Source organism: Cohnella candidum, from assembly GCF_003713065.1.
Classification (GTDB): domain Bacteria; phylum Bacillota; class Bacilli; order Paenibacillales; family Paenibacillaceae; genus Cohnella; species Cohnella candidum.
In genome coordinates this window covers 768,150-883,492 of the sequence record NZ_CP033433.1, presented here as the reverse complement: position 1 = coordinate 883,492, position 115,343 = coordinate 768,150, and the positions used below count along the sequence as shown (strand labels likewise).

Below are 115,343 nucleotides of genomic sequence, written 5' to 3'. Positions count from 1 at the left end.
ACAAGGTGCCGCCGTCAAGACCGATCAGCAGCCTTTGGATCAGCAGCGGGGAATGTCCTTCTCTGGACAGCGATACCGAGTCGGGTTTCAGCGCCAGCATCATGCGGGTTCCGCCGTTGACTCCCCGGTAGGGGACGAAGCGCAGGCGACCCAGCCAGGGAAAGCCGCCGTCCCCCTCGGAGTCTCCGAGTTCGGTGACGAGCCTGTCCGCGGATTCGCCCTGCAGCCTTTCGCACCAGCCGTCCGGAAGCTTATCCCGCCACACGGAGGCTTCCAGGATCATGACCGGAATGCGGGAAATCGGATCATAGAGCCGGTTTCCCGTATCGAGCAAAGCGGGAACCTCCCACGATTCGCCGTCGATCCGGATTTCGGCGGTCCACAGCAGGGCGTCCGTATCGGCTTGTTTTTTTCTCCCTTCGGATGCTCCGATGAACAGCCAAAGCGACAAGGCGAACGTCACGGCGAACAAACCCAGCTGCATCCGCCAATCCAGCACCACGCCGCCTTGCGGCGTAAAGGTCATGCCGCTCCAAGGGGATCCCGCGGACCGCAGCAGCGTGCTCAGCCCGATCACGCCTCCGAGCGTGGCGAAATTGACCGCGTAGAAGACGCCGAAATTCCGAACGAAAATCAAGGGACTTCCGTACCCGTACGCCAACAGCAGCATGAGAACCGACACGAACAGCTTCGCGCCCAGCGAATACAGATAGGGCACGTCCGCCCAGAATAGGGCGGCCGCGTAGGCCGCTCCCAGTACGGCGGCTCCCGCGACACGCAGCCTGGCCGGACGAAGGCGCCTCGCTTTGGCGGTTGCCAGGAGGACGGTGCCGTCGACGGCCAAGTTCGTGAGAAAAACAAGGTCCACGTAGACGATCATCGAAAACCCACCCTATGTCCCTCGCTCGACCGATAAGGGCCGGGATGGAATGAACCCAGTATAATCGCTTTCCCGGCCGATGTCTGTCTAATCCTGCCGCCCGTTCCGGGGCTTATTTTGGCGAAAAAAACGGCAGTTTGCGGGGGACGGGAACGCAAAAAAGGGATGGCCTGAAGGCCATCCCTTGGTCGTGCCGATGATTACCGGCCGTCGCGCGGACGGTTCCGGAGGAAAGCGGGAATGTCGAGCTGGTCGCTCGAGAGGTTCTGGCTGCCGAACGGACGGAGGTTGCCGGCTTGGCGTACTTCCGAAGACGAGGAAGACTGCTGAGTCGCTTCCGTCGGCATCGGCGAGGACGGACGGCGGTTTGGCGCCTTTTGCTCGAAACCCGTGGCGATAACCGTCACCTTGATATCCTCGCGCATCGAGTCGTCGATGCTGGCGCCGAAGATCATGTTGACTTCCGGATCGCATGCCGCGATCACGATTTCGGCCGCTTCGTTGACTTCGTACAACGAAAGGTTGGAGCCGCCCGTGATGTTCATGATGACGCCGCGCGCTCCGTCGATCGACGTCTCCAGCAGCGGGCTCATGATCGCCTTGCGTGCCGCCTCCGTCGCGCGGTTCTCTCCGTTCGCGGTTCCGATGCCCATCAGGGCGGAGCCGCGTTCGGTCATGATCGTCTTCACGTCGGCGAAGTCCAAGTTGATCAATCCCGGCACGGCGATCAAATCGGAAATGCCTTGAACGGCCTGCATCAGTACGTTGTCGGCAATGCGGAACGCTTCGGTCATCGGCGTCTTCTTGTCGACGATTTCGAGCAGACGGTCGTTCGGGATCACGATCAGCGTGTCGACCTTTTCTTTCAGCGCTTCAATGCCGAGCTCGGCATGCTGCGAGCGTCTCCGGCCTTCGAACGTGAACGGGCGGGTCACGACGCCGACCGTCAGGGCTCCGCTTTCTTTGGCCAATTCGGCGATCACCGGCGCGGCGCCGGTGCCGGTGCCTCCGCCCATGCCGGCGGTAACGAACACCATGTCGGATCCGCGCAGCGTATTCAGAATGAATTCACGGGATTCTTCGGCCGCTTTCTTGCCGACTTCCGGGTTGGCGCCCGCACCGAGACCCCGGGTCAGCTTGTCCCCGATTTGCAGCTTCTGTTCGGATTTCGTCAGCTGCAGCGCTTGCGCATCCGTATTCACGGTGATGAAATCGACATTCTTGACGCCGCCCTCGATCATTCGGTTCACTGCGTTGCTGCCGCCGCCTCCGACACCGATAACCTTGATCTTCGCGAGCGGTTCCATTTCAAAATCGAACTCCAACATGTACCCTAACTCCTCCTCGCTTCGCTTGAACCTATCGTAAGCGGCGGCTTATATGAATTCTTTGAACAGGTTTTTGAACCATTCCTTGACGCCGGGTTTCGGCGCCGAGGAAGTCGAAACTCCCGCGGCCGCTTTCGCTTTGGCCGGACGTTTGGCGGCAGCCGCGCCGCGGCTCCGGAAATACTTCGTGACGTACTGGATCATGCCGACACCACTGCTGAAAGACGGGTCCCTCACGCCGATGTAGTCCGGCACCGCGATCCGCACGCTGGCTTCCAATTCGCTCTGGGCGAGAGGAAGCACGCTCGGCATCGACACCGAACCGCCGGTCAGCACGTAGCCGTTGATTTTCTCCAGGTAACCGAGACGTTTGACCTCTTGCCGCACCATGTGGAAAATTTCCTGCATGCGGGGCTCGATGATGTTGGCCAGATCGACCTGCGAAAAATCCTTCTCGACGTTCGTGCCGACGCGCAGCACCTTGAATTTCTGGTCCTCCGCGGCGTCTTCGATGCGGGCGCAGCCGTACTTCAGCTTGATTTTCTCCGCGTGTTCCGTCTGGGTTTTCAAGCCGTAGCAGATGTCGCTCGTGACGTAATCCCCGCCGATGGGCAGCGTGGAGACGGCAGCCAGGCTTCCGCCCTCGAATACCGCCAGCGTCGTGGAGCCCGCGCCGATGTCGACCAGCACGGTACCCATTTGCTTTTCGTCTTTGGACAAAGCCATCATGCCGGAAGCGAGCGACATCAGGATGATGCCGGAAATCCGGAGGCCGGCTTTCTCCACGCAGCGCATCAGGTTATGTACGGCTGCTTTCGTGCCGGTGATGATCGTGCATTCCACCTCGAGGCGGACGCCGATCATGCCGCGCGGGTCCTGGATGTCTCCAAGCCCGTCAACCAGAAACTGCTTAGGGACGAGATTGATGATTTCGCGTTCGGGCGGAAGCGCCACGACCCGGGCGGCTTGCATGACGCGCTCGATGTCCTCTTGGCCGATTTCCCGATCTTCGTTGGACACGGCGACGACGCCGTGATTCGTCTGCAAGGCGATGTGGTTGCCGGCGATGCCGACGTAAACTTCGTCGATGGTGATGCCAACCATGCGTTCCGCGTGGTCGACCGCGCTGCGGATGGATTGAACGGTTTGGTCAATATCGACAATGGCGCCTTTACGGATCCCTTCGGAATCCGCGGAACCGACGCCAATGATGTTAATGGCCCCGTTGCTGATTTCCCCGATAATCACCCGGACCTTGGAAGTCCCGATATCCAGGCTGACGATGAGGTCATTGCTGCTCAAACGGTGGCACCTCCCGTGGATCGATGAAAATGAGAGAGATGAAAGGATGCATCCATATGTAATTCCACATCCGCGAGGTTTTCCCTCTTTTTTCTACAATTTTTTTATCTTTTTTATCTCTTGTGTCGATCGGGCGGCAAGGGGCTTGTCCTCATTCCCCCGCGACCCATAAATGAAATTCTAGCATTCTTTTCGAGGATTGAGTAGTGCCGTTTTCCTTATGTTTATCGGCTTTCTCCGGATTCGGGAGGGACGTTTTGTGCCGAAAAGGGCAAATAAGTGTCCGCTTCCAGCATGAGGATGCGTCCGGGTTCCCTGTTTTCCACGATTTCGCTTAAATAGGGTATTTTCTCCGGCAGCTTGGAGACGGTCGTCTGCACTTCGAACCGCGACCGCGTAAAAAGTTTGATTCTGTCGGGATACGATGCCGACGGGTCCGGTTTGATCTCCGACAAATCCGTCAGCAAAGCGGCCGGCATGGCCGCAAGCACGCGGCACAGCTCCTTGCGCACCTCCGAATCCGGCTTCCACCCCGTCAGGATGGGCTTGTCCGGCAGCGCGCCGGCTTTCGCCGGCAAGGCCAGGCCGTTCTCCAGCACGACCCGGACGGTACCGTCCGGGCCGATCTCGGTGGCCACGTCCCCATATTCTTCGACATGAACTTCCACGGTTCCGGGAAATTTTTTCACGACCCGGACGTTCTTGACCGGAGGCAGCGTTTTGACGTTGCTCTCCAGCTTGCCGGCACCCGGCGAAAAGAAAGAGTCTCCCGGAGCGATCCCGAGCGCTTTCTTCACGTCGGCTTCCGACAAATGGTTCGTACCCGTCACCTCAATGTCCGCCACCTTAGAGAGGGAAGACCGGAAAAACAAAATGACGAGCAATACGGCAAAAAGCGCGATCAGGATGGCCAGCAGTTTGCCGACGCGCCGCCGCGGGACTTGGGGATCCCCTTTCAACGCGGGAATCCGCTCCTCATTCATGTTCCGTCCCTCCCTTGTCCCATCCGGCGGCAAAAAACGTCCCCGCGTCCGGTAAACCGCCCGCGCGGGGAATGTTGTCACCTTGCATGATAAGCTTCCAACGTTTTATTCGACTCCCGGCGAATGTCCCCTCCGAGCTGCCGAAACATCTCTTCAATCCGTTCGTACCCCCGGTCGATATGATGCACCTGCTCGACGGTCGTCCGCCCCTGCGCCGCGAGCCCCGCAATGACGAGAGCCGCGCCGGCGCGCAGATCGGTCGCCTCCACGGACGTCCCGTACAGCTGGGGGACTCCCCGGATGAAGGCGTTGTTCAAATCCACGCGGATGTCCGCGCCCATTCGGCACAGCTCCTCCACGTGTTTGAAACGTCCCTCGAACACCGTTTCCTTCATCAGGCTCACTCCGTCCGACAAGGCCAGCAGGGTCATCACCTGCGCCTGCAAGTCGGTCGGAAAGGCCGGATAAGGAGACGTCACGACGCGTTCCACCGCTTTCGTGCGGGCGGCCGCGCGTATGGCCATTATATCACTGCCGACCTCGATTTGAACACCGGCTCGCCGGAGCACGTGGATCAGGGAGGTCAGATGGGCGGGTTGGACGCCTTCGATCGTCACGTCCCCGCGCGTCGCGGCCGCGGCGACCATGACGGTGCCGGAAACGATCCGATCGGGAATGACCGCGAAGTCGCCTCCGTGGAGCTCCGTGACGCCGTCGACGGTAATGGTGTCGGTGCCGGCGCCCCGCACCTTAGCTCCCAGGTGGTTCAGGAAAGCTTGCAGGTCCTGGATTTCCGGTTCCCTCGCGGCGCCGACGATCGTCGTCCGCCCTTTCGCGAGCACGGCCGCCATCATGATGTTCTCCGTCGCCCCGACGCTGGGGAAATCGAGGATGACCTCGGTGCCCCTCAGCTCGCGTGCTCGGCATACGATAAGGCTCCCCTTCTCCTGGATTTCCGCGCCGAGCGCCGCTAAACCCCGCAGGTGGAGGTCGATCTTCCTTTCCCCGATGGCGCAGCCTCCGGGTTGGTACAGCTGTACTTCGCCGAATCGGGCGAGCAGCGGCCCCGTCAGGAAGACCGACGACCGCATTTGGCGCATCAGGCTTTCGGGAATATGGGAAGAGGACGCGAGAGAGGAATCGACGACGACCGAGCGGTCCGCGTAGCGGGCGCTGCAGCCCAGATCCCTTAAAATGTCGAGCATGACGTCGATGTCCAGCAAATGGGGAACGTTGCGTATCGTGACGGTGTCTTGCGCAAGCAGGCTCGCGGCCAGAATCGGCAGGGCCGCGTTTTTGGCTCCGTGGATACGAATGGTGCCCGAAAGCGGATTCCCGCCTTCAATCACCAGTTTGTCCAAAGGGTTTCACCTCCGGGTTACCGTTCACCCATCAGGAGAACCTCCGGCACGAGCTGGATTCCGAACTTTTCTTCGATTGTGCGCTGAGCTCTCTCCATGAGGGTGAGAACGTCCTCAGCCTTGGCATCGCCGAGATTGACGATGAAGTTCGCGTGGATCGTGGAGATTTGGGCCCCGCCTTCCCTCGAGCCCTTCAGGCCCGCGGCTTCGATCAGCCTTGCGGCATGGTCGCCCGGCGGGTTGCGGAACACGCTGCCCGCGCAAGGCTCCTGAAGAGGCTGCGTACGGCGCCTTCTGTCTTTGTAAGAAGCCATGGCGGCGGCGATTTCCTTGCGGTCTCCCTGCTCCAGCCGGAAAGCGGCGCCTGTGACGATACCCCGCTTCTCATGCAGCACGGAATGCCGATAGGAGAATTTCATCCCGTCTCCGTCCAGCGTCTCTTCGCTGCCGTCTTCCCAAACGATGTCGGCCGACTTGAATATGCGTGATACGTCCGAGCCGTGCGCCCCTGCGTTCATATAGACGGCTCCGCCGACCGTGCCGGGAATCCCTCCCGCGAATTCCAGCCCGGTTAGCCCCTCTTTGCCGGCCAAAACCGACAGCTTGATGAAGGAATACGAGGCGCCGGCCGTCACGGTGTTCCCTTCGAACCGGATGTCGTCGAAGCCTTCGCCCAGCTTGACGACGGCCCCGCGAACGCCCTTGTCGGATACCAGCGTATTCGATCCGCGGCCCAGCACTTGCCAGGGAACGCCGTGACGGTGAAGCAGCGCAAGCGCGGCGGCAAGCTCTTCGCGGTTCTCGGGGATGATGAGGACGTCCGCGGGACCTCCGATTTTCCATGTCGTATAAGGTGCCAGCGGTTCTTGGACGCGCACGCGGCCCGCCGAAGCCTGCTGTAATTCCGCGATCAACTGCTGCATTCGGATGTTCCTCCTTTCGCGAACTCACAGGCCGTTGTCGTTCCGGGCTGCGGCTCGCTTTGCGAATCAACGTCCCCGAGGACCGGTCGCCGCCTTGCCGGCGGTCCGGTAAACGGCTGCGGCGGTCACGATCACCCTGTATCTTATGTCGCGCCGGGAAGCAAGGTGACAGACGCCCATGGCGGAGCGGCGTCCGAGCCCGGGACGCGTCGATTCGGATTATGATGATGGATGAAAAGATAGCGTTATTTCCGACGGACGATCCGCTCCAGCTGCCCGACGATGGTGCGTGCCGCGTCCGGCATGCCGAGCTTCCTCGCGGCTGCCGCCATCGCCTCCCGCCTGGCGCGGTCTTTCATGATGGCGTGGACGTGCCCGAACAAGGCTTCCCCCGTCAAATCCTTTTCCAGGATCATGACGGCCGCCCCCGCTTCCGCGAGGCTGCGCGCGTTCGGTTCCTGGTGGTTGTTCGTGACGTTGGGCGAAGGCACGAGGATCGAAGGCATGCCGACCGACGTGAACTCCGCGATCAAAGAAGCGCCCGCGCGGCTCACGACCAGGGAAGCGGCGGCCAGCACTTCGGGCATGTTGTGTACGTACGGCAGCACATGCACCCGATCGGCGGCTTCGGACCCCAATCGGCCGATTCGCGACAGCGTCTCTTCGTGGAACCTTTCGCCGGTCACGAACACGAAATGGACGCCCGGCAATTTCGGAATCGACGGAACCATCCCGATGGCCGCTTCGTTCAACGCCCGGGCGCCTCCGCTCCCCCCGACCGTCAGGACGAACGGCGTATCCGGAGCAAGGCCGAGCGAGGCGAAGCCTTTGCGGGCGTCCGCGCCGATCACGGCCGTCGCGCACGGATTGCCGGCGTAAACCGAGTCGGACACCTTCCGGAAAAACGGAAGCGAGTCCTGAAAGCTGACGGCCGCGGCGTCGACGTATCGGCTTAAAAATTTGTTGGTCAAGCCCGGCACCACGTTCTGCTCGTGAATCAGCGTCGGGATGCCCAATCTGGCGGCCGCGTAAACGACCGGCCCGCAGACGTAGCCGCCGGTTCCCACGACTGCGTCCGGCTTAAATTGCTGGAGCATGGCCCTGGCGCTGCGGACGCCCTTCCAAAAACGCACGACGGTCCGGACGTTCTCCCAGGAGAGCGAACGCCGGAACCCGGTAATGTCCAATTCGCGGAAAGCGATGCCGTGCTGCGGTACGATTTTGCTTTCCATCCCCCGCCGGCCCCCGATGTACAAGAGCTCGGTTCCGGGATGTACGGCCTTCAGTTCCTTGCCGACGGCGAGCGCGGGATAAATGTGTCCTCCGGTCCCTCCGCCGGTCAGTACGACGCGCATGTACGGTCACCTCGAGTAACGGGATAAGTTCAACAGGATGCCTAGCGCCGTGAGCAGCAGCGTGAGCGAAGAGCCTCCGTAGCTGACCAGGGGCAGCGTGATCCCCGTGACGGGCATCATGCCGATGACGACGCCGATATTGATGAGCACCTGGACGGCGATGATGCCGACGATGCCGGAAGCGAGCAGGCTTCCGAACGGATCGGTCAGGGTGATCGCCGTGCGCATGCCCCTCCAGATCAGGATCAGGAAAAGCAAGAGCAGCAGCGTCCCTCCGATGAAGCCGAGTTCTTCCGCCAGGATGGAGAAAATGAAATCGGTTTGCGGTTCCGGCAAATAGTTGTACTTCTGCCGGCTCATGCCGAGGCCGAGGCCGACCAGGCCGCCCGGCCCGACCGCGTACAGCGACTGGATCGATTGGTAGCCGGCCCCCAGCGGGTCCTGCCACGGATCCAGGAACGCGGTGATCCTCTGCAGCCGGTAAGGGGCGGCCGCGATGAGCGCGCCCAGACCCGCCAGGCCGAGCAGCCCCAGCCCGCCGAGATGCGCGACCCTCGCGCCCGCGACGTAAATGACGAGCAAGGAAGCTCCGAACATGACGACGCCCGTTCCCAAGTCGGGCTGCAGCATGATCAGGCCGAACGCCAAGCCCAGGATGGCGAGCGGCGGAAGCAGGCCGGAGCGGAACGACGTCAGTTTGTTTTGGCGTTCCGACAGCAGGCGGGCCAGGAAAAGGATCATCGCCAGCTTCATGAATTCCGACGGCTGAATCCCGAAGGAACCGATGCCCAGCCAGCTTCTCGCGCCGCCGCGCACGACGCCTACGCCCGGCACGAGCACGATGAGCAGCAAGCCGAAGCAGACGAGCAGCGCGGGAAGGGCCCATTTGCGCCAGGCGTGGTAGTCTACGTTCATCGTGACGAACATGGCGCCGACGCCGAGCAGCGCGAACACGAACTGCCGTTTCACGTAATAATAGGCATCGCCGTAATCGTGGAAAGCGGCTACGGCGCTGGCGCTGTAGACCATGACCACGCCGATGGCCAGAATGCCGAGCGTGGCGGCGATCATCCAGAGATCGGGAACGGAGCGGGACTTGGCCATGAAACCGGACACCTCGCGTACCAGTGGAAGTGGGGACAAGCCCCCTTCTACAACGTATGCGCCGATTGCTTAAACATGCGGCCGCGGACTTCGTAAGACGGGAACATGTCCCAGCTTGCGCAAGCCGGCGAAAGCAAGACCGTGTCTCCCGGCTGCGCCATGCCGGCAGCCTCTTCGACGGCCCTCCGCAGCGTGGCTTCGGCGTCCCCCACAGGTTCGACGATTTTCACGGCCGTTAAACCGGCCGCCTCCGCGACTTTGGCAAGCTTCTCCCTCGTCTCCCCGAGCGCGACGAGCCCTTTGAGCCTCGTCCGGAAAATCGGGATCAATTCCATGTAGTCGGAACCGCGGTCCAGCCCTCCCGCGATCAGGACGAGCGGCGAAGGCAAAGACAGCACCGACATGGTCGTGGCCATAGGATTCGTCGCCTTCGAATCGTTATAGTAGTTCGCGCCGCCGAATTTGCCCACGTATTCCAAGCGATGTTCGACGCCGCGGAAGGTCCGAAGAGGTTCCTCAAGCGCCGCGGGATCGGCGCCGGCCGCCAGCGCGACGGCGATGGAAGCCAGCGCGTTCGCCGTATTGTGCCGGCCCGGAAGGCCGAGGTCGCCGACGCGGAGAATCCGGGTTTCCGTGCCGTCCCAAGCGCGGTGCACGATCCATCTTTCCTGGTCCGCTTCGTCGTCTTTGGGCTTGACCGCCTCGTACGCAGGCACGACGCAGACGCCTACAGGCAGGTTTTCCACGAGCGAAAACGGCAGCTTGCGGGCGGCGAAGCGTTCCGACAGCTTCCGGCAAACGGCGTCGTCGGCATTGTAAACCGCGATGTCGTCCGCCGTTTGGTTTTCGAACAATTTCGCCTTCGACCCGACATAATCCTCCATCGTCCCGTGATAATCGAGATGGGTTTCGGCGATGTTGAGCAGGCAGGCGATCCGCGGCCGGAAATCGCGCGTTCCTTTCAGCTGGAAGCTGCTCAGCTCCGCGACCAGCCAGCCGTCCGGAGATACCTCTTCCGCCGCTTCCGAAAGCGGGCGGCCGATATTCCCCGCGACGAGCGGCGTGAGGCCGGCGGCTTCCAGGAGCACGCCCGTAAGCGTCGTCGTCGTCGTTTTCCCGTTGGAGCCCGTAATGCCGATGATCGGCGCGCGGGAAAGCTGACCCGCGACCTCCACCTCCGTGACGACCTCGACGCCTAGCCGCATGGCGTCGGCCACCGGCGGCGCGGAATACGGAATGCCCGGATTTTTGACGAGAAGCGACGTTTCCCCGGACACCAGCCCTTCCGGATGACCCCCGCAAACAACAGAAATGCCCAAAGCCGTCAGTTCGTCGGCTTCGGGACATTCATTCCTTTCCTTGCGGTCGTTCACCACCACGTCGGCTCCGGCGCGATGGAATAGCTTGGCGGCGGCGACGCCGCTTCTGGCCAACCCGAGGACGACGACCTTGCGTCCCCGGTACTCGTCTAGCTGCATCATATGGCGATAGCCCCTTTACATCTTGTACAAGAACAGACCGGCCGCGGCGAGCACGAGACCCGCCAGCCAGAACGTCGTGACGACGCGCCACTCCGACCATCCCGACAGCTCGAAGTGGTGGTGAATCGGGCTCATTTTGAATACCCGTTTGCCTCTCGTCTTAAACGAGGCGACTTGGATGATGACGGAGAGCATCTCGAGCACGAACACGCCGCCGATCACGATCAGCAGGAATTCCGTTTTCGTCAGGATGGCCACCGCCGCCAGCCCGCCGCCGATGCCCAGGGAGCCCGTGTCTCCCATGAACACCTTCGCCGGGTGCGCGTTATAGACCAGGAAGCCGAGCACGGCGCCGACGAGCGCGGCCGAAAACACCGCGGCTTGCGGCTCCGCCGCTTCCACCGCGATGACCGCATAGGCACCGAACGCAAGGGCGCTCGTCCCGGACAGCAGCCCGTCCAGCCCGTCCGTGAAGTTGACCGCGTTGCTGGCGGCGAAGAACATGACGATCACGAGGACGTAGTAGCCCCAGCCCAAATCCCAAGTCCCTTCGACGCCCGGAAAGCCGATCGTGGTCGGGTGGTCATGGTAGTATAGGATGCCGCAAAAAACGATGGAAAACAGCAATTGCCCGAACAGCTTCTGCTTGGCGGTAAGGCCGAGCGAGCGTTTGAACGCGATTTTGATGTAATCGTCGAGAAAACCGACGAGCCCGAACCCGAGGCAAGCCACCAAAATGGCCCAAAACTCGAATCCGCGGTCGGAGAACTTCAAGTAGGCGACCGTCAAGGCCAGCAGAATGATCACGCCGCCCATCGTCGGAGTTCCGGTCTTCTTCAGGTGGGACTGCGGGCCGTCGTCCCGCACTTGCTGGCCGAACTTCAGCCTGCGGAGCAGCGGGATGAGCAGGGGCCCGAACAGGACCGCCAGCACGAACGATACGCCGAGCGTGAGCAAAACCGATCCGTAATCCATGGCTTAAACGACGTCCCCTTTCTGCAGCGCCGCGACGACCTCTTCGAGCTTCATGCCGCGCGAAGCTTTCACGAGCACCAGGTCATCGGGTCCCGTTTCCCGTACAAGCGTCTCGATCAACGCCTGTTTGTCGGCGAAATGCCGTACCGCGCCCGGAGGAAACGCCGGTTTCGCCGCGTCCGCAAGATGAGCGGACAGAGGTCCGTACGCGTACAGGGAATCCGCGGCTTCCGGCGTGACCGCTTTGCCGATCTCCGCGTGATAGGAAACCTCGTCCGGCCCGAGCTCCAGCATGTCGCCGAGCACGAGCCGTTTGTTCGCGTACCCGCTCAGGCCGCCGATAAGCGCGATCGCCGCCCTCATGGACGTGGGGCTGGCGTTGTAGGCGTCGTTCAGGATGACCGCGCCGTTCGCCGCGTGGGATCTTTCCACGCGCATCTTGGTCAGCCGCACGCTGCCCAGGCCTTCGGCAATCTCCTCGTCCGACAGTCCGAACGACCGCCCGACCGCGACCGCAACCAGGGCGTTCAGCGCGTTGTGCCTGCCGGGCACCGGGATTTCGAAATCTTTCGACTCTCCGCCGGAGAGAACGGTGAAGCCAGTCCGCTCCGCGGTTACGCGGATATTCTCCAGCACAAGGCCGCAGGATTCGCCTTCGCCGAACGTGATCACCCGGCTGTCAGCCGGAAGCGCGATATTCGGCAGTTCCTCGGCCAGCAGCGGCTCGTCTCCGTTCAGGATGAGAAGGCCTCCGGGCCTCAGCCCTTCGGCGATCTCGAGCTTCGCTTTGGCGATGTTGCGGCGCGAACCGAGCTGCAGCAGATGGGATTCGCCTATGTTGGTAATGATGGCCGCGTCCGGCCGGGCGAGCCGGGAGAGCAGCGAGATTTCCCCGAATCCGCTCATGCCCATTTCGAGGACGAACGCCTCCGTGTCCGGTTCGGCGCGAAGGATCGTCAAGGGCAGCCCGATTTCGTTATTGTAATTCCCATCCGTCTTGTGGACGCGGAACCGCGTCGAAAGCACGGAACAGATCAGGTCTTTCGTCGTCGTCTTGCCGTTGCTTCCGGTGACCGCCACCACTTTGGCGCCGATCGACTCCAGATAGCGTTGGGACAGCAGCTGCAGAGCGGCGAGCGTGTCGTCGACGAGCAACAGCGGCAAACCGGCATCATCCGGAACGGGACGGCTCCGGTTCCACAGGGACGCGGCAGCTCCGGCCTCCTTGGCCGTCGTTAAGTAGTCGTGCCCGTCGAACCGTTCACCGGCGAGGGGCACGAAGAGTTGACCCGGCGTTATGCTCCGGGTATCGGTGGAGACGCCGGCAAGCATCGTGCCGCCGGCCGCCTCGTCGTATGTTGCGCCGCACCATTCCGCGGCTTTCCGAAGGGTTGCTTGCATCACGATAATAGGCTCCTTAAGGCGTCTCTCGCCACCAGGCGGTCGTCGAAATCATAGGTGACGCCGCCGATCATTTGATAGGTTTCATGGCCTTTCCCCGCAATCAATACTACATCTCCCGGGCTTGCCATTTCAACCGCTTTTTCGATCGCTTCGCGGCGATCGGGCACCATGGCGTAGCGGTCCGTGCCGACTTGAGCTTCCGCAAGTCCGGCCTCGATCTCTCTCAAAATGGCCGCAGGATCCTCCGAACGGGGATTGTCGCTGGTGAGGATCAACGTATCCGCGAGAGAGGCGGCGACTTTTCCCATCAACGGCCTCTTCGTCCGGTCGCGGTCCCCGCCGCAGCCGAACACGCAGATGACGCGGCCGGAAGCGAGCTCCCGCACCGTCTTCAGCACGTTTTCAAGGCCGTCCGGCGTATGCGCGTAATCCACGACGACGGCGAAGGACTGTCCTTCGTCCACCGCCTCCACGCGGCCGGGCACGCCGGGTACCGATTCGAGGCTGGAAATCGCGTCGTTCATCGGAATGCCCTCGCAATACGCCGCGCCTAAGGCGGCGAGGGCGTTGTAGACGTTGAATTTGCCCACGAGGCGAAGCCGCACCGTCCGTTCTCCGTGCAGCGTCGTCAATTTGAAAGAGGTACCCCGGGCGTCGATCGCCACGTCGGTCGCGCGCAGGTCAGCCGCGCGCTCGATGCCGTACGTCAGCACTTGGGCGGCGGTCAACTTGGCGAATCGGGCCGAGGCGGGGTCATCGGCGTTGAGCACCGCGTACGTCCGGTCTTCCGGACGGGCGGCATACTCGTTGCCCAGCCGCGAGAAGAAAAGCCCCTTCGCCGCCTCGTAAGCTTCCATCGTGCCGTGGTAATCGAGGTGGTCCTGCGTGAGGTTCGTGAAAACCGCGGTCCGAAACCGGGTGCCCTTGACCCTTCCCTGCTCGAGCGAGTGGGAGGAAACCTCCATCACGCAGCGGTCCGTTCCCGCCGCCACCATCGCGCGCAGCAGGCGTTGAAGCTCCAGGACGCCGGGCGTCGTCCGCGACATCGGGAAGCTCTGCCCGCCGTAGCGGGCTTCGATGGTGCCGATGACGCCGGTGTCGACCCCGACGTCCGCGAGAACCCTTTCGATCAGGTAAGTCGTCGTCGTTTTGCCGTTCGTTCCCGTCACCCCGATCGGCCGCAATTTGCGGGACGGCCGTCCGTAGAAATAATCGGCCAGCACCGCGAGCGCAAGCCGGGGATCCGGCACGACGAGCTGCGGCAGCGCGATCGGAAGCTCGCGGGAAACGACGAGGGCGGCCGCCCCCTTCTCCGCGGCTTCGAACGCGAACTTGTGGCCGTCCGCGGCGTGCCCGGGCAGGCAGAAAAACAGCACGCCGGGTTTCACTTGCCGGGAATCCGTCTCCAGGTCGCGTATCGCGGCGTTCCCGTCGCCGACGATCCGGGAAATAAGCAGCTGTTTTGACAAATCAAGGAGATACATGAAGCGCGGCCTCCTTTGACCTGAGTACCCCCATTATCGACCAAGCAAACATCGCGTTCAAGGGACTCCGGGCGTTTGGAAATATCAGTTATCCGCGCCGAGGTAAATCCGAATGACCGAACCCCTCTCCATCCGCGTGCCCGCGGCGGGCGCCTGGCGGATGACCGTGCTTCCGGAGCCGGAAGCGGCCAGCTGGAAGTTCATGTTCAGGTCCTCGTAAATATCCGATACGGTCTTGCCGACGAGATTCGGTACGGTCACGATCGGCGCATCTCCGTATTTATATTCTTTCTCCACTTGTTTGGTCCGCGGTTTCACGCCCAGGTAAGGCAGAGCGTCCGCCATGATGCCGCGCACGATCGGAGCGGCCACGAGTCCGCCGAACTGGATGCCCTGCGGATCGTCTACCGCCACGTACACGATCAGCTGCGGATCGTCCGCCGGCGCGAAGCCGATGAACGACACGATATGCTCGTCGGGGGAGTAGCGGCCGCCGATGACCTTCTGGGCGGTCCCCGTTTTGCCGCCGACCCGGTAGCCGTCCAGGAACGCGTTGCGCCCGGTTCCTTGCGCGACCACCTTCTCCAGCGCTTCCCGAACCGTCTTGGACGTTTCCGGGGAGATGACCTGCCGAACCAGCTCCGGCTGCGTCTCTTCCAGCACCATGCCGGTTTCCGGCTGAATCCAAGCCTTCGCGACATGAGGCTTGAACAGCTTGCCGCCGTTGATCGCCGCGGACACGGCCGCGATCTGCTGGATCGGCGTAACGGATACGCCTTGGCCGAACGCCGTCGTCGCCAGCTCGACCGGGCCGACGCGGGACGGCTTGAACAGGATGCCGTTCTCTTCTCCGTTCAGGTCGATACCCGTTTTCTTCCCGAAACCGAAAGCGTTGATGTACGAGAACAGCGTGTCTTTGCCCAGCCGCTGCCCCAGCGCCACGAACCCCGGGTTGCAGGAGTTTTCGACGACTTCGAGGAACGTCTGGCTTCCGTGGCCGCCCTTCTTCCAGCAGCGCAGCCTCGCGCCGCCCACTTCCACGGAGCCCGGATCGTAAAAATGCTCTTTTTCGAGGTTCACTTTCCCTTCCTGCAATGCCGCGGCCAGCGTAATGATTTTGAACGTCGATCCGGGCTCGTATGTCATCCAGATCGGAAGGTTCCGATTATAGACCTCCGAGGACACTTCCTTGTACTTATCCGGCTCGTAGTCGGGACGGCTTCCCATGGCCAGGATTTCCCCGTTTTTCGGGTTCATCGCGATGGCGATGACGCTCTTCGCCTGGAACTTCAACATGGCCTGGTCCAGTTCGCGTTCCACGATCGATTGAACGGACTGGTCGATCGTCAGCTGCAGGGTCAGCCCGTCCTTCGGAGCCTTGTACTGGTCGGTGGAATTCGGCATTTGCCTGCCCGCCGCGTCGGTCAGGAACGAGACGTTGCCGGGAATTCCTTTCAGGCGATCGTCGTACCTGAGCTCCAGCCCGGTCAGCCCCTGATTGTAGCCGCCCGTAAAGCCGAGGATGTGCGAGGCCAGGTTTTTAAAAGGATAATATCGCTTGTTGTCCTCGCCGATCACGATGCCGGGAATCCCGAGGTTGCGCACTGCCTGCGCTTTTTCGAGCGTGATCTTTCGGCCGGCCGGCTTCAGGTCGACGTACATTTCCTTCTTCGTCAATTGGGCAAGCAGTTTGCTCTCGCTCGCGCCGAGCACGGGAGCCAGCTCCCTCGCGGCCGCCTTCGCGTCCTTGATCTGCGCGGGAATCGCCCAAACGGTCGGCGAGCTGATGTTATAAGCCAGGCGGACGCCGTTGCGGTCGGTGATTTCGCCGCGTTTGGCCTGGAACGGGATTTCCCGCCGCCAGTTGTCCTCCGCCATCCGGGAGAGCTCGGCCCCTTTCCATAACTGGACGTACCCTAACCGCACGATCAAGGAAGCGAAGGCGAACACGACGAAAATCATCGCCCAAAACAGCCGTTTGCGAACCGTTACCTGGGATATTTTCACGCAAAAAAACCCCCTTACCCCGCTAGAGACGCCAAGCGCGCATTCGCACGCTTGTTCATCCCTATTCAGGGGCAAGGGGGATTTAGAACAAGCCTTCACTCTTTCGTAGAAGGAGACGGTTCTTCCTCCGCCGTCGATTGGACCGCTTCCGGCGGCGCCAGCGTCAGTTTGACCGTCGTTTTTCCGTTTACCTGCGTGACCTCTTGCGATAAGACGTAACCTTCGCCTTGCACGGTGCAGCTCGCCTTGAGGAGCGAGCACATTTCCATCGCGTCGCGCAGCGACAGGCCCTTAAGATCCGGCACCTCGCCGGCGTTGGCGTCGGTCAGCAGGTAAACCTGCTGGGACGTCGGCAGCATGCTGCCGGATTTCGGAAGCTGCTGGATGACCTTCGTCCCTTTGCCGAGGACCTTGGCGTCGAACGAACGCCTGCCGAGCTCGGTTTTGGCTTGAGACGGGGTCATGCCGGTTACGTCCGGCACGCTGGCCGTCACGTCGGCTGCCTTGGCGGCGGCTACCGCCGCGCTTTGCGCGTCTTTGTCGGCCGTATCGGGCAGATTCGGAGCGATGCCGAGATGGCGAAGCGATTTTTCCATGATTTTCTTGAAAATCGGCGCCGCCACGGAGCCGCCTCCGGCCGTTTCCGACTGAGGCTCGTCCACGATAACGTAAAGCACGATTTTCGGATCTTCGACCGGCGCGTACCCGATGAAGGAGACGACATATTTGTCCGCCGAATAACTTCCGTCGATAACCTTCTGAGCCGTACCCGTCTTCCCGGCGATGCGGTATCCCGGGATATAGGCGTTTTTGCCCGTGCCGATTTTCTGGTCGCTGACGACGGTTTCGAGATAGTCTCCGACTTTACGAGACGTTTCCGCCGAGATGACTTGGCGGATCACTTTGGGCTCGAACACCTGCTTGGTTCCGGAAGCGTCGGAAATCGACTTGATCAGGCGGGGCTGCATCAGCTTGCCGCCGTTGGCGACGGCCGCCACGGCCGCGACCTGCTGGATCGGCGTCACCTGCACGAGGCCTTGGCCGAACGCGGCGGTAGCGACCTCGGTAGGGATGTTGTTGTGGAACGAAATGCTTCCCGGGGATTCTCCCGGCAGTCCGATATTCGTTCTTTGCCCGAAACCGAAAGCGTCGATGTAGCTGCGAAGCTTCACGGCGCCCAGTTTCTCATAGCCGAGGTGGACGAATGCGACGTTACTGGAATGCTTGAGTCCGTCCAGGTAAGAGATTTCTCCCCAGCCCGTGTAGTTATAGTCGTGGATGACCTTGCCGGGAACTTTGATGCCGCCGGACTTATACATTTCGTTCGGATTGAACAAGCCTTCCTGCACGGCCGCCGCCAGCGTGACGATTTTGAACGTGGACCCGGGCTCGTAAACCGACATGATCGCGTTATCCTTGAAGTTTGCCTGATCTTTCGTCGTCCAGTACTGGTTCGGATCGAACGAAGGAAGGCTGGCCATGCCGAGAATGTCCATCGTCTTCGGATCCGCGGCGACGGCCGTAATGCTGACCGGATGGTACTTGTCGTAAGCTTCCTTAAGCGCTTCTTCGATGTAAAACTGAATGTCGCGGTCGAGCGTCAGCGTGACGTCTTTGCCGTCGACGGCCGGCTTCGACTTCACCTGGCCGTTCGGCAGCTGCGCCCCCGTATTGTCTTTCTCGTATTGGATGAAACCCGGCGAGCCTTTGAGGACGTCGTCCATTTTTTTCTCGAGCCCGAGAACCGCTTGACCGTCCTTGTTGGTATAACCGAGAATATGGGCGGCGAGGGAACCGTTCGGATAATAGCGTTTCTGCTCCTCCACGAAGTAAAGGCCGACGTCTTTCTTTTTGGTCAACGTTTTCAATTCTTCGCGGAACTTATCCAGCCGGTCTTTGACCTCGGCGTCCACCTTCCAGCCGTCCGGCCGGATTTCTTTCTGGTCCAGGTATGTACCGTCTTGCTTCTTCGCCCCGATCATGGCGCGAAGCTGGCTCTCCGGCGTGCCGAGGACAATATGAAGCTTGGATACGATCCGGTCGGCGACCCGCCAATCGGGATTTTCCTTATCCAAATCCGCGATTTTCTTCGGCCCTACCGCGATGGTATATGCGGCCGCGTCGGCCGCCAATACCTTGCCGTCCCGGTCCAGCAGTTTCCCGCGCTCTTGGGGAATCGTTTTGCTGGTCATCCAGGTTTCCCGCGCGTTCTCCGCCCACATGGCGGAGGCGGGTCCTACCTGCACCCAGTAGATCCGAAAGATCAAGCCGACAAAAAGGAGGGTGAAAAACCCTCCCATGAGCAACGTGCGCAGTTTGATCCTTTTGGTCATTCTTCTTACCTCTTATTTCTTCGCCGTATTCATCGCGACGGCGTCGTCTCCGACCTTGATGCTGCGGCTCGGATCGATTTGAACCATACCCATTTCGATTGCCTTCTTGGTCAGGTAGTCGGGATCGCTCAACTTCTCCACTTCCCGCTGCAGCTCTTTCGTTTGGCTCGTCGTTTGCTGGTAGGTCCGGTTCATGTCCTGGATTTGGCGGTTGATTTGATAGATTTCCGCGTAGCGGTAAATGATGATGCCGGCCACGACCGCGCATACGGCGACCGTGAACATGTACAGCAGCTTCTCTCCGATCGGAATCTGGCGACGCCGGACGACGGTCTCGCGCTGCCTCGCCGGCTGCGGAGTCTCTTGCGGCTTTCTTTCCGGACGTAGCGCCAGGTTGCCGTAGTATGCCATAAATCGATTTTCCCCCTTCGTTCTTTCGATCGTTTATCTCAGGATTCGACAGCGTGAAGTCAAATTTTTTCCGCGACCCGGAGTTTCGCCGACCGGGCGCGGGGATTGTCGGCCAATTCGCGTTCGGAGGGCAGGATCGGCTTTCTCGGCGTGAGCTTCAACCGTCCGCCTCCGCCGCCGCACACGCACACCGGGAAATCCGGCGGGCATGAGCAGGAGGCAACCTCTGCCGTGAACATCGTTTTGCAAATTCGGTCTTCCAGGGAATGGAACGTAATGACGGCCGCCCGTCCGCCGGGCTTGAGCACGTCGATCGCTTCCGCGAGCGCGTCGCGGAAAGCGCCCAATTCGTCGTTCACGGCGATGCGGAGCGCTTGGAAAGTCCTCTTCGCCGGATGCGGTCCCGTTCTCCGCGCGGGCGCGGGAATGGCCGCCTTGATCAATTCGACGAGCTCCCCGGTTTTCTCAATCGGGGCTTTCGCCCTCGCCGAAGCGATATGGCGCGCGATGGATCGGGCGAACTTCTCTTCGCCGTAATCCCGCAAAATGTCGGCGATTTCTTTCTCGTCCCATTCGTTGACGATCGTCTTGGCCGTGAGCGACTGCTCCCGGTCCATTCTCATGTCCAGCTCCGCGTCGTGGTTGTAGCTGAATCCGCGGTCCGCCTCGTCGAGCTGGGGGCTCGAAACGCCGAGATCGAACAGCACGCCGTCCACGCGGGGCATTCCATCCTCTTCGGGAACCCCGGCTGTCCGAAGCGCCTCGATGAGATCGCGGAAATTGCTTTTCACCAGCGTGACGGTTTCGCCGAAAGGCGCCAGCCGGACTCGCGCGTTCTCGAGCGCGGCGTCGTCCTGGTCGAGGGCGATCAGCCTGCCGCCTGGGCCGAGCTTAGCCGCGATGGCCGAGCTATGCCCCGCTCCGCCGAGCGTGCAGTCCACGTAAATGCCGTCGGGACGTACGTTCAAGCCCTCGACCGCTTCCTCTAACAGAACCGTGATGTGGTGAAACATAAGCAAGTCCCTTTCGTCGTGCATCATTTTCTTTGTTAGAAGTTGAAATCGAAATCCACCAGCTTCTCGGCGATTTCGTTAAACGAGTCTTGGGATTGGCGGGAATATTCTTCCCAAGCGGCCTTATCCCAAATTTCCACGCGGGAGGAAACGCCGATGACGGTGCAGTCCTTCTCCAGCCGGGCGTACTCGCGCAGATGGTTCGGCACGTTTACCCTTCCCTGCTTATCCCACTCGCATTCGGACGCGCCGGAGAACAATAGCCGGGTGAACGCCCTGGCGTTCGCCGCCATCGAGGGCAGCGACTTCATCTTTTGCTCGAGCTGGTTCCATTCGGCGCGCGGATACACGAACAAGCAATTGTCCAAGCCGCGGGTGATGATGAAATCGGAGCCGAGGGCTTCCCGGAACTTGGCCGGGATGATGATCCGGCCTTTGTCGTCGATGCTGTGCTGGTACTCGCCCAGAAACATTCGCCCTCACCCCCCCCCATTCTTCACCACTTTCCACCACAAAGAACCACTTAGCTTGAATAATTCGCGCCATAAAATAAAAATCCTGCTTCGGCAGCAGGATTCTTTTAAAAATTATTTTAGGCCATTCATGCCGACTCACTCGGGTTTCAGACCGTCTTCCGGAGGTTTCTCGGCGAGTGCCGCCGCATTCCACTCTTGGCGCTTGCACGCCGCCGCTTCTTTGCGGTTATTGCGCTGGCGCCGGACCAGGATAAAAGCGGGCACGCCGACGATCGCGACGACCGCAGCGACCGGAAGAAGCGCCGCCAGGAACACGAGCAGCGCCTGGCCGAACTGTCCGAGCGCTTTGGCGCTTCCCGTCAACGCGTTCGCGAGCCGATGGCCGAAGCCGTCTTGGCCGTCTTTCTCCAGGGCACGGACAGCCGTACCTTCGTACAATCTCACGTTCACCGTCGAATAGGCGACGTTTTGGTCCAAATACCGCATACGACCTTTGATTTGCTCAATTTCCTCTTGCACGGATGCCAGCTCATTGGAGAAGCGGACGAGATCATCGCTCTTCGTCGCTTTGTCCATGAACGCGAGCAACCGCGCTTCTGCCGTTTTCTTCGCTTGCAGGCGGGCGTCCAAGTCGACGTATTCCTCGGTGACGTCGCTCCCCTCCATCTGCAGCTGCAGGTCCTTCTCGATCTCCCGCAGACGGTCGATAAATGAGGAGAATCCGTCCGCCGGCACCTTGATGACGTAAGTCGCCCCTTTGCCGCCGGCGTCCATGCTGTTGCTGAATTGGAGCACGTAGGACCCGCTCAGATGGATGATATCGCGCAATTTTTTCTCGGCCGCATCGTAATCCGGCACCGGCATGGCCACGTTCGCTTTGTAGATCACCTTGCGGGTCGTTCCGGCGTCCGCGATCTGCCCGATGCCCGCGGCGCTTCCGGTTTGCACGACAGGCGCCCCGGCTTCGGCCGCGGTGGAAGCCCCGGATGTCGTTGAAACCGTGCCGTTGTGCAAGGCCTTCGCGGAATCCATGTCGGAAGCCGGCGCCGCGGCAATCGAGTCCGCAGCGGCCGGCGCTTCGGCGACCGAGTCTTGGCTCGAGCCGCTGCCGCACGCCGTGAGGAGCAAGAGGAGCGCAAGTGTACCTGCGAATGCGATGCGGCCGGCCGAAAGTCTCTTTTTCCTTTTCTCACTGTTCGTGGACATGGCAATCGTTTCCCCCTTTTTGCTTTCTCCCCATCAGACGAGAAACAAGAAGGAAAAGTTGCCTATATTTGTTATTAAAAAAACTCCGTCCCGCCGAACGGCGGAAACGGAGTTTCGCTATGATACCGATGCTCAGTGAGCGGCCCAGCTGTCCAGATATGCCTTCTGCTCCTCGGACAACGCGTCGATCGTGATGCCGAGCGCCTCCAGCTTCGTGCGCGCCACTTGCTCGTCGAGCGCGTACGGCACGTTCACCACGCTGTTGCCGATTTGCTCGTAGTTCTCGTTCACGTACCGCAGCGACAAGGCCTGCAGCGCGAACGTCATGTCCATGATTTCCGCCGGGTGGCCGTCGCCGGCCGCCAGGTTGACGAGACGGCCTTCGGCCAGGACGTAAATCTTGCGGCCGTCCTTCAGCGTGTATTCCTCGATGTTCCGGCGAACGACCCGCTTCGAAACGGACATCGCGGCAAGCTCGACGAGGTTGACCTCCACGTCGAAATGGCCGGCGTTCGAGAGAATCGCGCCGTCTTTCATGTTCGCGATGTGCTCGCCGCGGATGACGTCTTTGTTGCCCGTCACGGTGACGAAAAAGTCGCCGGCCTTCGCCGCTTCCGCCATCGACAGCACGGTGAAGCCGTCCATGTAGGCTTCAACGGCGCGGATCGCGTCCACTTCGGTGACCACGACGCGAGCGCCGAGTCCTTTGGCCCGCATCGCCACGCCTTTGCCGCACCAGCCATACCCGTTGACGACGACCGTCTTGCCCGCGACGACGAGGTTCGTCGTCCGGTTGATGCCGTCCCATACGGACTGTCCGGTGCCGTAACGGTTGTCGAACAGGTATTTGCAGAATGCGTCGTTGACCGCGACCATCGGGAACTTGAGCGAGCCGTCTTTCTCCATCGCCTTCAGGCGCAGGATGCCGGTCGTCGTCTCTTCCGCCCCGCCGCGCACGTTCGCCAGCAGGTCCTGGCGCTCGGCATGCAGGATCGTCACGAGATCGCCGCCGTCGTCGATGATCAGGTCCGGCTTCGTTTCCAGCGTTTTGACCATCAAGTCCTTGTATTCCTGCGGATCCGGGTTATACTTCGCGAACACGGCGATGCCGTCTTCCACGAGCGCCGCGCAAACGTCGTCCTGGGTGGAGAGCGGATTGCTGCCGGTGATGACGACTTCCGCGCCGCCGGCTTGAACGACTTTCGCCAGGTAAGCCGTTTTGGCTTCCAGGTGCAACGAAATCGCTACGCGCAACCCTTTAAAAGGCTGATCCCGCTCGAATTGCTCCCGGATTTTGTTCAGCACCGGCATATGCGCCTGCACCCAATCGATTTTCAATTTGCCTTCGGGCGCCAGCGACGGATCGCGGACGATGCTCTCAATGTTCGTTTTCATGAACTAGCCTCCGTGTCGATCTATTCATCATTATTCCATGCCGATTCCTTCACTTTCAGGCCATTTCCACCAGCCGGTGGCTGCCCGTCGCTTCGTAAGGCACATCCCGGAAAAGGTTGAGCCAATCCGGACCGTATAAATTCAGGAAATGCAGCGTGCCGTAGACACGTTCCTGCGGCTTTCCGCCGGGCGCAAGCGAGGAGCGAATCCGGTCCCACTGCCGAAGCGCCGCGTCATGCTGCCGCTCGAACGCTTCCCGGGACCGGCTTTCGAGGTAGGCGATTTGCTCCAGAATTTTGTCCCGGTTGCGCTGCGACAAATCGGCGAGGCCCGGCTGCAGCTTCGAAACCGTCTCGATCACCGGAGCATAGGAGGCGATAAACTGGCTTTTCGCTTGGGCGAACGTGCCGTCCAAATCCCATCGGTCCTGGGCGGCCAGCCACTTGGCCTTCCGCTCCTCCCATTCCTTCATCGCCTGTTCCGGCGTTAAGCCGTATTTGTCCAGCAGCTTGTGCAAGGACGGTTCCATGTAAGTAAACGACTGTCTCGGGACCAAAATCGGCATCTGCATGCCGAACGTCTCGAAAGCGGGTCCGAGCACTCCCCAATAAGCCAGCTCCGAAGGTCCGAGAACGGCGGCCAGCACCGGCAGCAGGAAATCCTGCATGAGCGGCCGGGACAGGGCGTTCGTGCTGAGCCGGTCGGGCGCGTCCTCCGTAAAGGCGAGAAGCTCGTCGCGGGCCAGCGAAACCGTTCCCTTGCGGTCCGTGAAGCGGCCTTCCTCCTTGGAAAGCAGCAGCCTGCCCAAGTCGTGGTGAAGGAACAAGCTCGCGCTGCCCGGAGCGGTCTCCGCCTGAAGGGGATACCCCATCTCCGTCACGGCGCTTTCTCCCCGTCTCAGCGCTTGCTCCAGGTCGTCATTGCGTTCGATCAGTTCGCGGAACATGGGTGCTTCCAGAGCCCGAAGTTCCGGATCGTCCGCGTCCAGCAGCACGAGGCCGTCCTGTCCGAACCATTCGGCCAGCAGCCGGGCGAACGCCAGACTGAGCGTCGGAGAATCGGAAGCGTGGCTCCGGAGCCCGGACAGCAAGCCCGATTTGAATTCCGTGTCGGGCAGCGTGTCCGCCAGCTCCGTCAGCGCCTGCTCCCAGTCCTCGGGCGCAAGCGGGGTGCGGCTCACCGCGCGGCGGAATCCTTCCGGCCGTTCGATGCGGATCCTTCGCGCGCTGCCGTCCGTTTCCTGCACGTAGACATGGTTGGCTTCGTCGAAATCGTGGTCCTCGCCGGCAATCCAAAAAACCGGCACGACCGGACGGCCCAACTGTATTTCCGCGCGGCGCGCGGCCTGGATGACGGTCAAGGCTTTATAGAAAATGAGCAGCGCGCCGCCGAACAAGCCGGCCTGCTGCCCTCCGACGACGACAAGGCTGCCCGGCCGGCCCAGCAGGTCGAGCGAACGCGACGCGGCGGGATGGGCGGGCAGCCGGTTTTGGTATTGTCTCAAAGCGTTGGCGAGCCGTTCCCTGTCGGCGCGCGCCGGCTCCAGGCGGTCGAGCCAATCTGCGCGGCGCCGCCAATCCTCTTCGTTCCCGGGATGGGAGCCGAACAGCGAAACGGTTTGCGGGTCTTGATGCCGGTACCGTTCCGCCAAGGACCGGAGAACCGGCTCTTGCAGCGATATAACTTTCAACGGGCCGTTTCCCCCGATCAGATCAAGTAAGATGCCATTTTTGATTGTACACAACGGGCGAAAACTCGTCAAAGCGGGATAAGGCGCCCGATCCGGCCGTAAACGCTAGCTGGAGGACGGTAAAATCAGTTTTAGCGACATCAGAAGGAGGTATAGGATCGCCATCGCGAAAAAAGACAATCGCCAGATCGCCCGGAAAATTTTCCTCGGATCGATCTTGCCCCGAAGCCGGTTCTGGGCGTTGCCGATGAGTCCGGCTCCGATCAGCATCACGAGCAGGATGAAAAAGAAACCGAAACTGGATCCCGTCAGCGTGCTGAGCAAGGCGGCCACGATGCCGATGAGGAAAACGTTCGTCACGTCCATCGACAGCCGGATCGCCTTCTTCTTATCCATTCCCTTGACGGCGCAAGTAAAATAAACGATCAGAAAAGGGATAAACGGCAATGCAGCCAATACCATGTAAACATCCGTCAGTGCGTTCCACAAACCACTCATACCCCGCGCTCCTTCGGCGATAGGATGGCTTTCACGAGAGCCGTCACTGCGGCGTTCCACGGCGCCTCCATACCCGAAGCCTCGCCCATCCGGCTGACGGCGCCGTTCATGGCGTCGATCTCCGTCTCGCGGCCGGCATCGACGTCCTGAAGCATCGACGAGCGGTTGGCGGCCGTGGCCGTGCAGACCCCGAGCACGGTTTCCCACAGCTCGTCATCGTCGGCATTCCGCAACCCGTGCAGCCGCAGGATCCCTTCCGTCTCCCGGAAAAGCGCCCGCATGGCCGAAAGCCTCTCGGGAGTGGCCGGCAGTTCGCCGTTCGTCACTCTCCAGAGGGCCGTCAGCGGGTTGATAACCGCATTGACGAGCAGCTTCCGCAGCATTCTCTCCCGGATTTGATTCGACACAAAGACGGAAAATCCTGCCTTTTCCAACGCGTTTGCCGCGGCTTCCGGCAAGGACGGTTTCCCGCTATCCGCCGGCGTGTCCGCTTCCGGTTCCCATCGGCCGATCCAGGTTTCCCCCGAGCCGGTATGACGGACGGCCGTTTCCCCGATCCGCAAAGCTCCTTCCGTCGTGACTGCCGCCAGCAGCTCCCTTCCCGGCAGGAAGGAAGCCGCGCGCTCCACATGCCCGATCCCGTTCTGGAACAGCACGATGCCGGCGCCTTCCCCAAGCTTTCTCCTCATCTCGGCCAACAGCGGTTCGTTTAGCGACGTTTGCTTGAGCGCGACCAGCACGATCCCCTCGTAGCCGGGGTGCACATCGCCGAAAGCTGCCGCGTCCAATCGAACCGCTTGCGCCGGATCGCGCCCCGGCTGTTCGATCGAGATTCCCGCCTCCCGGATTTTCGCGGCTTGCCCTTCCGTTCTCGTCCATACCGTTACGGGAACCTCGGCCAACGCCAGCTTCCCCGCCAGCAGCATGCCGAGCGCGCCTCCGCCGAATACCGCCACACCTTTCATCGTTTCCTGCATCCTTCGTCACGTTTTTTCCTATCATACCAAGGATTTCCGTTAAAGTCGCCCGATCGCGGAAAAACGGGGACAAAACGCGAACAACCCGCCCGGGTTTCTCCGTGCAGGTTGTTTGGCGGGATTTCGCCGGCTATTCGATTCGTTCCAGGTTCCCGTTGGCGTCCATTTTGAAACGCGCCCGGTCTTCCTCGGGCTCTTCGGCCAGAAACGCAAGCCGGCGGGCCCTGTCCATGATCCGGATCAGCGCCTTGTAATCGTCGTTGACGACCTGATAGTCGGTCTGGACTTCGTCCACTTCCTTGCTGAGCTTTTCGTTCTGTTCTTTGAATTCTCTCAGCTGTTCGTCCTTCTCTTTCACTTCTTTCTCGAGCTGGCGGATTTGCCGGCTCATATCCTGCACGGTACCCTTCCATTGGCGCAAATACCGGATGATCGCGTCCAGGGATAAAGATTCCGCGGAAAGGAGATCCGCTTTAACGGCGTCCCCGTCCTCGGCGACCAGGCGTTCGGCGCCGGAGATCGAGGAGATGCCCTGTTTTTTCAAATAGTTGCGTTTTTGGCGCTGCTGCTTGGCCATTCCGATCGCTTCATCGTACCGTTTGCGGACGCAGCTGTTCCACCGGAACCCGCAGGCGGCGGAAGTCCTCCCGATGCGCTGGCCCACCTCCTCGAACGCGGCCAATTGCGTGCTGCCGTCCCGAATATGGCGAAGCGTGACCTCCGCCAGGATCAAATCGTCATCCGGGCTCCATGCGTCTTGTCTCACAGCCGTCATGGGATAATCGAGCCTCCTTGCTCCACTTGAATTCGTTCGCTTCTTCATTCATTTCTATGCCCGTAGTAGAATTCATAGAATCTATCGGATACTCCTAGGTATATCCATTTTTCCAACCGCTATACCTTCGGACGAAGGGAGAATCGGCGAAACGCGCATAAGGGCGAAACGCACGGGGAATAATGGTTGCAGGACGAAAAGTTTGCCACTTCGTCACTTCTTGCGGTTTACACCCGCCTGGTGAAAACGGTATAATATGCTGTAGAAATCGGGTGGATTGGAAGAGAGGGGGATACTTCGTGGCACGTATGTTCCGGGTTTTGGGCTTCTGGACGCTTGCGATCGCCCTCATGGCATTCGCGGGCGACATGTACGAAATGGCGCTGTTGTTCTTCATTCAGACGGCCGTGTTTTTCCTGGTCGGCTACTTGAACTTCACCGAACGCGCATACTTAATGATGTTCTGGGGCTATATGGTCGTGGCGTTCGTCGCCTTCACCTATTGGTCCGTATTCGAAATGGGCCTGCCGCTGTAACCGCCGGCCGACATGGCGGTACATATACACCGCATAACGCAAAACCTCCCGCCCGGATCGCCGGACGGGAGGTTTTTTCCTTAGCTATAACGATTTGTCCCAAATCTGCACCTTGAACAGCTCGCTCATCCCATCCGACAGTAGAAGCTGGCGGATCGCGCGGTTGCGTCTGGCGACGGGATGGAACGGATCCGCTATCGCGTGATCGGCCAGCTTGGCCAGCACGCCCGACTCCACCAGGAACGCCTTCTGCGTGCCGTACCAACGTTCCCGCCAGCCCGCGGAAGACGCGCGGTCTCGAATCAGTTCAAAATCCACGTGGGCCGTCATATCCTCCTCGCCCGGTCCGCGGAACGGATCTCCATGCGCCCGGTGGCGGCCGTAGCACAGCAGCGTACCGTCCATTCGGTGACGGCCCGTCAATTCGGCGGTCGAGTCCCCGTAATCGATCAGGACGAGAAGCGCATTTCCGAGGCGGGAAGCCAGCTCCACGGTCCAATCGGCGCCGTCCAGGCCGATTTCCGTCGTCTGGCCTTCCGCGAGCGAGACGGATTGCCGCTCCAGCCACTCCGTCAGCCGCGCGTCGCTCGGCTCCGTGAAGCAGTCGGCCAGCTTCGCGCTTTCCTCGTCCCAGCAAACTCCCCGCTCCAGCAGCCGGCCGTCGCTTCTCGTCACGCGATGAACCGGAAAGGCGTCCAGCAGCTCATTGGCGACCACGATCACATGACGGCTTTTCCAGTCCTCCTCGTTCGCCGCCTCAGGAGCCATGATGCGGGCTCTGCCTGAGACGACGGAATCCGCGAGCGCCTCTTCCGCTTGCCGCCGATGCGAAGGGTTGGCGTCCAGCACCGTAAGCGCGAACCGTTCACCGGCGCCGCCCAATGACTTCCACGCTTCGAGCATTTGACTGCCGAGCCGGCCCGTTCCGCCGCCCCAATCGACGACTTCCACTCTCTTTCCGTCCGGAAACGACTCCGAGGCCAGCTCCGCCAATTTCTCGGCCAGCTGCGTCCCCATGATGTCCCCCACGAAAGCGCTCGTATAGAAATCGCCTTCCCGGCCGACGCGGATTTTCCCGGAACGGTAATAGCCGAACTCCGGATGGTACAGGCACAACGCCATATAATCGCGGAACGTGATGCAGGGAACGGAACCGCCGTCCCGCCGCCAACCGTCCCTCGGACGCGACGCGATTTCCCCGCGGACGGCTTCGATCATCGTTTGGACTTGCACGACCTTTCCCCTTCCCTTCCGTCATATTATAATAGACGGACACATATGTTGGACTACCCGCGCCGCCTGCGAGGCCGCCGAAAGGAGGGTCCCGATGCGCCGCCTGACCTGGGCCGCCACGCTCGCGATCATACTGCTGCTCGCCATATCCCGCGCCGCCGCTCCGCTGCCGGCTTACGCCGACCCTCTTCCCGAGGAGACGAAGAAGCTGCTCGAAAAAAGCTTGTCCGTCGTCGAGATCGATCGCGAAATCGGCCGAATCGGCACCCTGAAGCAGGAGACGGAAACGAAAATCGGGCAAAGCGAACAGAAGCTCGCCGAACAGGAAATCGCCATTTCCGCCCAACGGGAGAAAGCCGGAAGGGTGTTGCGGGCTTACTATATGGGCCAAAAGGATTTCGTCCTGTCCGCCCTGCTGAACGCCGGCTCGCTCTCCGAGCTGCTCCGTACCTGGGAAATGATGGACCTCTTGATCAGTTCCGACCGGCAGGTCTTGAACCAATACACCGACCAATACCGCCTTCTGAAAGAAGGCTACGTTTCCCTCCAACAGGACAAAAACGAGCTCGCCGCCGTGGAAGACAATCTTGTAAAGCAGCGCGAAAGGCTGCTCGCCCTGCAGGACGAAATCGACAAGGCACTCGCTTCCAGCGGCGACGAAGCCCATCTCCGCCAAATGATGGCCGAGCTCGAAAGCTATTGGAAAAACGTCGGGCTGTACGAAGTGCGGCGGAACTTCCGGGAGCTCACGACGGCCATGCAGGATCTTCCAAAGTGGATTCAGGAACATCCGGAAACGATGCAGACCAAAGGGTTGAAAACGAAACTGACGATTACGGACAAGCAATTGAACGAGTTCCTGCGCAGCCGCAATCCGGATTTCAAGCAATTCAACATCCGGTTCGAGCAAGACCGCATGGTGCTCACCGGAGACAACGGCGATCTGCAAGTCACGATCGGCGGCCATTATTCGCTGCAAGACGAACCGGAGAACGCCATCGTCTTCCATGTCGATTCCCTGAATTTCAACGGGCTGGATCTGCCGGATACGACCCGGGCGGATCTGGAACGCGAGTTCGACCTGGGCTTCTACCCGCAGAAGCTGATCAAGTTCGTGAAAGCCCAGAGCGTCGCGATCGAGCCGGGGCGGTTAATCGTCGAGCTGAAAGTCGGCTGACGCCTCGCGCCAGCGCCCGATCCATTGCTCGAGTCCGATCGTGCCCGACGTGAATTCTCTCCACAGCTTTTGCAATTCCTGCAGCCGCGCCGGAAGCTCCGGACCGAAGTCTACGGGCGACCGGTAGGGAAACGACGACGAGGAGTTGCCCGGAAATAAGGAGGATACCGAGCTTCCGCTCCGGTATGCGGACCGGTAGACGGGCAGCTTGCCGTTCGTCGACAAATTGTCCGTCTGGACGGACGCGTCGGTCATCGCCGCGATCCACCGGCGGGCGGCATCTTCCGCTTTCGTGCGCGAAGAAATGACGAAGCTGCGCCCCCGCGGCCAAGCGTAGGGCTGCTTCCATGCGGCTCGATCCATCTGCAGGATCACGCTGCCCGCTCCTTCGCGTTCCGAAGTCAGCTTCCTCGCTACCGAGTATGGCAGGATGGCCGAAACGACCGAGCCCGCCGCCAGCGTCTCCGCGATCGCCCGCGAACCGTTCCCGAACGCCGCCCCCTCCCTCTCCCGCTCCAGCAGCGCCATCGCTTCTCCTCTAGGCGTACCGCTCCAAGGATTCCCATTCTCACTCCATAACGTATCCGTACGCTGTCCCGACACCGCCTGCACCCAGGCGAGCAGCGCGAACGGGTCTCCTCCGTCGATTGCCAGCCAGCGTACCGGGTCTTGCAGCGCACGGCTTTTGGCCGCCAGGTCGGACCATTGCGCCAAGTCCTGCGGAGGGGTTGCGGATTCTCCCGTGACCGTCCGCAGCGCCGCAAGGTTCCACACGAGGACATAAGGATCGAAATCTCGCGGCACGGCCCAGATGTAGCCGTTCCATTTGAGCGGCGCGGCTACCGCGTCGAACTGCTCGGCCAGCGCTTCCCCGACGAACGCTCCGTCCGCGGGCATCAAGTAGCCGGAAGAGGCGAACGTTTTCACCCACTCGTTATCGACCAGCATGACATCGGCCGCCTCCCCGATCCGGGAAGCTTGGCCGAACGCCGCGAACGCTTCCTCTGGGGGCGTCCGTTCCAATTCCACCGTCACGTCCGGCAATTGATAGGATTGTCGCTCAATCGTTTTCCGAAAGTATTCGAACTCCTCTTCGTTCAGAGCAGCCGCCACCCGCAAGCGGACGGGCTCTTCCTCCGCGATCGCGGGCAGTGCCGGCTCCTCCGTCTGGCCGGCGGCGGGACGAGGGGGCGAAGAAGCCTCGGGAACCGGAGCGGATGCCCAAGGAGACAGAATCAGGGCGAATAAAAACAAAGGCAGGAATATCAAGGCGATTTTTCGACGGGCCACATCGTTCACCTGATCTTTCGCGTTCTTGCCGTTCTTCCATCCATGATAACAGGACGGCAAGCCGATGTCTTGTTTTTTCCGGAAGCGCTTTACCGGTTATAATGGGAAAAACGCAATCGAACGGAAAAGAGGCCGAAACGGATGAAACGCGTGTACGGATTGGAGATGCGGCTGCCGGAGGGCAAAACGCCGGGCTTTTACGCCCAAATCGTCAAAGGGATCGCGGAACGGACGGTGCTGTACGACCGACACAAGGAATTGCTCATTTTCGGCGATTCGTCCGGCTTGCCAAACGTGCTGGAGCTGCTCGCTCACTACAAAGTGGAAGCCGAACCGGTCGATTTGCTCTGCGCTCCTTCGGAGAACGTACGGGGCACGGACCGGTTCGACGATTTCGCGTTCGTCAGCCGGGAAGGCCGGGCTTACTTCGATTTGGCTTACGCCGCCGCCTTCCGCTTAAACGAGCAAAGGCCGGAAGCGGAAACCGCCCCGGCCTTGATGCAGCTGGAAGAACATTTGCTCGCCGAAATCGTGGAGGGCGACACGCGTTGGCAGGTGATCGAGAGGCAGCTCGCCGACCTCGCGGAACGAGTCGCCCGCGCCTACCATTGTGGTGTCGAGTGGTGGAACCCGGACCGCTTATAACCGTTCCGCCGCCAGCTGGGCCAGGCGCGAACGCTCTCCTTTCTCGAGCGTGACGTGTCCGCTGACGCCTTCCTCTTTGAACCTCTCCACCAAATAGGTCAAACCGTTGCTTTGCGCGTCCAGGTAAGGATGGTCGATCTGCTCCGGGTCCCCGAGCAGCACGATTTTGCTGTTCTCCCCGACGCGGGAGACGATCGTTTTCACCTCGTGTTTACTGAGGTTCTGGGCTTCATCGATGATGATGAATTGGCCGGGGATGGATCGTCCCCGGATATAAGTCAGGGCTTCCACCTGGATGCTGCCGAGCCCCATGAGGATTTTATCGAGGTCCCCGGATTTCTTGGTGTCGAACAAAAACTCCAGATTGTCGTAAATGGGCTGCATCCACGGACGCAGCTTTTCTTCTTTTTCGCCCGGCAAATAGCCGATGTCTTTCCCCATGGGCACGACGGGACGGGCGATCAGGAGCTTCTTGTACTTGTGCTCGTCTTCCACCTTCATCAGTCCCGCCGCGAGGGTGATCAGCGTTTTCCCCGTTCCCGCGCGACCCGACAACGTCACGAGCGGAATCTCGTCGTTCAGCAGCAGCTCGAGCGCCATGCGCTGCTGCGCGTTTCGCGCCGTGATGCCCCAGACGGGATCGTTGCTCAGGTGCAGCGGCTCCAGCCGGCGACCGTCCGGCGTCACCTTCAGCAGCGCCGACTTGGAGGTGCCCAATTCGTCCTTCAGGATGACGAATTCGTTCGGCAGCAGCCGGTTCGCGGTGCCCAAACCGGCTATGTTCAGCGAGCGCTGGTTGTAAAATTCGTCGATGACCGAAGGATGGACGCGCAGCGTTACGTGCCCGTTATACTGGTCGGAATCCGCGCTGATCCGGTCCGTCAAATAATCCTGCGCCGTAATGCCCAGTACGTCGGCTTTCACCCGGACGAGCACGTCTTTGCTGACGAGGATGACCGGCCTGGACTCCTCCTTTTCCTGTTCTTCCATATGGTAATTGAGCGCCACCGCGAGGATGCGGTTGTCGTTGGTCATTTCCCCGAACGATTCCTGGACGCGGACGAATCGGCGGTGGTTCATCTCGACCTTCAGAATGCCCCCGCTTTCCAGCGCCACGCCGTTATGCAAATGCCCTGACGTCCGCATGCGGTCGAGCTCGCGCGATACGAAGCGCGCGTTGCGCCCGATTTCGTCCGCCAGCCGTTTTTTGGAGTCGATCTCCTCCAGCACGACGGACGGAATGATGACCTCGTTCTCCTCGAAAGCAAACATCGCGAGCGGGTCATGAAGCAGCACATTCGTGTCGATGACGTAAATTTTTTTCAACGGTGGTCCCTCCCGGATTCGATGATTCGGACATAGCGCCGTGACTCAGGGGAAATACTAGCAGGGCAAGCCGTCACGGTTCCGGCGATCTCGGGTCCCCGAACGAAGCCGGAACCTGGATTCGGGAGATACTCTGGGGTGGTGATCACAGTTGAAAACATACAGGACATCGGTCCGCGCGTTGTTGCTCGCCGCAGCCGCGGCCGCGGCGCTCAGCGGATGCGCCGCGAATAAGCAAGGAGCGCCGATGCCGAACGGAGGCGTTCAGGTCAGAACGCAGAACGCCGCGTCTCCGGCACCGATCAACACCGCGAACGCGAAGTCGGCCGCGGCGCACTTGGAGGCGCTCGCGAAGCGCATTCACGGCGTGAAAGGCGCCAACTGCGTCGTCTTCGGCAAATACGCCGTCGTCGGCATCGACGTCGATCCGGCCATGGAGCGGTCGCGCGTCGGAACGGTCAAATACGCCGTCGCCGAAGCCTTCCGGAAGGATCCGATCGGGATCAACGCGCTGGTGACCGCCGACATCGACATGGCGCAGCGGCTTCGCGAAATCCGGGCGGACGTCAGGCGCGGTCGCCCCGTCGCCGGATTCGCGGAAGAACTCGCCGACATCGTGGGCCGCATCGTTCCGCAAATTCCGCGGAACATCGTACCGCCGGCGTCGCCGGAAAACACCGGAGCTCCGAACGCGCACGCGCCCGGAAGATGACAGAAAGCCCAGTGAATAAGCTCACTGGGCTTTCTTCATGGCCTCGAACACTTGTCCGTCCAAGCGGTCCGCGGCTCTTTTGTCGTACGTTTTTTCGTATTCGGGTTGAACCGACAGACGGGCGCCATAGAACATGGCGTCGCGCACCGCCGATACTTCGATGTCCACGCACGCCAGCGGGAAAGGCACGCCTTCCAGCTTATCGGCCACGACTTTCGCCTGGCCGTACACGGCATGGACGCTGCCGGCTCCGAACAGCGTAACGCTGACCTCGGCACGCGCCTTCAAGTTCTCGATCAGGCGCGATCTTCCGTCAAGGGCGAAGCGCAGTCGGCCCGTGTCGGGCGCGTAGATCCAGGAGATGGCGCTGGAAGTCGGGCTTCCGCTTTCTGCGTCGACCGTGTGAAGAAGGACGAAGTTCTCGTGCTGGAGCTGGGTGAACAGCGATTCGGGCAATGCCGTTAACGTCTCGGCCATCCGCAGCCCTCCTTCGGCTTAAGATGGCACCATTATAGCACACGCCCTGCCCGCTTTGAAAGCGGCGCAAGTCCCGTTACTCGCTGCCCGCGGCAGCCGTTTCTTGCGGAGCGGCGGAAGTTATCGCGCGGCCTTCCGGCTGCATTTCCTCCTGCAGCGCCTGCTTCGCCTCTTCGAGCTTGGCTTGGTCGAGGTAGACGTAAGGGCTCTTCCATTCTCCGGTCAAGGCGATGAACCGGACGTTCTGGCGGCTGATTCCGAAATAGGTCGAGATCATGTTTTGGATTTGTTCTTTCGGAATGTCGGTTTTGACGTTGTCGCCGACCGCGTCCATGACGTTCCCGATCTTGGTGACGCTGCCGAACGATTTCAGCTTGTCGACGATCGCCCCCAAGACGCGGTCCTGGCGGTCGTTGCGGGCGAAGTCGCTGGAAGGCGCCGTTTCGCCGTTTCTTGATTTCCGGTAACGGACGAAACCGAGCGCGCCTTCCCCGTCGAGCTTCTGGTCGCCTTTCTGCAGGTCGATGTCCGTGCCGTCGGCTTTGTCCCAGTATCTCATGTCCTGGTCGACATACACGTTAACGCCGCCGAGCGCATCGACCACGTCCACGAATCCTTTGAAATCGAGGATCGCGGTATAATCGATTTTAATGCCGCCGAAAAACTTTTCCATCATGCTTCTCATTTGCTCGTTTGCATACTTGCGGGCGCCGTCGCCCGACAGGTTCTCTTCCGTCCGAGCGATCGAGAGGAAACGGGCATAGTAGGCGTTGGCCTTACGCGTCTTGTAGCCGTCCAGGTTAAGGTCCGAATCCCGGGGGACGGACACGACGGTCGCGGTTTTCGTTTTCGGATTGAAAATGGCGGTCATGATGACGTCGGTATTCATGCTTCCCGTCTCTTCCCGCGTGTCCATGCCGAGCAGCAGCAGGCTGATCGGTTTGGATTCGGCGAGCTGATCCTTCGGAACGCTGGAAGCATCGGGATCGGCGACTTTCGTGATGTTTTGGTTGGCTTTGACGTACAAGTAACCGGCATATGACGCAAGCGCCACGATGACGATGGCAAGAAAGGCAAGTACAATCCGCCCGATGCGCCGCGGTTTCCGGGGAGGAGCCGCTTTCGGCGGTTTGGCCGCCTGCTTTCTCATCCTCGGGGGAAGCGACTGGTCGTAACTCATGATGGTCCCTGCTCCTTCTCTTCTTTTTCTTTTTCGTCTCTGCTCAGTATCGGGTTAAGCATCATGTGCTCGGCGGCTTCCCGGTCGAACCAGACGGTCCGTTCGGTGCCTTCCGAGTTGCGATAAGTCACGTAGATTTTGGCGTCGTCCGCCGAAGTGACGTCAAACGACGCCAATCCGTGGTCTTCCGACAAAATTTGCGCGAAAAACGCGGCGGTCTCCCGCGCGGCCGTATCGCCGGGCCGGGAGTCGCACACCAGCTTCATCTGAAGCCAATAGAATAACGCGTCCATCAGGCTCAAAGGCTATTCCTCTCCCTGAATCGAGTTACGGCCGGCCCGGCGCGTTCGTATTGGGCTTGCCGGCTTCGCCGGACGGACGGGAACCGCGCCGCTTATCGTACAGCTGGCGAAGCCGCAGCATGAGCATCATGATGACGGCGACGCCCATGCACTGGATGATCGGAAGTTTATCGATCTGAAGCACCAGCAGCACGAGGCAGCCGATCGCCATGATCAGGTAAACGAGGATCTCCTTAAGAATCGGAAGCCGCCCCATGCGGAAGACGGCATTGAAAATATAGATCGTGAACCCGAGAATCAGCACGTAGCTGATCCATGGATGCTCCGAAAACCAGTGCTGCATCGCGATTCCTCCTTACGTTCCGTCCGTTTCCGGTTATACCCCGGCTTCCGCCATTTTGCGCTGCTTCTCGTAACGGTCGCGTTCGCTCTTGTTCAGCACTTTCTTGCGAAGGCGAATGCTCTTGGGGGTAATTTCGCAATATTCGTCGTCGTTCAGGTATTCCAGCGCTTCTTCCAGAGACATCAAGCGCGGCGCCTTCATTTTCACGGTTTCTTCCTTGTTCGCCGTCCGGATGTTGTTCAGGGCTTTCTCTTTGCAAATGTTGACGATGATGTCGTTGTCGCGGGTATGCTCGCCGACGATCATGCCTTCGTAAACGTCCGTGCCCGGCTCCATGAACAGGATGCCGCGGTCCTCGACCGACAGCATGCCGTACGCGGTGGAGGTGCCCGTCTCGCTTGCGACGAGTACGCCTTGGTGGCGCCCGCCGACCTGGCCGCCGACGACCGGTCCGTAGCTGTCGAACGCGTGGTTCATGACGCCGTAGCCGCGGGTCATCGTCAGGAAGTTGGTGCGGTACCCGATCAGGCCGCGCGCCGGAATGAGGAATTCCAGGCGGACTTGGCCGTTGCCGTTGTTGATCATGTTGACCATCTCCGCTTTGCGGGTGCCGAGGCTTTCCATGACCGCGCCCATGCTTTCTTCCGGCACGTCGATCAGGAGGCGTTCGATCGGCTCGGATTTGACGCCGTCGATTTCCTTGATGATGACTTCCGGTTTCGAAACTTGAAGCTCATAGCCTTCACGGCGCATGTTCTCGATCAGGATGCCGAGGTGCAGCTCGCCGCGGCCGCTGACGACGAACGCGTCGGGGCTGTCCGTTTCCTCCACGCGGAGGCTGACGTCGGTTTCGAGCTCCTTGAACAGGCGCTCGCGCAGCTTGCGGGAAGTGACCCATTTGCCTTCGCGGCCGGCGAACGGGCTGTTGTTGACGATGAACGTCATCTGCAGCGTCGGCTCGTCGATCTTGAGGACGGGCAGCTGCTCCGGATTCGCAGGATCGGCGACCGTTTCGCCGATGTTGATATCTTTCAGGCCCGCCAAAGCGACGATGTCGCCGGCGGCCGCTTCTTCGATTTCGTGTCGCTTCAGCCCTTGGAAGCCGAACAGCTTCTCGATGCGGGATTGGCGCACTTTGCCTTCGTGGTCCATCACGGCCACGACCTGTCCTTGGCGGATCCGTCCGCGGTTGACGCGGCCGATGGCGATCCGTCCGAGGTATTCGTTATAGTCGAGCAGCGTCACCAGGAACTGGAGCGGCTCTTCCGTGTTCTCGGTCGGGTGCGGGATTTTCTCGATGATCGTCTCGTACAGAGGCTCCATCGTGGTACCAAGGACGTCGGGATCCAAGCTCGCGATGCCGTTCAAGCCGGACGCGTATACGACCGGGAAATCGAGCTGCTCGTCGTTCGCTTCGAGCTCGATGAAGAGCTCGAGCACTTCGTCGATGACTTCCGCAGGGCGCGCGGCCGGGCGGTCGATTTTGTTCAGGACGACGACCGGCGTCAGTCCGTGCTGCAGCGCTTTGCGAAGCACGAATTTCGTTTGGGGCATGCAGCCTTCGAAAGCGTCGACGACGAGCAGAACGCCGTCCACCATTTTCATGATCCGCTCGACTTCTCCGCCGAAATCGGCGTGTCCGGGCGTATCGACGATGTTGATGAGGTAGTCCTTATACTGGACAGCGGTGTTTTTGGCCAGGATCGTGATGCCGCGTTCGCGTTCCAGATCGTTCGAGTCCATCGCGCGCTCCTGGACTTGCTCATTGTCGCGGAACGTGCCGGATTGGCGAAGCAGCTGGTCGACGAGCGTCGTTTTGCCATGATCGACGTGGGCGATGATGGCGATATTGCGGATACGGTCTCTCGGATGCATAATGCGGGATTCCACTCCTTAAATTTTCTTATCTCTATTCCCGTTAGGGATTTGTGCCCGATGAATCAGAAAACGCCGACGCGAGGCCGACGTTTCTCAACATGCGCAGAATTCGAGCCGGTATGCAGGTTTTAGACAGCCCTTCCGGTCGACATCCCTTCTATTATACGCCACGCTTCATGAAAAGCCAAGGTAACATTTTCATGCGGCGCGCTCGCGATCAGTACAGCGGGTATTTCTGCCGGAGATCTTCCCGGTGCAGCACGTTCGAGTCCTCCCGGATGTAATGGCAGACATAGGAGCGGCGCCAGCGGTCCCGACTCCGGTTTTTATTGGAAGAGTGGATAAGCAGCTCGCTGAAAAACAGGATGTCCCCCTTCTCCATGACGACGGGAATTTGGCGGGTCGTATCGACGCCTTCCGTCTCTTCCGTCCAAGGCTCGTGCTCCTCGATGTTTTTCACCGCTCCGTGGGGCAGCAAGCCCAGCTTATGCGTGCCCGGCATGACCCAAAGGCAGCCGTTCTCCTCGTCGACCGACTCCTCCATCGCGGTCCACGCGGCAATCATCGTCATCGGATCGTTTTTGATATAGTAGTAGTCCTGATGCGCCGCCTGGCCCGGTGAACCCGGCTCCTTGTAGAAGTACATGCTTTGGACGCACACGGCCTCCATGCCCATCAATTGCGCCAGCGCGCCCCGCACGATCGCGTTCTTCATCAGCTGCCGCGAGAAGCTGTCGTTCTGGTGGGGGTTAAACAGCCGCAGCGAAAACCGTTTGGCGGGATCGACCGCCGCCCATTCGGGCATCTGATCCTGGTTGCGGATATCGTAAATGTGTCCGTTAAAGGCATCGATCAGGTCAGCCGACATTCCCTTCTTGAACAGCAAGTATCCCTGTTCCCGGAAAAAATCGATTTGCTCCTGCGTGAGCGGAGTCAGCGGCTTCGTGTACGTAACGTTGTGCATGCGGATTTCCCCTTTGGACGGATTGGAAGACTCGCTTTGAGCATACTGCCGGGGAAACCGCGCCACAATGGCTGTGAATGGCCAAAATGTGTCCATGATTGATTTCGGGGCGCGTGCCTCTTAAAATGGACCCAAAGGGGTGAGACTCCGTGATGGCGCAAAGTGAGTTGGACATTCCGTTCGAGGCGGTTCGCAGCGCTTCCGCCGGTTCGGTCGTGTATCCTCCGGGAGGCCGGTTCGGCCCCCGCATCCAGCAAGACCTGCAGCTCGTCATGCTCTATACGGGCGAAATGACGGTGGCGATAGACGGGCGCGAGCTTCATGTCGGCCCCGGGCATGTCGCATTGCTGAAGCCGGGACACGAGGAATCGTTCGTCTTTTCGAAAACGGAGGATACCTGGCACCGATGGATCGCCGTCCACGTCCCGGAGCTCGCCTCCCGCACGATGGAAGAGATCCGAAGGCTGCCGGAGTTTCTGCCGTTGACCGAAGAAATGAACCGGCTCGTCGATCTCATGTTGAACCTGCAGCCTCAATCGCCGCCGGACGCCCCGTTGCTGCTTAGCTTGGGCTTGGCCGCCTTGCATCTGTATCCGTCGGTGTCCTCCATGGCCATTCAACGGGAAAAGCATCCCGCCGTATATGCCGCGCTCGCCTGGATCCGCGGCCATTTCCACGAAGACGTGTCGCTTGCCGATATCGCCGCGGGGTCCGGCGTCTCCCCGGAACACCTGGTTCGCCTGTTCAAGCGGTTCGAGCGGACGACTCCCGTTTCCTATCTGTGGCGTTGCAGGGTCGAACGGGCGGTCGAGCTCCTCACCAATACCGGCCTGAGCGTGTCGGAAATCGCCCACCGCTGCGGGTTTAAAACCTCGCACCACCTGGCCCGCCTGATCAAGCGGGGTACGGGCAGGACCGCTACGGAAATCCGCCGGTGGTCGTGGAGCGGATTCCGGAAATCGTAACGCCTGAACGAAAAAAGCCGCCCGCTCCCATGAGCGGACGGCTTGTCCCGTTGTTACCAAATGCGCGGGCGCCGGAGCACCAGCCAGGCGCCGAATCCGATCAGCGCGAGCGCCAGCAAATAAATCCCCCAGGTCCACAAGAGCGTCATGCCGAACAGGACGAGGGAAAACACGGCCAAGCCGATCGAAGCCGTCCACAACGTCTTCGAGCGCGAATAGCCGAACACGTAATATTCGTAGAGACCGACGGCGACCGCGAACGGAAAGAAAGGCCACAGGTATTTCATCAAATCCCACCCGAACCAGTTGCCGATCAGCAGAATGACCGATACGACCGTCAGAATGCCCGCCGGCACCAGCGCCACGGAAGGAACCATTCTCCCGAAATATAGCACGTGAAGCAGCACGCCCGGTACGAGAATGAATAATGGCCAAAAAACGCTGCCGATAAAAGCGAATACTCCCCACTTGCCCAACAGAATGACCAATCCCGCGGCCAACACCAAAACGCCCACTGCGGCGGATTGCTTGTTCACGACGGTTCCCCCACTTCATAGACAGACTCTCGGACGCAGAAACCGTTGTCGGTTTATGACATCTTTTTCTTCTTAGTGTACTGGAAGTCCGGGGAAAAAACCAGTCGCGAAATAGGCGGGCATCCTTTTCTTCTTTCGCCCCTTCCGACTATGAATTCCGGGTTCGTCTGATGACGAGCGCAGCGCCCAGCAGTACGGCGGCCGCAACGTACGGCAGCGACTTCTGCCCTTCCCCCGCAAAGGCGGGAATGAGCCGCGCAAGCCCCTCGTCGTGGAGCATCATTTCCCCAGCGGTATAGGCAAGGAGCGCTCCGCCCGCGTAAGTTAATCCGGGCAGCCGGTCCAACAGTCGCATAATAAAAGAGCTCCCCCAAATGATAATCGGAATGCTCATGACGATCCCGATGACGAGCATCGCCACATCCCCGTCGGCCACCGCGGCGACCGCGAGCACGTTGTCCAGGCTCATGACGAAGTCGGCGGCGACGATCGTCCATACGGCGCCGGCAAGACTGGAGGCGGACGGCGTCCGGGTGTCGTGCCCGCCCCTCTCGAGCATCAGCTTGAGCGCGATTCCAAACAGCAGCAACGCCCCCGCCGTCTGCAGGAATGGCACGCCCAGCATCGCGACGGCGCCTAATGTAAGTACGCAGCGAAGCAACACGGCGGCCGCCGCGCCCCACCATACCGCTTTGCGGCGCTGCGGGAGAGGCAGTCGGCGCGCGGCCAGCGCGATGACGACGGCGTTGTCTCCGCTCAGCAGCAAGTTGATCAGCGTGATCTCCAGGAAAACGAAAAGACGGTCCAGCAGCTCCATTCCGGGCACCTCCTCCTAACAGATGTATGTACAAGCCCGATTGGATATGTGAACGGAAATATGAATCCTTTTGTCGCATCGGACGTATTAGTCACTGCAAAGAGGTTAGGGGGAACGAAAGTGGACTGGATTTCAGGATTCATTTCAGATTTGGGGACGCTGCAGTTTTGGTCCTCGCTGCTCACCATCGTGTTCATCGATCTGCTGCTGGCGGGAGACAACGCGATCGTGATCGGCCTTGCAGCTCGCAATTTGCCGAAGGAAACCCAGAAAAAAGCGATTCTATGGGGCACCGCCGGGGCGGTCGGCATTCGGATTCTCGCCACGGTGCTGGTCGTTTGGCTGCTCGAAATTCCTTTCCTGCTCGCGCTGGGAGGCGTGGTCCTCGTTTGGATCGCCTACAAGCTGCTTGTGCAGGAAGACCAGCATGATAACATCAAACCCGCGGCGACGCTCATGGCCTCCATTCGGACGATCATTATCGCCGACGCGGCGATGGGGCTCGACAATGTGATCGCGGTAGCCGGAGCGGCACACGGCAGCTTCGAGCTGGTCGTACTAGGCTTGCTGATCAGCATACCGATCGTCGTCTGGGGAAGCACGCTGTTCATTAAGATCATCGACCGTTACAAATGGATCATCTATGCCGGTTCCGGCGTACTTGCCTACACGGCAGCCAAGATGATTACGCACGAGAAACGCTTCGCGGACTTTTTCGGCGACAATCCGGCGCTGGCTTGGACGTTTCAAGCGGCCATCGTCGCTCTGGTCATCGTCGCGGGAATATGGACGAATGCCGTGAAGGCACGACAAGTACAAAACAAAAGCAGGGAAACGCTATAACGCGTTCCCTGCTTTATCTTCATCCCCCAAAAGTGACGCGAACCTCCGAAGCTTATTCCGATTACTTTTGGGGGAGCCCCCGTTTTATTTATTTAGAACCATTTATCTTCAGCAGCCGCCGGAGCATCCGAGCGGCTGTTTTCGGTCAGCACGACCGTCTCCGTCCCGTTTACCGCCTCGTCCACCAGCCGTTCCAGTTCGGCGCCGAGCTGGCTTTCGATTTTGAGCACGATGCCCAAGTTCGGGTTTGTCGCCGGCGATTTCGGCACGAACAGCGTGCAGCAGTCCTCGTAAGGCAAAATCGACGTTTCGTAAGTACGGAGCTTCTCGGCGATTCGAATGATTTCGAGCTTGTCCATCATGACGAGCGGCCGCAGCAACGGCAGCGACGTATCCCGGCCGATGACGTTCATGCTGCCGAGCGTCTGGCTGGCGACCTGCCCCAGGCTGTCCCCGGTCACGATCGCCAGCGCGCCGCGTTTTGCCGCCAGCTTTTCCGCGATTTTGAGCATCGAGCGGCGCATGAGCGTAATGATCAGATGTTCCTGGCCGGTTTGCGCAAGTTTCGTCTGCAGCTCCGTGAACGGAACGAGATGCAGCTTGATCGAACCGCCGTAATACGCCAATCTCTGGGCCAGCGTGACGACCTTTTCTTTCGCCTGCTCGCTGGTGAACGGGTAGCTGTGAAAATGGACCGCTTCGATCTCCAAGCCTTTGCGCATCGCCATCCAGCCCGCCACGGGACTGTCGATGCCGCCGGACAGCAGGAGCATGGCTTTTCCGTTCATGCCGAGCGGGAAGCCGCCCGCCGCCTGCTCGACCGACGCGTACACGTACGTGCCTTCCGGTTGGATGTCTACCTTCAGCTCGGTGTCCGGATTCCGGACATCCACCTTGAGATCCGGCGTATTGCGCAGCACGTGGGCGCCGACCAGATGGTTCATTTCCTGAGAGTCGTGCGGGTAGGCTTTCCAGGCCCGCCGAACCGTCATTTTGAACGTTTTGGGCGCGGGCTCGACCTGCCGGATCGCTTGAAGCGCCGTTTCCCGGATGTCCTGGAGGTCATGCCCGCAGCGGATGACCCGGCTGAACGACACAATGCCGAAAACGTCCTTCAAACGCTCGGCCGCCGGCTCATAAGGTTCTCCGTTCAGTTGAATGTACAGGCGCCCGAACGTCTTCGTGTATTTTAAGGCCGGATAAGCGGCCAGCGCTTGCTTGACTTGCCGTACTAACATATCTTCGAACCGTCCGCGGTTCCGCCCTTTGATCGTCAGCTCCCCGAAGCGGACCAAAATCCAATCCTCTTTCATCCCCTGCTCCTCTCCAGCGGCTTCAATTTGTCCACCGTCATGCGCAGCCGCTCGCCGAGGGTGTCGATATCCCGTTCGTCATGCTCGTCGCCGAAGCTGATGCGGATGCTTCCGGACGCCCGGTCTTCCCCTAAGCCCATGGAGGACAGCACGCGGCTGGGCTGCAGGCTTTTGGAAGAGCAGGCGGATTGGGTGGAAACGAGCACGCCGTGTTTCTCCAGCATGTGAACGAGCACCTCGGGCCTCATGCCCGGGTACGACAGGTTGACGACGTGCGGCGAAGTCTTCTCCTCTTCTTCCGCTCCGTAACCGTTCAAGACGAGTTCCGGTATCGTCGACGCCAGCTCCAGAAGCCTGCGCCGCAGCCGGAACATCCGCTCCCTTCTTTCCGGCATGGACTCCGTCGCGAGCCGGAACGCCTGTGCCATGCCGACGATGCCCGGCACGTTGTGGGTTCCTCCGCGGACGCCCGCCTCCTGCGACCCGCCGGCCAGCAAGGGCGCAAGCGCCAAGCCCTCTCGAACGAGCAGGAACCCGACGCCCTTCGGCCCTTGGAATTTGTGGGCGGAGGCGCTGTACATGTCGATTCCCCATTCCCGGAACCGAACCGGCACTTTTCCGATCGCCTGAACGCCGTCGACGTGAAAACGGACCTGCGGATAGCGCGCGAGCGCTTCCCCGATCTCCCGGATCGGTTGAACCGTGCCGGTCTCGTTGTTCACGTGCATGACGCTGACGAGCGCCGTGTCCGCCCTCAGCGCCGCGGTCACGTCCTCGACCCGGACGCTTCCGTAACGGTCGACGGGTAGCCAGGTCACCTCCACGCCTTGCTCTTCGAGCTGCTTCGCGCAGCGGTAAACCGAGGCGTGTTCGACGGAAGAAACGATGACGTGTTTGGCCGAACGGGCAAGCGACCCGATCGTGCCTTTAAGCGCAAGATTGTTGCTTTCCGTGCCTCCGGAGGTGAATACCACTTCGTCGGGCTTCACCCGGAAGCCGGCGGCGATTCCCGCGCGGGCGCGATCGACGAGCTTCATGGCTTCGGCACCCGCCCGGTGCAGCGCGGCAGCGTTGGCAAAGTGGATTTTCATGACCTCGAGGACGGTTTCGGCAACCCGTCCATGTATCGGCGTTGAGGCGCAGTGGTCGAAATAGAGCGTATCCATGTGTTCCCGCCTATCTATGTCCGAATAAAAGAAAAAGACCAAACCGGGCGGCACAGGTCGCGCCCGTCTTGATCCCCGTAACTTGCGAAGCCCGGTTACCCTTGCCGGCTCCATTGCCGGGCGGCGGCGAGCACCTTCCCGATGTAACGCTGCGTCTCCTCCGGCAGCTCGGCCAGCCTATCGCGGATCGCCTCATCGGTCGTCAGACCGAGACGGTCGACCCGACCGGGCCCGGCATTATAAGCAGCCAAAGCCGAAGAAGCGTTACCGTCATACTTGCGAAGCAAATACGACAAGAATCGGGCGCCCCCGTCAATGTTCTGGGCAGGGTCGAAGGAATCGTTGACGCCGAGCCCCTTGGCCGTATCGTCCATGAGCTGCATCAAGCCCTTTGCGCCTGCCGGCGAAACCGCCCCCGCGTTAAAGCCCGATTCCGTTTGAATGACGCCTTTGATCAGCGCGGGGTCCAAACCGTATTTGGAAGCCGCGGCGGCGATCAGCCCGTCGTAAGCCGAACTGCTGCCGCTATCGGCGGTCAAGGCCCCTAACGCGCTGCCGTTCAAAACCGATGAATAAGACAAATTAGGCAATCCGCCGGTCATGACGGAACTTGCCGCCTCCGAAATGCCGGTATCCGAGGAATCGGAAGACCCGAGCAAATCATTCAGCAGCAAGCCGAATACGCTTCCGTCCTCCGTCTGAGCGGACGGATCGAGAGAATTGGCGTTGTTGATCCATTGGGACAGAAGCAGCTGTTTGACGACCCGCGGGTCCATGGTTACGTTCAAGTCCGTTCGCTCCTGGTTGGGCATGTTTGCCTGATGCATCCATTGTACATCATGTCCAACCTTTCGACCAGTCCCGACAAGCGGCGGATTCCCGTTCCCCGGACCTATTTTCGAAATTGAGGCCTGAACGTGAGACAGCAGGTAACGGAAGAGGCCTTGGCGTAATCCTGATGGTCGCGGAACCCTTCTTCCCCGAATTCCTCGTTCAGGTTGACGGTGGAATGCTCATCGATTTCCACCGCGATCTCGTCGGCTCCGCACCGGTTGCCTTGATTCCAGAACGCACAGTTGCTGACGCTGCAAGCGACGCCTTTCGGCAAGCAAATCACCCCCCGATCCTATTGTGCGCCCGTCGAAAACGGGTATGCGGACCGGGGGGTGGAGGTTAAAGGGAGCGTCTTGACGCTCCGTACGGGTTTATTTCGACTGGCCCATCATGCGGCGCTGGGTCAGGTAGTCGCTTTCGTAATAAGAGAGATCGTCGCGCAGCTCTTCGTAGACCCGGGAAACGTTCAGCACGACGTCGCGTGCGGCACGGAGCGGCTTCATGCGGAAACGGATCGCGTCCTGGCCGGTATAGGCATAACGGCCGTCTTCCGAGTAGCATTCGTTTTTCGGATAAAAGAAAGCGTTGACGCAATGGTGATAGACTTCGTACAGCGCGCGTTCGGCTTGATCCGTATCGAGATTCGGCCGGCGAAGCAGCGCGCCGAGCTTCTCGTAAGCCACTTCCGAGAAGACGAGCAGGTGGCGCAGGTCGGAGAGCAGGCCGCTGTAAAAGCTTTTCGCCTCTTCGCTATCCTCTTGGACGAGCTCAGGCAAAGCGTGCCCATTCAGGAATTGCTCCAGTTCCAGGATGGCGGTTTTCAGTTTTTCCCGGCTGGTCTCGGCGATTCCTTTAATATTGGCTGGCATGATGGTTCCCCTTTCGTTGTCCCGAAGCGTATTTCACGATAGGTGTTCGGATGCAAAAAACCCGCGGGCATAGTCCGCGAAATTCTACCTCATCGTACCATAAATCCGTCCCGAACGGTACTGGCAAAGAAGCAAAGCGCCGTATATTTTTCCCTTTTCCCCTTCATGCTAACGGGGAATGCATCGGCTACGCAAGGAGGTGCGCTTCGTGCGCAATAAAACATGGATCGGGACCGCCGGGGTGGTGCTCGCCATCGCCGCCGGACTGTTGCTGTTTCCCCGGAATCACGGACCCGGCAGGACCGCGGAACCGCCAGTCCCGCAAAGCTCTCCCCTCGCGGCCGCGCGCGAATCCCATTATAAGGAGCTCACCGTGCGTCAGGACATGGAGGCGACGGAACGCCTCGGACGAATGCAGAGCATCCGCGACGCCCGTCAGTTCGCCATCCGGGTCTCCCGGTCGCAAACGGCTTCCGCAAAACCGGATCAAGCGCTGCTCGGCTATCTTCGCGAACATCCCGAGCTGGCGGGAGCCGCTTGGATCGCAGGCCCGGGCGGGAAGGACCGCACGGCGGGCACGGCGGTCTCCGGCATGCAAAGCTCCGGGGACGCGCACTGGAAAAGCGCCCGGTCGGCGGTGCTCGGCGGGCAATCCTATTCCTCTCCCGCCTTCTCCGTGAACGGACACGCCTACTTCATCATCGGCGAGCCCTCTCCCGCGCGCAAGGGGCAAGGCGTCATCGCGTTGGTTTCCGCCTCCGCGGTACAGGAGGTCGAACGCCACCAACGGCGCAACCTGCGTCTGATCCCGTTTCCCGCTGAGGGCAGGTACCGTACGGAATCGGTCTTGCCGAACACGACGAAGGACATCACGGTGCGTAAAGGCGAAGATAATGGAAACGCCAGCCACTATTCCGTCGACGAAGTCGTGGTCAAATTCCGCAAGCCGCTTCAGCCGAAAGAGCTGCTCCGGCTCCGAAAGGATCTGGATTTGACCGTTGTGCGCCAAACCCGTCAAACCTATGTCTTCCGGTCCCGTAAACACCGCGCGGAACCGCTGATGGAGTATTTCAAGAAATTCGATCCGGTGTACGTAGAGCCGCATTACCTGTACTTAACCAACGAACTGGACGGGGAAACCGACCCTCAGCCCATCGTGCCGAACGATACCCTGTATTCCCGGTACCAATGGAACCTGCCCCAAATCGACACTGAGCAGGGTTGGAACGTCAATAGGGGCAGCCAAGTGATCGTCGCGGTCGTGGATACGGGGGTTCAGTCGGACCATCCGGACTTGCAGGGCAAACTGGTACCCGGCGTCAACATCGTGGATTCCTCCAAACCTCCCGAAGACGACGTCGGCCATGGCACGCACGTTGCGGGGATCATCGCGGCGCAGATCAACAACCACGAAGGCGTGGCCGGACTGACCTGGTATACGAAAATCATGCCGGTAAAGGCGCTCGACAGTTCCGGCGCGGGGTCCACTTACTCCGTGGCCGAAGGCGTCATCTGGGCGGCGGATCACGGGGCGAACGTCATCAATATGAGTTTGGGCAATTACGCCCAAGCCCAATTTCTGCACGACGCGATCCGATACGCCAACAACAAGGGAGTTCTCGTCGTGGCGGCGAGCGGCAACGACAACACCGACCGGCCGGGATATCCGGCGGCTTATCCGGAGGTAGTCGCCGTGTCGGCGACCGATCCGGGCGGCGGCAAAGCCGAGTATTCCAATTTCGGCGATTATATCGACGTCGCGGCGCCGGGAACGTCCATCGCCAGCACCTACCCGGGCAGCCGGTATGCGTCTCTCTCGGGCACCTCGATGGCCAGCCCGCATGTCGCCGCGCTGGCATCCCTGATCCGCGGAGCCAACCCGCAGCTATCGAACGCGGAAGTGGCGAACGTGCTTCGCAGCACCGCCGTCGATTTGGGCGACAAAGGAAAAGACAAGTATTACGGATACGGCCAAATCGATATTCGAAACGCGCTCCGTTCGGTCGGCGGTCAAGCGTCTTCCCTTCAGATGTATCCCGATCAGGTACGACGGGAGTTAGAGAGTATCGGCATCCGGTAAACCATCAAAGTGTCCGCGGCGAAACTGTCGTCAGTCGGACACTTTTTTTCATGTCTTTTTAAGTCATTTGCTATAAAATAGAAAGGAACATGTCCGGGGACAAGCCGGAGGAAAAGGAGTGTGCTTGTGGAAAAAGCGCAAAGAAAAAAAGAAGCCAGAATCCAGCGGCAGCTGGCGCAAGAAAAAAAACGCCGCAACATGCGGATCATGGTTTGGTCCTTATCCGGATTATTCGTCCTTTTGATCGCGGCCCTAATCGTTTTCTGGCCGAAGCCTGCACCGCTCAGTTTCGAATACGATAAATCCCCGCTGCTCGGGAACGCCGACGCCAAGGTGAAAATCATGGAATTCGGCGATTTCAAATGCCCGACGTGCGCGTACTTCAGCCAAAACATCATGTCTAAAATCAAAACGGAATACATCGATACCGGCAAAGCTTCGCTCTCTTTCCAAAACTGGACCATCATCGGCCCCGATTCCACGACGGCGGCTCTGGCGGGACTGGCCATCTACCACCAGAACAACGATGCGTTCTGGAAGTTCTACGACGCGCTGTATACGAATCAACCGCCGGAGTCCGAATCTTGGGCAACGGTCGATTATTTGGTGGACACCGCGAAAAAGCAAAATCTCGGCATCGACTACGACCTGCTCCGGAAAGACATCGAGAACAAGACGTACGCGGACGAGCTCGCCGCCCAAAACAACTTCGCGGTCGCGCATAACTTCACCGGCACGCCGTCCGTTCTCGTCAACGGGAAGAAGCTCGACGACAACACCGCCCTCAATTACGATAATCTAAAAGCCGCCATCGACAAGGCACTCAAAGAAGCCGACAAATAAAGGGAGGTCCGCATGCGAGCCCTCATCCGGGAATACGGCGTTCTGTTCGCTTTTATCGTATCGCTGGCCGCGACTTGCGGAAGCCTGTTTCTCAGCGAAGTGATGGGTTACATCCCCTGCAACCTATGCTGGTTCCAGCGGATTTTCATGTACCCGCTCGTGTGGCTGCTCGGCAGGGCGGCCATACGAGACGATCGCGGCATCCGCGGCTATGTCCTGCCGCTGGCGATTATCGGGGCCTTGTTCTCCGCCTACCATTACGCCGAGCAGAAGATTCCCGGGGTGGCCGATATCGCGCCTTGCAAAACCGGGATTCCCTGCAACACGGACTATCTGGACTGGTTCGGAGTCATCACGATCCCGCTCATGGCGCTGTTCGCGTTTATTTTAATCATCGTTTTCCTGCTGCTGTCGAGGAAACCGTCCGATCACGCCGAAGAATGACAGAATGCCAAAAACCCGCAAAGCGCGCTCGCGCTTTGCGGGTTTTTGGACTTCCGGAAAGTTTGCCGTAAGCCGGGTTCTGTACTTCAAGTGGTCATCGCGGACGGCCGGAGCCGTCCTCCCACGGACTGAAGCGACAATCATCTTTCTAGGCCGCCCATTGCTGAACGGCTCAAGCGACCAACCCAACGCGCCCCGGGCAAGGGCTTGCGGCCGGCATGCGCCGCCGCTCGCGTTCTCTTAGGTCTTGCTCCGGATGGGGTTTACCAGGATCAGAGTCACCCCTGCTCCTCGTGGTCTCTTACACCACGGTTCCACCCTTACCTGTTCTGCTCCCCACAAGTGGGGAGCAGTCATCGGCGGTCCATTTCTGTGGCACTATCCTTCGGCTCGCGCCGACTGGACGTTATCCAGCATCCTGCCCTGCGGAGCCCGGACTTTCCTCCCGCGGCTCTCGCCGCCGGCGATTGTCTGTCAAACTTTCCGGTTCGCAACGTCTAGTATAGCGTGAAAGCCGCCCGGACACAACGGCAATCGTTGGCTGTGCCGCCAGTTCACCCGCACGCTTTATTTCAAGCGGAACGGCTCCGTATTCACGCGCGAAGCGACCGCCTGCGTGGCGTAGCCTTGGTCATCGAGATGCTGCTGCAGCCAATCCGCTACCTTCCGCTTCATGATTTTTTCCGCATTGTGTCCCGGATCCACGAGAGCGAGTCCCGCCACCGCGGCGTCATGAGCCGTATGGTAATCGATATCCCCGGTTACGAGAACGTCGGCTCCCGCGAACATCGCGTTTTTGATGAAACGCGAGCCCGAGCCGCCGAGCACGGCCACCTTGCGGATGCGTTTGTCCCCTTCTCCCACGACCCGCACGAACGGGACGTCGAAAGCACGTTTGACCCGTTCCGCGAATTCGTCCAAGCTTTCGTCGGCCGGCAGCTTGCCCACGCGGCCCAACCCGAAGGACCTGCCCTTGAGGTCCATCGAATACAAATCGTACGCCACTTCCTCGTATGGATGCGCTTTGAGCATCGCCGCGATGACCGCTTTACGGACGCTCTGCGGCACGATCGTCTCGATCCGGATTTCCGAAGCCGACTCGATTTTTCCCTGCTTGCCGATGTACGGATCGCTGCCTTCCCTCGGCATGAAGGTGCCCGTTCCCGCCACGTTGAAACTGCAATGGCTGTAGTTGCCGATCCAGCCCGCCCCTGCGGCGAACAAGGCGTCCCTCACCTTCGCTTGATGCGATTCGGGAACGAAAACCGCCAGCTTATACAGCTTGTCGGTATGCGCCTCGCGAAGGACGTTCCGGCCTTCCAGTCCGAGCGCCTCCGCCATCCAATCATTCATGCCGCCTTCGGCGGAATCCAGGTTCGTATGGGCGATGTACACGGCGATATCGTTCCTCAGCAGATCGGCCGCCAACGATCCCGCCGGCGTGTCCGTCTGCAAGTGCGCAAGGGGCCGGTAAATGACGGCGTGATGGGCGATGATCAGCTCGGCCCCGATCTCCGCGGCTTCCGCGACGACTTCCGGCGTCACGTCGAGCGCGACGAGCACCTTGGATACCTCTTTACGAAGCGTGCCCACCTGGAGACCGATCTTGTCGTCAGGCTCCGCATAATGCTTCGGAGCCAATCGCTCCATAATCTGGATTACGGTTTCTCCTCTGGCGAACATGCCAACACCTCCCTGATTTCCGCGACGGACGATTCCCATTCCTTGATCTTCTCCGCGGCTTCCGGCGCGGTTGAGCGCTTCATCTGCCCGATGATCTGTTCGCGCTTCGCGATTTCCTGCTCCCATTTCCGGTGGAACGCCGAGCCTCCTTGGCGAAACAGCAGCGGTCCCATTTCGAACAGCAGCGGCTTCGAAACCGACCGGACGCAAGGCGCAAGCGCCCCGGTCCCGTAAAGCTCGCCGTTGCGGCGGTCCGCCTCGCGGCGGTCCGCTTCGCGTTCTGCTCGGAGCATCGTATAGATCACGCCGTCCTCTTCGAGCAGCGCTTCGCGGTCCAGCACGAATCCGTGCTCCGTCAGCCACCGCCGTACCGCCTCTTCGGCCACGTGCGGAGACAAAATCAGCGTGTTGACGCCGTTCAGCCGTTCTCCGGCCGCTTCCAGGAGTCGAACCATCAAACTGCCGCCCATGCCGGCGATGCAGACGGTGTCGACTTCACCGGGCTCCAGCACGGTAAGTCCGTCTCCGTGCCGGACCGATACGAGCCCGGCAAGCCCGGCTTCGGCAACCTGCCGTTTCGCCGCCTCCACCGGTCCCGCGTTCACGTCGCCGGCGACCGCGAAACTGATTTTGCCGGAGCCGGCCAAATAAACGGGAAGCAGCGCGTGATCCGTCCCGATGTCCGCGAACCGGGCGCCCTGGGGCACCCATTCGGACAATGCCGCGAGGCGGCGGGACAGCTTGACGGCCGCTCCCTCTTTCGATACGTTATTCGCGTTCATCGCACAACCCATTCCATCCATTGTTTGCGAAGCCGGAACAAGCCGAACCCCGCCAATATTGTTTTACCCAATAGCCCTGTCTGGATCCATTGCGCATCCAACCGTTCGATCGCGGCGTGCAGTTCAGGCATGAACCACAAAATGAGGCCGGTCGTGAAGAAAACGGCGCCGACCGATTTGAAGCGGACATGCATGTACCACGACAGCCACATGAACAGCAGCGCCGCCGGCAGCCAGAATAGCTGCGTCTCCCCCCAAGAGGGGTCCGGAATGTGCCCGAGCAGCAGCTTCGCATAAAGCGCGATGACCGCCATCCAGCCCAACCATTGCACAAGCGCCATCCGCACGACCAGTCCGCAGCCGATGCACACGGCCGCGCAGATCCCGAGCAAGACGAGGGGACCCGTACCTTCCGTCCATCCGTGCAAGTCCAAAATCGCGGCGCCCGCGCCGAACAGGAACAGCATGCCTCCGACGAGCGCCATCATCGCGCCGATCGGACGGCTTTCCCGCCAGGAACCGCCCAAAGCGACGAATCCCGTCGTCACGAAGCCGACGAGGCCCATTTGCAATGGCAGGGGAAACGCGCTAAAATGAAGAACAACAACACAAATCAAGGCAAAAATTCCAAAAACAAGCACCCAATGTTTGCGCGGCGCCTGACCGATTTTGCGGACCGCCGTTTCCACGGCTCCCTTCGGACGCTGCGTCAGATCGTCTAAATAAAGGTTCTGCAGAAAATCGCAATAATGCTCCGGCAGCAGCTTGCTTCTGCGCCAAGCCTCGATTTCGTTGACGATGAATTTTCGTTTCTCTTCGATTTCCGTCGCCGGCACCCGCCATTCCCCCTGAACGATTCCTGGAACGAAAAGACCTTCAACCCTCAAGGGCGGAAGGCCTCGATATCTCCTATATCGTCTTATTCCAGGAAATCTTTCAGTCTTTTGCTCCGGCTCGGATGGCGAAGCTTGCGGAGGGCTTTCGCTTCGATCTGGCGAATGCGTTCGCGCGTAACGCCGAACACCTTGCCCACTTCCTCCAGCGTGCGGGTCCGGCCGTCATCCAGCCCGAACCGCAGGCGAAGCACGTTCTCCTCGCGTTCCGTCAGCGTATCCAGCACGTCTTCCAGCTGTTCCTTCAGCAGCTCGTAAGCGGCTGCGTCCGCCGGCGCCAGCGCTTCCTGGTCTTCGATGAAGTCTCCCAGGTGCGAGTCGTCCTCTTCGCCGATCGGCGTCTCGAGCGATACCGGCTCCTGCGCGATCTTCATGATTTCCCGGACTTTGTCCACGCTGAGTTCCATTTGCTCGGCGATCTCTTCCGGCGTCGGTTCGCGGCCGAGCTCCTGGAGCAATTGGCGCGATACGCGGATCAGCTTGTTGATCGTCTCGACCATGTGGACGGGAATCCGGATCGTGCGCGCTTGGTCCGCGATCGCCCGCGTGATGGCCTGGCGAATCCACCAGGTCGCGTACGTACTGAACTTGAAGCCTTTCATGTGGTCGAACTTCTCGACCGCTTTCAGCAGTCCCATATTGCCTTCCTGGATGAGATCCAGGAACAGCATGCCGCGTCCGACGTAACGTTTGGCAATGCTGACGACGAGACGCAGGTTGGCTTCGGCCAGCCTTTTTTTGGCTTCCTCGGCTTCGAAGCCGCCGATCTCGATCTTCTTCGCCAGCTCGACCTCGTCATCCGCCCCGAGAAGCGGCACCCGGCCGATTTCCTTCAAGTACATCCGCACCGGATCGTTGATTTTAATGCCCGGCGGCAAAGACAAGTCGTCGTCGAAGTTGAACTCGTCACGCTCGTCCTCTTCCCCGTGCTGTCCCCTGTCGTCGTGATCGTTCACGACCTCGATGCCGTGATCCGCGAGCTGCTCGAAAAACTCGTCGATCTGCTCGGCGTCCTGATCGAACGGAGAGAGCTTCTCCATGATGTCTTTATAGGTCAAGGAAGATTTCTTCTTGCCCTGTTCCATCAGTTGGGCTTTCACTTGCTCCAGCGTCGATTCCGTCTCAAGTCCGGTGTGTTGATCGTTCGCCATTTCCGACTCCCTCCTCCCTGAAAACCGCTTCAAGTCACCATTCCCGAAGCTTTTTTTCCAGGGCGATAATCTCTAACAAAATTTGATCCAACCGGGAATGATCCGCGGCTTTTTCCGCACGCAGCATCTCTTCCTTGAGACGGTCGATGTTCCTCGTCAAAGAAACTCGGCCGACGGCGCGGATGCAATCCTCCAGCTCCCGCTCGCCGAACGGAACCTCCATGAGCGCGATCGCGCTGACGGCTCGTTCCAAGCGGTCGTCCTGCAAATAAGCGGCGTACCGCCCGACGTCGGGTTCGTTGCCTTCGGCGTAGTAAGCATATAAGTAAGCGGCGAGCGCCGCGTGATCCTCCACGTGAAAATCGTCCCCCAACCGCTCTTTCACCCGCGCGGCCGTATCGGCGTCCTGCATCATCCACAAGAGCAGCTGCCGTTCCGCCTGAACATAGGCCGGCGTCACCTGGGGCAGTTTGGAGGAAGATCTCTTTTCATTCCATACATTATTCCACGATCCGGCTGGAATATCCCCTGCGTTTCCCAATTTCTCCTGCCTGCGGAACTCCAGCACCTCCTGCTTCAGCGTATCGAGGGATACCCCGAATTCTTGGGCCAGCTCCTTCAGCAGCAACTCCCGCTCGGTCGGGGAGTCCCGGTGCGCCACGAGGCGGACCGCCTCGCGCAAATACCGGATCTTCCCGTCTTCTTCTAGGAGTATATGGGATTTCCTTAAATATATAAGCTGAAATTTGACCGCGGAAACCGCACCGTCGATAAACTCCCGAACGAAAGCCTCAGGTCCGTGGGCCGAGATGTACTCGTCCGGATCCATCCTTCCGGGCAGCACGCCGACCCGAACGCGGAATCCCGCCGACTCGAGCAGGGGAATGCTTTTGCGCGCGGCGGCTTGTCCCGCGTCGTCGCCGTCGTAGCAGACGACCGCCTCGTCGGCGAACCGCCGAAGCAGCGCGGCATGCTCGGCGGTCAAAGCCGTTCCCATCGAAGCCACGCCGTGGTGCACGCCGGCCGACCAAGCCTTGATGCAGTCCACGTAGCCTTCGAACAAAACGACCTGCCTCGCTCGCCGGATCGCGGATTTCGCTTCGTGCAGCCTGTAAAGAATGCGGCTTTTGTTAAACAGAGGCGTCTCCGGCGAGTTCAAGTACTTCGGCTGCCCGTCGCCCATCAGGCGCCCGGCGAACGCCGCGATTTTGCCCTCGCTGTCGTGGATCGGGAACATGATCCGGTCCCTGAACCGGTCGACGTAACCTTCTCCCTCTTGTTTACGGGAGAGAAGCCCTCCGCGTTCCATTTCGGCGAGATCGAACCCTTGCCGCTGCAGCGCCTGCGTGAGCGTATCCCATCTGGCCGGAGCGTACCCGATGCCGAACTCTTCGATCAGCTTGTCCGTGAAACCGCGGGACCGCAAGTAATCCATGGCGATTTTGCCGGGTTCGGTGTTCCTCAGCACGTAATGGTACAGTTTGGCCGCGTAGGCATGCGCCTCGTACAGCGTTTGGCGTTCCTTCTGCCTTGGGCTCTGCTCTTCCGGCCGGCTGGCGGACCAGGTGACGGGGATGCCGGATTCCTCGGCGAGCCTTTTGACCGCTTCGGGAAACGTCTCCCCTTCCATCTCCATCACGAACTTGATGACGTTGCCGCCTTTGCCGCAGCCATAGCAGTGAAAAATTTGCTTTTCCGGGGTTACCGTGAAGGAAGGCGTCTTCTCCGAATGAAACGGACAGAGCCCCTTCAGGTACTTCCCGTTCTTCGACAGGTGCACGTATCTGCCGACAGTATCGGCGATATCATGCTTCCGAAGCACTTCGTCAATGACCTCTTGGGGGATCATGCCGTAGTTCATATGAAATCACCTTCTTCGATTGCACCTACTTACAATTCGCTAGTGGCCGTCATTCTCCTGCACGCCTTGCAGAAGCTTTGTCAGTTTTTGTTGAAACCTGTTTCGATCCTCGTCGGTAAAAGCGGGCGGTCCCTTCGTCCTTGTGCCCCCTCTTCGCAGCTTGGCCGAAAAATGCCGCTGTTCGAGCAAGCCGTCGATATCGGTCTCCCGGATCTCCTTGCCCCTGGGCGTCAGCACCGCCGCTCCCCTGGACAAACCCAGGGCGGCAAGGCCATAGTCACCCGTCACCAAGATGTCGCTCCGTCTCAGCGCGTTCGCGATATAAAGGTCGGCAGCTTGATCGCTCGCGTCTACCGTGACCACCTCGACCCGATCCTCCGGTACCAGCACGTGGGCGTGACTGGAAACCAAAAGCGCGGTCGCGCCGCACGCCCGGACGGTCCGGGCGATTTCAGGCTTGACGGGACATGCGTCGGCATCGACCACCACGCGGTTCCGGACGCGTTCCATCCGATTCACCACCCGCTTACCCAAAGTTTGCCGTACTATTATATACGTCAAAGAGCTTCGAAATCCTGCCGTCGATTCAGCAAATTTTATCCTTCGTCGAGCCGAACCCCGGCCTGTCAAGACCCAGATAGAATGAAAACCGAAGGAATTTAAAGCCAGTATCAGACAAAATTCGACTTTTGAAGAAAACGCGAAAGCTCCGCCGAACGTAAAAGCACCGCCGCGTAGCGGCGATGCTTGGCTGTCACCGTTCGAACCTTTCCATGATCAGGCTGGCGGTTTCCTCCACGGCTTTGTTCGAGACGTCGATAACCACGCAGCCGATTTTGTCCATGACCTCGTGCGCGTGGCGCAGCTCCCGTTCGATCCGTTCGGACGTGGCGTACGAGGCGGTGTCCGGCAGGCCGAGCGCCTTCAGCCTTTCCTTGCGGATCGCGTTGAGGGCTTCCGTATTGATCGTCAGCCCGATCACCTTGGAAGGAGAAACCGTGAACAGCTCCTTGGGCGGAACGAGTTCCGGCACCAACGGCACGTTCGCGACCTTGAACGTTTTGTGCGCGAGCACCATCGAGAGCGGCGTCTTGGACGTCCGGGAGACGCCGACCAGCACGATGTCCGCTTTATGGATGCCGGTCACGTCCCGGGCGTCGTCGTACCGTACGGCGAATTCGACCGCTTCCACCTTGCGGAAATAATCGGCGTCCAGCACGTGGTTCAGCCCGGGCTCGTGCCGGGATTCCCGTCCGAAGCGCTCCTCCAGCCGGTCGATCAGCGATCCGAGCAAATCGATGGCCGTCACCTGGCGGCGTGACGATTGCTCGACCATATGGTTGCGAAGCTCCGGAATCACCAGCGTGTAGAGCACGATGCCGCGTTCTTCATCAGCCGCTCCCAGCACGGCGTCGATTCCTTCAGGAGAATGGATAAACGCGGCCCGGCGGATCTGCACGGACAGCGGATGGAATTGCGCCGCCGCCGCGCGGACCGCGAGCTCGCCGGTATCCCCGGCGGAATCGGATACGACGAATACCGTTACGCTCGTCTGCGTCATCCCAGATGCACCTCCCGTTGCGGAGTTCCGTTTATCCGGCCAATTTCGAGAAATCGGCGAACGACTTCACGTCGTCCGCGATGCGCCCGAGCACGGCCAGGCGGTTGGCCCGGATCGCGGCGTCTTCCGCCATGACCATGACCGCTTCGAAATAGCGGGCGATCGGCTCGCTCAGCGCGGACAAAGCGGACAAAGCGTCATCCAGCCGTGCTTCCGCCGCGGCCTTCTCGAATTTGCCGTGCGCTTCCTGCCAAGCTTCGTAAAGAGCGCCTTCCGTCGGGTCGGCGAACAGCAGCGGGTCGACTCTCCGGGACTCCGACTTGGCGGCCAGGTTGCAAACGCGGTTGAACGCTTCGACCACCGGACGGAACGCTTCCTTGCCCTCGTCTCCCGCCTGCTTCTGGAGAGCCTGCCCCCGCAGCAGCGTGCGGCGGACATCTCCCGAGCCGGCTCCAAGCACGGCATCGATGACGTCGTAACGGATGCCTTGCTCCGTCAACACATTCTTTACCCGCAGCGCGAAAAATTCCTGCAGATCCTTGCGGATGTCGAACGCCTCGCGCTTCAGGCCGCGCGCCGCTTGGACTTCCAGCGCGATATCGAACAGCTCGGTCAGCGTGAGCTCCATCTTGTGTTCCAGCAGCGTCGAGACGATGCCCGCCGCCTGGCGGCGAAGCGCGTACGGGTCCTGGGAGCCGGTCGGCACGATCCCGATCGAGAAGCAGCCGACGATCGTGTCGATTTTCTCGGCGATGCCGACAATGGCGCCGACGGTGGACGGAGGAGGCGTGTCGCCCGCGTTGCGGGGCGAATAGTGCTCGTTGATCGCGCGGGCGACGGCTTCCCGTTCACCGGCTTTGCGGGCGTAATCCTCGCCCATGATGCCTTGAAGCTCCGGAAACTCGTAGACCATCTGCGAAACGAGGTCGAATTTGCAGATGTCCGCCGCCCGGCTGACGTCCGCCTTCACGGATTCGTCCGCGCGCAGCCGTTCGGCCACCCGATCGGCGACTTGGCGGACGCGCCGCACTTTGTCGGCGACGGTGCCCAGTTCTTCGTGATAAACGATGTTCTCGAGCTTCGCCAGCGCGTCCGGGATCTTCAGCTTTTTGTCTTCCTCGTAGAAGAACTTCGCGTCCGAAAGGCGGGCGCGGAGTACTTTCTCGTTGCCTTTGGATACGACGTCCAGCGACAGCGAGTCGCCGTTGCGCACGGTCACGAAATGCGGCTGCAGCTTGCCGTCCCGGTCCAGCACCGGGAAATACCGCTGGTGCTCTCGCATCGAGGTGATCAGCACCTCCTGCGGAATGTCCAGGAACGCGGGATCGAACGAGCCGGTCAGCACGGTCGGCGTTTCCACCAGGAACAGCACTTCTTCCAGCAAGTCGTCCTTCACGGCGATATGCCAGCCTTGACGTTCGGACAGCTCGCGGATGCCTGCCAAAATGGCCGCTTGACGCTCTTCTACGTCCACCAGCACGTGCTGCTCGCGGAGACGGTCCGCGTATTCCTTCGGTTCTCGGATATCCGCGTCGGCGCCGAGGAAGCGGTGGCCCCTCGTCGTCCTTCCGGAAGCGACGCCGGTGATTTCGAACGGCACGACTTCCGTTCCGTGAAGCGCCGCGAGCCAGCGGATGGGACGCACGTAACGGAGTTCATAATCGCCCCAGCGCATGTTTTTCGGGAACGTCAAGGAAGTCACGAGGGCGGGAAGCGCCTCAGGCAGCAGCGAAGCCGCGTCTACCCCTTTGCTGCTTTTGTTGGCGTACGCGTATTCCACGCCGCCAAGCTCCTTGAAGAACAGTTGGTTCGGTTCGACGCCGTTGCTCCGGGAGAAACCGAGCGCGGCTTTGCTCCAAGCGCCCGTTTCGTCCAGCGCGATTTTGCGGGCCGGCCCCTTCACTTCTTCGTTCAAGTCTTCCTGGCGGTCGGCGAGCCCCGCTACCAACACCGCCAAACGCCGCGGCGTCGCGTAGGCGCGCACTTCATCGTACGCCAGACGGCTGTCCTGCAGCCACTTTTCCGTTTTATCCTTCAATTGCTCCATCGCGGCCCGCACGAAGCGCGCCGGGACTTCCTCGAGCCCGATTTCCAGCAGGAGATCCTTAGGCATGCTCCTCAGCCCCTTTCTTCAGCAGCGGGAATCCGAGGCGTTCCCGTTCCTGCAAATACGTCGCCGCCACTTGGCGGGCCAGATTCCGGACGCGGGCAATGTAGCCCGTCCGTTCGGTTACGCTGATCGCGCCGCGCGCATCCAGCAGGTTAAACGTATGGGAGCATTTGAGCACGTAATCGTAGGCCGGGAAAACGAGCGATTCGTCCATGGCGCGTTTGGCTTCCGTCTCGTACGTGGAGAACAGCTGGAACAGCATCGCCGCGTCGGACACCTCGAACGTATATTTCGAATGCTCGAATTCGGGCTGCTTAAAGACGGCTCCGTAGGAGACGCCTTCGACCCATTCGAGGTCGAACACGTTTTCTTTCTCTTGGATGTACGAAGCCAGCCGTTCCATGCCGTACGTGATCTCCACGGCAACCGGATGGCAGTCGATGCCGCCGACCTGCTGGAAATACGTGAATTGCGTGATTTCCATGCCGTCCAGCCACACTTCCCAGCCGAGCCCCCAGGCGCCGAGCGTCGGCGATTCCCAGTTATCCTCGACGAACCGGATGTCGTGGTGGCGCGGATCGATGCCGAGCCGCTTCAGGCTTTCGAGATACAGCTCCTGGATATTGTCCGGAGACGGCTTCATGATGACCTGGAACTGGTGATGCTGGTACAGGCGGTTCGGGTTTTCCCCGTACCGGCCGTCCGCCGGGCGGCGGGACGGTTCCACGTAAGCGACGTTCCAGGGCTCGGGCCCGATCGTGCGAAGGAACGTCATCGGGTTCATCGTGCCCGCGCCTTTCTCCGTGTCGTACGGCTGTACGACGATGCAGTTCTGTTCCGCCCAGAACTGCTGAAGCGTCAGCATCATTTGCTGAAAATTCATAACTATCTCTCCTTAACATGGGGTGGGGCCCCCGAAAAGTAATCGGAATCACCTTCGAAGGCCATCTTCACTTTTTGGGGATAAAAATTAAAGCTCCGCGTCCCTTACGTCCGCGGTATGCGCAGACGTAGGGACGGGAGCTTGATCCCGCGGTTCCACCCTACTTGGCCCGATCCGCCGAGCGGACCGAAACCCTCTTTTTCCAAAACCCGTCTCTCTGGAGCGCCCTTCGCACGATCCGTCCGTCCGGGCTTCCACTCTCCCCGGATCGCTTCGCTGCCGACGGTGACCGGCTACTTTCTCCTTCATCGAGAACCTTAATGATGACATTCTATCCAACGTCGTCCGGATTGTCAAACGGCCGGCTTTCCCGAACGCCGGTCTCCGGCGCGCGCCCGAGCAGCTCCCCGTGCCGCTCCAGCTGGTCGAGGAAATGCCGGGATTTCAGGTTCAACCCTAGATGGGCGTCCATCCAACGCCTCATGGCCAGCTGAAGTTGGCGCTTGGAGCTTTCTTTCAGCGCGATGTTGCCCAGCCTCGCCAAATCCAGCCCGACGAACAGACGCAGCAGCTTCCACACCGCTTCGTCCAGCTCCAGCGCGGACGGATCCCGGTGCCGGCAAAGCGGGCATAATGCTCCTCCGAGCGCGGGGCTGAACCGGAACTCGCCCTCCGTCCTCCCGCAGTTGGCGCATTCGTCCAAAGCCGGCAGGTAGCCGGCCGCGCCGACGATCTTCATTTCGTAGACCCGCATGAGAACGGCGGGATCCTTGCCTTGCGCAAGTCCCGACAGGCACGCTTTGAGCTGGCGAAACAGAAAAGAGCCGGCGTCTTCGTCGCCGACCGCTTTGTCCGTCAGTTCCGCCGCGTAGGAAGCGTAGGCCGGACCGTCGAGCCCCTCGCGCAGTTCGCGGAAAGGCTCGATGACCTCCCCGCTGTTCAGCGTGCCGAGAGAGCCCGATTTGTAGTACGAATATTCCCCGTATGTAAACAGTTGAGCAAGCGCTCCGTAACGGCTTTTCGGCTTGCGGGCGCCTCGGATCACCAGTCCCTGCTTGCCGTGCGTTTCGGTCAGCAAAGTGACGATTTTGTTGCCTTCCCCGTAATCCGTACTCCGGATGACGATTCCTTCCACCCGATACAGCATCGGACCTCTCCCCTGAATGCGAATGTCCCCCGAAAGCGACGGCAGCTCGCAAGCCAGACCGTATCCTTCCGGGGGAGCCCTGTACCCGTGACTGCCGTTACCGACCCGGCCCCGCCCTCACGGCGTCGCCGACTCTTCCGCGGAAACGCCGGATTCCGGTTCGAGGCTTTCCGCCCCGGCCGCCGGCTCGGCGTTTCCGAGCGCATCCATTTCCTTATAAAGCAGATAGGCTTCAATGTCGCCGGTTTGCGTAAAGACGTGCCAAGTAAAATCCCGCACAGCGCTTCATCCTCTCCGGGCGGAAATGACTTGCTCTTCCTCCGTTAGGATGTCCCGCGGCGCCCCCCGTATCCCTCCCGGCTCACGCCGAAGGCGTCATTCGTGGCGGAAGCCGAGCGATTTGAGCACGGATTCGCGATTGCGCCAGTCTTTCTTGACCTTCACCCACAGCTCGAGGAAAATCTTGGACCCGAGCAGCCGTTCCATGTCTTGGCGGGCGAGCTTGCCGATTTCCTTGAGCAGCACTCCCTGTTTGCCGATCACGATCCCTTTCTGCGAATCGCGTTCCACGTAGATGACTGCACCGATGTTAACGACACCGTTATCTCCCGTTCCCATGCTCTCGATCTCCACGGCGATGGAGTGGGGAACCTCCTCGCGGGTGAGCTGAAGGATCTTCTCGCGGATCAGCTCGGCGCAGACGAATTGCTCCGGATGGTCGGTCACCTGGTCGGCCGGATAATACATCGGGCCTTCGTCCAAATATTTGCCGACCGTCTCCAGCAGCGCGTTCACGTTGTTCCCCTGCAGCGCCGAGACCGGCACGATTTCCGTAAAATCGTGCAGCTTGCGGTACGTCTCGATGATGGGCAGCAGCGCCTCGGGATGGACCTTGTCGATTTTGTTCAGGACGAGGAACACCGGGGTGCTGACGTTTTTCAGCCGCTCGATGATGAACCGGTCGCCGCCGCCGAGCTCTTCCGTCACGTCCGTGAGGAACAGGACCGCGTCCACTTCCTCGAGCGCGCTCACGGCGGCTTTCACCATATAATCGCCGAGCTTGGAGAACGGCTTATGAATGCCCGGCGTATCCAGGAAAACGATCTGCATGTCTTCCGTCGTATAGACGCCGTGAATTTTGTTTCGGGTCGTCTGGGGTTTATCCGACATGATCGCGATCTTCTGGCCGATGACTTGATTCATCAGCGTCGATTTGCCGACGTTCGGGCGCCCCACGATCGCCACGAAACCGGACTTGAAGCCTTCTTTCACTGTTGGTCTCTCCTTATTTCGCCAGGTCCCGTTTGGAGAACGCTCCCGGGAGCAGCTCGGCGACGGTGGTCAACTTATAATCGCCGCGCAGGTTGCCCAGGATGACCGGCATGTCCGGTTCGCACAGCTCCAGCATCACCTGCCGGCAAATGCCGCAAGGGGAAATCGGCCCCTCCGTATCCCCGATCACGGCGGCGACTTGAAATTCGCCCGCCTGCCGGCCGTCCGCGATCGCCCGGAACAGGGCGGTGCGCTCGGCGCAGTTCGTCGGCCCGTAGGCCGCGTTCTCTACGTTGCAGCCCGCGTGCAAATGTCCTTCCGCATCCATGAAAACGGCCCCGACGCGGAAGCCCGAATACGGGACGTACGCGTTTTCCCTGACGGCCTTGGCCGCCTCCAGCAGCTTGACCGGATCCCATTGCCGTTGTTCCGCCATCCGATGTTCCCCTCTCGCCCTTATCCGAATATCGTCCGCCATAAAGGCGGACCCAATACCGCCAAACCTACCGCCGCGGCGAAAACCGCGGTGACGAGCACCGCGCCGGCCGCCGCGTCTTTCGCCGCCCTCGCCAGCGGATGTTCGTCCGGCGACGCCAAATCCACCGCCCGTTCTACCGCGGTATTCATCAGCTCCGCGGAAAGCACCCCCGTTGCCGCAACGCCCAGCCATAGCCAATCGGTCAAGCCGATTCGCAGCCACGCTCCGGCAATGGCTGCGACTGCGGCGGCACCCGCGTGGAACCGCATGTTCCTCTCATGAGCAAGCGTGTAAAAGATACCCCGGAACGCATGCCCGAAGGAAGCGGCCCAGGACGGGCGGCGACGATTCACCGGGTCAGCCCCGCTTTCGCGAGCACGGCCTCCTGCTTCGAGAACATTTCCTTCTCTTCCTCTTCGCTGCCGTGGTCATAGCCGAGCAAATGGAGGAAGCCGTGCACGAACAGGAAGCCCAGCTCCCGCTCGAAGCTGTGGCCGTACTCGGCCGCTTGCGTTTCGGCCCGCGGAACGGAAATGACGACGTCCCCGAGCATGTCGGCGAACGGGTCTTCGGCTTGCGCCTCGTCCGTCCACTCTTCCCCTTCTTCTTCCGTGCCTTCGTATTCTTCGTCGAAATGAAGCTCCGGCTCTTCTCCGGCCGACTCGACCATCGAAAACGACAGCACGTCCGTCGGCTTGTCCAGCCCGCGGTATTGCCGGTTCAACTCGCGAATGCCTTCATCGTCGGTCAGGGTAAGCGTGACGATGCCCTTGGCGACGCCTTCCGATTCGCCCGCCAGCTTCAGCAGCTTCTCGAGCAGCTCCATCCAGGCTTCTTCTTTCGGGCCGGCGCCGCCCTCGCGTTCGTCGATCCATTCCAGGCTTAAAGTCATGACAGTTTCTCCTTTGGCTTGAAATCTTTCTCGTCGGGGTATTCGATGCGGGAATGGAACGTGCCGATGACGGTTTCCTTCAGCGATACCGCGATGCGGTCGAGCTCCCGAAGCGTTAAATCGCATTCGTTGAACTGGTTGTCGTCGAGACGGTCCTTGATGATTTTGCCGATGATGCCTTCGATTTGTTCCACCGTCGGATGGTTCAGCGAACGGACCGCGGCTTCCACGCAGTCGGCGATGCCGACGATCGCCGCTTCCTTGGATTGCGCTTTCGGGCCCGGATAACGGAAATCGTCCTCGGTGTATTCGCACTCTACGCCTTGGTCCTTCGCTTGCTTGACCGCTTTATAATAGAAAAATTTCAGGAACGTCGTCCCGTGATGCTGCTCGGCGATATCGCGGATCGGTTTGGGCAGCTTGTGCGCCTTCAGCATGTCCGCGCCGTCGCGGGCATGCGCGATGATGATCGACGCGCTTACTTTGGGCTCCAGCTTGTCGTGGGGATTCGCCCCGCCGTTCTGGTTTTCGATGAAATACATCGGCCTTTTGGTTTTGCCCACGTCATGATAGAACGAACCGACCCGACAGAGCAGCCCGTTCGCTCCGACCGATTCGGCGGCGGCTTCGGAGAGATTGCCGACCATGAGGCTGTGGTGGTACGTGCCCGGCGTTTCCGTAAGCAGCTTGCGGAGCAGCGGATGGTTCGGATTCGACAGCTCGACCAGCTTCAAGTCGGACAGCAGTCCGAACGTCAATTCGAAGAAGGGCATTAAGCCGATGACAAGCACCGCCGTAAGCAGTCCGCTGGCGAACATGAAGCCGACCGATTGCACAAGCTGGATGCGGTCGGGCTCTTCCGCGATCAAGCCGATCGCGAGCACCGTCACCGAACCGAACAGGCTGACCATAATCCCCGCCTTGAGGATCGCGGAGCGCTGGCTCGCCCGATGGATCGCAAGCACGGCGGTAAACGATACTGCGGCGGCAACGATGCCGTAATGGAAATCGAACAGGTTGTCCTGCCGCACGTTGAGGACGACGCTGGCCAGCATCGTGAACAGGAATGCGCTGACGAGCCCCAGATGCATGTCCAGCAGCAGCGTGACGAGCATGCTTCCGAGCGCCACGGGAGCGAGGTAGCCGATGAACGGCCATTGCTCCGAGTGCGTAAACGCCACCAAATGCATCATCAGGGTGTTCAAGCCGAAAATGAGCAGCAGCATCAGCCATTGCACGTTCGTTAGCTCCCGCGAAACGTCCGTCGGTTCCGTCATCGCGCCGTATCCGTAGATCGCCAGCGTGAACAGGACCGAGAGAAGCAGCACGCCGAGCTGCGGCCAATAGGTCGTTCGCTCTTTCAACAGCTCAAGCGCGACCAGGCGGTCATAGATGTCCTGCGTGATGGCTTGGCCGGCTTTCACGACGACGTCGCCCTGCTTGATGACGACGGGAGGCGTGTTCTGCTTGGCTTCCACCTTGGCCTCTTCCGTCGCTTGCTTATCGTAGAACTTGTTCGGGAGGATGACGAGGCGGGCGAGCTCCTGAACGGCTTCCCGTTCGGTTTTCAGCGACAGGGAGCTGGCGTTGACGAGCTCGGCGACTTTCGTCCTTCCGGTTTCGGCTTCCGTCAGCGACTCCCGCGTGAGCTGCCGGACGACGTCCCGGCCGACCGTCTTCATGTCGGCGATCTGTTCCGGGGTCAATTTCGGCAGTTTATAAAACGTCTCCTCGGGAACCCGGTACAACTGCTCCGAGGTCACCTTCTTCATTTCCTCGAGCAGCGTCGATGAATACGTTTGCGTTCCGGTGTTGGCTTGTACGAACGAATCCAGGTACCGGTTGACAAGGTCCGGGATTTCCCGGCGGTAAATGTCCACCTTGTCGGCTTCCGTAATCTGGTCGTCCTGGTTCAATTGCTCGATCCGCGAAAAAATCTGGTCCAGCAGCGTCTCGTTGCGAAGCGCCACGATCGAGTAGATCGGGGAGATGCTTTCCGCGGCTTTCTCTTGGGCTTCGAGCGTCGCCTTCTCGTCCGTGATCTGATGAGGCGCCTTGATGTCGCGTTCGCTTTTGGCGCCGAGCGTGATGTCGTAAGTCTCGGGCACGAACCGCGAAGCCATGCTGAAATAAAACAAGAACACAAAAAGCAGGAGCAGGAGCCAGCGTAACGCTACGCTTTGCTTCCACCCTGCCCGTTGCAAGGTCAGACGGGTGCCTGACGGGCCGCTGCGATTCCGACTCATCCGGCATTCTCCTTCCTAGGGCTGTTGATCGAGGTCGCGGTTGTAAGCCATGATGATCTTCTGCACCAGGGCGTGGCGCACGACATCCTGCTCGGAGAAATAGACGATTCCGATCTCCTCGATGTCGCGCAAAATGCGCTGGGCTTCGATTAACCCCGATTTTTTTCCTTTTGGCAGGTCGATTTGCGTGACGTCCCCCGTGATGACCATATGGGAACCGAACCCCAAACGGGTCAAAAACATTTTCATTTGCTCGGGCGTCGTGTTCTGCGCTTCGTCCAGAATGATGAACGAATCGTCCAACGTCCGGCCCCGCATGTAAGCGAGCGGCGCGATTTCGATCATGCCCCGTTCGAGCGCCTTGGCGACACCGTCCGCGCCGAGCACGTCGTTCAGCGCGTCGTACAGCGGCCGCAGGTAAGGATCGACCTTCTCCTGCAGGTCTCCGGGCAGGAATCCGAGGCTTTCGCCGGCTTCCACCGCGGGGCGCGTCAGCAGGATCCGCTTCACCCTGCCGTCCTTAAGCGCGGCGACCGCGCTGACGACGGCGAGGTAGGTTTTGCCCGTACCGGCCGGACCGATGCCGAAAACGATGTCTTTTTTGCGTATGGTCGTGACGTAGTGCCGCTGGCCGAGCGTTTTCGGAACGATCGGTTTGCCGCGGAACGTCGTCGTGATTTCGCCTTTGAACAATCCCAGCAGCTGGTCCGCTTTCATTTCGCGCGCCAGCTCGTACGCGTAGCGGACGTCCCGCTCGCTCAACTGCAAGCCTCCCCGGATCAGTTGGAGAAGCGTATCGAAAAGCTGCTCCAGAGATAACACTTCCCGCTCCGGGCCTTCCACGACGATTTCAGCTTCGCGGGAATGGATCGCCGACGTCGTCTCGCGTTGGATCAGCCTCAGGAACTTGTCCTGCGGGCCGAACAACGCCAGCCCTTCCGCCGTGTTTTGCAACGGGATCGTGACGGTATGCTTCAATTCTGTCAAAAAGCCTCATTCCCCCTCATGTGAAGGCGTCTGCACAATGGGCCGTTCGACGGCGATCGATTGTTCCACCTCAAAAAGAACGGTCATGAACACTTTACCATTCTCCTTTTGTTCATGCAAAATGTTTTCCGACGTGATACGGGCGTCCGGCCCGTTCTTCTCCCGCAATTCCAGGCGCGCCTGGCGGAGCCCGGCCTCCTTGGCCTCGGCGGCAGTCAACCGCTCGCGGGTCGTCCGGACCTCCATCTCCGTCTCCTTCATGATGCCCAGCGGAAGCGTCCAGTAGAAAATCCGCCAAGGATGGATCGTCGCCCCGGTCCGAGATTCGGCGTACTCGTCCCCGCCGTAGCCGGAATATTGCAGGGCCCGGTTGCCGATGACCCAATAGCTGCGCTCCTTGGATTCCCCCGTCAGCGTTTTCTGCTCTCGGACCATCGGCGACACGATCCTCATCTCGTGCCAGACGAGGCCCCTGACGGTTCCTTTGGACACGACCGCCTTCCGCAGTTCCCCTTCGCCGAGCCAGCCCGAAACGAGAACTTGTCCTTTGCGGACCCGATCGTTCCGTTCCACCAGCGGCCTTCCGTTCTCCGCGACGATTCCGGTGACGACGGCATCCGCTTTCGCGACGAGATCACGCGGGCCGTCCGTCTGCTTCGTGTCGGGTTTCGTGGAATCCACTACCGTTATGATAACCGTTGTTCCCTTTTTTTCCACGCCGACCCACGCCGCGTCCGGCAATTGGGCCGCCAGCCGCTTCGCGAGCACCCCCGTATCGGCCAGCCGCAAAGACCACTGAAGCGGAAACAGCCCCTCCTGCCTCGCAGCCTGCCGGATTTTCTCCTCCGGAATGAGGCTTTCTCCCGCTATTTTCACGTGCCACACGAATGTGGACAAAATGAACAACAAAGCGGCGAAAGCCAGCATGCCCGCCGCGAACGTTTTACGGCGCCCCAGCCGAGCGAATTGGAACGGAAGCCCCCGCTTGCGCAGGATTCTCGTCCTCGCTCCGCACTTCTTCAGCAGTGGCGGCAGACGGAAAAAATCCGGCACCGTGATGCCGAACGTGAGTTCACCCGATGGAGAATAGGCGATGTTCCACAAGGCGATTCCTTCCGCCACGGCGGCGTTCAGGAACGCCTTCGCGTCTCCGCCGATCAATTTGACCCATACGTAGCCGCGTACCGCGGCCATCCATGTTCCCTTCATTTTTACCGCCCTCTCCCCCTCCCGGGGCTTGTCCGGTGCTTTCTTTCCCGGGCTTGTCCCCGAAACGGCCTCACCCGGAAGGCTTGCCTTTCGGATGAAGCGCGACGCCCAAGATCCGTCCCTCGACGAATACCTCTTCGGCCCCGATGTTGCGGATGACCAAATCTTCCCCGGACACCTCGATTTCTCCCCGTTCCATGGCCAGCCGCAGCGACTGCGGGGAAAAATGGAGCACTCCGCGGTGATTTTCCACCGTGAGCTGGATTCCGCCGATCATCGTGACGCGGGGAAGATCCAGCGCCACGTCCTGCGGCAGGTCGAGAATGGCGGCGGTCCATTTGCGCAGCTTTCGGCTGACTCGCGGCATGAAGCGGTCCTCCTCCCGTACGGTAAAACATATGCGCGGAGGGCGCCGAATATGAAGCCGGAGCGGACGGGCGAAGGGCTTTTGCCGGGCGGGAGGCGATCCGGACGGCTTACGGAAACGCGAAAAAGCCCGCCGCTTTCCGCGGCAGGCTCTTGGAAGTTCTATTGCACCCTTGCTATTCGGTTAACGCCGGAACGGACGCCGGGCTCGCGGCGGACCGAGAATTTCGGCCCAGACGACCGCGCGGGCCATATCCTCGCGAATGCGAGAGCCCTGCGTTTCCTCCGCCTGCATCAATGGGGCGGCGACGAGCGCAGGGGCGGGCGTCGGCGCCGGAGCCGGCTCGAGTGCTCTCCGGTCCCGTGGCGGCTCGGCAGAAACGGGTGCCGTGGCTTCAGTCGACCGGTATACGGTCTGCCGCTGCGGCCGCGGCTCTTCCTGTACGGCGGGGGAGGGCCGGGGCTTTTCGACCTGCGCCGGCTCCTCGGCTCTGCGCGGCTTCGGGGGAAATGCCGGAGCGCCCCCGAAATCCGGCATCCGGTTGACCGGACGCGGATTAGGGCGATTGGCCGGCGGTTTCTCGAGCGGCGACTTGCGGAAAAACATGGAGTAAATCAAACCGACGATGACGATCACGACATAAAAGTGTTTCAGCAAAAAGGAGATGAGCTCCTCCAAGCTTCCGCCTCCTTTCTCGGGCGAGACGCCTTATTTCTTGTCTTCTCCGTCACCGCGGAGGTCGCCTTGCTTGCCGATCGAGCCGCGCATTTGCGTGTCCGCCTCGATGTTTTTCAGGTTCATGTAATCCATGACGCCGAGCTTGCCGCCTTTGAGCGCATCCGCCATCGCGAGCGGCACTTCGGATTCGGCCTCGACGACTTTCGCCCTCATCTCCACGACGCGCGCCTTCATTTCTTGCTCCTGGGCAACGGCCATCGCGCGGCGTTCTTCCGCCTTCGCCTGCGCGATCCGTTTGTCGGCTTCGGCTTGCTCGGTTTGAAGGTAGGCTCCGATGTTTTTGCCGACATCCACTTCCGAGATATCGATCGAAAGAATCTCAAACGCGGTGCCCGCATCCAAACCTTTGTTCAGAACGGTTTTGGAGATCAAATCCGGATGCTCCAAGACGTCTTTGTGCGAATTCGCGGCTCCGTTCGTGCTGACGATCCCTTCGCCGACACGGGCGATGATCGTTTCTTCGCCTGCGCCGCCGACAAGACGATCAATGTTTGCACGGACGGTGACGCGCGCTTTCACCTTAACCTCAATCCCGTTCTTCGCAACCGCCGAAACGAACGGCGTTTCAATGACGCGCGGGTTGACGCTCATTTGGACGGCATGCAGCACGTCGCGTCCAGCCAAATCGATCGCCGCGGCGCGTTCGAACACGAGCGGGATGTTGGCTCGCTGCGCCGCGATCAGTGAGTTGACGACCCGGTCGACGTTGCCCCCGGCTAGAAAGTGGCTCTCCAGTTGGTTGATCGTAAGGCCAAGGCCGGCTTTCGTCGCTTTGATCATCGGGTTGACGATCCGGCTCGGCACGACGCGGCGCAGCCTCATCGCGACGAGCGTGATGATGCTGATCCGTACGCCGGAAGCCAGCGCCGAAATCCACAGCATGAAGGGGAAGAAACTGAGAAATACCGATAATGCGATCACGACCAATGCGATAATCACCAAAACCTGAATGTTCGCGTCCATGGGAAACCTCCGATTGTTCGAATGAATTGTACGTTCTTTTCACTTCGTTAAGCAGGATCGATTTCCTTCACGACGATGCGCGTTCCGTCGACGGCGATGACTCGCACCCTCCTGCCGTGCTCGACGAATTCGCCGGAGGTGACGACGTCCATCCTCCGTCCGGCGATGTCCGCCACGCCGGCGGGACGCAGCGTCGACAGGGCAATCCCTTGTTCGCCGACCAGCCCTTCCCTCGGCTCGTTCGGCACGTAGCCTTGATCCGTCGTCAGCTGATCCTTAAGGATGAACCGGTTCCAGATACCCCTCCGGCGGAATACGTAAGCGACGATGGTCACGATGACGATCGCGACCAAAGCGGCGATCCCGAGCGACTGCAAGGCGTGCCCGGTGTCGAAAGCCGCGTTCACGATCCCGTAGACGACGCCCGCGATGCCGAGAACGCCCAGAATGCCGAAGCTAGGCATGAACATTTCCAGGATCAGCAGTACGATGCCCGCGACGAAAAACACGATCGACTCCCTCCCCGCAAAACCCGCGATGGACTGGCCGAAAAAATACAGGCCGAAAGCCAGCAGCCCGACGATGCCGGGAATGCCGAAGCCGGGTACGAGAAGCTCGATCGCGATTCCGGCGATGCCCACGATCAGCAGCAGGGTGGCGACGCCCGGCTGGGTCAGCCATTCCGATACCCGCTCGGAGAACGTGGGCCGAATTTCTACGACGGTGCGGTCGGACAGCCCTTGCCAGGCGACAACCTCCGCCACCGATTTGGACGTCCGGTCGGAATAGCCGACCTTGAGCGCTTCCTCGGCGGAAAGCGACAGAATTTGGCCTTTCTCTTTCGTCCGCCCAATTTCCTGCATGGTAACGGACGTGTCGGGATCCACCATCGCGGCCGCGATGTCCGGTTTCCGGCCGTTGAGTTCGGCAGCCGCGATCATTTCCGACGTCCAGTGACCGATCAGCTTCGGATCGCGAACCGCTTCGCCCGTCTGGTTGACGATCATGGCCGCTCCGATCGTCGAGCCCGGCGCCATGGCGATGTCCCCGGCGTTCAAGGACAAGTAGGCGCCCGCGGAAGCGGCCTTGCCGTTCACGAAGGCGACCGTCGGCACTTTGGCGCTGCGGATCCGCAAGCCGATCTCCTCGGCGGTGTCCAGCCGTCCTCCCGGCGTGTCGACCTCCAGTACGGCGAGAGCCGCACCGGCCTCTTCCGCTTCCGTCAACGCACGGTCAAGGAAAGAGGCGAGACCGCTCTGGACGGTCATATGGACCGGAATGACATAGACCGGCCCCGCCTTGGCCGTTTTTGGAACGTTGTCCGCCGCGAGCACCGCCGCGTTGCCGGCGCCGAACAGCGAGATCGCCAGCATGATCGGGAAAATCAGTTTCCTCCATAAGCCTCTTCCGCCGGCCAACAAATCGGGTTCCTCCTCTATGGTTTCATCGTCAAGATTATGATGTACTACGCGAATGCGTTTGCAAAGGTTTCACTTCGCTTGCTTGCTCGCAGATTTCGGACGGGAAAATATGCAAAAAACACCCCCCTCATCGGGGAGTGCCTGCTTTTGTTTGGAATCAGGAAAGAAGCTGCTGGACCAACTGGTTGACAAGCTTGCCGTCGGCACGTCCTTTGACCTTAGGCATCAAAGCGCCCATCAACTTACCCAGATCGGCTTTGGAAGAAGCACCGGTTTCTTGCATGGTCTGCATAACGATATCTTTGATTTCTTCTTCGGTTAGCTGCTGAGGAAGATACTGGCTGATAATGTCGATCTCGGCAGAGACACCTGCAACAAGGTCCTCACGACCGCCTCTTTGGAAATCCTGGAGGGAATCCCTGCGCTGCTTGAGCTCCCGGCTGACGACTTGAATCAATTCGTTGTCGTCAAGCGGACGACGCAGTTCGATCTCTTGGTTCTTGATCGAAGAACGAACCATGCGGATCGTCTGAAGGCGGAACTTATCGCCGGCCTTCATCGCCTGTTTCATATCTTCGTTCAATCGCTCCTCGAGGTTCATGATGCAATTTCCTCCTAGAACTTCCGTTTACGCGCGGCTTCGGACTTCTTCTTGCGCTTAACGCTCGGTTTCTCGTAGTGTTTACGTTTCTTCACTTCAGCGAGAACGCCGTCTTTCGCGATGGAACGCTTAAAGCGGCGGAGTGCAGCGTCGATTGTTTCGTTTTTGCGTACTTTCGTTTCGGACACCTGTTTTCCCTCCCTCCGCAACAGACCACAACACACGGTTATCAAACTTCATTATAGGTGATGGGGAAAGGGGGTGTCAACTTGGGCGGGTGTCCGATTCCGATGAATTTTTCGGATTGAGCCCAGCCAATTTTTCCCCGCCCATCACGTGGAGATGAAGGTGGAAGACGACTTGCCCCGCGTCCGGTCCGATGTTGGTGACCACGCGGTAACCGCTGTCCGTCAGTCCCGCATCCCGGGCGACCTGCTTGGCGGCCAACATAGCCCGGCCGAGCAGCTCTAAGTCTTCCGGAGAAGCGTCGTCGAGCGATGCGACATGCTTCTTGGGGATGACCAGCAGATGCACCGGCGCCTGCGGCTGAATGTCATGGAAGGCCAGCACGTGGTCATCTTCGTAAACTTTGCGGGACGGAATCGTCCCCTCGGCGATTTTGCAGAAAATGCAGTCCATCGGCAAGGTCCCCTATTCGCTCCGTCAATCAAACTTCTCCTATCATACCGCAACCGGATGGGGCTCGTCCAATCGCCCGGATGCCGTTTTCAAAATGGGCAGTCGAAAATAGACTGGCGGTCTATTTTTCTCTGGTTTTCCTTGCCGGCTCGACGTATAATGGCAAACGGGAGGAGCGTGGTCGGCGTGAAAATCCCCGGTTTGAGAGCGGCTACACATCGCAAAAGAGCGCTGGTAGTCGAAACGGCTTTGCGGCTTTTCGCCGAACGCGGCTACGACCAAGTGTCGGTCGGCGACATTATCGAAGCGACCGGGACGTCGAAAGGGACGTTCTATCATTATTTCCGGAGCAAAGAAGAGCTTCTATGCGAGCTGCCCCGGCGGCAATGCGAGATTATCCGGCAATGGAAGGAACGCGGGCTTTCCGGAGGCGTTTCGCCCGAAGGGCGCGTCAACAGCCTGCTGCTGGAATTGGCGCACGCCCTTCGGGAGGTTCCGCTCCTCGTCCGCAGCGTCTACTTTTTGAGCAAGGAAGAGCCCCAGCTTGCCGCGGCGCAGGCGGAATGGGCGGCGCAATTGGCAGACTGCCTGACGGAATGGCTTTCCGACCGGCGCAAAGCCACTTACTTATACGATTTGTTTACCGGCACGTTATGGACATGGGCCGCGGGCGCCGGCTCCGATCTGGAGCGGTCGCTGCGGGACAATTTGATGTGGGCATGGCGCGGATTGGCGGAAGTCGGCGGAAGTTCCCCCGCCGGGACCGGATCCGTGCTCAAGGAGGAACCGAACATGGAGATCGCCGTAATCGGCGGAGGTTTGGCCGGACTGACGGCCGCCGCTTATTTGAGCCGTTCCCCGGACATCCGGGGCGTGATTTTCGAACGGAGTCCGCAATGGGGCGGACGGGCATTTACTTACGAGAAAGCCGGATTCACGCTGAACTATGGCGCGCATGCGGTCTACGGCATCGACCGCCATACGATCGGCAAGCTGGAGAAAGAGCTGGACCTCCAATTCTCGAGCCGCCAGGTCGACAAACGCAAAGTCATGTACGAAAAGGGAGACCATCTGACCCCCGCGCCGTTGGACTTCATCAACCTGATGAAGACGGACGTCATTTCCGCCGGCCAGAAGGTGCGTTTCGCCGCGGAGATCGCCGCCATGATCGCGAACATCCACCAGCTTCGCAAATACCCGACGCTCGGCGACTATTTGGCGGAGTCAAACGAAGGCGAGGACTTGAAAGAGCTGTGGGAGCACCTCGTTTGCTCCAACTTCTTCATCTCTCCAGAGGATGCGCGGCGCGTGCCCGGCCATGTCATCGCGGACTACTATCATAACCTGTTCCTGTCGCAGAAGCCCGTCAATTACATCCTGGGAAGCTGGGCGGTCATCACGGGCCAGCTGAAGGATAAAATCGAAGCGTCGTCCCGCTGGGAGCTGGCGCAGCAGGAAGGCGTCGATTCGATCCGCTACGAGAACGGCAAGTACTGGATCACGACGAAAAACCGCGAGCTCGCGTTCGACAAAGTCGTTTTCGCGATGCCCTCGCAGCAGGTCGTCAAGCTGCTCAAGGGAACGCCTTGGGAGCCGTTCATGGCGCCTTACGAATCCAACACTGCGACGGAAGTGCTCGTGTACGACGTCGGCTTGAGCCGGGTCGTGAACCGTCCTTTCTCGTACATCAGCGACATGAACAACAAAATGTTTATCACCGACGTTTCCGCGACGGACCACACGCTCGTGGCGGAAGGCGGGCAGCTGCTTCAGGGCGTCGCGTACCTGTCCGACGAGACGTTCGACGGGGAAACGGACCGCAAAGCGTACCTCGATGAACGGCAGGCGCAGATGGAAGCACTGTTCGACCGCCATTACCCCGGCTGGCGCGATGCCGTCGCCGTGAAGCGCATGAGCAAAAAAGCGATGGTCCAAAGCGTCAAAAACGTCGCCGGCAACCGGCTGCTGCCGAACCGCATCGAAAGCGTGCCCTTCTACTTCTGCGGAGACGGCTGCGTCGGCAAAGGCGAGCTCGCCGAGCGCGCATTCTCCAGCGCCCGCGCGGTTGCGCAGCTGGTGCTGCAAGAGTTGCCGGTCGCGGTACGGTAAGCTGCCATATACGAACGAAGAACCCCCTGATCCTCGTGGATCAGGGGGTTCGTTTGTTTGTTTGGTAGCAGATAGCGGAACGCAGTACGCTATTCCACCGAAACCTTCACTACTTCACCTTCGCCGCGGTGTCGATTAGCGTTTGACCGGCGGCAACGGCTTGGGCGATCCATTCCCCGCCCGCATTCATCGTCCGGTAACCGGAATCGACCGTCGGCGGCCGGAAAACGAGCAGCTGCTCTTTCATTTTGGAGGCGCCGTCACGGACCGCGGTCAGCAGCTCCTTCTCTTCGGCCGTCAGCGCCCCTTCATGCTCGGAGACGCCGTAGACGTTGCCCGCTTGCTCGCTCATGATCCGGGTCATCGCTTCGGAAACCGGCTTGAACGCCTCTTCGAAGGATTGTCCCGTCGATCGGCTCGAAGCCTCGGCCAGGATGCCGACCGTTTCTCCCCCCGCCATGGAGGCTTCGCCGAGCAGCTTCTTCGCTTTCAGGCGGTCCGCGACGGAACCATCCTTCAGCAGCAGGTCCGCCCCCGTGCCGAGCCGGTCCGCGAAAATCAACGCATAATTATATCTTTCCGCCAAGCGTTTGCCTGCATCGGTATACTCCTTCTGCTGCGTGAAGAGCAGCTTGGAGTAAATTAACATCAGCAATATCGCCAATCCCGTGATGATCAGCAGCAGAACCGGCACCGTGTACGATCGTTTGCTTGCCAAATTCGATTCCTCCTATCCGGCTACCAGAGCCGTACCGCGCTGTCCCCGTCGAAAAAGTATACGTAGGCTTCGCTCACCGGGCGCCCCAAAATCCGGCCGGCGGCTTCCCCGTATTTCTCGACCTGAAAACGGTGCTTCTCCGCCGCTTCCTCGGGGCTTTTCCCTTTGAGCAAATCCGTTTTGTAATCGATCAGCACCAGGCTGTCCCCTTCCGAGAAGAGACAGTCCACGACGCCTTGGATGATAACCGTCTCGGACGCGTCAACCCCTTGCATGCCGGAATAGACCTCTCCGGCCTGGATTCCGTACGTGAAGGGAACCTCCCTCCAAACGCGATCCGCGGCGCACAGGCGGGGAAACAGCGGGCCGGCGCAAAACGAGGCGATGACCGCCGGATCGATCGCCCGGCGCTGTTCTACGGTCAGGAGCAGGCGTTCGACCATGCGGTCCAGCAGCTCCGAAATGTCGCCGACTCCAAGATCCGAGCGAAGCGGCAGATTCTGCATGACGAGGTGGAAAGCCGTCCCCCGTTCCGCCGGCGTCAACTTGCTTTCCCCCATAAAACGGGGGCGCCTCAAGCGGAACGAGAGCTCTACTGGAGCCGACGAGGCTCCGAAGGAATCGGCTTCCCCTCCTTCCTCCCGCATCCGTTCTTCCGAGCCGCTTTCTTCCGCTGCCTCCAGCGCAGCGGCGGCTTCTTCCGCCGACAACCGCGACTTCCATGCGGTGATCGAGGTTTTCGCCGCCACCTTGGCGGCGTTCCCGTAAGGATATTCCCAAGACAGGACGGCGCGGATGCGTTCCCCGGCCGGAGTTTCCTTCACTTCAGCCCGTTCGCCGCGCGCCGCTGCCGCCCAAAGCCGTTCGTCCGGCTCCTCTTCCTTGCCCGCTTCCGCGGCAGGCGCGGTATACGCCGACGCGGGGAGGATGCGGCAGCTCCAAGCCGGCGAAGCGCCGCCTTCGGTCTGCGCGCCTTCCGCTTCCCGTTTCGCGCCCGCGAGCACAGCCGCCGGACCCAGCCAATCCAGGTAACGGGAAGCCGCCGCGACCGCATGGTCCGGCAGCGCTCCTTCGGACATGGACGCGGTCTCCGTCCATTTGTCCCATTGCTTGGCGGCGTCCTTGACCGTGCCGATCAGGAACAGCTTTTCTTTCGGGCGGGTGAGCGCTACGTACAGCACCCGCATCTCTTCCGCGAGCATCTCCGCCGCGAGCCTGCGGCGGATCGCCAGCTGCGGCAGCGTCGGATAGGTCACGCGAGTGTCCCGTTCGACCATTCTCGGCCCGAAGCCGAGCGTTTTGTGCTTGAGGAACATCCCGTTCAAATCCCGCCGGTTGAACCCCCGACCCATGCCGGCCGCGAACACGACGGGAAACTCCAGGCCTTTGCTTTTGTGGATCGAAACGATCCGGACGACGTTCTCTCCTTCGCCGAGCGCGCGCGCCGCGCCGAGGTCGGAACCCGTATCGCGCATCCGTCCCAGGAAGCGCAGGAACCGGAACAGCCCCCGGAACCGGGACGACTGCTCATATCCTCGAGCCCGGTCCACGAGCGCCCTCAGGTTGGCTTGCCGCTGCGCGCCGCCGGGCAGTCCGCCCACGAAGTCGTAATACCCGGTGTCGCGGAACAACGTCCAGAGCAGATCGCGGAGCGGCTCCCTTCTCGCGTAATCCCGCCACTCCGACAGCTTGCCGAGGAACGAGCGGACGATGCCTCGCAGCCCTTCCTCCAGCGATTCATCATCGGCTGCCGCCTCCACCGCGTCCCAAAATTCCCCGCGCCGGTCGCACAGCCGGATTCTCGCCAGCTCGTCCGCCGTCAAACCGACGATCGGCGAACGCAGCACCCCGGCGAGCGGGATGTCCTGCCGCGGGTTGTCGATGATCGACAGGAGCGACAGCATGACGTCGACTTCCGTGGCCGCGAAGTAGCCCGTCGCGAGATCCGCGTATGCCGGGATACCGGCGGCCTTCAATTCCTCCAGATAGGCCGGAGCCAAAGCGCTCGTCGCCCGAAGCAGAATCACGATGTCGCGATACTGGACCGGCCGGTAAAGCCCGCTTCTTCCGTCGTAGACGGCGAACGGCGGCTTCCCGTCCTCCCCGCCGTCCATCAGGCGGCGGATTTCCGCCGCCACGCAGCGAGCCTCCAATTGCGCGGTTTCGAGTTCCTCTTCGTCGTTGTCGTTCCCGGCATGCCCCTCCGGCTCCGACGCCGGATCCTCTTCCGTTTCTCCCGGTCCGCCCGCGCCGCCGTTCCCGGACGACGCTTGATCCAGCACGATCAGCTCGCACCCCCAGCCGTTCGGGCCGTTCGGCGGCGGGACTTCTCCCGCCATTCCGTCGGCATCGGGGTAGCCCTGGCCGTAAACGAGCTCCGCCCGCCCGTCGTAAGTCATTTCCCCGACCGGTTCGTTCATGATCAGCCGAAACACGTGGTTGACCGCGCGGATGATCTCCCGGCGGCTTCGGAAGTTGCGGGCCAGGTCGATCCGCAGTCCTTCCGGAGATTCGGCATCGGCCAATCCGGTTTCCCAGATGTCGTAAGTTTTGTATTTCGACATGAACAGGCCCGGCTCCGCCAGGCGGAACCGGTAAATGCTCTGCTTAACGTCGCCGACCATAAAGATGTTGCCGGGAGCCGATCGGGCGATCAAGGAAACGATCGCTTCCTGCACCTCGTTCGTGTCCTGGTACTCGTCCAAATAAATTTCGGCGAATCGATTCCGATAATCCGCCGCGGCCGCGGAAGGAACTACCTGTCCCGGCACGGAAGCCGGATCCCGTAAAATGCGCAGCGCGTAATGCTCCAGGTCGCCGAAATCGAGCAGTCCCTTGGCGCGTTTGGCCGCCTCGTACCGCTCGTCGAACGCGATCGCGAGCTCCGCGAGCGCCTCCATGTCCGGGGCCAGCTCGCGCATCTCTTCGGCATACCGCTCCGCCGGCCGGACCAGCCATTCCTCGGACAGCTTGGACACGATCTTCTTGACGGCGTCCCGGTAACCTTTCACCCGCTCCTGCAGCGAAGGATCGTAATCATCTCCGCGGCAGGGCTTCAGCCGGCCGAACGCGCAGGAGGCGAACGCCTGCTGCCAAAGCGGCCATTGATCGGTATCCAGCGCGGCCAGCAGGCTGCCTACGGCGGAGAGATCCTCCTGCAGCGTTTCGGCGTACGGCGCCGGACCGCCGGGCTCTCCGCAGAGGCGCAGTCCGAACTCGAGCATGCGGACCGCCCCTCGCAGCTGAAGCTGGGCATCGCCGAGCAGGCTTCGCACCCATAGCGATTGCAGGAGCTCCGCCGCGTCCTGTACTTGGAAACGCTCGGCCATCTCCTTCAGCCAATCCGCCGGCCAAGGATGGCTGCCCGCGAAGGCATGAAGCTCAAGGATGAGCCGGTGAAGCGGCTCGTCGCTGCGTTCTCCGCCGAAACGGTCGGCCAGCCGGGCCAGCGTCCCGTTCTCGCCTTCCTTCTCGTACGTCTCCTCGAACAGCTCGTCCAGCGTGTCCATGCGGAGAAGCTCCGCTTCGGTTTCGTTCGCGATCCGAAAGCCCGGATCGAGGCCGATAAGCGGCGCATAGCGCTCCACCACTTCCATGCAGAAGGAATGGAGCGTCGTGATCGTGGCGCGCGGCAGCAGCGCCAGCTGCCGTTCCAAATGCCGCGACTCCGGATCCCGCTCCAACGCCTCTTCCAGCGCGTGCCGAATCCTCTCTTTCATCTCGGCGGCGGCCGCTTTCGTGAACGTCGCCACCAGCAAGGCGTCCACGCTCAACGGACGCTCGGGGTCGGCGATGCGCTTGATGATTCGCTCGACCAGCACCGCCGTCTTGCCGGAGCCCGCCGCGGCGGCGACCAGCAGATGGGAGCCGTCGGCCGCGATGGCGGCCCACTGCTCGTCCGTCCACCGGCTGCCGTCCGGCTTCACGGGCCAACGTCCCGGTTGTCGGTTCATTCCGGCTCCCTCCTTTCCGCTTCCTCTCCGAGCTTCCGCCACAATTCCTCGCGGCTGCCCGGCTTGGACAGCACTTGATACCGGTTGCCGTCCAGTTCGGGATCGAACTGGCATACCGGCCGATACTCGCAATGCGCGCAAGGGCTGCGCTTCTCCATCCGATACGGAGCGATGGCGACGTCGCCCTCCACGATCCTTTTGCCGATTTTCCGGATCTGTCCTCTAACGGAAGACCGCAAAACGTCCCATTGGCTGCGGTCCGCGATCTGGGATCGGGCGGAAAACGTGCCGTCCTTCTTGAATTCGACGGGAATGACCGTCGATTTCGGGCCGGCTTCGAGCGATGTGTCCATCAGCTTCACCGTCTCGCCGTCCGCCAGCACCAGTCCCTGCATCCGGAATTGCTTAAGCATGGCAGCCTGCGCTTCGGCGGGCGACATGCCGTTCGCCGTAGGCAGCAGCGGATTGCGGACGTGGAAATAAAGCACTCCCGCGGGGTTCGCGGGTTTGCCGAGCCAATGCGGCGCGTGGGTCACGACGACGTCCAGGTACGTTAGCATCTGGAGCGTCAGGCCATGCGCCACTTCGTCGAGCTTTAGCTTCACCGCGCCCGATTTGTAGTCCATGATCCGCAGCAGCAAACCTTCGGGCGTCTCCGCCGCGTCGACCCTGTCGATCCGTCCGGCGATGTCCATCGCCCGGCCGTTGCCCAGATCGAGCGAAAGCGGCGGCAGCGGGGCGTCCGGGCCGAAGCCCAGCTCCAAGCCGACCGGCCGGAAAGCCGACAGCCGGGCCTGTTCGCCGAGCATGGCGGACGCCTGGGCGACGATATCGCGCAGCTTGCGGGCCATCACCCCATGGCGATGGGAAGACAGCAAGATTTGCGATTGCACGCGCGGCAGCAGCCTCTCTACCGCAGCCGCAGCTTCGGCCTGCCAAACCGCCGCGTCCACGGAACCGGCATCAGGCGCGAACAGCTTCTCCGTCGTTTGCCGCAGCGCGGCATGGAACAGCTGCCCGATGTCCGGAGCGTCGACCCGGTACAGGCGGCGTTCGCGCAGCCGGAGCCCATGGGAAGCGAAATGCCGGAACGGGCAAGCGACGAAACGCTCCATGCGGGACACGCTGGCAAGCAGGCGGTCTCCGTACAGCAGCGAGCTCGTCTCCGCGGCCAGCGGCCGTTCTTCGTTCTTGTATCTCAAAGAAACGAGCAGGCGGCTCAGACGTCCCCGCCATTCCTCGCGTTCCATCAGCCAATTGTAAACGGACCACCAGCCCGGCGAAGGGCTTTCCCCGCCGCGCAGCTGACGCAGCCGCGTCAGGACGTGCGTGAGTGCGCGGCCCGGTTGCACCGCGAAGTCGAGCTGTTTCTCCTCGGGATCCCCCGGCTGCGGTTCCGCGGCTTCGAGGGTCACGGGAAGGCCGGGGAAACGCCGCCGCAGACGGCGGATCCATTCGGACGGCAGCAGGCCCGAGCCTTCATCGTCCGCGAGCGGCCAGGACACCCAGAGGTGGACGGACGGCGTCGCGAACGCCAAATAGGCGAGAAACCGCTCGTCCAGCAGGCGCCGTTTGGCGCCCGGCGCCATCTCCAGCCCCGCCTCCGACAACCGTTCCCGTTCCGGCTCCGAAAGCAGGCCGTTTTCGGGAATCCGCATCGGCAGCACCCCGTCGTTCACGCCTAGGAAATAAACGATTTTGAGCCGGTCGGACCGCGTCCGTTCCGGACTGCCGATGAGCACGGCATCCAAGGAAGGCGGCACGGCGCCAAGCTTGAGCTCCTCCAAGCCGGAATCGACCATGCCGGCGAACAGCGGGACGTCCGGTTTGGCGTCGCCCATCAATTCCACGAGCTGGTCAAGCACGTTCATGACGCCGTCCCACAACGGGCGATGCATGACGGCACGGCCGGGCTGCCCGGCGGCGGCGTCCGCAAGGCTCCAGCTTTCCAGCACGTCGGCGGCCCCCGTCTCCTCCAGGAACCCGTACAACGCTTCGCATAACGCCCGCACCGAATCCGCTTTGTTCAGGCGCTTCTCCAGCGTCCGCACCGGCGTCAGCAACGCGTCACGGATGCGGATCAGCTCATCGGCCTCCGATTCCCGTCTCGCCCCGGCTTCACCTTCCTCCTCGAGGTCTCCTCGGGAAAGCGGACGCCAAAGCCGGTCGTCATGCCATCTCCAGCCGTCGATGCCGGCCGCGAGCGCGTAGTTCTCCAGCCGGTCGATTTCTCCCCGGGTGACCCGGCGCTCCGGCGTGCCGAGCAGGTCCGTCTTGGCGCAGCGGAACACCGCTTCGGATTTCCAGCCGCCCACGGCGCACTCGAGCGCCGAACGGATGAATTCCACGAGCGGGTGATGGGCGACGGGAGCTTTGCCGTCCAAATAGTACGGGATTCCATAGTCCGATAAAACGGTGGACAGAAGGTCGGCGTAATCCTCCATCCGGCGCACGAACACCGCCAAATCTCGCCAACGGAAGCCTTCCTCCCTCACGCGGCGCAGCATGTCGCGGACGGCGGCTTCCGCTTCCGCCCTCCGGTTCGACGCGGCATGAAGAGACAGGCCGCACGAAGGATGCTCCGGACGGAGCACCTCGGGGTCATCTTGCCATACGGCGGTTCTCCGTTCCCAATTCCGCTCGAGGAACGCGAGCGCCGGATTGCCGGCGAACCGCGGCCCCGAAGGCGGATCCAGTACGACCGGCGGCTCGACCGGAACGTTTGCCGCGACGGCAAGCTCGCACAGGCGCGCCGACGTTTCGGCCGTCGGATGGAACGGATGCAGCTCGTCCGGCCGTTCGCCCGCCCCGAAAGGCTTGTCCACGCACAAGGCGACCGTCACCCGCTTCGCCCGGCGAAGCAGCCCTTCGATTACGGCCAGCTCACCCGGCGTGAAGCCATGGAAACCGTCCAGCCAAATTTCCGCCTCGGCCAGCCAATCCGAAGAAGCCGCGCCGACGGCCAATCTCGCCAGCATGTCCTCGCCGTCCATCCAGCGGCCCGCGAGCTCCTTTTCGATGTCTCCGTAAATCAGGGAAAGATCGTGCAGCTTGTCCGCCAGCAGCGGCGTCTCCGCTCCCCCGAAACCGCCCCCGGCCGCGTCCGCCACCCGGTCCGCAGACACCGCGTACCGTTTCCACTCCGTCAGCAGCTCGTTCAACCGGGCGATGAGCCCGGCCTCCGAAGGGCCTCCCCGAAACAGCTTCAGTTGTTCGCGCCGAGTCTCCAAAACTTTATGTAAAAGCATCGCTTTGCCGTTTTCATGGATCGGAATGACGGCCAGTCCGCCGGTTTCCTGCAGCACCCGGTACGCCAGCCTGCGAAAGCTGAGCACCTGGACCCGGAGGAAGCCGCCCAATCCCGGCGTCGAAGCCATCGTCCGTTCCGCTTCGAACGTAGCCTGCTCGGGCACGAGCAGCACCAGCGGGGAGCCTTGCGGGTCCTCCCTCAGCTTGCCGCGGATTTCGTCCATCACGAAACGCGATTTCCCGCTCCCGGATCGACCCGTCACGAGCCGCAGCGACATGTTCCGTCCCCTCCCTGCCGGCGGCCAACCGCCGAACGCTTATTTTGTCATTGTAACATACGGCGTTCGATGCGCACAGACGTTCGCCGTTGTCATCATCCTCCAAAACGCCCCCGGAAACGAAAAAACGGGCCCGAATCGGCCCGTTGTCACGAAATGTTCAAGTACCATTTGCTTCCGTCGTCGAACTGGAAAATCGCCGCGCTCGACCACAGCTCGATTTTCGAAACCTTCTTCCACTGGCGCCGGAATTCCAGGTCGTCCGCCATTTCCCGAACGCGATCGTCGAACTTCTTCCGGCTCTCCGCCATCCTGGCGCGGTTGTCGATCGGTACGGCACGCTTGCCGAACAAAATCACGTCTAAATTCAAATGGGTGTTCCTCCCCGGTCTCTGATCTTTCCATGCTTCCAAGATACCACCGAGACGTTAGAACTTTTGGGGGCGGCGGATGAGCGCTTTGCGTTTTTTTCTAACACTTTGTTAACAAACTTTCGCGGCCCGCGGCATCATGTCCGGCTTCGGACGGGCATAGGTTGGGGAGGAGACCAAGCGCAAAACGAAGGAGGACTCCGCTTGTACGCCGCTTTGCTGTTTTCGTCGGTTGTCGGGTTCATCTTGCTGATCGGGGGCATGAAGCTGACGGAAGCCGCCCTGAGCCGTTGGGCAGGCAACCGTCTGAGCGGATGGCTGTCCCGGGCGACCTCCACGCCGCTACGCGGATTTCTGTTCGGCACGGCGGCGTCGGCCGCCTTGCAAAGCAGCACCGCCGTCACCGTGCTGACGATCGGGTTCGTAAACGCGGGCTGGATTCCTTTCGGGCGAAGCTTCGCCATTATCCTCGGTACGAACGTGGGCACGACCCTTACGACCGAAATCATGAGCCTGCAGCTTCACCGTTACGGGTGGGCGCTGCTGGCGGTTTCCTTCATCGGCTGGCTTTGGACCGCCGTATCGGGCGAAATGAACCGCGCCGGCAAAGCCCCGGCCTCCAAGCTGCTTCCGCTCCGGTACGGCTCGGTGGCGCTGGCCGGCTTCGGCTTCCTGTTGATCGGATTCGAGATCCTTCTTGGCATGGGAAACATTTTGCAGCACAGCGGCGCTTTCCGTTCCTTAATGGAGACCGCCTCCGCCCATCCTTACTTGGGCCTGCTCGGCGGTGCGGCTCTGACGGCCGTCGTCCATTCCAGCTCGGCCGTGATCGGCATGGCGATGGCCGTCGCCGGAGCGGGCACTTTGTCTCCCGAAGCCGGTATCGCGGTCGTGCTCGGCGCGAACGTCGGCACCTGCTTCACGGGACTCGTGGCGTCTTTAAGCGGAGGTCCCGGCGGCCGGTTCGTCGCCCTCTCCCAGCTGGCGTTGAACGTAAGCGGCGCCTTGCTGTTCTTTCCCTTGATGCCTCTGCTGCAGGGAGCCGCGGAGCTGCTGGCTCCTTCGGACCCCTCCGCCCAAATCGCCCACGCCCAAACGATTTTCAACGTCGCCTGCTCTCTCCTTGCGCTCCCGCTGGCCTATTGGCCATGGAGGAAGAGGCCGGCGGCCTTGGAAACGTAGTTGCGCTTAAACGCAAAAAAGGTACGCGGTTTTCAACCGCGTACCTTTCTTATGTATCCTTACAGCTCCGTACGGCTGCGGACCTCGAAAATTCCGAACTTCAAATAATGGCCTTCCTCCACGCCCGCCAGCCGCGGATGATCCCGGCCCGCGCCCTGCCACTCGATGAGGCGCAGCGTTTTGCCCGCATCCCGCGCCGCTTCCTGGATCGTCTCCAAGAAGAGGTCCGGCCGGACATGGTACGAACAGCTTGCCGTCACGAGAAAACCGCCTTCGTTCAGCAGCTTCATCGCCTGCAGGTTAATGTCCTTGTAGCCTCGGCAGGCGCCGGTCACCGCTTTCTTCGTCTTGGCGAAAGCCGGCGGATCGAGGATGATCACGTCCCAAGTGCGCCCTTCCGACGTCAGCGGCTTCGACGTATCGACCTTCTGCCCGGACGAAGCGTCCTTGCGCGCCCGGGCCGCCCGTTCTTCGCGGCCCGCGACTTGGCGGCGCAAATATTCGAACGCGTCTTCGACGACGAACTCCACCCGGTCGGAAAACCCGTTGCGCTCGACGTTCCGCTTGGCCGTCTCGATCGCGTGGGCCGACACGTCGAGGCACGTCACTTTTTTGGCGCCGTATTGGCAGCCGTGAAGCGTAAAGCTTCCGGTGTGCGCGAAGCATTCCAGCACCGTCGCCCCGTCCCAATACGGGAACGTCACGGCGTTGCCGTTAGCGTTGACGGGAACGAGCTCCTTGCCGTTTTCCGTCTCTCGCTCTTCCGTCCGGATGCCGCTTCTCTCTCCCCACCCTTTCATAAGCGGGGCGATCGAGGCGCGGTTTTGGCGCTGATCGTGGAAATAGCCGGTCTTCTGTCCGCCTTCGATATCGACCTCGATGCGGAGCCCGTTCTCCTCGATTTCCACGTAACGGGGACACTCGCCGTACAAAACGCCGGTCCGCTCCTCCAGCCCTTCCAGCGTGCGGACGCCGACGTCGCTCCGCTCATAAACGCCCGACGGGCGGAACACGTCGATCAGCACGGGCAGCCACGTGTCCCGGGCGGCATCCATGCCGAGCGACAGTACCTGCACGACGAGCACGTCGGCGAAGCGGTCCACGATCAGGCCCGGCAGAAAATCCGCTTCCCCATAGACCAGCCTGCAGGAAGCGCGCTCGCCGACGAAACGGCTGCGGAAGGAAGCGCAGCGTTCGAACCGGCGGCGGAAAAACTCGGCGTCCATCGCCTCGAGCGGCGAATAAGACACGACCCGGATCGTGATTTGGGAGGCCGGATTCACGTATCCGACCGCGAGGAACTTGCCCCGGGAATCGGTAATGTCCGCCAGGCCTCCGGGGGAAGGCTCGCCTTCCCAGCGCTCGATCTCGTTGGCGTACACCCAAGGATGTCCCTGCTCCAGACGGGGGCGCCGGGTGCGGTACAATACCGCGCGCGGATGATTCGACATATCGGCTTCACGCCTTTCATTGGATTAAGAGGGTACTCGTGCCGATCCGGCCGGCTCCGGCAGCGAGCAGCGCTTCCGCCGCCTGCCGCGTGCGGATGCCGCCGGACGCTTTGATCCCCATCGCGGGGGACACGGTTTCGCGGAGCAGGCGGATGTCCGCCTCGGTCGCGCCCGAGAGGCCGTAACCCGTCGACGTTTGGACGAAATCCGCGCCCGCCGCTTCGGCGATGCGGCAGCCTTCCCGTTTCCGGTCGTCGCTCAGCAGCGACGTTTCGAGGATGACCTTGACCAGCGCTCCGCCTTGCACGGCTTGCACGACGGCGGAGATATCGCGTTCTACCGCTTCGGCGTCCCCGTCGATCAGCTTGCCGATCGGCAGCACCATATCGATCTCGGCGGCCCCGTCATCGAGAGCGGCGGATGCCTCGAACGCTTTGGCTCGCGTTGCGGTCGCCCCGAGCGGGAAACCGACCACCGCGCAAACTTTGACGCCCGTGCCGCTCAGCATTTCCCGCGCCAGCCGGACCCATCCTCCGCCGACGCAGACGCTGTAGAAGCGGTGCGTGAGCGCTTCTTCGCAAATTTTCCGGATGTCCGCGGCGACAGCGTCCGCCCGGAGCAAAGAATAGTCAACCCGTGCTGGAAGTGCGGCACCTTCAGGCAACCGGGTCCACCTCGATTCCCAATTTAGCGAGCGCATTCGCCACTACTTCGTCATTGTTGCCGTAGCCGTTGGCCTTCTGAAGGCGCCAAGCCTCACCCGGCGCGTACCAAGCGACGCCCGAGATTTCCTCTGCCTGCGCCTTCAGCTGCCCGCCATCCGCCTCGACGAGGAAGTAATAAACTTCTTTGTCGATCGTGCCCCGATCCGCCGTCTCGTATTGATAGCGGATCACGGAAATCGGCTCGACGATGCGGCCGGTAATGCCCGTCTCCTCCGCGATTTCGCGGAGCGCGGTCTGCTCGACCGTCTCGCCGGCTTCCATGCGTCCTTTGGCCAGCGTGATTTTGCCGAAGCGGTCCTCAATGATTTGGATCTCCAATTCGCCGTCCTTCTTCCGGTAGACGACGCCTCCCGCCGCGACTTCTTTCATATGCGGTCCCCTCCCGTATGTAGAGAAAAAGATTCCATCACGGTGGATGAAATCTTTCCCTTCGTTTAAGCGTGCAGCGCGATTTCGCGCGCGTCTTCCTCGACCGACAGCAATTCGCCGCGGCATTCGTTCACGCCGGAATCGACGATGCGGACGCGGCAAAGCTTGCCGATCATCGATTCGTCGCCGTTCAGCACCACGTTCAGGTAATTGTCGGTGTAGCCCGACACGAGCCCCTGCCCTTCGGCGCCTTTGGCTTCCCGTTCGGGAATGACGGATAGCTCGCGTCCGACCCATTGCGCGCCGTAAGCCGCCTGCATCTTCTCCGACAGGTCGATCAGCTTGTGGACGCGTTCGTGCTTCACTTCTTCGTCCACTTGGTCCTCCATGCGGGCCGCCGGCGTGCCGGTGCGCTTGGAGTACGGGAATACGTGCATTTCCGCGAAGCCCATGTGTTCCATGAACCGGAAGCCGTTCTCGAACTGCTCCTCGGTCTCGCCGGGGAAACCGACGATAACGTCCGTCGTGATCGCGACGCCGGGCATCGCCTCGTGGATCCGCGCGATTTTCTCCGCGAATTCGGCCGTCGTGTACTTGCGGCGCATGCGGCGCAAGATGTCGTCGTCTCCGGCCTGCAGCGGAATGTGCAGGTGGCGGCACATTTTCGGCGAAGAGTTGAGCACGCGGATCATCTCGTCGTCGATTTGGCTCGCTTCGATCGAGCTGATGCGGATCCGCTCCAAGCCTTCGACCTTGTCGAGATCCTCGAGCAGGTTGGACAGGCGGTAGTTTTCGAGGTCGTCCCCGTAGCCGCCTGTATGGATGCCGGTCAGGACGATTTCCTTGTAACCGGACGCCACCAGCTGGCGGGCTTGGTTCAGCACGCTTTCCGGCTTGCGGCTGCGCGACAGGCCTCGGGACCACGGAATGATGCAGAAGGTGCAGAAATTGTTGCAGCCCTCCTGGATTTTCAGGAACGCGCGCGTGCGCTCCGCGAAATCCGGCACGTCGAGTTCTTCGAACTCGCGGGTTTTCATGATGTTGCGCACCGCGTTGACCGGCTGGCGGTCGCTTTGGATTTGGCCGATGAAGGACATCAGCTTGTCGCGGTCCTGCGTGCCGACGACCAGGTCGACGCCCGGAATCGCCATGATTTCGGCCGGGGACGTCTGCGCGTAGCAGCCCGTGACGGCGATGACCGCTTCCGGGTTGCGGCGCACGGCGCGACGGATGATCTGGCGGCTTTTCTTGTCGCCGGTGTTCGTCACGGTGCAGGTATTGATCACGTAGACGTCGGCGGTCGTCGTTTCGAAATCGACCTGCTCGTAGCCTTCGTTTTTGAACAGCTGCCACATCGCTTCGGTGTCGTAAAAGTTGACCTTGCAGCCCAATGTATAAAATGCCACGCTAGGCATCCGTTTCTCCTCCTAACTCTCCGGATTCGTAAGCGATGCACGCGAGCGCGTACAAGGCCGCCGTTTCCGTCCTTAATATGCGTTTGCCCAGTCCGACGGGTATGGCACCGGCCGCGGACGTTTCCTCCGCCTCTTCCGGGGCGAAGCCGCCTTCCGGCCCGACGAGCAGCAGCACGGCCGGCGCATCCGCCTTCGCCCTGCCGCGGAAATCGGCGAGCGTTTGGCGCAATCCCGCGCCGGCTCGTCCTTCTTCCTCATAGCAGAGCAGCACCAGATCGTACTCGGCGAACCGCCGTACGAGGTTTTTCCAGGAGCTGACCGGCTCGATGTCCGGCACTCGGCTCCGGTGGCTCTGCTCGGCGGCTTCCTTGGCGATTTTGCGCCAGCGGTCGAGCCGTTTGGCTTCCTTCCGCTCGTCGTATTGGACGACGGTCCTCCGCGACAGGAACGGCAGAAAGGCGAAGGCTCCGGCTTCCGTTCCTTTTTGGATGACCGTCTCGAGCTTGTCGCCCTTCGGCAAGCTCTGGGCGACGCTCACCCGCCACGCCATCTCGGCGGTGACGGGAAGCTCCTGTATGATGTCCGCGAGTATCGCGTCTTTGTCGATGCTCTTGATTCGGGCCAGCGCGTCCCGTCCGGCGCCGTCGCAGGCGATGAATTCATCGCCGGGTTTGGCCCGCATGACGGATCCCAAATGCCGGGCGTCATCCCCCGTCAACGTGACGGAGTCGACCGACATTTGCGCCGGCGCCACGAAATAACGCTGCATGCGCTCTTGGCCTCCCGCGTTTTGTCCATCCTCCATCATAACCTGTTCGGAGCGGCCGCGCTACTCCTTGGAATCAAATCCCTAGAGAGGATCTGTACTCGAAAAACGGAGAGGCGGGCTGATGGAAAAACCATTCCAGCATATGCTGAATGCCTTCCAAGATCGGCCCGACCAGCGAAAACAAAGGATCGATCGTGACGTTCCGCAGCGGTCCCACGAAAATCAACAAAAGAAAAAGGAAAAAAGTCCATTGCTCGTATTGGATCATGCGGATCCGCAGACGAAGAGGGAAAAATTGTTCCAAAATCCGATAGCCGTCGAGTGGCGGCAGCGGAATCAAGTTGAAAATGAACAGGTTCAGGTTGATGATCGCCCAGTAACGGAAAAACACGTCCAGCTTGTCGGTCATCGAAGCCGAGAAATCGTTGCTCGCGAACAGGATGGCGTAAACGAGCAGCCCTAAGAAGGCCAGCACGAGGTTGGAGATCGGACCGGCCGCGGTCACGAGAATGCTGCTCAACCGGTAGGGCCTGCGGAGACGGCTTTCCCGGACCGGAACCGGCTTGGCCCAGCCGAAGCCGGCGACGATCAGCAGCAGGAACCCCATCCAATCCAGATGCGCCCTTGGGTTAAGCGTCACGCGGCCTTCGCGGTAAGCCGTATCGTCGCCGAGTTTGTACGCCGTCCAGGCGTGACCGAATTCGTGCGTCGAGAACGCGACCAACATCACGAGAATGATGATCGGCAGATGCTCGATCGGGAACCAGAAAAAGTTCATGCTCCTTCTTCATCCTCCTTCGGCTTGCCGGCCACGAACGCGACCCAGTCGTCCTGCCGCACGCGGTCGATGATCTCGAACCCGGCGGCCAGAAGGCCCGCTTCGACGTCCTCTTCCTTATTCTTGTAAATGCCGGAGGCGATATAGATCCCGCCCGGCTTCAGCACTTTCATCACGTCCGCGATGAACAGCAGGATGATTTCCGCCAGGATGTTGGCGACGACGATGTCGACCGGCGGCTTCACCGACTCCACGTCCGCGCCGGCTCCTTCGTTCAGGGTGCCGAGCAGGTCGCTGAGCCGGACTTCGATCACGTCCTGCAGGCCGTTCAGCTTAATGTTCTCCGTCGCGCTCGACACCGCGACCGGATCCAGGTCGAGCGCGAGCACGCGCGAGGCGCCCAGCTTCACGGCTCCGATGGCGAGAATGCCCGAGCCCGTGCCGACGTCGATCAGCGTCTCTCCGCCGCGGACCGCGCCTTCGAGCGTGCGAAGGCACAGCGCCGTCGTCGGATGCGTGCCGGTTCCGAAAGCCATGCCGGGATCCAGTTCGATGATCACTTCATCCTCGCGGGCCTCGTATTCCTCCCACGTCGGTTTGATCGTCAATCTTTCCGAAACCTGAAGCGGTTTGAAATATTTTTTCCAGGCGTCCGCCCAGTCTTCGTCTTGGACCATCGCTAAGGAGACGGTGAATTCACCTGCGTCGTAGCCGTATTCCGGCAATCCCGCCAAATCCGCCTTCAGCTGTTGGACGACCGCGTCGATATCCGTTCCTTCTTCGGCAAAATAACCCTTGATCTCCGCATATCCCGCACGGATATCGTTCAGCGGCTTGTCATACCACTGGCCCAAGGAAGTGTCCCTCGGTTTGTCCGGCGTCCAGGATTCCTCCACCGATACGCCCGCCGCGCCGAGCTCATATAAATAATGCGAAACCATCTCTTGCGAAGGTTCCGCCGCCAATACCATGATTTCATGCCACTGCATCCCTTGCTGCCCCTTCCGCCCGGAACGTTCGTTCCGGCTTGCTTAGTCAGCCTTCATTATACACGTTTCCGAATCCCCTAGGCAAAAAACGGGAAAACAAGGCCGCCCTTGTTTTCCCGTTCACGCGAGAGCCTGTTTCTGCCGGTATTCCATGGCCGTGATGCCCTCGATCTCCCGGAATACCCGGTTGAACTGCTTCGGATTCTCGAAGCCGACCCGGCGGCTGATTTCGTAAATGCGCTCGTCGGTCTCCGCGAGCAACTCCTTCGCCTTCTGGATCCGGATCTTCTTCAAATAGTTCACGAAGCTCTCGCCCGTGTGTTCCTTAAAACGTTCGCTGAAATAAGAGTAATTGAGCGACACGTGGTTGGACACCACCGCCATGCTCAAATCCTTGTCGAAGTTCGCATGGATATAGGCCAGTGCCCGCGCCATTTCCTTCTGGTCGACGTGGGCCGATTTCAGATCCCGCGCGTATTCGCTCAGCCGAAGCAGCAAGCTCTCCACGTTATGGATATAATCCTGGATGCTCGCGAAATTGTACAAGCTGCCCGCCATCCGGTGCATTTTGATGATGTCCACCGAGGCTTCCCCGTACGTTCGGAACGCTTGGTCGAATACCCTTTCGTTCAGCGCCTGGCTGACGGATTCGAAATACGCGATGTCCGCTTCGGCGAGCGCCTTCGGATCGAACAGCTCCATCAGGAGCATCTTCATTTCTTTGTCTCTGTCCGTGCCCAGCATGTTCGCGAGCTTGCGGACCGTATCCTCGGGCATTCGGTACGAAGCGTCGCGCAGCCGCAGCTGCCCGTACCGGATCAGCGCGGATTCCGACCGGCCGAGCAAGATCCGGTACTTCAATGCGTGCCGCGCTTCCTCGTATTTCGTTTTCAGCTCCCGAAGCGATTCTCCCCGCTCGCTGATGCCCGCGGCGAAGGTGCCCGCGGCGCCCGGCAGCGTACCGAGGTAGGCGGTCATATCCCGGAATCGTTCCGGATTCGTCGTCAGCACGACCAACCGGCCGTCTTTATCCTCCATCGCCAGTTTACGCCCCTCCGAATCGCCGCTCTCCAGAAACTCCTTGCCCTTGAGCACGTTGCGTTCGAAGTCCGGAGAAGCCAAGATCCCGACATAATAGGACGGTTCGAAAACCGAGAGCCCGGCATCCCGGCATCTCGCCTCCACCTCGTCCGGATCGATGTCCTGCCGGGCCCAGACGTAACCGAGCGTGTTGACCTGCATGCCTTCCCGGTACCGGTCCGTCGCCTCCAGGCGGTCGTGGATGGACGCCTCCTGCGCCAGCTCCGTTTCGATTCTGTCCAGCGCCGCGAAAAGATCTTCGCGCACGATCGGCTTGAGCAAATATTCCTTGACCTTGTGCTTGATCGCTTCCTTGGCGTATTGAAAATCGTCATAGCCGCTCAAGATCAGCAGGGCGGGAACACTGGGCCGCGAAGCCAGCGCGCGGATCAGCTCGATCCCGTCCATCTCCGGCATCCGGATGTCCGTGATGACGATATCGAACGGCTCGGCCTCGCATATGGCGAGCGCCTGCTTGCCGTCCGCCGCGAGTTCGATCCGGTACCGATCCGGGAACTCCCGCTCGATCATCGCTTTCAAGCCCACCCGGATGTTGCGTTCGTCATCCGCGATCAGCAGCGTCCGCATGTCCGGACAACCTCCCTCCCAAGATGAAGTAGGGAATGCGGATCGTCACGCGGGTATAACGTCCTTCCGCGCCGTCGATCTGCAAACCGTACTCGTTGCCGTAATGGATTTGAATCCGGCTGTGCACGTTCGCGAGGCCGATTCCGTTTCCTTTGCCCGGCGGCATGCCGTTCGCTTCCGGAGCGCCGGGCATTCGCCCGTCGCCGCGCGCGATGCGCCGGTTCAGTTCTTGCGTCTGCTCTTCGGACATCCCGGCGCCGTCGTCCGTCACCGAAATGAGCATGACGCCGTCCGAAGAGTCGGCGCGAATTTCGATCGTCATTTCGCGGTTTTGCAGGCCGTGCTTCACGGAATTTTCGACGACCGGCTGCAGCGACATTTTGAGCAATTCTTGATCCATCAACATGTCCGGAATATCCGTCACGAGCGTCACTTTGTTGTCGAACCGGACGTTCGCGATGTTGACGTAGTTGGTGATATGGTTGATTTCGTCCCGTAGGCGGACGTATTCGCTCGTCCATCGCATGTTGTACCGCATCATGCTGCCGAGGGAAGTCAAAGCGTCGGAAATCTCCCGGTGATCATGGACCTCCGCCATCATTTTGATGTTTTCGAGCGTGTTGTAAAGGAAATGGGAGTCGATCTGGTTCTTCAGCGTGGCCAGTTCGGCTTCTTTGGCGGCAGCCTGCTTGTTGACCGCGTCGGCGATCAGTTCTCCCATCTTCCGGAGCATTTTGCGAAAATGGTGGGCCAGCTCCCCGACCTCGCCGCCTCCGCGGATGTCGACGTCGAAATTGAAGTCCCCTTGTCGCACCTTTTTGACGGAATCCGTGAGCACGTGCAGTTTTTTCAAGATAATGGCGTTCATGAAATAAGTGGACAGGGCGAGAATGACGAGCAAAATGACGTTGGCGAGCAGAATCCGGTTCCGCGTTTGGTTGATGTCCTCGTATACGGGTTCGAGCGCGACGATTTTGACCATATGGGCTTGCAGCGGCTCGATGTACGAGTAAACGGCGAGATAAGGCTTGCCTGAGATCATGAAATCCAAGCTGCCCATCCCGTCGGGATTGACGTTAAGGTTAGACAATTGCTCTTGCAGCACGTCGTCCGTTAAACCCGCCTCGTCCAGGAAACTTGCTCCCGGGTAGCGAAACAATTCCCGATCCCGGCTTAGGACAACGAGCTGGGATTGATCGTCGCCTTGAATGGGACTGAACGTGTTCGGAAAAAAATTGGCGAGCTGCATGTCGACTTCCAAAATGCCGACATGCGTGCCGGCCGGACGCTGTATCTCATGGAACAACGAGATTTTCGGCCGGTTATCCACTTCCGGTTCCGGCCGGTTTAAGATCACTTCGCGGGTGGAGCGCCTGAACACCCATACGTCGGTTTCATTCGACTTCATGACGGGCTCGTACCAGGGATCGGTCTTGATCCGGTTCTCGTACAGGAAAACCGGCGAGATTTCGAACGTTTTCGGATTGCTCATGTAAAAACGGATCAGATCGATGTTCGGGTTATTGTATTGCAGGCGGACGATGTCTTCCTTCTGGATTTTGTCGATGTTGATCAAATCCTGCGCGGACGGCTCTTCGGAAAGGGCCAAATAGTCTTCCACGTCATCGCTGCTGGCCATTTGCGCGGCGCGTTTCATCGTTTCCATGTTGTTTTTGATATGGACTTGTTCGATTTCGAGAGTCGCGAAGCTGGACTTCTTCAAATCTTCGATCGTATTGCCCGTAAGCCCTCTGAAAACATAGAGCGATATCAGGATGCTGGGCACCAGCATGATCAAGATGTAAGCGATTACGAGTCTTTGCTGCAAAGTCAGCTGCGCCAGCTTAAAACGCCAGGAATCCCACTTCCCGTGCCAATATCGGAACATCCGAACGTCACATCCGTTTCGCCGCCATAGGTTGACTTCATTGTAGCATACGCCGGATGCCGGCGAACCCGAAAACGTCCGAAAAAACCCAGACTTGCTGGGTTTTTCCGGACGTGCTTATAAGGTTTACTTCATGAATTCCGCGAGTTTTTTCATGTTTTCTTCGTACAGCTTCTGCCTGTAAGCCTGCACGTCGGCATAACCGAGCTTGTCGCGTTTGGCGACGTAATCGCTCATGATTTGGTCGAACTCGGCATCCGACTTGGACAACAGCAGCTTCGGCAGCACTTTACCCCATTCGTTGGCGATCTTCGTCAGGTTGATGCCTTCCTTGGACGTCGCCGGCGGGTTGATCAAATCGAACTCCGAGTAGCTCTTCGTCTTGCCCTTCGTCCAATCCTCGAGCTGCTTGAACGGCTCGACGGACGGAGGCGCCCATTGCAGGTTCATGTTCGTGTCCATCAGCATCCAGAACGTGTAGGAAGAACCGTACTTCTTATCGAACGCGGAGCGGTCGGTTTCCATCAGCTTCTTGGCTTCCGGCAGGAACTGGTCTTTGCCGTCGATCGTGTCGTAGGACACGCCTTTTTCGCCGAGGTACAGGTCCTTCTGTCCTTCTTCGCTGATCAGGTAGCTGAGGAACTTGATCGCTCTTTCCTTGTCTTTCACTTTTTTGGAGATCAGCGTGACCGTCCAGCCGGAGATCGCCGGGCCGGCCAGCGTCGGCGGGTCCATGTTGGCGTTCGCCGGGCCGTCCACCGCGATGTAGACCGAGTTCGGATCTTTGGCGAACAGCACGTTCTGCTGCGCCGCGAAGTCGGTGCGTTGGTACAGCATCGCGAAGTAGCGGCCTTGCGCGATTTTCTCTTCCATTTGGGCGCGTTTGTCGACGAATACGTCTTTGGAAATCAGGCCATCCTGGTTCGCTTGGCGGAACACTTTCAGCCATTTGACGAATTCCGGATCGGTCGTGCGGTCGTACAGCTTGCCGTCCTTCTCGCGCGGCAGGGCGAGGAAGCTGGACAGGTACGAGGAATCCTGGTCCGCGGCGAGGAACGAATAGTTGCCTGCAGGGCCGAATTCATGGAACCCGATCGGAATGAGCGGCTGGCCGTTAATTTCAGGGAACTTCTCCTTGGCCATTTTCAGCGCGTTCAGGAAGCCTTCCGGCGTCCGCATGTCCGGCTTGCCGATCGCTTCATAGATATCCTTGCGCACGACGAACGTCTGGTTGGACGTGAACTGCGTGCCGTATTTCTCGAAGTCTTTCGGAGAAGACGAAGCGTTCGGGTATACGTACGTTTTGCCGTCCGGCTGCGCGTACCAGGACAACTTGGCCGGGTCGGCGACTTTGAAGAAGTACGGATCGTATTCTTTGGCCAGATCGGTCAAGGATTCGACCAGTCCGCCTTCGACCATCTTCTTCACGCCTTCTTCCCACCAGCCGAGGGTAATGAAGTCCGGCAGGTCGTTCGCGGCGATCATGGCGTTCAGCTTCTCGTTCTCGTTGCCGGCCGGCACGATGAAGTTGATGTTGACGCCCGTTTTCTTCGTGACGTATTGGGAAGTCGGGTCGACGCCCCATTTGTTCGGGAACCACGCGAAATTCAGGTACCAATCGAACGTGATCGGCTTCGTGTCCGATTTCCAGCCGGGCTCATCCGCCGACGGAGAGGAGCTTTCGCTCGCACTCGCGCTGGCGCTGGCGCTGGGACTGGATGCCGCGGGTTCGGTGGAGCTTGCGCCGCTGGCTGCCGGTTCGTTTTTCGAGCCGGAGCACGCGACGATGGCCATCATGAGCGATGCGATGAGTGCGAATGCAAGCCATTTTCTCATTGTCATACCCCTTTAAGATAGATTGTATAAGATTCTCCCTTTCGGGAAAAGTGAAACCGTTTTCGGTCAGCCTTTAAGCGAGCCGATCATGAGGCCTTTCACGAAGTAACGCTGCAGGAACGGGTATGCGAGCACGATCGGGAACGTCGTGATGACCATCGTCGCCATTTTCAGCGACTGGCCCGTCACCCGCCGGGTAATGGAGCCCCCGACGGCCTGGGCCATCTGGTTGGAGCTGGATTGGGCGATAACCCGGTACAGGAACGTCTGAATCGGCTGCAGCACTTCTTTGTTCGTGTACAGCAATCCCGTAAAGTAGTCGTTCCATTGCCACACGCCGTGGAACAGCGCGATCGTGGCGACGACGGGAAGGGATACCGGCAGCACGACCCGGACGAAGATCGAGAAGTCGTTGGCACCGTCGATTTTCGCCGCTTCCTCAAGGCCGTCGGGAATTTCCCGGAAGAAGGCCAGGAAGATGACGAGATCGAAAAAGCTGAACATCGCGGGATAGATGTAAACGCCGAAATGGTCGAGCAGCCCGAGATCGCGGTACCACAGGTAAGTCGGGATCAGCCCGCCGCCGAAAAACATCGTGATCGTGCCGATGACCATGTACACGTTGCGGCCGATCAATTCTTTCCGCGAATAAGCGTAGGCGACCATGGCCGTGAAAAACACATGGATGACCGTGCCGACGACCGTTTTGGCGATCGTGATGCCCATCGCGGTCATGATGCCGGCGTTTTTGAACACCGTCGAGTAGTTTTCGAAGCTGAACATCCGGGGCACCCAATAGATGTTGCCTCCGGTCATGGCGTCTTTGCCGTCGTTCAGGGAGTTCACCAGAACGTACCAGATCGGATACAACGTGATGAAACATAGAAGGAGCATCCCGATCACGTTGATATTGTCGAATACGATGTCCCCGAGCGTTCTGCGGTCTCGTTTCATCTGGTTCTTCACCGCCCGTATATCAGAATAAAGAGGATTGGTTCATGCGTTTCGTGACGGAATTGGCGAACAGCAGCAGGAACAGCGCGATCACGGCTTTCACGAGGCCGACGGCCGCCGAATAGGAGAACCGTCCTTGCGAGATGCCGGTTTCGAATACGTAGGTATCGATGACGTTGCTGGCGCTTTCGTTCACCTGGTTTTTCAAAACCAGGATCTGGTCGAAGTTGGAGTTGAGCAGGGCGCTGACCGCGAGAATGAACAGGATTGAAATCGTGCCCCGGATCGAAGGCAGCGTGACGTACCTCATTTTCTGGAACCGTCCGGCTCCGTCGATGGTGGCCGCTTCGTACAGCTCCGGCGAAATGCTCGCGATGGCGGCGATATAGATGATGGCGCCCCAACCGAACTCCTTCCAGACGTCGGAAGCCACGACGATGGTCCAGAAATATTTCGGCTCCGCCAGATAGGAGATCGGTTCCTTGATCAGATGGAGCCCCATCAGGATGTCGTTGACGATCCCGACGTCCGCCAGCCAAGCGGTGAGGATGCCGCCGAGGATGACCCAGGACAGAAAGTGCGGAAGGTACGAAATCGTCTGCACGATCCGATTGAATTTCAAGGAGCGAAGTTCGTTCAGAAATAATGCGAAAATGATCGGAAGCGGGAACCCGATGACCAGCTTCAGCAAGCTGATGCCGAGCGTGTTCTTGATGACCTGGATCATCTGGTCGTCCTCGAAAATCTCTTGGAAATGGGTCCACCCGGCCCACGGAGCGTCCCCCATCTTGCCGATGCCGATGTAATCCTTGAAAGCGTAAAGGATCCCGTACATCGGGATGTAGTTGAAGAGAATCATCCAAGCGACGCCCAGCAGCGCCATCACCTGCAAATAACGCTGTCCCCACAGCTTCGCGAGGAATTTGCTCCGGATTCCCGCTTTCACCGTCGGATGTCCCCGTGTGTCGGTGCTCAAGTTGACGCTCATGCTTTCAGGACCTCCTCGTCCGGTGGATTTGAAAGTGCTTTCAGAAGTTATCCTCATTTTACCTGCCTTGGCGGATGGCTCGTAAGGCTTGGAATTTCGTATTTGGTTTCAATTTTTCGGGTCGCGCCCACGGGAAAACGAAAAAAACCTACCCTCACGGGTAGGTCGGGATGGATGCGGGTCCGGCCTTGCGGCTATGCCATACGTCCGCCGGCGGCTTCGATGACGCTGCGGGCCCGGTCGGACGCCTCCTGGGGAATGTTGGCCGACAACGTGAATGACCCGCTCTCGGCCGCCTCTTCGGGCGTTCCGAGTTCGGCGGCGAACTCCACGGAAAAAGAGCCTTCGCGTTCGATGCGGAAACGGTCGCCGCGGAGCGCGGCCAGCTTGCGGATGGCCGATTCCGCCTGTTCCTGGTTGTCGAACCGGGCTTGTATCGTCTGAACGTCCATGCTCAGTCCTCCTGACGGCGATCGGCTTCCGCCGCCCTCTGCTGGGCTTCGCGGTCGTCCTCGTCGGCAAGCTCTTCCGAAAACTCTACGTCTTCCGCCGAAGCCGTCGGCAAATCTTCTTCCTGACGATCATAAGGGGAACGGACGAATCGATTCAAATCCATATGGACCTCCTGGCGCACGATGAACTTCCTCGCGAACGGCAACATTCGCGCGGTTCCCCATAGCATTCTCAGGGCCGGAAGCCAATATGCGTCAGTATTGCTCGCCTCCCCTCCCATGGCCAAAACCGCAACTGTCTCCTCTCCACCGTTGCCGCCCCCGTTTTATTGCTTTCGGACACTAACTTCGGTTTAGATCGGTATAGCGGGGGGATTTTATTGCTTTTCGACGCTAAGTCGCCTGTTTCCCCGTCGGTTGGATGGCAAATGCAGGTTTTTAGTGTCCAAAAGCAACAACTCAGCGGTCGAACTGACCCAGGGCTCCATTTTAGTGCCTGAAAGCAATAACTTCTGAATTGCGTCCTAAATGATCAATGAAATCGAGCATAACTAAAAGCACCCCCGGAACACGTAGTTCCGGGGGTGCTTACCGAACGGTGATCAGTCGCCCAAAATGGCCTTTTTCATCCGCTCGAAAATGTTCTGATGCTGCTCGTGCGTCGATTCTCCCACCGTAGAAGCGAATTCGCGCAGCAGGTCTTTCTGCCCCTCGCTCAGATTGGTCGGGGTCACGATCGTCACTTTGACGTGCTGATCCCCCTGACCGTAACCGCGAAGCTTCGGCACGCCTTTGCCTTTCAGCCGGAAATACGTGCCGGTTTGGGTACCTGCGGGGATTTTAAGCTTCACTTTCTCCGTGAGGGTCGGCACTTCGAGTTCGTCGCCGAGCGCGGCTTGGGCGAACGTCAGCGGTACCTCGCAGTAGATGTCGTCGCCTTCGCGCTCGAAGAAATCGTGCGACTTCACGCGGAGCACGATGTACAAGTCGCCTGCCGGTCCGCCCCGTACGCCGCCTTCCCCTTCGCCGCTGATGCGGAGCTGGGAGCCGTCGTCGACGCCGGCCGGGATTTTGACGTGGATTTTGCGCTGCTTCTTCACTTGCCCGTTGCCGGCGCAGGTCGGGCAGCGTTCCTTGATGATTTTGCCGCGCCCGCCGCAGGCGTTGCAAGCCCGGCGGTTGACGATGCGGCCGAACGGCGTGTTCTGCGCCACTTCCTGCTGGCCGGTGCCGCGGCAGACGGAGCAGGTTTCCGGCTTCGTGCCGGGTTTGGCCCCGTTGCCGTGACAGGTGTCGCAAGTTTCGGTGCGGGGAATCGTGATGTCGGTTTCTTTGCCGAATACGGCTTCCTTGAACTCGATCGTCATCGTGTATTGCAGATCGTTGCCTCGTTGCGGCGCATTCGGATCACGCCGGCCGCCTCCGCCTCCGAAGAACATATCGAAAATGTCGCCGAAGCCGCCCATGTCGCCGCTGAAGCCGCCGCCCCCGCCGAAGCCGGCGGACGGATCCTCGTGGCCGAATTGGTCGTAACGCGCCCTGCGCTGATCGTCGCTCAGCACGTCATAGGCTTCTTTGACTTCCTTGAATTTGGCTTCCGCGTCCGGCTCTTTGTTGACGTCGGGATGGTACTGACGCGCCAGCTTGCGGTATGCTTTCTTGATGTCCTCCGCGGAGGCGCCTTTCGCGACGCCCAGCACCTCGTAGAAGTCTTTCTTGTCGGCCAACTCTCCACCTCCTCATGAGGAAAGCCAAAGCCGGTGCATTGCTTTAAAATCAGGGCCGATTCATGGGGCACCTACCCGGTTTGTATCTCTCTCCAGCCGCCCTTGTCCGCCCTTTGCCGGAATGATTTTTCCGAGGTGGCAAAGGGCTTCCAAAAGCGGACGTAAACTCTTCCGAGAGACACAAACCTTTTCGGTGTAACTAGAATCGGACCGGATCAGTCGCAAGTGCAAAGGCTTTGACTTTCAGGTTCCTTGTAAAAAACCTTGCTTATTTCTTGTCTTCGTCGACGACTTCGTAGTCGGCGTCGACGACGTTGTCTTTCTTCGCGGAGCCCGCGCCGGCATCGGCGGCGTCGGCGCCCGGAGCGCCTTGCTGCGCTTGGGCTTGCTCGTAGAGCTTCACGGACAGCTGCTGCACGATTTGAGTCAGCTCATCGCTGGCCGCTTTGATTTCTTCGAGATTGTCGCCTTCCAGCGCCTTCTTGACTTTCTCTTTCGCTTCTTCGGCTTTCTGGATTTCGCCGGCGTCGACTTTGTCGCCGAGGTCTTTGATCGTCTTCTCGACGGTGTAGACCAGTTGGTCGGCGCTGTTGCGGACTTCGACCAACTCGCGGCGCTTGTTGTCTTCTTCGGCGTGCAGCTCGGCTTCCTTCTGCATGCGGTCGATCTCTTCCTTGCTCAAGCCGCCGGAGGAAGTGATCGTGATTTTTTGGCTTTTGCCCGTACCTTTATCCAGCGCGGACACGTTCACGATGCCGTTGGCGTCGATGTCGAACGTGACTTCGATTTGCGGAATGCCGCGCGGAGCCGGCGGAATATCGCTCAGGATGAAGCGACCCAACGTTTTGTTGTCGCGTGCCATTGCGCGCTCGCCTTGCAGGACGTGGATTTCGACCTGCGTCTGGTTGTCCGCGAACGTCGAGAACACCTGCGACTTGCTGGTCGGGATCGTCGTGTTGCGGTCGATCATCTTCGTCAGGACGCCGCCGGCGGTTTCGATGCCGAGGGACAGCGGGGTGACGTCGAGCAGCACGACGTCTTTGACGTCGCCGGTCAGAACGCCGGCTTGAACGGCCGCGCCGAGCGCGACGACTTCGTCCGGGTTCACGCCTTTGTGCGGCTCTTTGCCGATCAGCTTTTTGATCGCTTCGACGACTGCCGGGATCCGGGTGGAGCCGCCGACCAGTACGACTTTATCGATGTCGGCAGCGGTGAGGCCGGCGTCGGACAGCGCTTGGCGGGTCGGGCCCATCGTGCGCTCAACGAGCGAAGACGTCAGGTCGTCGAACTTCGCGCGGGACAGGTTCAATTCCAAGTGTTGCGGTACCCCGTCGACGACGGTGATGAACGGCAGCGAAATCGTCGTGGACAACGTGCCGGACAGCTCTTTCTTCGCTTTCTCGGCCGCGTCTTTCAAACGCTGAACCGCCGCTTTGTCTTTCAGCAGGTCGACGCCGTGCTCTTTTTTGAATTCGCCGGACAGCCATTCCATGATCGCCTGGTCGAAGTCGTCGCCGCCCAGGTGGTTGTCGCCGCTCGTCGCTTTGACTTCGAAGAAACCGTCGCCGAGCTCCAAGATACTGACGTCGAACGTGCCGCCGCCGAGGTCGAATACGAGAATGGTGTGGTCTTCGGCTTTCTCGAGACCGTAAGCGAGAGCGGCTGCCGTCGGCTCGTTGACGATCCGCAGCACTTCGAGGCCAGCGATCGCGCCCGCGTCTTTCGTCGCTTGACGCTGACTGTCGTTAAAGTATGCCGGTACCGTGATGACGGCCTGGGTGACCGGTTGTCCCAAGTAGGCTTCCGCGTCGGCTTTGAGCTTCTGGAGAATCATCGCCGAAATTTCCTGCGGGGTGTAATCTTTGCCTTCGATCGTTTCCTTGTGGTTCGTGCCCATGTGGCGCTTGATCGAAATGACGGTGCGGTCCGGGTTCGTGATCGCTTGACGCTTCGCGGTTTCGCCGACGATGCGCTCTCCGTCCTTCTTGAAGCCGACGACCGAAGGGGTCGTGCGGTTGCCTTCCGCGTTCGGGATGACGACGGCTTCGCCGCCCTCCATGACCGCCACGCAAGAGTTGGTCGTGCCCAAGTCGATGCCGATTACTTTGCTCATAATGAAGTCCTCCTATCGAAACTGTTTCGGTTTAACCGCTGACCTTGACCATGGCCGGCCGCAGCACTTTGTCTTTCAGCCAGTAGCCGTTCTGAACGGCTTCCACCACGGTGCCTTCTTCGTGCTCTTCGCTTTCCACCTGCATGATCGCCTGGTGCAGTTCCGGATCGAACGGCTGCCCGACGACGTCCATTTTGCGCAGCCCTTCGGCTTCCATCACTTGCGAGAACTGGCGGTATATCATATCTATACCCTTCGCGAAAGAATCGGTTCCGGCCGATTCGCCGCCCGCTTGCAACGCGCGCTCGAAGTTGTCGAGCACCGGAAGCAGCTGTCCGACGAGCTTCATCGAAGCGTACTGCGCCAAATCTTCTTTCTCTTTCTGCGTGCGCCGGCGGAAGTTGTCGAAGTCCGCCTGCACCCTTAAGTACCGGTTATGGTTGTCCTCCGCTTGCTTGGCCAGCTCGGCGATGCGGGGATCGCCTTGGCCTTCCGCGGAGGAATCGCCGCCGTTATCCTCCGGCACCCATTCCTCGGCTGCCGGCTCTTCGGAGCCCGCCGGAGTCGTTTCCACGCGTTCTTCCTGATCTTCAGCCATTCTCTCCTGCTCCTTCGTCTCTTTCTTATGCATGCATAAGGCATACGCCTCTTTACCGTACCACCCGCCTGCAGCCGCTATGCGCGGCGCTTATTTGGACCTGCGGGCCAGCAAGGCCGTCAAATCGCGGGACAGGTAATCCAGCAAACTGATGACTTTACCGTATTCCATGCGGGTCGGACCGAGAATGCCGATCGTGCCCAGCGATTGCCCGTCTATCGAGTAGGTGGCGGTAATCAAGCTGCATTGGTTGATCGCTTCCATCATGTTTTCCGTGCCGATGCGCACCTGGATGCCTCCCAGCGCCGTCTGGAACAGCTGCGACAGCTTCGCGGTCTCCTCGAGCGTGTCGAGGATCAGCTTCGCTTTGTCCACGTCCTTGAACTCCGGCTGCGTCAGCATGTTGGCCGCGCCGCTCAGGAAGACGCGGGGATCCTTCTGGTCCGCGAGCGATTGCTCGAGCACCGCGAGGATCTCTTCGCAACGGTCCATGTAACGGCTCAGTTCCATCGCGATCTCGCTATGGAGTACCGATTTCACCCGGTGGAACGGGACGCCGCACAGCTTGTCGTTCAGCAGGTTCACGATTTTGCCCAGGTCGCCGACGTCGATTCCTTCGGGAATCGTCATCGTCCGATGCTCGACGTGCCCCGTATTGGTCACGATGATGGCCACGGCGGAGCTGTCGTTCAGCGGAACGAGCTGAAAATGCTTCAGCGACGCGCTGAACATTTCGGGCCCTAGCACGATGGAGGTATAGTTCGTCAGATGGGACAGCATCGTCGCGGCATGGCTGACGACGTCCTCCCAGTGGATCATTTTCTCAGCGAAAAAAGCCCGGATCGTCCGAACGTCCTCTTCGCGGACGCCGCCCGGGGTGACCAGATGATCCACGTAATAGCGGTAACCCTTATTGGAAGGAATCCGTCCGGCGGACGTATGGGGCTGCTCGAGCAAGCCGAGCTCTTCCAGGTCCGCCATTTCGTTGCGGATGGTAGCCGGACTGAACGTCACGTCTCCCCGCTTCGAAATGCTGCGGGATCCGACAGGCTCTGCGGAACGAATGTAGTCGTCCACGATGGCCGTAAGAATCATCCGTTGGCGCTCGCTTAACATGCGGTTGTCCCTCCCTGCGTTTCCTTCCGTTTCGCCGATGTTAGCACTCGACAAGACAGAGTGCTAACGGCTATTACAAAAATACCAAACCGTTCCGGTCGTGTCAAGGACGTTCCGGTTCGGTTCGGCATCGTTTCGGGCATCATTCGGTCATGCAAGATCAGGCCAACAGCTTGAGCATGGCGATTTCGTCGCAGCAGTGCTGTTTGGCGCAATGGACGCAGTCGGTCCACACTTTTTCCGGGAATATTTCCTTGTCCACGATCTCGAAGCCGTTTTTGCGGAAAAAGTCAACGGCGTAGGTCAAGGCCATCACTTTGGGCACGCCCATCCGCCGCGCTTCCTCGATCAAAGCGTCGACCAAGCGGCTTCCCAAGCCCATTCCTTTATACCCATCCGCCATACCCAAGGAACGGATTTCGACCAGGTCGGTCCCCAGACGGAACAAAGAGCCGCAGCCGATCAGCCTTCCGCTCTCCTCCGCCACGATAAACGAATCGATATGGCGAAGCAGCGCTTCGCGGGAACGGGGCAGCATGATTCCCTTCTCGGCGTAACCCTGGATCAATTCATATAGCGCTTCGACGTCTTCGGGCCGGGCATTGCGGCAAGTGATCGTCGTGTTCATGGGATTCCCTTCTTTCCGGCTTCCCCTCAAGTGGATGTGTATAAATATACATCAAAACGAATGCATCCTCAATAGGGTTTGATGGATCGCGAAACAAATCTTTCATCGGACCGATAAAAAAGCCGATCGGACTGCGGTGCGCCGTTGCGGTATGATGATGCCAAAGGAGGCTGAATGTATGGAAAAGCAAAGCGATCGAGACTTGGCTTCGGTGGTACTCGAAACGGTCCTGTATGATTTTCGGGCTATGAAGAAACTCGGCGAGGGCGCGCTGGCCCAATTGGACGACGAAAGCGTCGGATGGGCGCCGGACGGCGAAAGCAACAGCGCGGCCGTCATCGTCAAACACATGGCCGGCAACATGATCTCGCGTTGGACCGACTTCCTGACGTCGGACGGCGAAAAGCCAAGCCGTAAGAGGGACGACGAGTTCATCGACGACGTCTCGGGGCTGCAGGAAGTCATGGCTCTATGGGAAAGCGGATGGGGCGTTCTCTTCGAAGCGCTCGAACCGCTGCGGCCGGAAGACCTGCTGCGTGAAGTCACGATCCGCGGCCAGCCGCACACCGTTCTGCAAGCCATCCACCGTCAAATCTCCCACTACGCTTACCATGTCGGACAGCTTGTCTACGCGGCGAAAGCCCGCAAGTCGGGGGAATGGAAGTCGCTCAGCATCCCCCGCGGGCAATCGGCCGGGTTCAACGACGCGATGGCCCGCAAATTCGGCAGCCGTTAACGGCTTACCCGCCGGCGGTTCACTCGGACAAAAACGCCCCGAACACCTCATTGCCCAACATAACCCCTTGCGCGGTCAAGCGAAACCCTTCAGGCGCCTCGGTCTTTTCCAGCAAGCCTTGGCCGACCAAACGGCGGAGCGCGTCATCGAAGCGAACTTCGAGCCGCTCTCCGGGTCCGAACTGAACCTCGAAATCGGCGGAACGAACGCCTTCCAGCAGCCGCAGGCCGACCATCATGAAGTCCTCCATCGCTTCCTCGGGCAGCACCTCGTGGCTTTCCAACCGAGGCAGCTTAACTTGCGCCGCGTCGATGTAGGGCTGAACGCCCTTGATATTGACGTGGCGAATCCCCCGCGCGTATCCGTGTGCGCCGGCTCCGAGCCCGTAATAAGGCTCGTTCCGCCAATAGACGGTGTTGTGCCGGCTTTCGAAGCCCGGACGGGCGAAATTGCTGATTTCGTAATGCCGGTAACCCGCCCCGCCCAGTCTCTCCATTAAGTGGCGATACATCTCCACTTCCTCATCCTCTTCGGGCAGCGGCAGTTCGCCCCTCTCATACAGCCGGTGGAACAGCGTATTTTCCTCCACCTTCAGGCTGTAGAGCGAGTAGTGAGGCAAATCGAGCTCAAGCGCGCGGCTTACGCTGTCTTGCAGATGGTGGAGCTTTTGGTTCGGCAAGCCGAACATCAGGTCGATGGACAGGTTGGAGAACCCCGCCGCTTTCGCGTTCGCAATGCTGCGAACGACGTCGTCCGCTTCGTGAATGCGGCCGATCCGCTTCAGCAGCTCGTTATCGAACGTCTGCGCGCCGAAGCTGATCCGGTTGACGCCGCCTTCGCGCATGGCCTCCAGCTTGGCCGGATCCGTCGTGCCGGGATTCGCTTCCATCGTATACTCGGCTCCGGGCGCCAGCGGAAAATGCCGCCGTACCGAAGCGAGGAAGCGCGCCATCTGGACGGGATTCAGTACGGTCGGCGTCCCGCCGCCGACGAATACCGTCTCGATGCGCTCCGGCGGCAGCGCGGCTGCCGTACGTTCCATCTCGAGCTCCAAGGCGTCCAGATAGGCATCGATCGGCTGTCCTTCCGCCACGTAGGAGTTGAAATCGCAGTAATAGCACTTGTTCGTGCAAAACGGGATATGAATATACAGCGCGCGCGGCGTCCATGTATGCATGGGAGGAACCGTCGTCGTTTCATTCATGGGCTTCACCTCTTTTCCTTCCGAAAACGCGAGAAGAACGGGCCGGGGCCCGTTCCGCGCGTCCTGCTTTCAACTTCCTTAATCGTCGTCCAGCTTCAGTACCGCCATGAACGCTTCCTGCGGTACCTCGACGCTGCCGACCTGCTTCATGCGTTTCTTGCCTTCCTTCTGCTTCTCCAGCAGCTTCCGTTTCCGCGTAATATCGCCGCCGTAACATTTGGCGAGCACGTTTTTGCGCATCGCTTTGATCGTTTCGCGGCTGATGATTTTCTGCCCGACGGCGGCCTGGATCGGCACCTCGAACATTTGGCGCGGGATAAGATCCTTCAGTTTCTCGCAAATGATCCGTCCGCGCTGGTACGCCCGGTCGCGGTGCACGATGAACGACAAGGCGTCCACCTTCTCGGCGTTGAGCAGAATGTCCATTTTGACGAGATTCGAAGCCCGGTAACCGGACAGCTCGTAATCGAAGGACGCATAGCCTTTGGTGCTGGATTTGAGCTGGTCGAAAAAGTCGTACACGATCTCGGCCAGCGGAATGTCGTATTTCAGCGTCACGCGGTTGGCATCAAGGTACTGCATGTCGATAAACTCGCCGCGCTTGCCTTGGCACAGCTCCATGATCGCGCCGACGTAGTCGTTCGGCACGATGATCGACGCCTTGACGTACGGCTCCTCGACCTGGTCGATCTTGCCCTGCTCCGGATATTCGGACGGGTTAGAGATGTCCAGCGTCTCCCCGTTGGTCAGCGTGACCTTGTAAATAACGCTAGGCGCCGTCGTGATCAGCGGAATGTTGAATTCCCGCTCGATGCGCTCCTGGATGATTTCCATGTGCAGCATGCCGAGGAAGCCGCAGCGGAAACCGAAGCCGAGCGCCTGCGACGTCTCCGGCTCGAACCGCAGCGAGGCATCGTTCAATTCCAGCTTCTCCAGCGCGTCGCGAAGGTCGTTATAATCGGTGGAATCGATCGGGTACAGGCCGCAGAACACCATCGGATTGCTCCGCCGGTAACCCGGAAGCGCTTCGGCCGCCGGATTCCGCGCATCGGTGATCGTGTCGCCGACCCGCGTTTCCTTCACGTTCTTGATCGAGGCGGTAACGTAGCCGACGTCGCCCGGACCCAACCGGTCGATCGCCGTCGCGCGCGGACGGAACGTCCCTACTTCCACCACTTCGAAAGACGAACCCGTGCTCATGAATTTCATTTTGGTGCCCGGCTCGATCGTGCCGTCGATGACGCGGATGAAGCAGATGACGCCTTTATAAGCATCGTAATAGGAATCGAAAATGAGCGCTTTGAGCGGCTTATTCGGATCACCCTGCGGCGCCGGGATTTTCTGGACGACCTGCTCGAGGATTTCCTTGATCCCGATCCCGTTCTTCGCGGAAGCGAGCACGGCGTCGCTGGCGTCGAGGCCGATGACGTCCTCCACCTCTTGTTTCACGCGCTCCGGCTCGGCGCTCGGCAAGTCGATCTTGTTGATGACCGGCAAAATTTCCAGGTTGTTGTCCAGCGCGAGATAGACGTTCGCCAGCGTCTGCGCCTCGATCCCTTGGGCGGCGTCCACGATGAGAAGCGCGCCTTCGCACGCGGCGAGGCTGCGCGATACTTCGTACGTGAAGTCGACGTGTCCCGGGGTATCGATCAGATGCAGCGTATACGTCTCGCCGTCATCGGCTTTATATTGCAGCCGGACGGCCTGCAGCTTGATCGTGATCCCCCGCTCCCGCTCCAAGTCCATGGAGTCGAGAACCTGGTCCTGCATTTCGCGGGACGTCAGGGCTCCGGTATATTCCAAAATGCGGTCGGCCAGCGTCGATTTGCCGTGGTCGATGTGCGCGATAATGCAAAAATTGCGGATATGGCTTTGTTTTACAGGCAGATCTGCCATCGTTTCGAGTACCTCCAAGCGGTCACTTGCGGCATAGGTGCATCACTTCATTATAACAAAGAGACCCTCGAAGCATCAATCGGATACTTGGCCGTCTTCCGGCGGCAGCTCAATCGACAAGCCGGGAACGTGCCGTTTGCCCATCAGCTTGCGTTTTTTGCGGTTTTCGACCGTGTCGAATACGATGTCCATGTCGTAATCCGCACCCGGATAAAGCTTCTCCCGTTCGATGTAGCGGCGGACGCGCTTATGGTTAATCGTGATCTTCTCTTTCTGAACTTGCACGATCAGGTTGCCCCGTTCGTCATGCAGCCGGTAGACGACTCCCGTCTTGCGAAGATGCGGGATGAATACGACGTCGCCGATTTCCAGCGCAGGCAGTTCTCCGGGTTCTGCGGCGTTTTTCTCTTTATGGGTTTCCGCGCGTTGCGCCGCTGCAGGCATCCGGCTCTGAAGTGCGGCGGGGATGGCTGCAGGCGAGTCGCCGCGCCCTTGCTTCAAGCTGCCGGCAATGACCTTCGCGCGTTCGACGATGGCGGGCGAGATACCGAGCTTCGAGGCGATGACGAACGCATAGCTGTTGCCCGCCTCCCCCATGTCGAGCCGGTACAGCGGACGCAGCGTTTCTTCGTCGAAAGCCATGCGGGCATTGCGGAATCCGGGGGTTACCCGCGCGTATTCCTTGATTTCGTTGAAATGCGTCGTGGCCAACACGACCGAACCGCGGCGGTACAGCTCCTCCAGCACGGCGATCGACAGGCCGACGCCTTCCCCCGGATCGGTGCCGGTGGCCAATTCGTCCATCAGCACGAGGGTGCGCGAGCCGGCGACGCCCAAAATGTCGATCACGTTGCGCATGTGCGCAGAGAACGTGCTGAGCGAGGCGTCCATGCTCTGGTCGTCGCCGATGTCCGCCTCGACCGAACGGAAGACGGCGAGCGTGCTGCCTTCGGAGGCGGGCACCAGCAAGCCGGATTGGGCCATCAAAGTGAGAAGGCCGACCGTCTTCAGCGAGACGGTTTTTCCGCCGGTGTTCGGACCCGTGATGAGCAGCGAACGGTATTCGCCGCCCACCTCGATGTTAAGAGGCACCGGTTTCGCGGTGAGGAAAGGATGGCGGGCTTGCCGGAGGCGGATGACGCCGTCCTCGTTCATCGGCACTTCCGCCGCCCCGATGGCCAATGCCCACTTCGCCTTCGCGATCAGGAAGTCGTAATGCCCCGTCGTTTCGACGTTAACGGCCAGCTCGTGCGCGTACGATTCGGCGAAGCCTGTGAGCTGCGCCAGCACCTGCGTTTCTTCCCGGACTTCTTCGGCGCGCAGCATCGACAGTTCCATCTGGAGTCCGGCGAGCTCGGAAGGCTCGACAAACACCGTCTGTCCGCTGGACGATTCGTCCAGCACGACGCCGGAAATGCGTTTGCGCAGCTCCTTTTTCACAGGGAGGACGTAGCGACCGTTCCGCTGGCTGACCAGCCGATCCTGCAAAATGTCCGCGTGGCGCGACAGAAGGCCCTCCAGCTTTTTCTGCAGCCGCTCGTCCGCGACCCGGATTTTTTTGCGGATTTTATGGAGCTCGGCGCTCGCGGTGTCCAGGATGCGGCCCCGGTCGATACACTGTTCGATTTCTTCCTTCAGCTTGGACAAATCGTACATGGAAGCCGCGTAACTCGCCACCGCAGGCGCTTCCGCGCCTTTGGAAGCCATGTATTGCCGGAGCTGTCCGCAGCTGCGGGCGAATTGGGCGAGGCAGCCGAAATCGCTCTCCGTCAGGACGTACCCGGTGCCCAGCAGAGCCATGACCGTTTCCATCCCTTCCAGGGAAGGCAGCGGCGGGTGCCCGCCTTTGTTCAGCAAGGCGCGGGTTTCTTCGGTTTCCCGGAGCCGCCGTTCGATGACACGAAGCTCCGTCAGGGGTTGCAATTCTTCCGCCAAGCGGCGTCCAGCATATGTTGAGGTGTAGCCGACGACGGTTTCCACGACGCGGCGGTATTCGAGTTTATTCAGGGAATGGTTTCTCAAGGGAAAGCCTCCATTTGTATAGGGAAATTTGGATGCAAAAAAGCCGTGCCCGAATGAGCACGGCAGATCTTCCTTAGACGAACGTGTCGTTCGGCAGGATGGTCTACTGTTCTGTTCTGGCCATTCCAAGACCTCTCCCGAGTACGGCAAATCAGACCGGCGCAATCCGCGCGGCTGTGCTGTCTGCCCTCGTTCGAAGCCCTATGGAGTTGATCAGATCAGAACGGACACCAACATCAAAATTTCCCCTGTCGAATGGAGTTGCTTTTATCTTATGCGAGAAGAACGGCCGCAGTCAAGAAACATTTGACAAAGAAAATGATGAGCCCCGCTTCGCTTACGAACCCGTGACTTTGTCGAATAACGATACGACGAGCTTGATGCCGCCGCTGGATATCGAATGCAGCGTTTCCGCGGTGGCCGACGACACGCGGTCGATCAACGGTTTGTGGTCGTTCCGCGGAATCGTTGGCTGGGGCTGCGATGTGGAGGCGCCCCTGTCGGTTTTACGGGGAGGCAGCGTCCAATCTTCGTCATTCGCGGCGGGAGACTGCGCCGTCTGCCCGACCGACCGGGTCGCTTGCGGCTCTTCCATCGGCCCATAGACGCGGTGAATGCCGCTCGACGAAAGCTCCATGCCGTATAAGATGGCAAACCCGACGACTCCGATCAGCAGCAGCAGTTTCAGCGAATCCCTGCGCATTTTAAACGTCCTCCCCATTCATTCTCATTCCGTTCAGTCGTTCCCCACGCCTTCGGCAGGCGGGTTTCCGTTCACTTTCACGGCGTCCTGGTTTTCCCAATACAGATCCGCGATCACTTCCGCCAGCGCGTCGGCCGTCCGGTAGCATTCCTTCAGCGTATTGTCTTTGCCGCCGATCTCGATCAGCACGCTGTCGGGAGAAACGGATTGGTTATACTCCCCGTTTCCGGTCGCGGCGGTTTTCCCCCAAATGCCGCGGGACAAGCCGGGATAGTCCTTCTCCAGTCTCTCTTGAATCCGGCTCGCGAATTCCTCGTTTTGCTTCCAGTTCGGGTTCCGGTGCCCGATGATGAAGAAGACCTGGGCGTAATCCGTTCCCCGTATCGTCGTTGTCGTTTTGCTTCGGGGCTGGGAGTCGCGGTGGATATCGAAAAAGAACTTGAGGTTTTTGTTGCCGGCCAGCGCCTGTTTGACGGTCTGAAGAGAGTACTTATACGAGTAATTCCAGTTATACGACTTGATGGAAGACGCGTAATCCTTCGACGAATGGGCCGCTCCGACTCCCTTGGCTTCGAGCTGTTGGGCCAGCCTTTTGCCGACGAGAGTCACGTTGATTTTGGAGTCGGTCGGATCTTTGGAGCCGTTTTGCAGCTCCGGCAGCCAGGATTCCCGGTTGTGGCTGTGGTAGATGAACACGACTTTGTTCTCTCCGGTACTCCGTTGCGGAGGGGGGTTGTCCGACGAATCGGACGGGGCGGATGCCTCACCGGAATCGGACGGAGTTGAAGCCGGCGGTTGATTCGCCGGATCCGGGGTGTTGGATGGCGCTGCGTCGTCTGGACTGCCGACAGGCGGATCGGCGGCCTCTTGGCCGGCGTCCGTCTCCAGCGGCCCGTGGTCTTCCGGCGCATCGTCGCCTCCGCCCGAACCGGGCCGGAGCAGCACCGACTGGTCCGGGACCATGCCGGGCATTTCGAGCGCCAGCAGGCTTTTGGGGTCGTCCGGGTTCAAATCGGTAAGGAAACGGACGAGGAAAGCGGCTAGTTTTCCCGCTTGAAAAGGCGACGGCTCATCGCCGGCCGGCATGTGGGGCAGCTCGAAGCCGAGCAGCGATTCGAAGAAACGCCCGGGCACGGAGGCGGCGAAGCCTTTCATCGATTGGCTGGGAGAAACGGCGAACGTGTTCTGAAGCATCCCGGCCAGCCCGAGCATGATGAAAACGACCATGGAGCACAGGCTGAGGATAAAATAAGCGCGGCCGGTGGCAAGGAGTTTCCGGAAACGGTGCTGCACGTGGTGCCAGGAGTTCCGGACGACGGTACGTTTCATGGTTTCGATTCATCCTCCTGTCCAGTCCCGCGGAAGGGACCGTCTCTCTTGGGGTACAGGTAATGAATCATATGAGAATAGCAAACGGGATAGAACGCGAGGAAGAAGATTAATATTTTCCCCCAACCCCCGAGGGATTTCGCCAACCCCCTAAGGATAACGCCTACTCCCTAAGTCCCCCTTCGCCGCTCTTTCGCCAACCCCCTAAGTCCCCCTTCCCCGGAAGGGGGATTCCAAGGCGCTGCGCCCTCTGGACACCCGCTCTTTGGCTGCGTGCGGTTTGGTGACTAGTGTGGTGAGAGAATCTATTATTGGAGTCTAGTAACTATTAATTTCACATTTTCTCTTTCCAGCTACACTGCCCTGCTCACCCTCTCCTTCGACCGATTTATGTAACTTTTTTGCATAACTCAGCCGCTCACCTGCCACTCCGTCCGATTTATGTAACTTTCTTGCATAACTCCCCCGCTCACCCGCCACTTCGACCGATTTATGTAACTTTTTTGCATAACTCCGCCGCTCACCCGCCACTCGTCCGATTTATGTAACTTTCTTGCATAACTCCCCCGCTCACCCGTCTCTCGTCCGATTTATGTAACTTTCTTGCATAACTCCGCCATCGTACCCCCGCAGTTCGGATTTGCACACTTAAATAGAGTGAAATTGTAAGAGAGGTGGCTGTAGTTCGGAAAAACACACTTGCAGACCCCGTTTTGGAGTTGAGTGACGAAAAACGGCCTGAAAGTGGGCAAAATCGAATTGCAGTGCGCAGAACGCCGAAATTGTCGCTGCAAGGGGGCAAAATTGAATTACAAAACGAAAACCAAGCCCCGCCGCTTGCCGAAAACATGAAAAACCCCCTTGCGGGGGTTATCGGGGAAGGCGATGGCGCGTTAGTGCGTATAGGCGGCTACGTTGTGCGTGTCGACGGCTTCGTGGAGTGCGGCGTTCAGGCCGCTGGCGATGATGTTCGCGATGTCTTCCATGAACATGTCGATTTCCTTCGGCGTCACGAGCAGGTCGTGGCCGAGCGGCTGCAGCACCTCGCGTACGAGCTGGAGCCTTTCCTGTTCCTGCATCGTGCCGAACACGCCGAACAACGGCTGGGTAT

The 115,343-nt window shown here is 60.2% G+C and carries 105 protein-coding genes and 1 other RNA gene (2 of these 106 cut by a window edge); 12 read left to right on the top strand and 94 right to left on the bottom strand.

Annotation, left to right across the window (positions count from 1 at the left end; translation table 11 throughout):
* The 23 genes from EAV92_RS04015 to EAV92_RS03905 form a co-directional block, all read right to left on the bottom strand.
* Positions 1–880, bottom strand: the 5' portion of a protein-coding gene (locus tag EAV92_RS04015) for a sigma-E processing peptidase SpoIIGA (protein WP_123039872.1). 86 nt of this gene lie to the left of the window's left edge; 880 of the gene's 966 nt are visible here — the first part of the coding sequence; it begins with the start codon at positions 878–880; the stop codon falls past the left edge of the window.
* A gap of 200 nt (positions 881–1,080) precedes the next feature.
* Entirely contained in the window at positions 1,081–2,208 is a 1,128-nt protein-coding gene (ftsZ, locus tag EAV92_RS04010; RefSeq protein WP_123039871.1) for a cell division protein FtsZ, read from the bottom strand.
* 48 nt (positions 2,209–2,256) lie between these two features.
* Positions 2,257–3,510, bottom strand: coding sequence for a cell division protein FtsA (ftsA, locus tag EAV92_RS04005; protein WP_123039870.1), 1,254 nt, complete (start codon positions 3,508–3,510; stop codon positions 2,257–2,259).
* A gap of 224 nt (positions 3,511–3,734) precedes the next feature.
* A complete protein-coding gene (locus EAV92_RS04000; RefSeq protein WP_123039869.1) occupies positions 3,735–4,493 on the bottom strand; it encodes a cell division protein FtsQ/DivIB in 759 nt (252 codons plus the stop codon).
* 77 nt (positions 4,494–4,570) lie between these two features.
* Positions 4,571–5,854 carry a UDP-N-acetylglucosamine 1-carboxyvinyltransferase gene (murA, locus tag EAV92_RS03995; RefSeq protein WP_123039868.1) on the bottom strand — a complete coding sequence of 428 codons (1,284 nt, stop codon included), beginning with the start codon at positions 5,852–5,854 and terminating at the stop codon, positions 4,571–4,573.
* 17 nt (positions 5,855–5,871) lie between these two features.
* Complete coding sequence (gene murB, locus EAV92_RS03990; RefSeq protein WP_123039867.1) at positions 5,872–6,777, bottom strand: UDP-N-acetylmuramate dehydrogenase; 906 nt, start codon at positions 6,775–6,777, stop codon at positions 5,872–5,874.
* 245 nt (positions 6,778–7,022) lie between these two features.
* Positions 7,023–8,132 carry an undecaprenyldiphospho-muramoylpentapeptide beta-N-acetylglucosaminyltransferase gene (gene murG, locus EAV92_RS03985; protein ID WP_123039866.1) on the bottom strand — a complete coding sequence of 370 codons (1,110 nt, stop codon included), beginning with the start codon at positions 8,130–8,132 and terminating at the stop codon, positions 7,023–7,025.
* 6 nt (positions 8,133–8,138) lie between these two features.
* Positions 8,139–9,236 carry a stage V sporulation protein E gene (spoVE, locus tag EAV92_RS03980; RefSeq protein ID WP_123043559.1) on the bottom strand — a complete coding sequence of 366 codons (1,098 nt, stop codon included), beginning with the start codon at positions 9,234–9,236 and terminating at the stop codon, positions 8,139–8,141.
* A gap of 47 nt (positions 9,237–9,283) precedes the next feature.
* Positions 9,284–10,717: a UDP-N-acetylmuramoyl-L-alanine--D-glutamate ligase gene (gene murD, locus EAV92_RS03975; protein ID WP_123039865.1), complete on the bottom strand. Its 1,434-nt coding sequence runs from the start codon at positions 10,715–10,717 to the stop codon at positions 9,284–9,286.
* Positions 10,718–10,732: 15 nt separating this feature from the next.
* Complete coding sequence (gene mraY / locus EAV92_RS03970) at positions 10,733–11,692, bottom strand: phospho-N-acetylmuramoyl-pentapeptide-transferase (RefSeq protein WP_123039864.1); 960 nt, start codon at positions 11,690–11,692, stop codon at positions 10,733–10,735.
* Positions 11,693–11,695: 3 nt separating this feature from the next.
* Positions 11,696–13,093 (bottom strand): UDP-N-acetylmuramoyl-tripeptide--D-alanyl-D-alanine ligase, encoded by a 1,398-nt coding sequence (locus tag EAV92_RS03965; RefSeq protein ID WP_338134418.1) that lies wholly within the window; start codon positions 13,091–13,093, stop codon positions 11,696–11,698.
* Positions 13,093–14,580, bottom strand: a complete 1,488-nt coding sequence (locus EAV92_RS03960) for a UDP-N-acetylmuramoyl-L-alanyl-D-glutamate--2,6-diaminopimelate ligase (RefSeq protein WP_123039862.1) — start codon at positions 14,578–14,580, stop codon at positions 13,093–13,095. The genes EAV92_RS03965 and EAV92_RS03960 overlap by 1 nt, the downstream gene beginning before the upstream one ends.
* An 84-nt stretch (positions 14,581–14,664) precedes the next feature.
* A complete protein-coding gene (locus EAV92_RS03955) occupies positions 14,665–16,587 on the bottom strand; it encodes a stage V sporulation protein D (RefSeq protein ID WP_123039861.1) in 1,923 nt (640 codons plus the stop codon).
* A gap of 95 nt (positions 16,588–16,682) precedes the next feature.
* Positions 16,683–18,920: a penicillin-binding transpeptidase domain-containing protein gene (locus EAV92_RS03950; RefSeq protein ID WP_123039860.1), complete on the bottom strand. Its 2,238-nt coding sequence runs from the start codon at positions 18,918–18,920 to the stop codon at positions 16,683–16,685.
* Between the two features lie 12 nt (positions 18,921–18,932).
* Complete coding sequence (gene ftsL2, locus EAV92_RS03945; RefSeq protein WP_123039859.1) at positions 18,933–19,331, bottom strand: cell division protein FtsL; 399 nt, start codon at positions 19,329–19,331, stop codon at positions 18,933–18,935.
* Between the two features lie 59 nt (positions 19,332–19,390).
* Positions 19,391–20,344: a 16S rRNA (cytosine(1402)-N(4))-methyltransferase RsmH gene (gene rsmH, locus EAV92_RS03940; RefSeq protein WP_123043558.1), complete on the bottom strand. Its 954-nt coding sequence runs from the start codon at positions 20,342–20,344 to the stop codon at positions 19,391–19,393.
* A 35-nt stretch (positions 20,345–20,379) separates the two neighbouring features.
* Positions 20,380–20,817 carry a division/cell wall cluster transcriptional repressor MraZ gene (gene mraZ / locus EAV92_RS03935; protein ID WP_123039858.1) on the bottom strand — a complete coding sequence of 146 codons (438 nt, stop codon included), beginning with the start codon at positions 20,815–20,817 and terminating at the stop codon, positions 20,380–20,382.
* A 138-nt stretch (positions 20,818–20,955) separates the two neighbouring features.
* Complete coding sequence (locus EAV92_RS03930; RefSeq protein WP_123039857.1) at positions 20,956–22,026, bottom strand: DUF4349 domain-containing protein; 1,071 nt, start codon at positions 22,024–22,026, stop codon at positions 20,956–20,958.
* Between the two features lie 132 nt (positions 22,027–22,158).
* A complete protein-coding gene (locus EAV92_RS03925) occupies positions 22,159–23,421 on the bottom strand; it encodes an adenosylhomocysteinase (protein ID WP_123039856.1) in 1,263 nt (420 codons plus the stop codon).
* Between the two features lie 55 nt (positions 23,422–23,476).
* Positions 23,477–25,111, bottom strand: coding sequence for a bacillithiol biosynthesis cysteine-adding enzyme BshC (gene bshC / locus EAV92_RS03920; RefSeq protein ID WP_164472625.1), 1,635 nt, complete (start codon positions 25,109–25,111; stop codon positions 23,477–23,479).
* 105 nt (positions 25,112–25,216) lie between these two features.
* Entirely contained in the window at positions 25,217–25,609 is a 393-nt protein-coding gene (locus EAV92_RS03915; RefSeq protein ID WP_123039854.1) for a DUF3397 domain-containing protein, read from the bottom strand.
* Complete coding sequence (locus EAV92_RS03910) at positions 25,606–26,574, bottom strand: ketopantoate reductase family protein (RefSeq protein ID WP_164472624.1); 969 nt, start codon at positions 26,572–26,574, stop codon at positions 25,606–25,608. The genes EAV92_RS03915 and EAV92_RS03910 overlap by 4 nt, the downstream gene beginning before the upstream one ends.
* Before the next feature lie 142 nt (positions 26,575–26,716).
* The gene (locus EAV92_RS03905) at positions 26,717–27,361 is read right to left on the bottom strand and encodes an RsfA family transcriptional regulator (protein ID WP_123039852.1); all 645 of its coding nucleotides are present in this window, start codon (positions 27,359–27,361) and stop codon (positions 26,717–26,719) included.
* A gap of 299 nt (positions 27,362–27,660) precedes the next feature.
* Between EAV92_RS03905 and EAV92_RS03900 the strand changes: the two genes are divergently transcribed.
* On the top strand, positions 27,661–27,897 hold the full coding sequence (locus EAV92_RS03900) for a DUF2626 family protein (RefSeq protein WP_123039851.1): 237 nt from the start codon (positions 27,661–27,663) through the stop codon (positions 27,895–27,897).
* A gap of 84 nt (positions 27,898–27,981) precedes the next feature.
* Here the strand turns inward: EAV92_RS03900 and EAV92_RS03895 are convergent, their stop codons facing one another.
* Entirely contained in the window at positions 27,982–29,130 is a 1,149-nt protein-coding gene (locus EAV92_RS03895) for a class I SAM-dependent methyltransferase (RefSeq protein WP_123039850.1), read from the bottom strand.
* Positions 29,131–29,224: 94 nt separating this feature from the next.
* Here EAV92_RS03895 and EAV92_RS03890 point away from each other — a divergent pair, with 94 nt between their 5' ends.
* Positions 29,225–30,307 (top strand): coiled-coil domain-containing protein, encoded by a 1,083-nt coding sequence (locus EAV92_RS03890; RefSeq protein WP_123039849.1) that lies wholly within the window; start codon positions 29,225–29,227, stop codon positions 30,305–30,307.
* Here EAV92_RS03890 and EAV92_RS03885 read toward each other — a convergent pair.
* Positions 30,281–31,597 carry an extracellular solute-binding protein gene (locus tag EAV92_RS03885; protein ID WP_164472623.1) on the bottom strand — a complete coding sequence of 439 codons (1,317 nt, stop codon included), beginning with the start codon at positions 31,595–31,597 and terminating at the stop codon, positions 30,281–30,283. The two genes, EAV92_RS03890 and EAV92_RS03885, sit on opposite strands and share 27 nt — an antisense overlap.
* Positions 31,598–31,738: 141 nt before the next feature.
* On the opposite strand from EAV92_RS03885, the gene EAV92_RS03880 reads away from it, so the two are divergent.
* Positions 31,739–32,242 (top strand): hypothetical protein, encoded by a 504-nt coding sequence (locus EAV92_RS03880; protein ID WP_123039847.1) that lies wholly within the window; start codon positions 31,739–31,741, stop codon positions 32,240–32,242.
* Here EAV92_RS03880 and EAV92_RS03875 read toward each other — a convergent pair.
* Positions 32,237–33,568: a PhoH family protein gene (locus EAV92_RS03875; RefSeq protein WP_123039846.1), complete on the bottom strand. Its 1,332-nt coding sequence runs from the start codon at positions 33,566–33,568 to the stop codon at positions 32,237–32,239. The two genes, EAV92_RS03880 and EAV92_RS03875, sit on opposite strands and share 6 nt — an antisense overlap.
* Positions 33,569–33,719: 151 nt before the next feature.
* Here EAV92_RS03875 and EAV92_RS03870 point away from each other — a divergent pair, with 151 nt between their 5' ends.
* Positions 33,720–34,280, top strand: a complete 561-nt coding sequence (locus EAV92_RS03870) for a YhcN/YlaJ family sporulation lipoprotein (RefSeq protein ID WP_241158434.1) — start codon at positions 33,720–33,722, stop codon at positions 34,278–34,280.
* A gap of 21 nt (positions 34,281–34,301) precedes the next feature.
* Here the strand turns inward: EAV92_RS03870 and EAV92_RS03865 are convergent, their stop codons facing one another.
* The 6 genes from EAV92_RS03865 to EAV92_RS03840 all read right to left on the bottom strand — a co-directional run bounded on the left by EAV92_RS03865 (position 34,302) and on the right by EAV92_RS03840 (position 39,424).
* A complete protein-coding gene (locus EAV92_RS03865) occupies positions 34,302–34,757 on the bottom strand; it encodes a pyridoxamine 5'-phosphate oxidase family protein (protein WP_123039845.1) in 456 nt (151 codons plus the stop codon).
* Between the two features lie 76 nt (positions 34,758–34,833).
* Entirely contained in the window at positions 34,834–35,937 is a 1,104-nt protein-coding gene (locus EAV92_RS03860; RefSeq protein WP_123039844.1) for an LCP family protein, read from the bottom strand.
* Positions 35,934–36,239: a hypothetical protein gene (locus EAV92_RS03855; RefSeq protein ID WP_420888802.1), complete on the bottom strand. Its 306-nt coding sequence runs from the start codon at positions 36,237–36,239 to the stop codon at positions 35,934–35,936. Before EAV92_RS03855 ends, EAV92_RS03860 begins: the two co-directional genes overlap by 4 nt.
* Before the next feature lie 25 nt (positions 36,240–36,264).
* Positions 36,265–36,582 (bottom strand): YlaH-like family protein, encoded by a 318-nt coding sequence (locus tag EAV92_RS03850; RefSeq protein ID WP_123039843.1) that lies wholly within the window; start codon positions 36,580–36,582, stop codon positions 36,265–36,267.
* Positions 36,583–36,615: 33 nt separating this feature from the next.
* Entirely contained in the window at positions 36,616–38,457 is a 1,842-nt protein-coding gene (gene typA, locus EAV92_RS03845) for a translational GTPase TypA (RefSeq protein WP_123039842.1), read from the bottom strand.
* 220 nt (positions 38,458–38,677) lie between these two features.
* Entirely contained in the window at positions 38,678–39,424 is a 747-nt protein-coding gene (locus EAV92_RS03840; protein ID WP_123039841.1) for a phytanoyl-CoA dioxygenase family protein, read from the bottom strand.
* A 152-nt stretch (positions 39,425–39,576) separates the two neighbouring features.
* On the opposite strand from EAV92_RS03840, the gene EAV92_RS03835 reads away from it, so the two are divergent.
* On the top strand, positions 39,577–40,389 hold the full coding sequence (locus EAV92_RS03835; protein WP_123039840.1) for an AraC family transcriptional regulator: 813 nt from the start codon (positions 39,577–39,579) through the stop codon (positions 40,387–40,389).
* 53 nt (positions 40,390–40,442) lie between these two features.
* Here the strand turns inward: EAV92_RS03835 and EAV92_RS03830 are convergent, their stop codons facing one another.
* Entirely contained in the window at positions 40,443–40,925 is a 483-nt protein-coding gene (locus tag EAV92_RS03830; protein WP_123039839.1) for a hypothetical protein, read from the bottom strand.
* 148 nt (positions 40,926–41,073) lie between these two features.
* Positions 41,074–41,742 (bottom strand): TerC family protein, encoded by a 669-nt coding sequence (locus EAV92_RS03825; protein ID WP_123039838.1) that lies wholly within the window; start codon positions 41,740–41,742, stop codon positions 41,074–41,076.
* Positions 41,743–41,862: 120 nt separating this feature from the next.
* On the opposite strand from EAV92_RS03825, the gene EAV92_RS03820 reads away from it, so the two are divergent.
* Positions 41,863–42,585, top strand: a complete 723-nt coding sequence (locus EAV92_RS03820) for a TerC family protein (RefSeq protein ID WP_241158433.1) — start codon at positions 41,863–41,865, stop codon at positions 42,583–42,585.
* A 92-nt stretch (positions 42,586–42,677) separates the two neighbouring features.
* Here EAV92_RS03820 and thiI read toward each other — a convergent pair whose 3' ends face one another.
* The 5 genes from thiI to EAV92_RS03795 all read right to left on the bottom strand — a co-directional run bounded on the left by thiI (position 42,678) and on the right by EAV92_RS03795 (position 46,767).
* The gene (gene thiI / locus EAV92_RS03815) at positions 42,678–43,898 is read right to left on the bottom strand and encodes a tRNA uracil 4-sulfurtransferase ThiI (protein WP_123039836.1); all 1,221 of its coding nucleotides are present in this window, start codon (positions 43,896–43,898) and stop codon (positions 42,678–42,680) included.
* Positions 43,895–45,064, bottom strand: a complete 1,170-nt coding sequence (locus EAV92_RS03810; RefSeq protein ID WP_123039835.1) for a cysteine desulfurase family protein — start codon at positions 45,062–45,064, stop codon at positions 43,895–43,897. Before EAV92_RS03810 ends, thiI begins: the two co-directional genes overlap by 4 nt.
* 95 nt (positions 45,065–45,159) lie before the next feature.
* Entirely contained in the window at positions 45,160–45,852 is a 693-nt protein-coding gene (locus tag EAV92_RS25010) for a lytic transglycosylase domain-containing protein (protein ID WP_277424219.1), read from the bottom strand.
* Between the two features lie 104 nt (positions 45,853–45,956).
* A complete protein-coding gene (locus EAV92_RS03800; RefSeq protein WP_123039834.1) occupies positions 45,957–46,172 on the bottom strand; it encodes a DUF1540 domain-containing protein in 216 nt (71 codons plus the stop codon).
* A 97-nt stretch (positions 46,173–46,269) separates the two neighbouring features.
* On the bottom strand, positions 46,270–46,767 hold the full coding sequence (locus tag EAV92_RS03795) for a YpuI family protein (RefSeq protein WP_123039833.1): 498 nt from the start codon (positions 46,765–46,767) through the stop codon (positions 46,270–46,272).
* Between the two features lie 208 nt (positions 46,768–46,975).
* On the opposite strand from EAV92_RS03795, the gene EAV92_RS03790 reads away from it, so the two are divergent.
* The 3 genes from EAV92_RS03790 to EAV92_RS03780 all read left to right on the top strand — a co-directional run bounded on the left by EAV92_RS03790 (position 46,976) and on the right by EAV92_RS03780 (position 50,134).
* On the top strand, positions 46,976–48,847 hold the full coding sequence (locus tag EAV92_RS03790) for a S8 family peptidase (RefSeq protein ID WP_241158432.1): 1,872 nt from the start codon (positions 46,976–46,978) through the stop codon (positions 48,845–48,847).
* 126 nt (positions 48,848–48,973) lie between these two features.
* Positions 48,974–49,690 (top strand): DsbA family protein, encoded by a 717-nt coding sequence (locus EAV92_RS03785; protein ID WP_123039831.1) that lies wholly within the window; start codon positions 48,974–48,976, stop codon positions 49,688–49,690.
* 12 nt (positions 49,691–49,702) lie between these two features.
* Entirely contained in the window at positions 49,703–50,134 is a 432-nt protein-coding gene (locus EAV92_RS03780; RefSeq protein WP_123039830.1) for a disulfide oxidoreductase, read from the top strand.
* A gap of 53 nt (positions 50,135–50,187) precedes the next feature.
* On the opposite strand, the gene rnpB is transcribed toward EAV92_RS03780, so the two are convergent.
* From rnpB to EAV92_RS03650, 26 genes are all read right to left on the bottom strand, one after another.
* Positions 50,188–50,617, bottom strand: an RNA gene (gene rnpB / locus EAV92_RS03775) — RNase P RNA component class A.
* An 84-nt stretch (positions 50,618–50,701) separates the two neighbouring features.
* Positions 50,702–51,817, bottom strand: coding sequence for a Nif3-like dinuclear metal center hexameric protein (locus tag EAV92_RS03770; RefSeq protein ID WP_123039829.1), 1,116 nt, complete (start codon positions 51,815–51,817; stop codon positions 50,702–50,704).
* The gene (locus EAV92_RS03765) at positions 51,793–52,599 is read right to left on the bottom strand and encodes a tRNA (adenine(22)-N(1))-methyltransferase (protein ID WP_123039828.1); all 807 of its coding nucleotides are present in this window, start codon (positions 52,597–52,599) and stop codon (positions 51,793–51,795) included. Before EAV92_RS03765 ends, EAV92_RS03770 begins: the two co-directional genes overlap by 25 nt.
* A complete protein-coding gene (locus EAV92_RS03760; protein WP_123039827.1) occupies positions 52,596–53,435 on the bottom strand; it encodes an MBL fold metallo-hydrolase in 840 nt (279 codons plus the stop codon). Before EAV92_RS03760 ends, EAV92_RS03765 begins: the two co-directional genes overlap by 4 nt.
* 83 nt (positions 53,436–53,518) lie before the next feature.
* The gene (gene rpoD / locus EAV92_RS03755; RefSeq protein ID WP_123039826.1) at positions 53,519–54,643 is read right to left on the bottom strand and encodes an RNA polymerase sigma factor RpoD; all 1,125 of its coding nucleotides are present in this window, start codon (positions 54,641–54,643) and stop codon (positions 53,519–53,521) included.
* Between the two features lie 34 nt (positions 54,644–54,677).
* Complete coding sequence (gene dnaG / locus EAV92_RS03750) at positions 54,678–56,504, bottom strand: DNA primase (RefSeq protein ID WP_123039825.1); 1,827 nt, start codon at positions 56,502–56,504, stop codon at positions 54,678–54,680.
* A gap of 39 nt (positions 56,505–56,543) precedes the next feature.
* Positions 56,544–57,014 carry a YaiI/YqxD family protein gene (locus EAV92_RS03745; protein ID WP_123039824.1) on the bottom strand — a complete coding sequence of 157 codons (471 nt, stop codon included), beginning with the start codon at positions 57,012–57,014 and terminating at the stop codon, positions 56,544–56,546.
* A gap of 244 nt (positions 57,015–57,258) precedes the next feature.
* Entirely contained in the window at positions 57,259–58,065 is an 807-nt protein-coding gene (locus tag EAV92_RS03740; protein WP_123039823.1) for a pyruvate, water dikinase regulatory protein, read from the bottom strand.
* A 31-nt stretch (positions 58,066–58,096) separates the two neighbouring features.
* Positions 58,097–60,178, bottom strand: a complete 2,082-nt coding sequence (gene glyS / locus EAV92_RS03735; protein ID WP_123039822.1) for a glycine--tRNA ligase subunit beta — start codon at positions 60,176–60,178, stop codon at positions 58,097–58,099.
* Positions 60,171–61,058, bottom strand: coding sequence for a glycine--tRNA ligase subunit alpha (gene glyQ, locus EAV92_RS03730; RefSeq protein WP_123039821.1), 888 nt, complete (start codon positions 61,056–61,058; stop codon positions 60,171–60,173). Before glyQ ends, glyS begins: the two co-directional genes overlap by 8 nt.
* A 331-nt stretch (positions 61,059–61,389) precedes the next feature.
* Complete coding sequence (gene recO / locus EAV92_RS03725; protein WP_123039820.1) at positions 61,390–62,205, bottom strand: DNA repair protein RecO; 816 nt, start codon at positions 62,203–62,205, stop codon at positions 61,390–61,392.
* 117 nt (positions 62,206–62,322) lie between these two features.
* Positions 62,323–62,484 (bottom strand): YqzL family protein, encoded by a 162-nt coding sequence (locus EAV92_RS03720; RefSeq protein ID WP_123039819.1) that lies wholly within the window; start codon positions 62,482–62,484, stop codon positions 62,323–62,325.
* A gap of 96 nt (positions 62,485–62,580) precedes the next feature.
* Positions 62,581–63,477, bottom strand: a complete 897-nt coding sequence (era, locus tag EAV92_RS03715) for a GTPase Era (RefSeq protein WP_123039818.1) — start codon at positions 63,475–63,477, stop codon at positions 62,581–62,583.
* Between the two features lie 13 nt (positions 63,478–63,490).
* Positions 63,491–63,955: a cytidine deaminase gene (cdd, locus tag EAV92_RS03710; RefSeq protein ID WP_478210229.1), complete on the bottom strand. Its 465-nt coding sequence runs from the start codon at positions 63,953–63,955 to the stop codon at positions 63,491–63,493.
* Entirely contained in the window at positions 63,934–64,308 is a 375-nt protein-coding gene (locus EAV92_RS03705; protein ID WP_241158431.1) for a diacylglycerol kinase family protein, read from the bottom strand. The genes cdd and EAV92_RS03705 overlap by 22 nt, the downstream gene beginning before the upstream one ends.
* Complete coding sequence (ybeY, locus tag EAV92_RS03700) at positions 64,305–64,847, bottom strand: rRNA maturation RNase YbeY (RefSeq protein WP_123039816.1); 543 nt, start codon at positions 64,845–64,847, stop codon at positions 64,305–64,307. The genes EAV92_RS03705 and ybeY overlap by 4 nt, the downstream gene beginning before the upstream one ends.
* A complete protein-coding gene (locus tag EAV92_RS03695) occupies positions 64,844–67,093 on the bottom strand; it encodes an HD family phosphohydrolase (protein ID WP_123039815.1) in 2,250 nt (749 codons plus the stop codon). Before EAV92_RS03695 ends, ybeY begins: the two co-directional genes overlap by 4 nt.
* Positions 67,094–67,108: 15 nt before the next feature.
* Positions 67,109–68,080: a PhoH family protein gene (locus EAV92_RS03690; protein WP_123039814.1), complete on the bottom strand. Its 972-nt coding sequence runs from the start codon at positions 68,078–68,080 to the stop codon at positions 67,109–67,111.
* A 6-nt stretch (positions 68,081–68,086) separates the two neighbouring features.
* Positions 68,087–69,289: a sporulation protein YqfD gene (gene yqfD, locus EAV92_RS03685; RefSeq protein WP_123039813.1), complete on the bottom strand. Its 1,203-nt coding sequence runs from the start codon at positions 69,287–69,289 to the stop codon at positions 68,087–68,089.
* A gap of 70 nt (positions 69,290–69,359) precedes the next feature.
* Positions 69,360–69,656, bottom strand: a complete 297-nt coding sequence (yqfC, locus tag EAV92_RS03680; RefSeq protein ID WP_123039812.1) for a sporulation protein YqfC — start codon at positions 69,654–69,656, stop codon at positions 69,360–69,362.
* Between the two features lie 183 nt (positions 69,657–69,839).
* Entirely contained in the window at positions 69,840–70,334 is a 495-nt protein-coding gene (locus EAV92_RS03675; RefSeq protein ID WP_123039811.1) for a hypothetical protein, read from the bottom strand.
* 30 nt (positions 70,335–70,364) lie between these two features.
* Entirely contained in the window at positions 70,365–71,357 is a 993-nt protein-coding gene (gene floA / locus EAV92_RS03670; protein WP_123039810.1) for a flotillin-like protein FloA, read from the bottom strand.
* Positions 71,358–71,404: 47 nt separating this feature from the next.
* Positions 71,405–72,775 (bottom strand): NfeD family protein, encoded by a 1,371-nt coding sequence (locus EAV92_RS03665; protein WP_241158430.1) that lies wholly within the window; start codon positions 72,773–72,775, stop codon positions 71,405–71,407.
* Positions 72,776–72,935: 160 nt separating this feature from the next.
* A complete protein-coding gene (locus EAV92_RS03660; protein WP_123039809.1) occupies positions 72,936–73,379 on the bottom strand; it encodes a GatB/YqeY domain-containing protein in 444 nt (147 codons plus the stop codon).
* Positions 73,380–73,393: 14 nt separating this feature from the next.
* On the bottom strand, positions 73,394–73,567 hold the full coding sequence (rpsU, locus tag EAV92_RS03655) for a 30S ribosomal protein S21 (RefSeq protein ID WP_005547957.1): 174 nt from the start codon (positions 73,565–73,567) through the stop codon (positions 73,394–73,396).
* Positions 73,568–73,643: 76 nt separating this feature from the next.
* A complete protein-coding gene (locus tag EAV92_RS03650) occupies positions 73,644–74,018 on the bottom strand; it encodes a histidine triad nucleotide-binding protein (protein WP_123039808.1) in 375 nt (124 codons plus the stop codon).
* A 186-nt stretch (positions 74,019–74,204) separates the two neighbouring features.
* Between EAV92_RS03650 and EAV92_RS03645 the strand changes: the two genes are divergently transcribed.
* Positions 74,205–76,127: an FAD-dependent oxidoreductase gene (locus EAV92_RS03645; RefSeq protein ID WP_241158429.1), complete on the top strand. Its 1,923-nt coding sequence runs from the start codon at positions 74,205–74,207 to the stop codon at positions 76,125–76,127.
* A 109-nt stretch (positions 76,128–76,236) separates the two neighbouring features.
* Here EAV92_RS03645 and EAV92_RS03640 read toward each other — a convergent pair whose 3' ends face one another.
* From EAV92_RS03640 to EAV92_RS03625, 4 genes are all read right to left on the bottom strand, one after another.
* Complete coding sequence (locus EAV92_RS03640) at positions 76,237–76,845, bottom strand: hypothetical protein (protein WP_123039806.1); 609 nt, start codon at positions 76,843–76,845, stop codon at positions 76,237–76,239.
* A gap of 20 nt (positions 76,846–76,865) precedes the next feature.
* A complete protein-coding gene (locus EAV92_RS03635; protein ID WP_123039805.1) occupies positions 76,866–80,798 on the bottom strand; it encodes a UvrD-helicase domain-containing protein in 3,933 nt (1,310 codons plus the stop codon).
* On the bottom strand, positions 80,795–84,325 hold the full coding sequence (gene addB / locus EAV92_RS03630) for a helicase-exonuclease AddAB subunit AddB (protein WP_123039804.1): 3,531 nt from the start codon (positions 84,323–84,325) through the stop codon (positions 80,795–80,797). Before addB ends, EAV92_RS03635 begins: the two co-directional genes overlap by 4 nt.
* A gap of 149 nt (positions 84,326–84,474) precedes the next feature.
* Positions 84,475–84,696 carry a hypothetical protein gene (locus EAV92_RS03625; protein WP_123039803.1) on the bottom strand — a complete coding sequence of 74 codons (222 nt, stop codon included), beginning with the start codon at positions 84,694–84,696 and terminating at the stop codon, positions 84,475–84,477.
* A 204-nt stretch (positions 84,697–84,900) separates the two neighbouring features.
* Between EAV92_RS03625 and EAV92_RS03620 the strand changes: the two genes are divergently transcribed.
* On the top strand, positions 84,901–85,878 hold the full coding sequence (locus EAV92_RS03620; RefSeq protein WP_123039802.1) for a Na/Pi cotransporter family protein: 978 nt from the start codon (positions 84,901–84,903) through the stop codon (positions 85,876–85,878).
* A 59-nt stretch (positions 85,879–85,937) separates the two neighbouring features.
* Here the strand turns inward: EAV92_RS03620 and EAV92_RS03615 are convergent, their stop codons facing one another.
* From EAV92_RS03615 to EAV92_RS03520, 19 genes are all read right to left on the bottom strand, one after another.
* A complete protein-coding gene (locus tag EAV92_RS03615; protein WP_123039801.1) occupies positions 85,938–87,329 on the bottom strand; it encodes a class I SAM-dependent rRNA methyltransferase in 1,392 nt (463 codons plus the stop codon).
* Positions 87,330–87,345: 16 nt separating this feature from the next.
* A complete protein-coding gene (gene deoC / locus EAV92_RS03610) occupies positions 87,346–87,951 on the bottom strand; it encodes a deoxyribose-phosphate aldolase (protein ID WP_241158428.1) in 606 nt (201 codons plus the stop codon).
* 34 nt (positions 87,952–87,985) lie between these two features.
* A complete protein-coding gene (locus EAV92_RS03605; RefSeq protein ID WP_123039799.1) occupies positions 87,986–88,423 on the bottom strand; it encodes an NUDIX hydrolase in 438 nt (145 codons plus the stop codon).
* Positions 88,424–88,488: 65 nt separating this feature from the next.
* Positions 88,489–89,838 (bottom strand): tRNA (N(6)-L-threonylcarbamoyladenosine(37)-C(2))-methylthiotransferase MtaB, encoded by a 1,350-nt coding sequence (gene mtaB, locus EAV92_RS03600; protein ID WP_123039798.1) that lies wholly within the window; start codon positions 89,836–89,838, stop codon positions 88,489–88,491.
* Complete coding sequence (locus EAV92_RS03595; RefSeq protein WP_123039797.1) at positions 89,831–90,607, bottom strand: 16S rRNA (uracil(1498)-N(3))-methyltransferase; 777 nt, start codon at positions 90,605–90,607, stop codon at positions 89,831–89,833. The genes mtaB and EAV92_RS03595 overlap by 8 nt, the downstream gene beginning before the upstream one ends.
* Before the next feature lie 73 nt (positions 90,608–90,680).
* A complete protein-coding gene (locus EAV92_RS03590; RefSeq protein ID WP_123039796.1) occupies positions 90,681–91,385 on the bottom strand; it encodes a site-2 protease family protein in 705 nt (234 codons plus the stop codon).
* Positions 91,382–92,374, bottom strand: coding sequence for a 50S ribosomal protein L11 methyltransferase (gene prmA / locus EAV92_RS03585; RefSeq protein ID WP_123039795.1), 993 nt, complete (start codon positions 92,372–92,374; stop codon positions 91,382–91,384). The genes EAV92_RS03590 and prmA overlap by 4 nt, the downstream gene beginning before the upstream one ends.
* 120 nt (positions 92,375–92,494) lie before the next feature.
* Complete coding sequence (locus EAV92_RS03580) at positions 92,495–94,042, bottom strand: response regulator (protein WP_164472622.1); 1,548 nt, start codon at positions 94,040–94,042, stop codon at positions 92,495–92,497.
* Positions 94,017–95,930: a sensor histidine kinase gene (locus EAV92_RS03570; RefSeq protein WP_123039794.1), complete on the bottom strand. Its 1,914-nt coding sequence runs from the start codon at positions 95,928–95,930 to the stop codon at positions 94,017–94,019. Before EAV92_RS03570 ends, EAV92_RS03580 begins: the two co-directional genes overlap by 26 nt.
* Positions 95,931–96,056: 126 nt before the next feature.
* Positions 96,057–97,766: a type 2 periplasmic-binding domain-containing protein gene (locus tag EAV92_RS03565; protein WP_241158427.1), complete on the bottom strand. Its 1,710-nt coding sequence runs from the start codon at positions 97,764–97,766 to the stop codon at positions 96,057–96,059.
* A 66-nt stretch (positions 97,767–97,832) separates the two neighbouring features.
* Positions 97,833–98,720 carry a carbohydrate ABC transporter permease gene (locus EAV92_RS03560; RefSeq protein WP_123039793.1) on the bottom strand — a complete coding sequence of 296 codons (888 nt, stop codon included), beginning with the start codon at positions 98,718–98,720 and terminating at the stop codon, positions 97,833–97,835.
* A 22-nt stretch (positions 98,721–98,742) separates the two neighbouring features.
* Positions 98,743–99,708 carry an ABC transporter permease gene (locus tag EAV92_RS03555; protein ID WP_123039792.1) on the bottom strand — a complete coding sequence of 322 codons (966 nt, stop codon included), beginning with the start codon at positions 99,706–99,708 and terminating at the stop codon, positions 98,743–98,745.
* Between the two features lie 194 nt (positions 99,709–99,902).
* Positions 99,903–100,160 (bottom strand): hypothetical protein, encoded by a 258-nt coding sequence (locus EAV92_RS03550; protein ID WP_123039791.1) that lies wholly within the window; start codon positions 100,158–100,160, stop codon positions 99,903–99,905.
* A gap of 2 nt (positions 100,161–100,162) precedes the next feature.
* Complete coding sequence (locus EAV92_RS03545; protein ID WP_123043550.1) at positions 100,163–100,324, bottom strand: YfhD family protein; 162 nt, start codon at positions 100,322–100,324, stop codon at positions 100,163–100,165.
* Between the two features lie 438 nt (positions 100,325–100,762).
* Entirely contained in the window at positions 100,763–101,887 is a 1,125-nt protein-coding gene (gene dnaJ, locus EAV92_RS03540; RefSeq protein WP_123039790.1) for a molecular chaperone DnaJ, read from the bottom strand.
* 268 nt (positions 101,888–102,155) lie between these two features.
* A complete protein-coding gene (dnaK, locus tag EAV92_RS03535) occupies positions 102,156–104,000 on the bottom strand; it encodes a molecular chaperone DnaK (protein ID WP_123039789.1) in 1,845 nt (614 codons plus the stop codon).
* Between the two features lie 31 nt (positions 104,001–104,031).
* Entirely contained in the window at positions 104,032–104,631 is a 600-nt protein-coding gene (gene grpE / locus EAV92_RS03530; protein WP_123039788.1) for a nucleotide exchange factor GrpE, read from the bottom strand.
* Positions 104,632–104,688: 57 nt separating this feature from the next.
* On the bottom strand, positions 104,689–105,714 hold the full coding sequence (gene hrcA / locus EAV92_RS03525) for a heat-inducible transcriptional repressor HrcA (RefSeq protein ID WP_123039787.1): 1,026 nt from the start codon (positions 105,712–105,714) through the stop codon (positions 104,689–104,691).
* A 160-nt stretch (positions 105,715–105,874) separates the two neighbouring features.
* A complete protein-coding gene (locus EAV92_RS03520; protein WP_123039786.1) occupies positions 105,875–106,342 on the bottom strand; it encodes an N-acetyltransferase in 468 nt (155 codons plus the stop codon).
* 178 nt (positions 106,343–106,520) lie between these two features.
* Here EAV92_RS03520 and EAV92_RS03515 point away from each other — a divergent pair, with 178 nt between their 5' ends.
* Positions 106,521–107,078, top strand: coding sequence for a DUF1572 family protein (locus EAV92_RS03515; protein WP_123039785.1), 558 nt, complete (start codon positions 106,521–106,523; stop codon positions 107,076–107,078).
* Between the two features lie 19 nt (positions 107,079–107,097).
* Here the strand turns inward: EAV92_RS03515 and hemW are convergent, their stop codons facing one another.
* From hemW to gpr, 6 genes are all read right to left on the bottom strand, one after another.
* On the bottom strand, positions 107,098–108,255 hold the full coding sequence (gene hemW / locus EAV92_RS03510) for a radical SAM family heme chaperone HemW (protein ID WP_123043549.1): 1,158 nt from the start codon (positions 108,253–108,255) through the stop codon (positions 107,098–107,100).
* A gap of 105 nt (positions 108,256–108,360) precedes the next feature.
* Positions 108,361–110,178 carry a translation elongation factor 4 gene (lepA, locus tag EAV92_RS03505; protein WP_123039784.1) on the bottom strand — a complete coding sequence of 606 codons (1,818 nt, stop codon included), beginning with the start codon at positions 110,176–110,178 and terminating at the stop codon, positions 108,361–108,363.
* A gap of 75 nt (positions 110,179–110,253) precedes the next feature.
* Positions 110,254–112,200: an endonuclease MutS2 gene (locus tag EAV92_RS03500; RefSeq protein WP_123039783.1), complete on the bottom strand. Its 1,947-nt coding sequence runs from the start codon at positions 112,198–112,200 to the stop codon at positions 110,254–110,256.
* Positions 112,201–112,537: 337 nt separating this feature from the next.
* A complete protein-coding gene (locus EAV92_RS03495; protein WP_123039782.1) occupies positions 112,538–112,903 on the bottom strand; it encodes a hypothetical protein in 366 nt (121 codons plus the stop codon).
* Between the two features lie 33 nt (positions 112,904–112,936).
* Positions 112,937–114,232 carry a stage II sporulation protein P gene (gene spoIIP / locus EAV92_RS03490; RefSeq protein WP_123039781.1) on the bottom strand — a complete coding sequence of 432 codons (1,296 nt, stop codon included), beginning with the start codon at positions 114,230–114,232 and terminating at the stop codon, positions 112,937–112,939.
* 893 nt (positions 114,233–115,125) lie between these two features.
* Positions 115,126–115,343: the final stretch of a GPR endopeptidase gene (gene gpr, locus EAV92_RS03485; protein ID WP_123039780.1), read on the bottom strand. Its footprint extends 778 nt past the window's final position; only the last 218 of its 996 coding nucleotides appear in the window; its start codon lies off the right edge, out of view; it ends in the stop codon at positions 115,126–115,128.

Bases quoted from the DNA above. Each gene is read 5' to 3' on its own strand.
- ftsZ (WP_123039871.1), bottom strand. From the start codon at position 2,208: ATGTTGGAGTTCGATTTTGAAATGGAACCGCTCGCGAAGATCAAGGTT.
- EAV92_RS04000 (WP_123039869.1), bottom strand. From the start codon at position 4,493: ATGAATGAGGAGCGGATTCCCGCGTTGAAAGGGGATCCCCAAGTCCCG.
- murB (WP_123039867.1), bottom strand. From the start codon at position 6,777: ATGCAGCAGTTGATCGCGGAATTACAGCAGGCTTCGGCGGGCCGCGTG.
- murG (WP_123039866.1), bottom strand. From the start codon at position 8,132: ATGCGCGTCGTACTGACCGGCGGAGGGACCGGAGGACACATTTATCCC.
- spoVE (WP_123043559.1), bottom strand. From the start codon at position 9,236: ATGGCCAAGTCCCGCTCCGTTCCCGATCTCTGGATGATCGCCGCCACG.
- murD (WP_123039865.1), bottom strand. From the start codon at position 10,717: ATGATGCAGCTAGACGAGTACCGGGGACGCAAGGTCGTCGTCCTCGGG.
- mraY (WP_123039864.1), bottom strand. From the start codon at position 11,692: ATGGATTACGGATCGGTTTTGCTCACGCTCGGCGTATCGTTCGTGCTG.
- EAV92_RS03965 (WP_338134418.1), bottom strand. From the start codon at position 13,093: ATGCAAGCAACCCTTCGGAAAGCCGCGGAATGGTGCGGCGCAACATAC.
- EAV92_RS03960 (WP_123039862.1), bottom strand. From the start codon at position 14,580: ATGTATCTCCTTGATTTGTCAAAACAGCTGCTTATTTCCCGGATCGTC.
- EAV92_RS03950 (WP_123039860.1), bottom strand. From the start codon at position 18,920: ATGACCAAAAGGATCAAACTGCGCACGTTGCTCATGGGAGGGTTTTTC.
- ftsL2 (WP_123039859.1), bottom strand. From the start codon at position 19,331: ATGGCATACTACGGCAACCTGGCGCTACGTCCGGAAAGAAAGCCGCAA.
- rsmH (WP_123043558.1), bottom strand. From the start codon at position 20,344: ATGTTTCACCACATCACGGTTCTGTTAGAGGAAGCGGTCGAGGGCTTG.
- mraZ (WP_123039858.1), bottom strand. From the start codon at position 20,817: ATGTTTCTGGGCGAGTACCAGCACAGCATCGACGACAAAGGCCGGATC.
- EAV92_RS03930 (WP_123039857.1), bottom strand. From the start codon at position 22,026: ATGTCCACGAACAGTGAGAAAAGGAAAAAGAGACTTTCGGCCGGCCGC.
- EAV92_RS03925 (WP_123039856.1), bottom strand. From the start codon at position 23,421: ATGAAAACGAACATTGAGAGCATCGTCCGCGATCCGTCGCTGGCGCCC.
- EAV92_RS03915 (WP_123039854.1), bottom strand. From the start codon at position 25,609: ATGAGTGGTTTGTGGAACGCACTGACGGATGTTTACATGGTATTGGCT.
- EAV92_RS03910 (WP_164472624.1), bottom strand. From the start codon at position 26,574: ATGAAAGGTGTGGCGGTATTCGGCGGAGGCGCGCTCGGCATGCTGCTG.
- EAV92_RS03905 (WP_123039852.1), bottom strand. From the start codon at position 27,361: ATGACGGCTGTGAGACAAGACGCATGGAGCCCGGATGACGATTTGATC.
- EAV92_RS03890 (WP_123039849.1), top strand. From the start codon at position 29,225: ATGCGCCGCCTGACCTGGGCCGCCACGCTCGCGATCATACTGCTGCTC.
- EAV92_RS03880 (WP_123039847.1), top strand. From the start codon at position 31,739: ATGAAACGCGTGTACGGATTGGAGATGCGGCTGCCGGAGGGCAAAACG.
- EAV92_RS03865 (WP_123039845.1), bottom strand. From the start codon at position 34,757: ATGGCCGAGACGTTAACGGCATTGCCCGAATCGCTGTTCACCCAGCTC.
- EAV92_RS03860 (WP_123039844.1), bottom strand. From the start codon at position 35,937: ATGAGTTACGACCAGTCGCTTCCCCCGAGGATGAGAAAGCAGGCGGCC.
- EAV92_RS03850 (WP_123039843.1), bottom strand. From the start codon at position 36,582: ATGCAGCACTGGTTTTCGGAGCATCCATGGATCAGCTACGTGCTGATT.
- typA (WP_123039842.1), bottom strand. From the start codon at position 38,457: ATGCATCCGAGAGACCGTATCCGCAATATCGCCATCATCGCCCACGTC.
- EAV92_RS03840 (WP_123039841.1), bottom strand. From the start codon at position 39,424: ATGCACAACGTTACGTACACGAAGCCGCTGACTCCGCTCACGCAGGAG.
- EAV92_RS03835 (WP_123039840.1), top strand. From the start codon at position 39,577: ATGGCGCAAAGTGAGTTGGACATTCCGTTCGAGGCGGTTCGCAGCGCT.
- EAV92_RS03825 (WP_123039838.1), bottom strand. From the start codon at position 41,742: ATGGAGCTGCTGGACCGTCTTTTCGTTTTCCTGGAGATCACGCTGATC.
- thiI (WP_123039836.1), bottom strand. From the start codon at position 43,898: ATGAAAGAGGATTGGATTTTGGTCCGCTTCGGGGAGCTGACGATCAAA.
- EAV92_RS03810 (WP_123039835.1), bottom strand. From the start codon at position 45,064: ATGGATACGCTCTATTTCGACCACTGCGCCTCAACGCCGATACATGGA.
- EAV92_RS03795 (WP_123039833.1), bottom strand. From the start codon at position 46,767: ATGCCAGCCAATATTAAAGGAATCGCCGAGACCAGCCGGGAAAAACTG.
- EAV92_RS03780 (WP_123039830.1), top strand. From the start codon at position 49,703: ATGCGAGCCCTCATCCGGGAATACGGCGTTCTGTTCGCTTTTATCGTA.
- EAV92_RS03770 (WP_123039829.1), bottom strand. From the start codon at position 51,817: ATGTTCGCCAGAGGAGAAACCGTAATCCAGATTATGGAGCGATTGGCT.
- EAV92_RS03765 (WP_123039828.1), bottom strand. From the start codon at position 52,599: ATGAACGCGAATAACGTATCGAAAGAGGGAGCGGCCGTCAAGCTGTCC.
- rpoD (WP_123039826.1), bottom strand. From the start codon at position 54,643: ATGGCGAACGATCAACACACCGGACTTGAGACGGAATCGACGCTGGAG.
- dnaG (WP_123039825.1), bottom strand. From the start codon at position 56,504: ATGAACTACGGCATGATCCCCCAAGAGGTCATTGACGAAGTGCTTCGG.
- EAV92_RS03745 (WP_123039824.1), bottom strand. From the start codon at position 57,014: ATGGAACGCGTCCGGAACCGCGTGGTGGTCGATGCCGACGCATGTCCC.
- EAV92_RS03740 (WP_123039823.1), bottom strand. From the start codon at position 58,065: ATGACGCAGACGAGCGTAACGGTATTCGTCGTATCCGATTCCGCCGGG.
- glyS (WP_123039822.1), bottom strand. From the start codon at position 60,178: ATGCCTAAGGATCTCCTGCTGGAAATCGGGCTCGAGGAAGTCCCGGCG.
- glyQ (WP_123039821.1), bottom strand. From the start codon at position 61,058: ATGAATTTTCAGCAAATGATGCTGACGCTTCAGCAGTTCTGGGCGGAA.
- recO (WP_123039820.1), bottom strand. From the start codon at position 62,205: ATGCTGTATCGGGTGGAAGGAATCGTCATCCGGAGTACGGATTACGGG.
- cdd (WP_478210229.1), bottom strand. From the start codon at position 63,955: ATGGCGGACGATATTCGGATAAGGGCGAGAGGGGAACATCGGATGGCG.
- ybeY (WP_123039816.1), bottom strand. From the start codon at position 64,847: ATGACTTTAAGCCTGGAATGGATCGACGAACGCGAGGGCGGCGCCGGC.
- EAV92_RS03695 (WP_123039815.1), bottom strand. From the start codon at position 67,093: ATGAGTCGGAATCGCAGCGGCCCGTCAGGCACCCGTCTGACCTTGCAA.
- yqfD (WP_123039813.1), bottom strand. From the start codon at position 69,289: ATGAAGGGAACATGGATGGCCGCGGTACGCGGCTACGTATGGGTCAAA.
- yqfC (WP_123039812.1), bottom strand. From the start codon at position 69,656: ATGCCGCGAGTCAGCCGAAAGCTGCGCAAATGGACCGCCGCCATTCTC.
- floA (WP_123039810.1), bottom strand. From the start codon at position 71,357: ATGGACGCGAACATTCAGGTTTTGGTGATTATCGCATTGGTCGTGATC.
- EAV92_RS03660 (WP_123039809.1), bottom strand. From the start codon at position 73,379: ATGAACCTCGAGGAGCGATTGAACGAAGATATGAAACAGGCGATGAAG.
- EAV92_RS03650 (WP_123039808.1), bottom strand. From the start codon at position 74,018: ATGGACTGCATTTTCTGCAAAATCGCCGAGGGGACGATTCCGTCCCGC.
- EAV92_RS03635 (WP_123039805.1), bottom strand. From the start codon at position 80,798: ATGAACCGACAACCGGGACGTTGGCCCGTGAAGCCGGACGGCAGCCGG.
- addB (WP_123039804.1), bottom strand. From the start codon at position 84,325: ATGTCGCTGCGGCTCGTGACGGGTCGATCCGGGAGCGGGAAATCGCGT.
- EAV92_RS03615 (WP_123039801.1), bottom strand. From the start codon at position 87,329: ATGTCGAATCATCCGCGCGCGGTATTGTACCGCACCCGGCGCCCCCGT.
- EAV92_RS03605 (WP_123039799.1), bottom strand. From the start codon at position 88,423: ATGAAAGAAGTCGCGGCGGGAGGCGTCGTCTACCGGAAGAAGGACGGC.
- mtaB (WP_123039798.1), bottom strand. From the start codon at position 89,838: ATGCCTAGCGTGGCATTTTATACATTGGGCTGCAAGGTCAACTTTTAC.
- EAV92_RS03595 (WP_123039797.1), bottom strand. From the start codon at position 90,607: ATGCAGCGTTATTTCGTGGCGCCGGCGCAAATGTCGGTCGACTCCGTC.
- EAV92_RS03590 (WP_123039796.1), bottom strand. From the start codon at position 91,385: ATGAACTTTTTCTGGTTCCCGATCGAGCATCTGCCGATCATCATTCTC.
- prmA (WP_123039795.1), bottom strand. From the start codon at position 92,374: ATGCAGTGGCATGAAATCATGGTATTGGCGGCGGAACCTTCGCAAGAG.
- EAV92_RS03580 (WP_164472622.1), bottom strand. From the start codon at position 94,042: ATGCGGACGCTGCTGATCGCGGATGACGAACGCAACATCCGGGTGGGC.
- EAV92_RS03570 (WP_123039794.1), bottom strand. From the start codon at position 95,930: ATGTTCCGATATTGGCACGGGAAGTGGGATTCCTGGCGTTTTAAGCTG.
- EAV92_RS03565 (WP_241158427.1), bottom strand. From the start codon at position 97,766: ATGAGAAAATGGCTTGCATTCGCACTCATCGCATCGCTCATGATGGCC.
- EAV92_RS03560 (WP_123039793.1), bottom strand. From the start codon at position 98,720: ATGAAACGAGACCGCAGAACGCTCGGGGACATCGTATTCGACAATATC.
- EAV92_RS03555 (WP_123039792.1), bottom strand. From the start codon at position 99,708: ATGAGCGTCAACTTGAGCACCGACACACGGGGACATCCGACGGTGAAA.
- EAV92_RS03550 (WP_123039791.1), bottom strand. From the start codon at position 100,160: ATGGACGTTCAGACGATACAAGCCCGGTTCGACAACCAGGAACAGGCG.
- EAV92_RS03545 (WP_123043550.1), bottom strand. From the start codon at position 100,324: ATGGATTTGAATCGATTCGTCCGTTCCCCTTATGATCGTCAGGAAGAA.
- dnaK (WP_123039789.1), bottom strand. From the start codon at position 104,000: ATGAGCAAAGTAATCGGCATCGACTTGGGCACGACCAACTCTTGCGTG.
- grpE (WP_123039788.1), bottom strand. From the start codon at position 104,631: ATGCATAAGAAAGAGACGAAGGAGCAGGAGAGAATGGCTGAAGATCAG.
- hrcA (WP_123039787.1), bottom strand. From the start codon at position 105,714: ATGTTAAGCGAGCGCCAACGGATGATTCTTACGGCCATCGTGGACGAC.
- EAV92_RS03520 (WP_123039786.1), bottom strand. From the start codon at position 106,342: ATGAACACGACGATCACTTGCCGCAATGCCCGGCCCGAAGACGTCGAA.
- EAV92_RS03515 (WP_123039785.1), top strand. From the start codon at position 106,521: ATGGAAAAGCAAAGCGATCGAGACTTGGCTTCGGTGGTACTCGAAACG.
- hemW (WP_123043549.1), bottom strand. From the start codon at position 108,255: ATGCATACATGGACGCCGCGCGCGCTGTATATTCATATCCCGTTTTGC.
- lepA (WP_123039784.1), bottom strand. From the start codon at position 110,178: ATGGCAGATCTGCCTGTAAAACAAAGCCATATCCGCAATTTTTGCATT.
- EAV92_RS03495 (WP_123039782.1), bottom strand. From the start codon at position 112,903: ATGCGCAGGGATTCGCTGAAACTGCTGCTGCTGATCGGAGTCGTCGGG.
- spoIIP (WP_123039781.1), bottom strand. From the start codon at position 114,232: ATGAAACGTACCGTCGTCCGGAACTCCTGGCACCACGTGCAGCACCGT.